Below are 115,343 nucleotides of genomic sequence, written 5' to 3'. Positions count from 1 at the left end.
AAAAAGTAGTAGTAACTGGAGTAGAAATGTTCCGTAAATTACTAGACTACGCTGAAGCTGGCGACAACATTGGCGCACTTCTACGTGGTGTTGCTCGTGAAGATATCCAACGTGGTCAAGTATTAGCTAAACCAGGTTCGATTACTCCACACACTAACTTCAAAGCTGAAACTTATGTTTTAACTAAAGAAGAAGGTGGACGTCACACTCCATTCTTCAACAACTACCGCCCACAATTCTATTTCCGTACTACTGACGTAACTGGTATTGTTACACTTCCAGAAGGTACTGAAATGGTAATGCCTGGTGATAACATTGAGCTTGCAGTTGAACTAATTGCACCAATCGCTATCGAAGACGGTACTAAATTCTCTATCCGTGAAGGCGGACGTACAGTAGGCGCTGGCGTTGTTTCTAACATCAGCAAATAATATCTGATACGATTCAAACCGACAAAGTCATTTGGCTTTGTCGGTTTTTTTTGTCTGAAATAAAAATTAACTTGAAAAATATCACATTTTCGCATAACCTTAAAGTAGACATATCTTTTTACCTTCTAGACCGAAATCAAGGAGGTAGGCCAAGTGGTACAATTTGATGCTCGAAATATGGCGTTGCTCGAATCACTCGTTGTGGCGAATGTATATCTTGCACCCGAGAAATTACAAGAAGAACTAGGAATTTCCAAACGAACACTTCAATATGATGTGGAAAAAATTAATAAAGAATTAGATAATATAGGACTCGATGGTATTCAATCTGTTCGTGGACAAGGGTATTATTTATTAGAAGATGAAAAATCGACAATTAAAGAAATCCTTGGAAATAGGGAAGCGAGCCACAAAGTCTTTTCAGCAAGTGAGCGTCGCATCCGTATTTTATTTTTTCTGCTCGTAACAGATGCGCGAGTAATCATTGATACGATTAATGAATGCAATGAAGTCAGTCGTAATACAAGTTTGCAGGACATTAAACAATTAAAATTAGCGCTAAAACAGTTTAATTTAGAACTTGCGTATGACCGTAAAAATGGCAATATGGTTCTCGGTGATGAGCGCAGTATTCGCCAATTTTTTATTCACTATTGTATGAATAACGAAGAAATCGCAACCGCAGACCAGTTGCTCGATTTAATGAAAATTAATCCGATGATAAAAAATCAGGAGTTATTTCACAAATTAGATACGATTTTCGAAATTTTAGCAGTAACGGAGAAAAAAATCGGAATTCGTTATACTGACGAGGTCCTTGAGCGCATTGGTATTATGATTTTCTTCTTTAAAGAACGAATGAAGCGTAATTGCTATTTAAATGAACAAGAAGAGCATGAAGTAGAATCTTTTGAGATTGCGCAGGAAATTTATCAGCAATTGCAGCAAAGTGAGAATTTTAAAATCAATCATGCGGAAATCACTTATTTAGGTAAACTTTTGCTTGGGGCGAGTCGTTTGAATGATGATGCGGCTGCTGAAGGAAAATTAGATCTCATCGTTGAAAAAATCATCGCCGAATTTGAACGTCTTGCTTGCGTGAATTTTGAAGACCATCGCAATTTGAAAAAAGATTTATTGCTTCATTTACAACCAGCCTACTATCGGCTTAAATTCCAAATTGAGTGGATTAACCCGCTAAGGACAGACATTAAACAAAGTTACAGTGATGTGTACGAGATTACGAAAAAATCACTCGAACCGCTAGAAGATTTACTTGGTGAAACAATTCCAGAGGATGAAATAGCGTACGTAACAATCTTGTTCGGTGGCTATCTTTCACGCAAAAATAATACTTTAGTTGAACGAAAAAAACTCTTAATCGTTTGCTCCAAAGGTGTCGGAACGTCGCGGATGATTGAACGGCAATTATCGCAATTACTTGGTGAGCGAGTAGAGATATTAGAACCAATTTCCATCCGTGAATTTGAAAAAGGGTTATACGCACCAGACTTTATTGTGTCGACTTTGCCAATTATGGAACCAAAAGCACCAGTTTTTATCGTTAGTCCAATTTTGACAGAAGCGCAGAAACAACAACTGATGAAGGCGATTGCCCCGCACATTTTGCAAAAGGACTCGGATGCGCGCATGTTGTCTTCTGTGCTTGATGTAGTAGATCAATATGCCAAAGTGGAAGACCGCGAGAAATTGGCGGCAAAACTGAAATCGGTATTGTTCCAAGTGCAATCAGACAGCCAACTAGAAAAATCTCCAACACTCGAAGAACTTTTACCGAAAGAACGAATTACTTTTAAAGAAAGTGTGGCGGACTGGCGTGAAGCTATCCTAGTTGCCTCGAAATCGCTGCAACAAGAAGGCTACATTTCGAGAAATTATCAGCATGCGATGATTGAAAATATTGAGAAACTCGGACCATACATCGTTATTGCGCCAGGGATTGCACTGCCACATGCGTCTGTGGATGACGGGGCATACCGAGTCGGAATGAGCTTACTGCGCTTAAATCAGCCAGTATCATTTTCAAGTAAAGCGAAAGATCAAGTGAAGTTAATTATTGTGCTCGCTTCCATTGACTCCTACACACATATTAATGCGCTGAGCCAACTCACTAATTTAATCATGAAACATCACTTGCTAGAGCAGATTGAACAAGCGACATCAGCAGCGGAAATTGCCGCAATGTTAACGATACAATAAGCAAGAAAGCCAGTGGGGCACCAAGATGCCGCGCTGGCTTTTTGTATGCTCGCTAACAACAAAATGTAACAGTCTATTTTTTGCACTTTCGAAAAGAAAGGAATTGGGCTTTTTTAAACAGTTGCGCTACAGCTATAATAAGAGTGTAAGTTATTGATAGCGCTATCAATTAGTTAGAAGGGATGAAGAGATATGTCTTTTTTGGATAAAGAGCTTGTGAATCTGCATGGATCAGCTAAGAATGCTGACGAAGCTATCGTGCAAGCAGGAGAATTATTAGTTAATGCAGGTTATGTGAGCGAGCAGTACGTAGAAAAAATGGTGGAATCTTATCATGAAAATGGTGCGTACTTTGTCATTGCACCTCAAATAGCCATTCCGCACGCAAGACCAACTGATGGTGTGGAAAACTCTGCAGTATCACTAGTCGTACTAAAAGAAGGCGTGAATTTCGGACACGCCGCGAATGATCCCGTACGATTAGTATTCGGCCTTGCAGCAACTTCAAGTGAGGCACATTTGAAAGTCATTCAAAAAATCGTCTCCTTGCTTAGTAACAACGATAATATTGAAAAATTGATTCATTCAGAAGATTACCAAGCAATTGGAGAATTAGTGGAGGGATAACGATGAAAATTTTAGCAGTATGTGGACTTGGGCAAGGAACAAGCTTAATTTTACGAATGAATGTAGAGACAGTTTTACGCGACATGGGAGTAGATGCAGACGTGGAGCACATTGATGTATCAGCTGCGCGCTCGATGAATGTGGATATTATTGTAACGAGCCAAGAGTTAGCAGAAACACTTGGAACAGATACAAGCGCCAAAGTAGTCATCGTCAACAACTATTTTGACAACGCAGAAATTAAAACGGCATTATCTGAAGCAATTAATAGTTAAATAAGACAAAAAAAGGTGGGAAAAAAATGGAGATTATTACGTGGATTGCCAATAACTTTTTTGGAACCCCAGCCATACTTTTAGGTTTTATCGTACTTCTCGGGTTACTTTTACAGAAGAAAAATTTAAGCCAAGTGATTAGCGGAACGTTCAAAGCCATTATTGGATTCTTAATTATTAACGCTGGTGCGGCTGTTATTACTGGTTCCCTTGGGATTTTTGAACCAATGTGGAAAGAAGTATTCGGACTTGAAACACCGCCACTTGCAGGCTTTTTAGGACAAGAAGCCTTTAATGCAAAATTTGGTAGTGCGGTAACACTTGCGATGACACTCGGATTTTTAGTCAACGTATTATTAGCACGATTTACACCATTTAAGTACATTTATTTAACTGGTCATATGATGTTCTGGACAACGACGATTTTTGCAGGAATCACTGTGCAAGCTGTCGGCGGGGATATTCCGTTCTGGGGTCTTGTACTCTTCTTAGCAGTAATTATGGGTCTTTACTGGACATTACAACCAGCGATTACACAACCATTCTTACGTAAAATTACTGGAAATGACAACGTCGCGTTAGGACATACTTCATCCAGTGTAGCGATTCTATCCGCTTTGCTAGGGAAAGTATTTGGGAATAAGAAAAACGATGCAGAACATATTAATTTACCGAAAAAATTAGAGTTCCTACGTGACTCTAACGTTATTACAGCTCTTACAATGGGGATTCTGTTCGTAGTTGGTGCAGTGATTCTGATGGTGAAGAAAACACCGGGAGCAGAAAAATTAATCGCAGAAGCTGGAAATCAAAGCTTCATCGTATACTCCATCGTTCAGTCCTTTACGTTTGCCGCTGGTATCGCCATCGTTCTTGTAGGTGTGCGGATGTTTATCGGTGAAATCGTACCGGCCTTCAATGGTATTGCAACAAAACTTGTACCGGGTGCGAAACCTGCACTAGATGCGCCAATCGTTTATCCATATGCACCAAACTCCGTAATTATCGGTTTCGTAGGTGCGTTCATTGGAGCGATTATCTGGTTAGTAGTACTTGGAAATACAGTTGGCTACGTGTTTGTGCCAACAATGATCGTTCTTTTCTTCCACGGGGCAGTTGCTGGTGTATTCGGTAACTCAACTGGTGGGGTGAGAGGAGCCTTGATAGGTGGATTTTTAACGGCTACGGTTGTTGCTTGGGGACAATATATTATGGTTACCTTCTTTATCAATACGACTGTTCCAGATACAGCAATGTGGGCAGCCGACTCAGATATGTTTATCCTCGGACCAATTGTCAGCATGTTAGCGAAGTTATTCTTTTAAGTAAAATCTAAACCTCTTCCTTGTCTAGCATTCAAGAGGAAGAGGTTTTTTGAAAGGAAGTTTTAAAAAATGAGTTTTATTCGTACTTTTTATGGAGATATTGCCCCTGAACAACTGGGATTTACTTATTCACACGAGCATATTGTATGCGTGCCGGCTTACTGGCAAGAGCGAGATGCCGATGATTTACTTTTGGATGATAAAGAAAAATCACAACTTGATGTACAAGATTTCGCCGATTTAGGAGGCAAAACAATTGTCGATGCAACCGCGGTTGATTACGGCAGACGCGTCTTAGATGTGGCGCAAATTTCCAAAGAAACAGGCATCCAAATCGTTGGAACAGCTGGCTTTAACAAAAGTTTCTTATGGGACGGGAAGATTAAACCAGAACTGAAACCAATCATCGGGGATTTTGAAACCTACTATGAATGGATTGAAAATACTACTACAGACAAACTAACGGAATTCGTTGTAAATGAAGTCGAAAATGGGCTTGAAGGAACGCCGTATAAGGCTGGTCAGGTGAAATTTGGCACTGGCTACAATATGATTACACCTTTAGAAGAAAAGACAATACGTGCGGTTGCAAGAGCACATCACGAGACAAAAGCACCAATTCATTCTCACACAGAAGCGGGAACGATGGCTTTAGAACAAATCGAGATTTTAAAACAAGAAAATATCCCGTTAGAATACCTTTCTATTGGTCATATGGACCGCAACCTAGACCCGTATTATCACAAGCAAGTTGCCAAAACAGGCGCATTCATGTCATTTGATGGCATCGCAAAAATCAAATACGCACCAGAAAGCGCTCGGATTGCAGCGATTCTATATCTAGTTTCGGAAGGCTTTGAAGATCAAATTTTAGTTAGTGGTGATACAGCACGCAAAACTTATTATAAACATTATGGTCACGGACCAGGACTTGAATATATCGCCAAAAAATGGGTGCCACGCTTTATTGATGAAGCAAACGAAAAAGGCTTTGACGGAGAAAAATTAGTTAAAAAATTCTTCGTGGATAACCCAGCAAGATGTTTTACTTTTAAAAAATAGGAGGCGAAATCTGTGTTATATGCAGATGAAAATTCATTTGATATTGGCGCGAAAATCACGAAAACAAAACCAGTCCTTTTGCCAATAGGAGCAGTCGAAGCGCATGGGCCGCATTTGCCACTAGGGACAGACAATATTTTAGCGTCAGAATATTCAGCGAAAATAGCGGCGGAAACGAGCGGATTCGTGCTTCCGGTTTTGCCATACGGCCAAGTTTGGAGTTTGCAAGATTTCCCTGGAAGTTTAACACTATCAAATGAAACGGTAACGAAAGTAGTTGTAGAGATTGGTGAAAGTCTATATAAACAAGGATTCCGTCTGTTTGTCCCAGTGAGTGGACATCTTGGCAATATGGCTGCGCTAAAAGATGCAGCGCGCGAACTATATGCAAAATATCCTGATATGGTTATCTTGCACATTTTTTACCCGAATATCCAAAAATTAGCAATGGACGTGCGCGAAGGAAAAGCTAACCATCATACGTATATTCATGCCTGTGAAATCGAAACATCTCTCATGCTCTACTTGTCCCCAGAAAATGCCGATATGAGCCGCGCCATAGATGATCCGCCAATTTTACCAATCGATGCGGATTTCACCCCAACACCGTGGCAAAACTTCACGAAGACAGCGGTTCTGGGAGAAGCAACTTTGGCAACAGCAGAAAAAGGCGAATACTTGATTGAAAAGACGTTAAAAACATGTGTGGAGTTGATAAAACTTGAACAAGAAAAAATTCGAAAATCTACCGAAATGGAATAATTTTGCGCTATTTAATTTTTTAGCGAAAGATAAGGAAAATAGCCTGGAAGTCATGGAGGCGGCGCGCGGTTTTGCCGTTCCGGGAATCGTTGCAACGAACTATGAAACAGCAGAAGAAGCCGCAAATATGGTGAAAGAATTACAAACAACAGCCCCCGTCATTAGTGTTGGTCTTGGTGGCGGTGGTGACTGGCAAAACTGGCGTGATGTGCTTCATATTGCACGTCTGGCTCCAAACAGTCATATTAACCAGCCAATCGAAACCGCGGGATTAACAAATGACTTACTTCCGGAAACATACACTAATGCACTCGTTCGTCCAACCGGGAAAATCGGCATCGTCAAACTATCTTCCGGAGACGAAATTACCGCTGAAGAAGCTGTCGATTATTGTCTATCCGCCAACATCCCGTCCATCAAATTTATGAGCATTGAAGGCACGAAATATTTAGATGAACTAGTTTACTTAACAAAAATTGCAGCCGATAAAGGCATTTACGGTATTGAGCCAGCGGGAGGAATTGGAGCTGACAATATTCTTGAAATAACAACCGCCATCAAGTCCACCGGAATTCCCTTTTATATGCCGCATATTTTTGGAAAAACAATTGACAAAGCAACTGGCCGAACGAAACCGGAAGAAATCGAGAAAATTTTTGCAGCTTTGGAGGGGAATTAAATGATTAATAACTATATCGATATTACAGTTCGTTTATTAGAAAACATTCTCGATAATGAAGCTGATTATGTAAAAGAAGCAGGAGCGAAGGTAGCCGAGTCTATTGAAAACGACGGGGTAATCCATTTATTTGGTTGCGGTCACTCGCATATTTTAACAGAGGAAGTATTTTATCGCGCAGGTGGACTGGCTGCGATTCATCCGATTTTGCATGAACCACTTATGCTTCACGAAGGAGCTGCGGCGTCATCTGTACTGGAACGAAAAAATGATTATGCGAAAACATTTATGGCAGAGGAAGATATCCGTCCTGGCGATATCATGATTGTGCTATCGACGTCCGGACGAAACCCTGTACCAATTGATGTTGCTGAAATTGCCCGTGAAAAAGGTGCATTTGTCATCGTCATTACTTCGCTCCAATACTCCGCTAGCCAAAAATCCCGCCACACATCCGGAAAACGTTTATCTGATACAGGGGACATTGTAATTGATAACGGTGCTGTCAAAGGTGATGCCGTCCTAAAATCGGCAAACTTCGATATCGCATTCGCCCCAACATCGACGGTAACGGGCGCAGTCATCTTGCAATCTATTTTTGCAGAAGCAATCGAAACAATGGTAAACGACAACTTCACACCGCCAGTATTTATTAGTGGAAATGTCGAAAATGCCGATGCACATAATCAAGCACTTGTTGATAAATATAATGAGCGAATTCCGCTTCTTGGAATGAATTTATAAGAAAGAAAAGTCTAGGTTAGCACCTAGACTTTTTTACTATGTTAGAGTATTTCTATAGATTGCGATATAATTAAACTATATAAAAATGATAAAGGAGTGCGGCCGATGGATTCAGCAAATGTATTTGATAGCGAACAAGCAACGAAATTATTAATGAAGAACTATGAATTAGTAAAAACGAGTGGCGTTAGTTTTATTGATAAACGAATTCGATTTCTAATTGCTCGTCTTTTTGCGGGGAATAATGAAGTGGTTAATCCAGAGGAATTTAGTGAAATAAATAAAGAAATTAAACGACAACTAGGCATGTTCACTGCACTAAACGGAAATGTTCGCGCATCCTTGGTAGGATTGCTCATGGCGAACGATAATGCCAGCCGAGAGAGCGTCCAGCAAGTAATTGCTAATTATAATACATTGATCCAAGCGGGATTCCAGCGCACAGAATACACTTATTTTGCAGCATATTTATTACTAGAATCAGAAAATCCCAAAAAGACAGCCCGAAAAGCGAAAACTATTCACCAACTTTTCAAAAAAGACCATCCATTTTTAACTAAAAGTGAAGATGTGACAACAGCTGTTTTCTTAGCAAATCTTCCTGAAGAAAATACCACGAAATTGGCTGAAATAACAGAGTACTATTTTCAAGAGTTCGCCGCGAAAGGTTTCCGCAAAAATGATAGCTTACAATTTTTAGCAACAACAGGGACACTTTTGTACGGTTAAAAAGATAGTAAATTCATTCGAAGAGTAGATAATATTGTAGAAGAACTACGACAAAAAGGGATAAAAGTAAAACCGCTACATTACTCAAGTATTGGGATTTTAGCTTTTGTCATGGACGCGCGAAAAATCGATTCAGGGTTAGTGAACTTAATTGATGAATTACAGCAACAACCAGGCTTGCGTTTCGGACGAGAATTCGTTACAGCTCTAGCAATAAGCCTATATACGGAAAAACAATCAGGTCAAATGAGTAAGGAACAATTAGAAGGGTTAATGGTCAATGTGCATATATTGATTGCAATGGAACAAGCAGCTGCGGTGAGTGCAGCTGCGGCAGCGAGTGCGGCAGCCGCATCTAGTTAATACAAAAAAACTGGTAAGCCATAACGGCTACCAGTTTTTTTATGATTTAAGGACTAACATAATAGTCATTACTTTTCTTAGGCGGATTGGATGAACTTAAAACGTAATCTTTCAAAAATGAATTCGGTGCAGAATCCCATAAAGCCATACCATCAGATTTTGGAGGGGCAGTTCCGGCGAAGAAATACATGTTATTTAATCCCATCGTATCTGCCATTTTTTCCTTATCCGCTTGGTTGTACTTATCATAAGATTCATCGGTCATTAAATCCATCATTGCCTTATCGTAGCCACTATTATAAAAAGTTTCGTAATCAAATTGATTAAAATTAAGCAAGTTTTCATCCGTAGAGCCTTGCGCTTTTGCCCAAGCTTCCATATCTAACTTTTGAGATTGATACGTGAAGTTTTTGTTTTTGGCACTATAAGTAATATTGCCATATTTATGCGGGAAAACAGAAAGAGCATTGGTTACGATATCGGTAATTTCTTTGCCATCTGTGCTTTTCGCAGAGCGGATATTTTGCGTATGAATATGGCCACTTAGAGAAAAATCCATAGAGCCTTCCGTAAGCGCATCAATTACTTGTTGATTATAATTAATAGTATAACCTTTTTGAATAACATCATTATGATCAGTTAAATTATGATGCAAAACAGGGACAAGTTTAGCGCCGTTTTTCTTTGCAAGCGCACTGCTTTCTTTTATCCAATCTAATGTTCCGGCTGTTAGTCCGCCTTCCGTTGTGGGATTTCCTTGCTGCATATTTGTTTTATAAATAGCGGTATCTAACATTAACAGCCATACTTTGGAAGAAGGAGCTGCTAAATAACTCAGCGAAAACTCATCACTTGAAATAGCATCTTTATATCCAAAATCACCATAAATTTTACTGAAATCAGTTGGTGATATAGTGTCGGTTGGTAACTGCTTATCTTTTTCAAATTTGCGGGCCCAAGGGTTGTTAATGTCATGATTACCCGGAACAACAAAAACCTGCGTCCCAGTTTTCTCTACTTGAGTAAGTTTTTTGGCTAACTCTTCATGACTTGTTTTTTCACCGTTGTTCGTAAGGTCGCCACTAATAATAAGGACGTCTGTTTTTTTAGCCTCTACATCCGCCAAAAAAGCATCGGTTATTTCATCGCTATAAGCTAACTGTTTCCCATCACCCGCAGCCACATATTTTTCAAAGGCTTTTCCGTTGTCGGTTAGCGATGGCGCAAAGTAATGAACATCCGTCGTTACGACCATCGATAAATTACGGTCTTTCTCAATTGGCGCAGTAATTTTCTCTGTTTTTCCACTTGCGGAACTACAAGCAACTAAAGAGATAGATAAGAGTATCGGTGTAACTATTTTAAAAAATCGAATCACGTTAATCACGCTTTCATGTTTGTATTTTCACAATAAGTTCCAAAATTTAGAACAAAACTCAATATGGAAGGAGCAATGTTCTAAACGGTTTAGATATCTCGATCTAAAATATTTTTCGTCAAGCGGTACATATCATCACGATACGCGCCAGCTGGTAGTTTTTTGATTTCACGAAGCGCTTTATTCGTATATTTGTTGGCAAGTTTGAATGCCTGTTCGACACCTTTATACTTAGAAATAAGTGCTAAAACTTGTTCGGAAGCTTCATCCGTCATATCTAGTTTTTGAGAAAGAAGTGGCTCGAATTCAGCCAAGTGACCTTTCATTGCATAAATAAGTGGCAGAGAATAAATACCTTGTTTCATATCATTTAAAACGGGTTTGCCAAGACCTTCATCCGTACTTGTGTAATCCAGTACGTCGTCAATAATTTGGAAAGCCATGCCAAGGTAATGTCCGATGTTATAACATTTTGCAACTGTCATGCGTGTTGCTTTACTGCCAGTTGCGCCAGAGTAACAACTAAGTGCAAATAATTGTGCTGTTTTACCAGAAATACGCGTTAAATATTCACGAACAGTTACATTCATTTTGTAGCTTGTGCGCATTTGGTCTAGTTCGCCCATTAAGATTTTTTCGATATTTTTACTATTAAATTCAATGTTCTCCACGGAAGAAGCATGTGCGGATAAAATTTTGAAACAGATGCAGAATAAATAATCGCCTGTATAAACAGCATAATTACGACCATATTTAGAATGAATTGTCGGGATCCCGCGGCGTAACGGAGAATCATCAACGACATCATCATGAATCAACGTCGCCATATGAAGTACTTCAAGCGCAGCAGCAATCGAAACAGCACGTTCTTTATCATAATCAGGACCAGCTTGCGCAGAAAGAAGCGCAAAAGCAGGGCGCAGTAATTTCCCGCCAGCGTGAATCAAATCTTTCACGTTTTGCTCAACGTGTTTATCGCGAATTTGAATATTTTTTTCAATCGTTTGTAAGACTTCTTGTAAATCTTTGGAAAGTGCAGGATACTCATCCCACATAGCATGAAGTTGCATATTGAACTCCTTTTTTTAAAGTTATTTTTGTGCTGCTTGACTTTGTTTAGCATCAGCGAACATCCGCAAAGTTTGGACGTTTTTCAGTAGGTAATTTGCTGCGATCCCAACCGCGATCCCAGAAAGAATGCCGATGAAAGATAATACTGGCAAATAAAGCATAACGGACCAAGTACCAGCAATCCAACTAGCAATTACGAGCTGACCAACGTTATGTAAAATCCCACCGGTAACACTAACGCCAATGATGCTCACGCGTTTCGGCCCAAGTTGTTGTACGAGCCACATCCCAAGAAAACTTAAGATAGCTCCGGCCGCGCTATACATAAAGGTCGAAATTGTCCCACCAAGCAAAGTGGATAATACTAACCGAATGCAGATAATCATAAAAGTATCTTTTGCCGATAATGTATAAAGCGAAATACACGTAATAATATTAGCAAGACCTAGTTTCGCCCCAGGAGCAAACGCAAATGGAAACGGAATAGCCCGCTCGAGTAAACTAATGACAACCGCTTGAGCAGCCAGAAGTGCTATATATACTAATCGTCTGTTTTTTGTCATAGAAACACTTTCCTATCTATTGGAGGATAAGGTCAGGAAGAGATAATCGGATCATCTGAATCGCCTGAACTCCCGTCACTCGCTTTTACTTCAATTACTAACTTATGTGGAAGACAAACAACTGTATCGCCTTGTTTATCAATTGCTCCAGTCCGAACACATACTTGATCGTTACAGTTCGCTTTACTAATTCGGATTTCTTCCCCCGAAACCTCAATCGTGTTAGTATGTCCATCTGGTTGTTTCACATCAAAGCTTTCCGTCCCTTTGTGCCCAGTGAGCGTAACAGTTTTATATTCTTTACTATCAACAGAAATAACTGCAACAAGCTCTTTTTTTCCGTTAGCAGGAGCCGGTTCATTCGCTTTTACATATGAAAAAATAGCAATCGGCAAAAAGGAGAGTATACAAAGAGATAAAATAATAATAATATCCCAACGCTTCACCATAGAAAGATACTTCTTCACCGTATTGCCTCCTTTCAAAATGTCATGTACAAATCCTATTTTAAAGGATAATGCCTAAATATAATAGGAAAAAGTTCAAGAAATCAACAAATAATAAAAACGGAAGCACCTCCTATGCCAAAACTGGCTTTTGGATGCACTCCCGAGTTTTTATTTAAAATTTTAACTAACTAAATTACTTGTCTCTGTAAACGGATCTTGGCTTACCGTACCACCAATGACCAAGATGTTTTTGGAACCAAGGAACAGCCCAATAATCAAGACCAAATGTGCGTCCAGCGCCATTTAGAAGTGCGATAGAAGCTGGTAACGCCCAGAATTTGTCCCAACCAAGCATAGCGCTTAGTGTAAACATTACTAGGAATCCGGCACTTCCGATACTTACAAGCCAAGTGAATAGACCTACCACCATAGCAAGACCGATTGCAAGTTCAACAAAAGGTACAACTTTTTGCATTACTAGAGCAACATCAAGGTTTGGCATTAGAAGTTCCATAATCCACTGGAACCAACCAGGCATATGACTAAGAATTGGAGTAGTTACATTTGTTGCAGCAGCCCCAGCAGCATCACCGGCAGCTTGACTAGCACCAGATGTAGCAGCAGTTTGTAACCATTCGAATGGCATTTTAGAGGTAGTTGCAGTTAACCAAGAATCAGAACCGATACCGTTAAATAAAGGTTTTAAATTTGTAATACTTACTTTATCCCATGTAGTTTCACCGTAGATTTTAGAAAGAGCTTCGTCAATCCAGAACCAACCAAGATATACACGTAAAGGAAGAACCCAAAGTACGTTACCATAACGAGAAGTCCAACCACGGAAAATGTTGCGGTGATCTTTAATGTGGAAGAATTCATGCATAATATATTGCCACATGTAATAACCACTGCGAATACCGAAGAAGTAATACAAGTTAACCATATGCTTCATTAAAATAGCGAACCAACCAGATAAGTGCATACCACCAAGGTGAGCAACACCGTATTTAGCTCCGATAGAAACCATTACACCATGATATTTACCTTGGAATGGTTCTTTCTCGCCAGTACCGCTCATTTCCACGATAATGCTTTTCGCTGCAGTTAATGCAGTTTGTTCAGCACCTTCAACGATTTGCGGAGTTGGTTTACCTTCTTCATCTTCAAAGTAAGCAAGGTCACCAACGACATAAACGTCTTTAAGACCTTCTGCTTCCATATATTGGTTTACTTTCAAACGGCCTGCACGAGCAGATTCCATACCGTAATCTTTTGTATCAGAGTTAGCGCGAACACCAGCAGTCCAAATTAATGTACTTGTTGGAAGCTCTTCGCCAGATTTAAGTACGATGCTTTCAGGTTTAACTTCAACGATAGCAGCGTTTTTCATGATTTCAATACCTTTTTTAACCATGTAACGTTCAGCTTTGTCAGCGTCTCTTCTTTCAAGCATGTTTAGGATTGTTGGAGCAGCTTCTACTACAACTAGTTTAATTTCAGATGCGTCAATTTTGTTATCTTTAGCAAGACGATCTTTCCATTCTAAAAGTTCCCCAACCATTTCGATACCAGTAAATCCAGATCCACAAACAACGAATGTTAACATTGCTTTACGTTTTTCAACGTCTTGTTCGCGAGATGCTTTCGTTACAGTTTCTTCAATATGATTGCGTAACTTAACAGAATCTTCCCAAGACCAAAGTGTAAAGCCATTTTCGCCAACACCAGGAGTTCCGAAATCATTAGGTTCTCCGCCCATACCAAGTACTAGGTAATCAAACGGATAACTACCGTGCTCTGTTGTTACAACTTTTTTATCATGATCTACATGTGTCACGTTATCAGTTACAAGATTAACTTTTGTTCTATTAAACAAACGACGTAAATCATATTGAATTGCAGTTGGTTCAACACGACCACCAGCAACCTCATGTAGTTCAGTCATCATTGTATGGTACGAATGACGATCGATTAATGTAATATTAACGTCTTTGTCTTTCTTGTATTTCTTAGCTAATTTCTTAGCAGCGTGTACACCTGCATATCCTGCCCCAATTAAAACGATATTCTTTTCAGGCATATGCTTCCTCAACTCCTTGTAAGTTTATTCACAAAAATAAAATGAGTCCAAAATTCCCCACAGTATTATTATAACCTATCATAGTTTAACAGAAACCTCCTACTAATGTCTAGATAGTAAAGAACAATTCTAATCTAAATTTGAAAAATAGGACTTTGTGCAAATGTTACATAATTAAGCAGGCTAAAAGTCCTTGTTTAACATAGGATGTTAGACATTTTTGTTTGCTATTTTGCTAGAAAAGGTTGGCTTTAACTGTTATATATATACCAATAGTCATTATTTTGAAAATTAGATGAATTATGTCTTTAGAATTACAGTAGACAAAACCGGGCGCTGATGGTATCATTTGTATTGTAAAAGTGATATCGCTTTCGCAGACTATCGGTTTGTGTTCACGAAATCACAAACAAAGTTAATCAATAAAACAAAAGGTGGGAGCAAAACATGAAATTGAAAAAAGTAGCAATGGGTATTACCGTGGTAATGGCTTCAAGTTTATTACTAGTAGGTTGCGGTAGCAGTGACGACAGCAGCAAAGACAAAAAGAGCACAGACACAAAACAAACAGAAACAAAGAAAACAGCTAAAACTGATGGTACTATGACTGATGGTACTTACAAATTAGAAGAAAAGAATTTCGACGACAAAGGCTGGAAAGGTTTCATGTCAATCGAAGTTAAAGATGGTAAAATTACAAAAGCTAACTACGATTACAAAAACAAAGATGGCAAATTAAAATCTGAAGATGCAGACTACGAAAAAGCAATGAAAGATAAAGTAGGAACTGGTCCTCAAGAATACTTGAAACAATTAAGCGATTCTTTAGTTAAAAATCAATCTGCAGCATCTGTAGAAGTAGTTTCAGGAGCAACTCATTCTTCTGACGCTTTCATCAACTATGCTAACCAATTAATCCAAGCAGCTCAAAAAGCTGATACAACTACAATTTCCATCAACAACTTAGCTAAAATGGAAGATGGAACTTATAAACTTGAAGAACAAAATTACGCACATGGTTACCGTGTAGTATTCAGCATGGATGTTAAAGATGGCAAAATCACTAAATCTGACTACAACTATGTTGACAAAGACGGCAAACTTAAATCAGACGATGCTGACTACGAGAAAAACATGAAAGCTAAATCTGGTACTGGTCCAAAAGAATACATCCCAGCACTTAACAAATCTCTTGTTGAAAAACAAGACGTTGCTGCAGTAGACACTGTTTCTGGTGCTACTAACTCTTCTAACCAATTCAAAATCTACGCAGCTCAACTTCAAAATGCTGCACAAAATGGTAACACTGACACAATTAAAGTGTACAACCTAGTAGAAGCTGAATAATTAGCGAAATTTATGTACAAAACGGCTGGTCCTAATTTCTAGGGCTAGCCGATTTTTTTATCGAAAAACAGAGGAATTAAGCCTTTTTACTGTAGATTTATTCCTTTTTTTACGCTATAGTTATTCAAGTAAAGATCACGGATTTAGAAAGGTGAAAAAGCTAATGAAGAAATGGAAAATAATAATTTCAGTTATCATATTGGCGCTTGTTGTATCAGCGTGTGGAAATTCTAGTAAAGAAACAAAGAGTGAACCAAGTGATTCAAAAAAACTAATGGATCAACCATACTCCAAAACAGACTTTCTAATGGGCACAGTAGTAACGCTTAAAATTTATGATAAAGGCAAAGAAGACGTGCTTGATAAAGGCTTCGATCGAATCAAAGATCTAGCTGCCAAGATTACCACAAGTGATTCGGAAAAAACGTCTGAAGTGGATAAAATCAACGAACAAGCCGGCAAAAAACCAGTGAAAGTATCTAAAGATGTATACTACTTAATTCAAGAAGGGCTTAAATACTCCGAGAACTCTGGTGGTAGCTTCGATATTACTATTGGGCCGTTAACATCTCTATGGCACATCGGTTTTTCTGATGCGCGCAAACCTTCTCAAGCAGAAATTGACGCGGTGTTACCATTAATTAATTACAAAGACGTTAAAATGAATGATAAAGACCAAACAGTATACTTGGAAAAAGAAGGTATGGAACTAGATTTAGGGGCAATTGCTAAAGGCTTCATTACTGACGAGACTTTAAAGGTATTCAAAGAAAATAAAGTAACAACCTCTATCATAGATTTAGGTGGAAACATTTATGTTCAAGGCAACAACCCGAATGGCAACAAATGGAATGTCGGAATTCAAGATCCGTTTTCTCCGCGTGGAAGTGTTATTGGGAAGCTTCCTGAATCTAATATGTCTATCGTAACTTCTGGTATTTATGAACGTTACCTTGAAGTGGATGGTAAAACATATCATCACATCTTAGACCCGAAAACAGGATATCCGTTTGACAATGATATCGCTGGAGTTTCGATTGTATCTAAAAAATCAATTGATGGCGACGGTCTATCCACCGCTACTTTCTCCAAAGGGGTTAAAGGTGGCATGGACTACATTGAACAATTCGAAGGTGTAGATGCTATTTTCATCAGTAAAGAGAAAAAAGTATACGAAACTTCTGGCTTAAAAGGTCAATTCGAATTAACGGATAAAGACTTCCAGATGGACACGCTAAAAAAATAAACTATTATTATAGAAGAAAGTGAGCAGAATTCGCTCTGGATTCTGCTCACAATAAACTAGAAAAGGGGCTAAAAAGGGGATATGTCAATACCATCGTTTCTGAAGTTGGTTGAAATCCAAACGAAGATAGCTAGTGTTTTTCCGTTTATGTTAGGAACGTTATTTGTTGTGTATCAATATGATATGTTCAAACCTGTTAATACGTTGATATTTTTCGGATCTATGCTCATATTCGACTTGACTACAACAGCGATTAATAACTATATGGATTACCGCAAAGCAACAGACAATCATGATTACGATTATCGAACTACCAGCAATGTAATTGGGCAAGAGCAAATTCCGGTGCGAACAGTTATTATAACTATTTTCTTGATGTTCTTCATTGCTACAGGATTAGGTGTTTGGTTAGTTTTTCGAACAGATCTTTTAGTGCTCTTAATTGGATTTGTCTGCTTTTGTATAGGCATCTTATATACATTCGGTCCTGTACCGCTTTCTCGTATGCCGTTAGGTGAAATTTTTTCAGGCGTAACGATGGGGTTTGGGATTTTCTTCTTAGCTGTATATGTAAATGCATACGACGCGGGAATAGCGAATTTACTTTGGCAAGGAGAAATGGTGACAATCCAGTTCAATCTAATAGAAATTATTCGGATAGGTGTGGTATCCTTACCTTGTATTTTCACAATAGCTAATATCATGCTCGCGAATAATCTCTGTGATTTAGATGAAGATATTCGGAATCATCGTTACACACTTCCGTATTATATAGGAAGAAAAATGGGAGTCTTATTATTTAATGCTTTATATTATGCTTCATTTTTAGCTGTGGTTGTTTCGGTAGCTATAAACTTCTTACATCCAATCATGTTACTATCACTAATAACAATCTATCCAGTGTATCGTAATCTAGTTAAATTCAATAAAGAACAAGTAAAATCAAAAACATTTGTTATTGGTATTCGTAATTTCGTATTAATTAATGCGACATTGACAATTTTAATGGCGGTGAGCGTGGTACTTCAACAACTGGCGTAAAGAAAAGGGGGCTTCTTTGAATGATTGAAAAACTAATATTAGGTCGTTTTGTCCCAGGGGAGTCCTTGATTCATGGTCTGGATGCGCGAACGAAACTTTTAGCAGGCTTTTATTATATCGGCATTTTATTTTTGGCGAATAACTGGTGGACATACGCCTTAATGGTTTTGTTCACACTCATGGTCATTCAAATGACAGGTATCAAGTTAAAAGTGTTTATAAAAGGTGTAAAACCACTTATTTGGCTAATTTTATTTACAGTAGTAATGCAAATACTATTTGCGAGTGGCGGAACGATTTATTTTGATTGGGGTCCATTTACAATCTCTTCATTTGGGCTTTTGAACGGGGTATTTGTGTTTTTGCGCTTTGTCTTAATTATCATGATGTCGACCGTTATCACGCTCACAACGACGCCTATGAACCTGACAGACGCAATTGCTTACATCCTTCGTCCGTTTGCTGTACTCAAAGTGCCGGTGAATGACATTGCATTAATGATTTCGGTGGCACTTCGCTTTATTCCAACCCTTATGGGAGAAACAGATAAAATTATGAAAGCGCAGCGAGCTCGCGGAGTGGATTTTGGTGAAGGTAATCTTTTCGAACAAATGAAAGTTGTTGTCCCGATTTTTATTCCGTTATTTGTTAGTTCGTTTAACCGAGCGGAAGAATTAGCGGATGCAATGGAAGCGAGAGGGTATCAAGGAGGCGAAGGGCGCACGAGATTCCGAATATTGCATTGGCATTTTGGAGATTTGATTGCGGCATGTGTAATGATACTTTTAACCGCGGGACTCGTAATACTAAGAACATCTTAAAAACATTCGATATTAACGGATGTTTTTTTCTTTTGGATAAAATGAGCAGAATGGCTCTGTCAGACAGTTTGAAGATAAACCAAAACCGAGAATCTTCTATATAATAGTTCCTATGAAAATAACTTAAAACTTTTTTCAAAAAGCGGTTGATTACTATCCCTAACCCGTGTATAATAGATAAAGTGCAAATGGACAGGCATTGGTCTGCCCTTTTGACAACGAGCACCCCGGTATTGCCGGGAATGCCCATGTGATGAAGTGAAAGGTTGCTGACACACCCGGCCGCTTTGCCATGGCGGATGTTCAGGTAATTTTCACGGAGAATGTCTACTTTAAAAGTAGGCGAAAAGGAGGGAAAGTAATGGCAAAACAAAAAATTCGTATTCGTTTAAAAGCTTATGATCACCGTATTTTGGATCAATCAGCAGAAAAGATTGTAGAAACTGCGAAACGCTCAGGTGCTTCTGTATCTGGTCCGATCCCACTTCCAACAGAGAAGTCAATCTACACAGTCTTGCGTGCGGTCCACAAATATAAAGACTCTCGTGAGCAATTCGAAATGCGTACACACAAACGTTTAATCGACATCGTTAATCCAACACCACAAACAGTTGATAGCTTGATGCGTTTAGACTTGCCAAGCGGTGTGGACATCGAAATCAAACTATAATAAGAATATATTAAATTAACAGGAGGTGTGACTCATGACCAAAGGAATCTTAGGTAGAAAAGTAGGGATGACACAAGTTTTCACTGAAAACGGCGAACTTATTCCAGTAACAGTAATCGAAGCAGCACAAAACGTGGTACTTCAAAAGAAGACTGTTGAAACTGACGGCTATGAAGCTGTACAAATCGGTTTCGAAGATAAGAGAGCAATTTTGTCAAACAAACCCGAACAAGGTCATGTAGCAAAAGCCAATACTACTCCTAAGCGCTTCATTCGCGAATTCCGCGATGTAAACTTAGACGAGTATGAGATTGGTGCAGAAGTAAAAGTAGACGTATTCGCAGAAGGTGACATCATCGACGCGACAGGCGTATCGAAAGGTAAAGGATTCCAAGGTGTTATTAAACGCCACGGACAATCACGCGGCCCTATGGCCCACGGTTCCCGTTACCATCGTCGCCCAGGTTCAATGGGTCCAGTAGCACCTAACCGTGTTTTCAAAAATAAACTACTTCCAGGTCGTATGGGTGGAGAACAAATCACTATCCAAAACCTAGAAATCGTTAAAGTAGACGTTGAAAAGAACGTTCTTTTAGTAAAAGGTAACGTTCCAGGCGCTAAAAAAGCATTAGTTCAAATTAAAACTGCTACTAAAGCAAAATAATTCATTTGGAAAGGAGGACTAACGAATGCCAAAATTAAGCTTACTTAAACAAGATGGAACAAACGCTGGCGAAATTACTTTAAACGACACTGTTTTCGGTATCGAACCAAATGAAAAAGTTGTTGTTGATGTGATTTTGAGCCAACGTGCATCCCTACGTCAAGGGACTCACAAAGTAAAAAATCGTTCAGAAGTACGTGGTGGCGGACGTAAACCATGGCGTCAAAAAGGTACAGGTCGTGCCCGTCAAGGTTCAATCCGTTCCCCGCAATGGCGTGGCGGTGGTGTCGTATTCGGCCCAACACCTCGTTCATATGCATACAAATTACCTAAGAAAGTTCGTCGTTTAGCGATTAAATCAATTCTTTCTTCTAAAGTAAATGAAGAAAAATTAGTTGTACTTGAAGGTTTGACTTTCGATGCACCTAAAACAAAAGAATTTGCGGCTTTTCTTAAAAATATCTCTGTAGATACTAAGGCACTAATCGTAGTTGCCGGTGAAAGTGAAAATGTAGAATTATCTGCACGCAACTTACAAGGCATTACAGTTATTCCAGCTGAAAGTATCTCAGTACTAGAAGTTGCTAAACATGATAAATTAATTATCACTAAAGCAGCTGTCGAAAAAGTAGAGGAGGTGCTCGCATAATGGATGCACGCGACATCATTAAGCGCCCAGTTGTAACTGAAGAATCTACAAGTATTCTCGACGATAAGAAATATACATTTGAAGTAGATACTCGCGCAACTAAAACGCAAGTAAAATACGCAGTTGAAGAAATTTTCGACGTAAAAGTTGCTAAAGTAAACGTAATGAATTACAAAGGCAAACTTAAACGTATGGGCCGTTATGCAGGTTACACTAACAAACGCCGTAAAGCGATTGTTACTGTTACAGCTGACAGCAAAGAAATTCAATTCTTTGAAGTATAATTCGACTAACTTTAAATAAATCTAACGAGGAGGGGAAACAATGGCGATCAAAAAGTATAAACCTACCACTAACGGGCGCCGGCACATGACTAGTTCTGATTTCGCTGAGATTACTACAAGTACTCCAGAAAAATCTTTACTACGTCCTCTTAAAAAGAAAGCCGGACGCAATAACCAAGGTAAGTTAACTGTTCGTCATCACGGCGGTGGCCATAAACGCCAATACCGCGTGATTGATTTCAAACGTAACAAAGATGGTATTCCTGGACGCGTTGCAACGATCGAGTACGATCCAAACCGTTCTGCTAATATTGCTCTAATCAACTATGCTGATGGAGAAAAACGCTACATCATCGCAGCAAAAGGCCTTGAAGTAGGTCAAACAATTTATTCAGGAGCAGAAGCTGATATCAAAGTCGGTAATGCACTAGAATTAAAAGATATTCCAGTGGGTACTGTTATCCACAATATCGAAATGAAACCTGGTAAAGGTGGACAATTAGTACGTTCTGCTGGAACAAGTGCTCAAGTGCTTGGTAAAGAAGGTAAATACGTATTAATCCGCTTAAACTCTGGTGAAGTTCGCATGATTCTTGCTACTTGCCGTGCTACAATCGGTCAAGTTGGTAACGAACAACACGAACTTATCAACATCGGTAAAGCAGGTCGTTCACGTTGGATGGGTAAACGCCCAACTGTTCGTGGATCTGTAATGAACCCGAACGATCACCCACACGGTGGTGGTGAAGGTAAAGCTCCAATCGGCCGTAAATCGCCAATGTCTCCATGGGGTAAACCAACTCTTGGATACAAAACACGTAAGAAAAACAACAACTCCGATAAATTTATCGTACGTCGTCGTAAGAAAAAATAATCGGATCAATAGATTGAATAAAATTGGTAGCAGGATAGCGAGGACATGCGTTCTCAGCTTCCTGACTATGCGAAGGGAGGTTCCGTCATGGGTCGTAGTTTGAAAAAAGGACCTTTTGTTGATGACCACTTGATGAAGAAAGTGGAAGCAGCAGCAGAAAGCGAAAAGAAACAAGTAATTAAAACTTGGTCTCGTCGCTCCACGATTTTCCCAACTTTTGTTGGACAAACAATCGCAGTATATGATGGACGTAAACACGTTCCTGTTTATGTTCAAGAAGATATGGTAGGACACAAACTGGGCGAATTCGCACCAACTCGTACGTACCGCGGTCATGCGGGCGACGATAAAAAAACTAAACGCTAATTTGAGAGGAGGATATCCTAATGGCAAGTGAAGTTACAAGCGCAAAAGCCGTTGCCAAAACGGTTCGTATTGCTCCTCGCAAAGCTAGAATCGTCATTGATTTAATTCGAGGCAAGCAAGTTGGCGAAGCAATTGCAATCTTGAAGTATACTCCAAGATCAGCTTCCCCAATTATTGAAAAAGTATTAAAATCTGCTATTGCTAACGCAGAGCATAACTATGATTTAGACATTAACAACCTTGTAGTAGAGGAAGCATTTGTTGACGAAGGTCCAACACTTAAACGTTTCCGTCCACGTGCACAAGGTCGTGCAAGTGCAATCAACAAACGTACTAGCCACATCACAGTTGTGGTATCTGAAGTGAAGGAGGGATAATTCGTGGGTCAAAAAGTACATCCAATAGGTATGCGTATCGGTGTCATCCGTGATTGGGACTCCAAATGGTACGCGGAAAAAGATTATGCGGACTTCTTACATGAAGATTTACGCATCCGTGATTACGTTGCAAAACGTCTATCTGACGCTTCTGTTTCTCGTGTAGAAATCGAACGTGCAGCTAACCGTGTGAATATCACTATTCATACTGCAAAACCTGGTATGGTTATCGGTAAAGGTGGTTCTGAAGTTGAAGCATTACGCAAAAACTTGAACGAACTTACTCAAAAACGTGTTCATATCAATATCGTAGAAATCAAACGTGCTGACCTAGACGCAAAATTGGTTGCTGAAAATATCGCTCGTCAATTGGAAGGTCGTGTATCTTTCCGTCGTGCGCAAAAACAAGCTATCCAACGTACTATGCGTGCTGGAGCAAAAGGTATCAAAACTCAAGTATCTGGTCGTCTTGGCGGAGCGGATATCGCTCGTGCTGAACACTATAGCGAAGGAACAGTACCTCTTCATACATTGCGTGCCGACATCGACTACGCATGGGAAGAAGCTGACACAACTTATGGTAAACTAGGCGTTAAAGTCTGGATCTACCGCGGTGAAGTCCTTCCTACGAAGAAAAACAATGTGGAAGGAGGAAAATAATAATGTTAGTTCCTAAACGTGTAAAATACCGTCGTGAATTCCGCGGAAACATGCGTGGACGCGCGAAAGGCGGAACTGAAGTTGCATTTGGTGAATACGGTCTTCAAGCAGTTGAAGCTTCTTGGATTACAAACCGTCAAATCGAAGCAGCTCGTATCGCAATGACTCGTTACATGAAACGTGGCGGTAAAGTTTGGATTAAAATTTTCCCTCATAAATCTTACACTTCTAAACCAATCGGGGTTCGGATGGGTAAAGGTAAAGGTGCTCCGGAAGGTTGGGTAAGCCCAGTCAAACGTGGCAAAATTATGTTTGAAATCGCAGGTGTTCCTGAAGATGTAGCGCGTGAAGCATTACGTCTAGCAGCACACAAACTGCCGGTCAAAACTAAGATCGTTAAACGTGAAGAAATTGGTGGTGAAGCAAATGAAAGCTAATGATATCCGTGATTTATCCACTACCGAAATCCAAGATCAAGAAAAAGCTTTGAAAGAAGAGCTCTTCAACCTGCGCTTTCAATTAGCTACTGGTCAATTAGAAAACACCGCACGTATTCGTGAGGTTCGTAAAGCAATTGCCCGTATGAAAACAATCGTTCGAGAAAGAGAACTTGCTTAAAAAAGAATCGTAAGGAGGTTTTAATACATGGCTGACCGTAACCAACGTAAAGTTTATACTGGTCGTGTTGTATCCGACAAAATGGATAAAACAATTACCGTGGTTGTTGAAACGTACAAGAAACATGGTTTGTACGGTAAACGCGTGAAGTATTCTAAAAAATTCAAAGCGCATGATGAAAATAACATTGCAAAAACTGGCGATGTAGTTCGTATTTCCGAAACTCGTCCATTGTCTGCAACTAAACATTTCCGTTTACTAGAAGTTGTAGAAGAAGCAGTAATTATCTAAATCAAAAGTTAAAAATAGATTGTGAAAAGTTGCCGAGTGCAATTTTTCCGACCCGTTATTCTGGAAGGAGGGTGTCCTAATGATTCAACAAGAAAGTCGTATGAAAGTGGCTGATAACTCTGGTGCTCGTGAAGTGTTAACTATTAAAGTACTAGGTGGATCAGGACGCAAAACTGCTAACATTGGCGATGTTGTCGTGTGTACCGTTAAACAAGCAACACCAGGCGGCGTTGTCAAAAAAGGTGAAGTTGTTAAAGCAGTAATCGTTCGTACTAAGAGTGGAGCACGTCGTCAAGACGGTTCTTACATCAAGTTTGATGAAAATGCATGTGTCATTATCCGTGACGATAAAAGTCCTCGTGGAACACGTATTTTTGGACCTGTTGCACGCGAACTTCGTGAAAACAACTTTATGAAGATCGTTTCTTTAGCTCCAGAAGTTCTTTAAAAAATAAGTTCCAAGAAATCAAGGAGGTGCTATACCAATGCATGTCAAAAAAGGTGATAAAGTAAAAGTTATTACTGGTAAAGATAAAGGCAAATCCGGCAAAGTGCTCGCAGCATTTCCGAAAAAGGACCGCGTACTTATCGAAGGAATCAATATGGTTAAAAAACATACAAAACCTTCCAACATCAACCCGCAAGGCGGAATCTTGAATGTTGAAGCACCAATCCACGTTTCAAACGTAATGCTAATTGACCCTAAAACAGGCGAACCTACTCGTGTAGGATACGAAGTTAAAGGCGATAAAAAAGTACGCGTAGCAAAAAAATCCGGTGAAGTAATAGATAAATAATAGTCGTAGGAAGGAGGGAATATTACATGAATCGCCTTAAAGATCAATATCTTAAGGAAATTGTTCCTGCTTTAATGAGCAAATTCAATTATGACTCCGTAATGGAGGTTCCAAAAATAGATAAAATCGTAATCAACACTGGTGTTGGTGACGCTACAGCAAATGCGAAAGTTTTAGACAGTGCAGTTGAGGAGTTAGCTCTTATCACTGGTCAAAAACCTGTAATCACAAAAGCAAAAAATTCTATCGCTGGTTTCCGTCTTCGTGAAGGAATGCCAATCGGTGCTAAAGTAACTTTGCGTGGTGAACGCATGTATGATTTCTTAGATAAATTAGTTACTGTTTCACTTCCACGTGTTCGTGATTTCCGTGGCGTATCGAAAAAAGCTTTCGATGGTCGTGGTAACTATACGTTGGGTGTTAGAGAGCAACTTATTTTCCCTGAAATTGATTACGATCAAGTATCAAAAGTACGCGGTATGGACGTAGTAATCGTTACAACTGCCAAAAGTGATGAAGAATCTCATGAGTTACTAACTCAACTAGGGATGCCATTTCAAAAGTAATCAAAACTAATTTTAGTAGGGAGGCGAAAACGTGGCTAAGAAATCCATGATCGCGAAGCAAAAACGTACACCAAAATACGCTGTTCAAGCATATACTCGTTGTGAACGTTGTGGTCGTCCACATTCCGTTATTCGCAAATTTAAATTATGCCGTATTTGTTTCCGTGAACTTGCCTATAAAGGTCAAATTCCCGGCGTGAAAAAAGCAAGCTGGTAAGAAAGAGTTTAAGGAAGGAGGGTATTATACATGGTGATGACAGATCCAATTGCAGATTTTCTAACTCGCATTCGTAATGCAAACATGGTTAAACATGATAAATTAGAACTGCCTGCATCCAAAATCAAAAAAGAAATTGCTGAAATATTGAAGCGTGAAGGTTTTATCCGTGACGTTGAATATATTGAAGATGACAATGCTGGAACAATCCGTGTTTTCTTAAAATATGGAGCGACTGGCGAACGTGTAATCACTGGTTTGAAACGTATTAGTAAGCCAGGTTTACGTGTATATGCAAAATCAACTGAGGTGCCTAAAGTACTTAACGGTCTAGGTATCGCAATCGTGTCTACTTCCCAAGGCGTTTTAACCGACAAAGAAGCCCGTGCTAAACAAGTCGGCGGAGAAGTACTAGCATACGTTTGGTAAGAAAAAGTAAACCATAAGGAGGTGCAATAAATGTCCCGTATAGGTAAAAAAACTATTGTGATTCCTGCAGGTGTAACAGTTACACTTAATGGATCAACAGCAACAGTTAAAGGTCCTAAAGGTGAACTTGTAAAAGAGTTCAACCCAGAAATTACTATTAATATTGAAGGCAACGAAATTAACGTTTCTCGCCCGACTGATAATAAAAACCACCGTGCACTTCATGGTACAACTCGTGCTATTCTTAATAACATGGTTGTCGGAGTTTCCGAGGGTTATGAAAAGAAATTAGAACTTATCGGTGTTGGTTACCGTGCGCAAAAACAAGGCGACAAGCTTGTTCTTAACGTAGGGTACTCTCATCCAGTAGAGTTTGTTGCTCCTAAAGGCGTAGATATTGAAGTTCCTGCAAACACACAAGTGATTGTTAAAGGATACAACAAAGAACACGTTGGCGAGTTAGCTGCAAACATTCGTGCCGTACGTCCACCAGAGCCATATAAAGGTAAAGGTATTCGTTACGAAGGCGAACATGTACGCCGTAAAGAAGGTAAAACTGGTAAATAATGCCGCTTAATTAGGCAAATGAGAGAAGAGGTGAGTCGTGTGATTACCAAAATCGACAAAAATAAAGTACGTAAAAAAAGACATGCTCGTGTTCGTTCTAAGATTTCTGGAACTGAAAGTCGTCCACGTTTAAACGTATTCCGTTCAAACAAAAACATTTATGCTCAAATTATTGATGATGTAAATGGTGTGACACTTGCAAGTGCGTCTAATTTAGATAAAGATTTCGGTTCTGCTGAATCCAAAGTTGATGCAGCAAGCAAAGTTGGCGAACTAGTTGCTAAACGTGCTTCCGAAAAAGGTATTACTTCTGTCACTTTTGACCGTGGAGGATACTTATATCATGGCCGCGTGAAAGCTCTTGCTGAAGCAGCTCGCGAAAATGGACTAGAATTTTAATAAGAAGGAGGGACATATTACATGCCTGAGCAAATTGATGGAAACAAATTAGATTTAGAAGAACGCGTTGTTACAATCAACCGTGTTGCTAAAGTAGTTAAAGGTGGACGTCGTTTCCGTTTCACAGCACTTGTTGTTGTTGGAGACAAAAATGGTCATGTTGGTTTCGGTACTGGTAAAGCGCAAGAAGTTCCAGATGCTATCCGTAAAGCTGTTGAGGATGCTAAAAAGAACATGGTGCTTGTACCAACTGTAGACACAACTATTCCACACACTGTAGTCGGACATTTTGGTGGCGGAGAAATTCTTCTTAAACCAGCTAGTGCCGGTTCTGGTGTAACTGCTGGTGGTCCCGTTCGTGCGGTCCTAGAACTTGCCGGTGTTGCTGATGTATCTTCCAAATCGCTTGGATCTAATACACCAATTAACATGGTACGTGCTACAATCGACGGAATTAAACAACTGAAAAACGCTGAAGATGTTGCGAAACTTCGTGGCAAAACAGTAGAAGAATTGTTAGGATAAGGAGGGAATTATCATTATGGCGAAGTTAGAAATTACTCTAAAACGTAGCTTAATCGGACGCCCTCAACCACAACGCAAAACTGTTCAAGCATTAGGTCTTGGTAAAACAAATTCTGTAGTGGTTAAAGAAGATAATCCTGCAATTCGTGGGATGATCACTAAAGTAAGTCATTTAGTGGACGTCAAAGAAGTTTAAGCTTAAAATTATTATGCAATGGATAGAATTTGTTAAATAGGAGGAGGTGCTTGACATGAAACTACATGAACTTAAGCCTTCAGAAGGTTCTCGTAAAGAACGTAATCGTGTTGGTCGTGGAACAGGCTCTGGTAACGGCAAAACTTCAGGACGCGGTCATAAAGGACAAAAAGCTCGTTCTGGTGGTGGCGTACGTTTAGGCTTTGAAGGTGGACAACTTCCACTTTTCCGTCGTATTCCAAAACGTGGATTCACAAATATCAACCGTAAAGAATTTGCTATCGTGAACTTAGATGTTTTAAACCGCTTTGAAGATGGTACAGAAGTAACACCAGAACTTTTAGTTGAAACTGGAATTATTCGTAATGAAAAATCCGGAATCAAGATTTTATCTAATGGAAATATCGAGAAAAAACTTACTGTGAAAGCGAACAAATTCTCTGCAGCTGCGAAAGAAGCAATTGAAGCGGCTGGCGGAAAAACTGAGGTGATCTAATGTTTCAAACGTTAGTTAACTTCTTCAAAGTAGCAGACATCCGTAAAAAAATACTATTTACATTAGCAATGCTAGTTATTTTCCGTATTGGTACATTCGTGCCAGTACCGGGAGTTAACGCAGCAGCTTTACAATCTAGTATGGATGGCGGTATTTTGGGGTTCTTAAATACATTTAATGGTGGGGCTTTAAAAAACTTCTCAATTTTTGCCATGGGTGTAATGCCTTACATTACATCTTCCATTATTGTTCAGTTACTTCAAATGGACGTTGTTCCTAAATTGACTGAGTGGTCGAAGCAAGGGGAAATGGGTCGTAAAAAACTCAATCAACTTACTAGATACATGACAATTGGACTTGGTTTAGTGGAAGCTTTCGGTATGGCATATGGATTTAACCGCATGTCTTCAGCTGGCTTAGTAATTGAACCTTCCATTGGTAGATATGCAATTATCGCTATTGTATTGACTACTGGTACAATGTTCTTAATGTGGCTAGGTGAACAAATCACTGTTAAAGGCGTTGGTAATGGTGTTTCCATCATTATCTTTGCAGGTATCGTTGCTCGTATTCCTGATGGAGTTCGTCAATTATATGTTTCGCAAATTGAAAACGCTGGTGATCAACTTTTCCTACATGTTCTGACATTAGTTGGTGTAGGGATTGCAATTTTAGCTATTGTTGTAGCTGTAATCTTCTTCCAACAAGCACTACGCAAAATTCCAATTCAATACTCTAAACGTGTAGCAGGAGCAAAACAATCGGGCGCGCAAGCAACGCACTTGCCGTTAAAACTTAACTCTGCCGGAGTTATCCCTGTTATCTTTGCAAGTGCATTTATTATTACACCACAAACTATCCTTACTTTCTTTGATCAAAGTAACGATGTTGTAAAAGTATTGAAAGATGTGTTTGATTACACAAAACCAATTGGTATGATTTTATATGTTGCACTAATTGTTGCTTTCACTTATTTCTATGCTTTCATTCAAGTGAACCCTGAGAAAGTTGCAGACAACTTGAAAAAGCAAGGTGGGTATATTCCTAGTAAACGTCCTGGTCGGGAAACACAAGCTTATCTTACATCGGTACTTTACCGTCTAACATTTGTTGGTGCAATTTTCCTTTCAGCGGTTGCTATACTTCCAACTATCGGTACTACTGTGTTTAGTTTACCGCAGTCACTTGCCGTTGGTGGTACAAGCCTACTAATTGTTATCGGGGTAGCATTAGATACTACGAAACAACTCGAAGGACAACTTGTAAAAAGGAACTATCGGGGATTTATCAAATAACACGCAGTTCTTGTTAGGTCTTCCTAGCAGGAGCTAGCGCGTAATAAGGGGCGAAACAGTTGAAATTAGTATTAATGGGACTGCCCGGCGCCGGAAAAGGCACACAAGCGGAACAGATTGTTGAGAAATACAACATTCCTCATATTTCCACTGGAGATATGTTCCGAGCAGCTATGAAAAATAATACGGAATTAGGAAAGAAAGCTAAATCCTTTATGGATAATGGCGACCTTGTTCCTGATGAAGTAACAAATGGTATCGTTCGTGAACGTTTGGCCGAAGATGATGCTAAGAATGGTTTCTTGCTTGATGGTTTTCCGCGCACTGTGGAACAAGCAGAAGAGCTAGAAAATATTCTAAATGATTTAGGGACAGAACTTGATGCTGTCATTAACATTGAAGTTGATAAAGATGTTTTAATGAAACGTCTTACAGGTCGTTGGATTTGTCGGACTTGCGGTAAGACTTACCATGAAATTTACAACCCACCGAAAGTTCCTGGGAAATGTGATTTAGATGGCGGAGAACTTTACCAACGCGATGACGACAAGAAAGAAACGGTTGAAAAACGACTAAATGTAAATATGAAACAGACCAAGCCGCTTCTAGATTTTTATTCTGAAAAGGGTAAACTTCATAACATAAACGGCGAGCAAGACATTAAAGACGTTTTTGTAGATGTGGAAAAAATTCTTGCTTCTTTTTGAGGAGTGAGCTGTGCTGAATCACTGTCAAAATCAATGCGTGCAAATTAGTTTAGTTTGTAGTATAATGGATAATTGGCAGTGGAATTAAAGGCATCTAAGCAAATCATGATGAACGAGAGAACCGTTTGAAGATCATCCGAATGACGTATATGTTCTACCTTGATCTGTTCAGCCGCAATACTTTTGCGAGTGACAGTTCTTCTGGTTTTTACGGATTTCACTTTTACAGGTTGTCTGAAAAGCTGGCGAAATGTGTTGCCTTTTAATGAAGTGCATCCATTTTTGCATGTTTTACGTTTTTTTCATGTAAGAGAAATAGTTACACTGAAAGGATTAGGCCTGCATCAGGAACAAATCCAAGAATACAAGAAGGAGGTAGCAAACATATGGCAAAGGAAGATGTTATTGAAGTAGAAGGCGTAGTACAAGAAACTCTACCAAACGCGATGTTCAACGTTGAACTCGAAAATGGTCATAAAGTACTGGCAACTGTTTCTGGTAAAATCCGTATGCATTACATTCGTATTTTACCTGGAGATAAAGTGACAGTAGAGCTTTCTCCATACGACCTGACACGCGGAAGAATTACTTATCGTTTTAAATAATTTGCACTCCGAAATTGAATTTATATACCGGTCTGGTTTATCCAGCTTAGAAATTATCGGTTTATAGAGACATTTTCTCTAATAAACAAGGAGGTATATCTATATGAAAGTAAGACCATCAGTGAAACCTATGTGCGAAAAATGTAAAGTTATTCGTCGTAAAGGTAAAGTAATGGTAATTTGTGAAAATCCAAAACATAAACAAAAACAAGGATAAGAGGAGGTGCTTAAGTAAATGGCACGTATTGCAGGTGTGGACGTTCCACGTGAAAAACGTATTGTTATTTCCCTGACTTACATTTATGGTATCGGTAAACAAACAGCTAAAGAAGTTCTTGCTGAAGCTGGCGTTTCTGAAGATACTCGTACTCGTGATTTAACTGAAGAAGAGCTAGGTAAAATCCGTGAAATCTTAGACCGTATTAAAGTTGAAGGTGACCTTCGTCGTGAAGTAAACTTAAACATTAAACGTCTAATCGAAATCGGTTCTTACCGTGGCATGCGTCACCGTCGTGGACTTCCAGTTCGCGGACAAAATACAAAAAATAATGCCCGTACTCGTAAAGGCCCGTCCAAAACAGTAGCAGGCAAAAAGAAATAATAGTAAAGGAGGTAGTTAGTGAATGGCTCGTAAAACAAATACTCGTAAACGCCGTGTGAAAAAGAATATCGAATCTGGTATTGCACACATCCGTTCTACATTTAATAATACGATCGTAATGATTACTGACACACATGGTAATGCTTTAGCTTGGTCAAGTGCAGGTTCCCTAGGATTTAAAGGTTCTCGTAAATCTACTCCTTTCGCAGCGCAAATGGCAGCTGAAAGTGCAGCAAAATCAGCACAAGAACATGGTTTAAAAACATTAGAAGTAACTGTTAAAGGTCCTGGTTCAGGTCGTGAAGCGGCTATCCGTGCACTACAAGCAGCTGGTCTTGAAGTAACAGCTATTAAAGATGTAACTCCAGTTCCACATAACGGATGTCGTCCTCCAAAACGTCGTCGCGTATAAGTGGTCGTTTTCTTTTGCCAATAGTAGATTTTTACTGTCTTAACTATCAAGGCAGAGAGTTTGACATAAAGACTGATATTCTAGACGTTTTGAAGGAGGGTAAATTTGAATGATCGAAATTGAAAAGCCAAAAATCGAGACGATTGAGATCAGCGATGATGCCAAGTATGGAAAGTTTGTTGTAGAGCCACTTGAGCGTGGATATGGTACAACTTTGGGTAACTCCTTACGTCGTATTCTATTATCTTCTCTTCCAGGTGCAGCAGTAACCTCTATCCAAATTGATGGAGCTTTACATGAGTTTTCTGTAATTGAAGGTGTAGTAGAAGATGTAACAACCATGATTTTAAATATTAAAAAACTTGCACTAAAAATCTATTCTGATGAAGAAAAAACATTAGAAATCGATATGCAAGGTCCTGGTGTAGTAACTGCAGCTGACATTAATTATGACAGCGACGTTGAGATTTTAAATCCCGACTTACACATTGCTACATTAAGTGATAATGCTAAATTTCATGTGCGTTTAAATGCGACTCGTGGTCGTGGTTACACACCTGCTGATCAAAATAAACGCGAAAATATGCCAATTGGTGTACTTCCAGTCGATTCAATCTTTTCACCGGTTATCCGTGTGAACTATCAAGTGGAAAATACACGTGTTGGACAATCAACTAATTATGATAAGCTTACGTTTGATGTGTTAACTGACGGAAGTATCAGCCCAGAAGAAGCAGTTTCACTTGGAGCTAAAATTCTTTCTGAGCACTTAAGTATCTTCGTTAACTTAACAGATGAAGCACAAAAAGCTGAAATTATGATTGAAAAAGAAGAAAGCCATAAAGAGAAAGTGCTTGAAATGACTATTGAAGAATTAGACTTGTCTGTTCGTTCATATAATTGTTTGAAACGCGCTGGAATCAATACAGTACAGGAACTTGCTGACAAATCCGAAGACGATATGATGAAAGTCCGTAACTTGGGCCGTAAATCGCTTGAGGAAGTTAAAGTAAAACTGGCTGACCTTGGCTTATCTCTAAGAAACGAAAACTGATAAAGGAGGCAATTCCATGGGTTACAGAAAATTAGGTCGTACAAGCTCACAACGTAAAGCGTTACTACGTGATCTTGCAACGGATTTAATCGTATTTGAACGTATTGAAACAACAGAAGCTCGCGCTAAAGAGATTCGTAAAGTTGTTGAAAAACTAATCACTTCTGGGAAAAAAGGAGACTTGCACGCTCGTCGTCAAGCAGCTGCTTTCATCCGTCATGAAGTTGTAGAAGTAGTACAAGTAGATGCTAAAGGTAAAGATGGTTCTACTGTGAAGAAAAACCGTCCTGTATACGCTCTACAAAAACTATTTGATGATGTTGCTCCACGTTACGCGGAACGTCAAGGTGGTTACACTCGTATCTTGAAAAAAGGTCCACGTCGCGGTGACGGCGCACCAATGGTTATTATTGAATTAGTTTAATAATAAAACGTTTAAAGCAAGTGGAGTGTCATGATATGGAGACTTCGTGTTTCCTTGTCTAGCTCTGTGTTTCCTAGTCTACTTAATCGTAGGCTAGGAGGCAGGCTTTTTTTGTTTGACCTGTTATCTATGTATAGCAGGTCTTTTTTTCTTGCCTTTATACTGGAAACCATCTATAGTAAATTCCAAAGATAAACAGTGGGAGGGACGGAGAATGCGTTCGTTAACTAACGCGGAAATAGCTCACAATAGATTACTTAATTCTGGACTACTACAATCTAAATTTTCCAGCGCAGAGGATGCAACTCGTGCGTTATTTGGTATTCAGTCGCAGTATCAACAATTTGGAGAGATTAGTTTATTTAATCGTGTACCTAATTTAACCAAAGAAAATCTGCAAATGGCTTACGACGATAAAGGGATAATCAAAATCTGGGGGCAAAGAATGACTATCCATATGTATACGCCGGATGATTGGTTTTATGTTCATGATGTTTATGCGAACAAAAACAATTGGTTAAGAAAGCACGCAGACTCTCTAGGACGTGATTTGGATGAGATTTTAGTACAAATGGAAGAATTACTCCTGCGCGAAGATAAAGTGTCTAAAGAGTCCTTTGCGGCTTTACTAGGTAATGAAGCAAAAGAGCTGATGACATGGGGCGGGGTTTTTATTCAAGGGTCACTCGATGGCAAATTGTTTTGTGTGCCAGAAAGTCCTAAAACAAAATTTTATAGTCATAGAAACCAAATTGATTCAGAAAGAGAAGATGCTTGGATAACTAACAAGCGCAGCAAGACAGGTCTTGAAACAATGATTGATCGTTATTTTAGTGCATTTGGGCCAGCGACTATACAAGATTTCAAGCATTGGAGTGGTTTGCGAAATAGTGATTATATAGAAACGTTAGAAAAGTTACTTGAAAACTATATATGCTATATCGGTGAAGATGGCAAGAACTATTATAGCAAAGCAAAAACGCAGGAAAATGTGGAGATGGGGTCGCCACTTCTATTAGGGAAGTTTGATCCGCTTTTCGTAAGTTACGCGAAAAAGAATTGGCTTGCGAGCGAAAAAGAAACGAGTCTAATCTGGCGCACCGCTGGGCAAATTGAAGCTGTCTTAATAATAAATGCTCAGTTTTTTGGAACGTGGAGATATAAAATATCGGGGGATAAAATAGTTTTTCAATTCTATCTTAGTAAAAAACTAACTAAAAAAGGACAAAAATTAGTAGAAAAAGAAGCGATAAAACTAGCTGAATTCCTCCTTAAAAACTACCAAGGCAGCATTTTTGAACAAATTTAAAAGAACCCCCGTCAGAACGGGGGTTCTTTTCTTATAAAAATGGCATTTCTGGAAAATAATCCAAAGGTAATTTGATACTGGTAGTGATATTTGATTTACCCATGTTGCATACTTGAAACTCAGCCTGCAGTGATAGAAGGAACATCGCATCTTCAGTTATCATTTTGTCTGATTCAGTAAGTAAAGTTATCATATTTTGCATCGCTTTTTTTGCCGCTTTCTCAATAGTGAGATCTGATGCTAAGCAAATTAAATGGTTGTCATGAATGATTGTGGGTGTGGGAGCTGTTCGATTTTTAAGGATTTGAAGTCGTAAAGTGATTTCTGCTGGCGCCTCTGCACTCGTGGTAGTAGTTTTCCCGAAGCCAGCTGTAGCTCGAACATTGCCGATATAAAGCGATGCACCCTGTTTTTCAACTGGTAAAAAGATCGTTGCACCTTCTGTAATCTCGGATGAGTCGAGTAGGCCGTCGTTGTTAGCTGGTGATTTGGAGGTAAGTAAGCCTTCTGTTCGTAGCAATCCGATAGTTTTAGTTATCGGAATATGAATTTCATCTGAATACATAATTCGATTCTCTCTGACTTTGTAGCAACGAGTAAAGTTGCTTGTTAATAAATCATCTGTTATACCAACATTTGGTCCGTTTAGTAAAAATACCTCCGTCCCTAGGAGTTCAATTTTTTCAATCGTTACCGCTAATAAATCTCCACTTCTAGCTTCTTCGATATAGATTGGTCCAGTAGTTGGTGAAAATTGTTTCCAATCTAGGTCCCCGTATTGAAGCTGTTTGTTTTGAATTTGGCCATTGAAGTAGTCTTTTGTTTTTATCTTTACTACAGAGCCATCTTTCACTGTAATTGCAGGTTCCGCCGATTTATCCATCTTAAAAACCGCGCGTTCTGAAGTTACAAAGTTTTTCATCTCTTCCCTTCTCTCTATATTCTATTAGTAGTGACGGGTGAATTATAGCAAAATGAGAAGTAGGAAGTAAATGGATATTCTGTGAACAAAACCGAGTTGCAAACAGTAGAAAGCAATTCTTTATTCCATTTTTTCAACGGTTACATTGGGAAGAGTTTGTATAAAGTGAAATAGTTCGTATTCATCGTTCTTATTCTTTGTTTTTACAACAATATTCACGCGAATAAAAAGACTTTCTCCGATAAGTTCTTTTTCACTTGAGTACGAAACGATTTGTTGTTTGTTTTGTTGGATCTTGTCCGTGACCTTCACTAGATTTTCTTGTTTGTCGGTTGAATAGATAATTGCAGTTGTATGAAAGGCAAATGATTTGAAAACGATACTCAAGAATTCTAATCCGATTAAGGTAAGTAAAGTAGCGGCAATTCCAACCCAGTACATACCTGCACCAATAGCAAGGCCAATGCCAGCTGTGGCCCAAAGTCCGGCTGCTGTTGTTAGACCGCGAACAAATTTCTTTTGAATAATAATCGTACCCGCGCCAATAAAGCCAATCCCGCTTACCACTTGAGCAGCGACACGACTTGGGTCAAACGATACATTTTGCATGGTGGCAATTTCGGAAAAACCATATTGAGAAACAATCATAATTAATGCGCTACCGAGCGAAACAAGAAAATGTGTCCGGAATCCAGCTTCTTTCGCTCTGATTTCTCGGTCAAGTCCAATAATTGCTCCAAGGAGACCCGCAACAACAAGCCGTAAAATAAAATCTGCTAACATAGTTATCACATCCTTAACGTTAATATATTCCCTTTGGCATTAAACCAAAACAATCAAAAAGGAAATTTTGCGCCGGATGGATGTTTATACTATAATAAACAATGAATGGTCAAAAAGTGAGGTGTTAAGCGTGGCAGAAAGTTTTGTGAGATTAGAGCACGTTTTTTATAAATATGAGGATACGGAAAAATATGCAGTGAAAGATGTATCTATTTCTGCTCAAAAAGGGGAATGGGTTGCACTTGTTGGTCATAATGGTTCAGGTAAATCTACCATTGCGAAATTACTCAACGGATTGCTTTTTCCAGAAGATGGTTTAATCAAAATCGGACACTTTGTTTTGTCTGAAAAAAATATATGGGACATTAGACGACAAGTAGGAATGGTTTTTCAAAATCCAGATAACCAATTTGTTGGAGCTACAGTGCAAGACGATGTCGCGTTTGGACTTGAGAATCACGGGGTTCCGCACGATACAATGGTGGAACGCGTCGAGTCAGCTTTGAATGAGGTTGGGATGCAAAGTTATGCACTACATGAACCAGCTAGACTTTCTGGTGGGCAAAAACAACGGGTAGCAATTGCTGGCGTTTTGGCGCTGCAACCAGATGTCATTATTTTGGACGAAGCGACTTCTATGCTTGATCCAAGAGGGCGCGCCGAAGTAATGGAAACTATTCGGATTATGCGTGAACAAGAAGACATTACCGTTATTTCGATTACACATGATTTGGATGAAGTTCTTTTTGCGGATCGAGTAATTGTTATGAATAACGGAGAAGTCCACAGTGAAGGCACACCGCAAGAAATTTTCGAGCAAGCAGATGCAATGCGCGAAATTGGCTTAGGTGTTCCATTTATTATTGAATTACAAGAAAAATTAGTTGCAGGTGGCTTTGAAACTGGAAGCACCGTGCTATCGGAAGGAGCATTACTAGATCAATTATGGAAATTAAACTCGAACAACTAGGTTATTGTTATCAAAAAAATAGCCCTTTTGAAAAGCGAGCATTACTTGATGTGAATGTTTCTTTTGATTCTGGTAGCTATTCTGCAATTATTGGTCATACTGGCTCAGGGAAATCAACTTTGCTACAACACTTAAACGCTCTTTTAATGCCAACAGAAGGTAAAATCACAGTTGGTGATCGAGAAATCGTTGCTGGCGTAAAGCAAAAGAAACTACGTGATTTACGTAAGAAAGTCGGGATTGTGTTCCAATTTCCAGAAGCACAACTTTTTGAAGAAACGGTCGAAAAGGATATTTGTTTTGGACCGATGAACTTTGGAGTTTCCGAGGAAGATGCAAAACTACGCGCTAAAAAAGTGATTTATGAAGTGGGACTGACCGAGGAAATTTTGTCACGTTCGCCGTTTGAACTTTCTGGTGGGCAAATGCGCCGGGTTGCGATTGCAGGTGTTTTGGCGATGGACCCAGAAGTACTTGTGCTAGATGAGCCAACAGCGGGACTAGATCCTCATGGCCGCGAGGAAATCATGGAAATGTTCTACAATCTTCATAAAGAAAAAGGGCTTACGACAGTACTTGTAACACACAGTATGGAAGATGCTGCTCGTTATGCGGAAAAGATTGTCTTGATGAAAGCTGGGACGGTTCTTCAAATCGGTACGCCACGTGAAGTTTTCGCGAAGCCAGACGAACTGGTTGATCTTGGGTTATCTGTACCGGATGTGGTGAGATTCCAAGGACTTTTTGAGCGCAAATTTGATGTGAAATTAACAAAAACTTGTTTAACCATTGATGAATTAACGACCGAAATGGCGCCTTATTTAGCGAAGGGCGGGGCATAATTATGATGGATAAAATGATTCTCGGACGTTATATTCCGGGAAACTCTTGGTTGCATCGAATTGACCCACGTGCGAAAATCACTGCTGTTATGGCGTTTATCGCGATTGTCTTTTTAGCGAACAATTGGCTGACCTATGCGCTTATGTTTGCGTATGTTTTGTATTTAGTCTTAACTTCGAAAGTGCCATTTTTATTTTTTATTAAAGGGTTACAACCGATTTTCTGGCTTATTTTAATTACGCTATTACTTCAAGTCTTTTTTACAAAAGGCGGGACAGTTTTAGTCGATTTAGGACTTTTACAAATAACGACACTCGGACTGACAAATGGAGCGATGATGTTTTGTCGCTTTGTTCTCATTATTTTTATGACAACACTTTTAACATTAACGACAAGCCCGATTGAACTAACAGACGGACTGGAGAAAATTTTAGCGCCGTTTCGTTTAGTACATTTACCAGTACATGAACTTGCTTTGATGCTGAGTATTTCTTTGCGCTTTATTCCAACATTGATGGATGAAACGGAGAAAATTTTAAAAGCGCAAAAAGCTCGTGGCGTTGAATTTACGAGTGGAAAATGGAGTGATCGGATTAAAGCGATTATTCCGTTGCTCGTGCCACTTTTTATTAGTGCGTTTAAACGTGCGGAAGATTTAGCGATTGCAATGGAAGCACGCGGTTATCGTGGTGGTAAAGGGAGAACGAGATTCCGTTTACTACGCTGGCGATTCGCCGATACTTTCTTGTTAATTTCTTTAGCGGTATTAAGTGGATTATTATTTTGGTTGCGGAGTTGAAATGAATGACAAGATATAAAGCAATAATTTCTTATGATGGTAGCGGGTTTTATGGCTATCAGGTGCAGCCGAATACACGGACGGTCCAAGCGGAAATTGAAAAAGCATTGACAAAAATGCATAAAGGCAAAACTGTGCGGATTACAGCATCAGGAAGAACAGATACTGGTGTTCATGCGAAAGGTCAGGTTATTCATTTTGATTCGGAACTTGATATCACTGCCGAAAAATTTCAAAAAGCTTTGCAAGTCATGACTCCGTTTGATATTAGCTTTTTAACCGTGGAAGAAGTACCGGATGATTTCCACGCTAGATTTGGCACAGTTGGAAAAGAATATCGTTATGTGGTAAAGCGGACGAAAATTTTTGATCCTTTTAGTCGGAATTTTGCGCTACATTATCCATATGAACTGGACATTTCAAAAATGAAATTGGCAAGTAAACGCCTGATTGGCGAGCATGATTTTACTAGCTTCTGTTCGGCGAGAACGGAGCGCGATTCTAAAGTCCGGACGCTTTATAGTATTGATTTTTATGAAGAGGACGACGAGACGTTAGTGATTGCTTTTCAAGGGAATGGCTTTTTATATAATATGGTGCGAATTTTGACGGGAACTTTGCTCGATGCAGGGCAAGGTCGAATCTCTCCGGATGATATTAGTGAGGCTTTATTAGCACGTGACCGGCAAAAATTAATTAGTAAAACTGCGCCGCCACAAGGGTTATATTTATGGCGAGTGGACTATGAATAAAAATTGGATGTTTTTTTGCAGAACGCATTGACTTTTTGCTCCAAAAACTGTATTATGGACTATGGTATTGTTTGCCCCACAATAAGCCCCGGAAGGTTGTTGTGTTTAAACAATAAAAATATAGAATAGCATTTCGGGAATTAGGAACAGTTTTCGGGAGCTAATTTGTTTCAATTTATTTAGGAGGGTAATTCATGCGTACAACTTATATGGCGAAACCCGGCGAAGTAGAACGTAAATGGTACGTTATCGACGCTACTGGTGTTTCTTTAGGACGTTTATCCAGTGAAGTTGCTTCAATTCTTCGCGGAAAAAACAAACCACAATTTACTCCACATATCGACACTGGAGACTTTGTAATCATCATCAACGCTGGTAAGATTGGTCTTACTGGTAAAAAAGCTACTGACAAAATTTACTACCGTCACTCTCAATATCCAGGCGGTTTGAAATCTCGTACTGCAGGCGAAATGCGTACAAACAATCCTGAGAAATTATTAGAACTATCTATCAAAGGTATGCTTCCAAAAAATTCTCTTGGACGTCAATTATTCAAAAAATTACACGTATATGGTGGATCTGAGCACGAACACGCAGCTCAACAACCAGAAGTATACGAATTACGCGGTTAATTAATAAAGGAGGAATACTAAGTGGCTCAAGTACAATATTACGGAACTGGTCGTCGTAAAAGCTCTGTAGCTCGCGTACGTTTAGTACCAGGCGACGGCAAAATCGTTATTAACAATAGAGACTGGGAAGATTACATCCCATTCGCAGCTCTTCGTGAAGTTATCAAACAACCTTTAGTAGCTACAGAAACTTTAGGTAACTATGATGTACTAGTAAACGTTCACGGTGGTGGTTACACTGGTCAAGCCGGTGCTATCCGTCATGGTGTAGCTCGTGCACTATTACAAGTGGCTCCTGAGTACCGCCCAGCACTTAAATCTGCTGGCCTACTTACTCGTGACCCACGTATGAAAGAACGTAAAAAATACGGACTTAAAGGCGCGCGTCGTGCACCTCAGTTCTCAAAACGTTAATATGTCGTTTCAAAGCACCAGCTTTTGCTGGTGCTTTTTTTGTTTAGTTGAGTTAAATAAAAAACAAAAAAGCCCTTAAGGACTTTTTTGTAATAGTATATTTTTAATTAAAAGTTGTATAACTTAAAGGTTTTTTCTAGTCACATTGCTTGTGTAACATAAACCGCAATAACATAACCTTCATCGTTTAACATATAATCTACTGTATATGTTTTATTTATAGATGGAGATTCATAAACAAAGGATTCATCAGAAACAGTTTGTATAAGAGTGGCATCGGATTCCATATAACCTCTTGCTAATTCTGTTAAATGATTTTTATCTAAATCTTTTCGAATTGTACTTTCATCGCCTAATTGTATAAGCACTTGAAAAATTTCATCGTTTTCTACTGTAGAATAGAGTACATCAAGTTCTTCATCTTTATAAAATGCATCTCCCTCTTTTGTTAAAGTATCTTTGCTGGCTAAAGTGCCATATACAGTATCATCGGAAGGCGTGTTTTCATCAGTCGTTGCAGCTTTTGCAGCGGCTTCTTCTTCTTCTTGTTTTGCTTTTTCCTCCGCTTCTTTACGTTCCTTTTCAGCTTTCGCGGCTTCTTCTTTTTGTATTGTCTCTTGTTTTGCCATGTTGTCGTTATATGCTTTTGAATTGTTATTAATAATTACACTATATTCCTCGTCTTCATAGTTTTTCCTAACTGCTATAAGTTTTGCATAGACTCTTGCTTCGGAATCGCTGTTTATAATTTTGGTAAAAGTAAATCTTCCATCACTATCTTGTTTAACTGTTGCGCCATCAATGGATAATTTGGCTTTAGGATCCACTGTTCCTTCTATAAGCGCTTTCCCATTTTCATCAGTCGTTACAGTAGTTTGGTCAATAGTTAATTCAATTTCTTTCTTTTCTTTCTTCCCACTTTCTTCATTGTTTTCAGAACTCCCACATGCTACTGTCAAAAAACTGAAAAACATTAAAATACTTACCAACAATAAACCTCTTTTTTTCATCTTCTCCGGCTCCTTTTGTGATTAGATATAAATATACAGAACAGCTATTATAACATGAATAACCTTGCTTTTTTTAAAATGTGCCATATATGATCATTTGTTAATTCAATCATTTTTATTTTGTGCGCATTACTTTCCATAACAGCATGCTCAAACACCGAAAACCAAACACAAGCCACCGAAGCTACCGGCGCAATAGAACAAGTAGAAACGGATGCAATTCTAATTAATAATTTCAAAGAAAAAAAGGATAAGTATAATCCGGAAACCGCAATACGCTTTGACATCGTAGATAAATATTACGACGAAACGGGAAATAAAATAACCGACCTAAACAAAAACGATGACGTAAAAATCATTTTAACTAACGACTTCCAAATCCAAGAAACCAATCCAGCCCAAATAGACCCAAAATACATACAAAAAATCATCCTGCTAAACAAATAAAACTCTCTCGCCCACAGAGAGTTTTTTCTTTTCTCAAAAAAATAAACTCAAATTCCTTGCCTTGGTGTGAACTCCAGGGTTTATAATTCTATATGTAAAGAACGAAACGAGGTGATGGAGGATGAATATCAAACAAGCGGCTGATATGTTTGGTTTAACAGTAGATACGTTGCGTTATTATGAGCGGGTCGGTGTTATTCCGCCAGTCCATCGTAACGAAAGTGGTTACCGGGACTATAAAACGAGTGACTTGAACTGGGTTTATCTCGTGAAGAATTTACGGAATGCGGGATTATCGGTAGAATCGTTAATTGAGTTTGCGACACTTGCGCAGCTCAGAGAGACGCAAAATGTCGAAGCGGCGCAAAAACAAGTACTGGTTGACCAACTAAAAGAATTAGACGAAAAATTAGCCGAGATGAAGAAGGTCAGAGAACTACTCGTGTACAAAATCGATTCGTACGATAGTCACATTGCGCAGTTTAAAGCTGGCGAATTAAATGCAGATAATGTAGAAAAATTATGGAAACGGGACAAATTTTAAAGATAAGAGGAGGATTTTCAAATGAAAACAGTGAAATTAAACAATGGTGTAGAAGTACCTATTTTAGGATTTGGGACATATCAAATTACAGATGCTGCTGAAGCGGAACAAGCAGTAAAAGATGCGATTAAAACGGGCTATCGTCACATTGATACGGCGCAAAGTTATATGAATGAAGAAGCTGTAGGTCGCGGAATTGCGGCATCCGGCGTCGATCGCAAAGAACTATTCATTACGACAAAAATATGGGTGGAAAATGTAAGTTATAAAGGTGTTATGAGCTCATTTGACCGGTCGTTAAAACGTTTAGGGTTGGATTACATTGATTTGCTGCTAATTCATCAACCTTTCAACGATGTATACGGGGCATGGATAGCGATGGAGGAATTACAAGCATCAGGAAAAATTAGAGCAATTGGCGTATCGAATTTTAGCCCGGATCGCGTAATTGACCTAGCTGCGTTCAATGAAGTAACTCCGCAAGTCAACCAAATTGAAGTTAATCCTTTCCAACAACAGGCAGCGAATCTAGCTGTTTTAAGAAAAGAAGGGGTTACAATAGAAGCATGGGCACCGTTTGCGGAAGGGAAAAATGATATTTTTAATAACCCAGTTTTAACGAAAATTGGTGCGAAATATGGAAAATCGGCCGCTCAAGTAATTTTGCGTTGGCTAGTAGAGCAAGATATTATCGTCTTAGCTAAATCTGTAAAACCAGAAAGAATGGCGCAAAATCTGGCTATATTTGATTTTGAATTGACGGAGGCAGATAAGGGAGAAATTGCCAGCCTAGATCAAGGGGAAAGCCAGTTCTTCTCACATGCGGATCCAGAAATGGTGAAATGGATGGCTAGTCGCAAACTGAATGTATAAACGAAAAAAGGTTCTGCGTAAATGCAGAACCTTTTTTTATTTAACTATTGATGTCGATAGCTTTAATCCATCCTAGTGAATTTTGTCTGTCTTTAAGATGCAACCAATCTTCACCAAGAATGGTTGCTGTTTTATCCACTGCTAATAATTTTCCATAATAGAAGCCCACTGCTTTTGGGTTAGTACTTGTTGATTCTACAGGTTTGTTATAAAGTTTTGCTGTTGGGTCTTTCACGTAAGCGACTTGTTTTACTGGTTCTTCTTTAGCGGGAGTATAAAATACATTTAAGTCTTTTTCGCTAGCCCATCCAACAAGTTTTCCATCTACTTTAAACTGATACCAAAGTGTATTTCCGGCTTTAGCTCGAGTCACTAGTTCTAGTTTTTCGTTATCATAATCTGCAAGTGGTGCTAATTTTTCTGCGTTTTTTGTGTTGAATGGTGCAGTCCATACGTTATCAGTTGCAGATTTACTTACTAGAGCATAGCCATCGTAAGAAGTTTGTTCTGTGATGCGATCATAAAGGCGATCATTCAATTTATCTGCGCGAACCCAGCCGATTACTTTCTCGCCTTCTGAAATTCGGAACCAAGCATAGCCGCCGCGAGTGATTTTTTTATCTACTTCAAGGGCTTTTCTATCGTATTTTGCGATAGTTCCATTATCGAATTGTTTTTCAGGGCTTGGTAGACGATATACATGTGCGCTTAAATCATCTACATATTTGGTTAAATGAACATTTTCATCTTCTTTTTGATGATAGCTGATTTTTAAGGCATTACTATTTATCCAACCAATATCTTTGTTGTTCTCGCGAATAAAGTACCATAGACCTTTTTCTGTTTTAGCTTCCCAGGAAATTTCTAAGTTACGCCCTAAGTAATTTTCGAGGGTCCCGATTTTATTAGCATTTTCTGTATTGTACGGTGCCGACCAAATAACCTCTTGTTCTTTATTTTCAGCTACTGTTCCAATTGCTGCTAAGGATTGATTAGACTCGATTTTATCGTAAATGACATCGTATTTATCTAAGTTGTAACGTTCAATAATTGCTACTAGTTTAGAAACGTAATCTGGATCAGTCGCATAACCACCGTCTTTAATAGCTTGCAGTGCTTTGCGGTAGTTCGTTTCACCGACAGCGTCTTGATAGCGCGCATTTTCAGTAATCAAAGCTGTGTGGTCTTCAATGGATTCTTTCCAACTAGGGTAAACGCGGAAATTAGCGGTGGTTGAGCCGGATGCTTCCATTGTCCCCATGGAGACAGACTTACCTTTATACGTTCCTTTAATTCCGAATAAGTTATTAGAGTTCTGGCTTAGACCACTTTCACCCCAATTTGATTCTAAAATTGCTTGAGCGAGCGTTACACTTGTAAGCAATTTACCATCGCGATATCCATCCTGAGCCGCTGGTAAAATTTCATCAATGAAAGCTTGTTGTGAAGTAGTCAGATTAACTTGAGCTGTTCTGCTACCTCCTGTTTCTGCTCCAACATTTATGGAAACTACCAAAAATGCCACAATTAGCAGAATTATCCCTGGTTTTATAAACTTTCTATCCAAATTTCAATGCACTCCTTTTTATATATCTGCAACTATATTATCAAAAAATGCCAAAAAATTTCTATTACATTTCTATGACGAAAAACAATAACTACGCCAAACCTATTGGGACGTAAGGACTAAAGCTGGAAATGTTAAATATGTAAAATTTGTGAAATTTTCTTCAACAAACTTTTGTACCGAAAAGACAAGCAATATGTGAAATAATAAAACGGTCATGCTATAATAATCAGTATGTCAGCGCATTCATTTTTGGAGGTTTTTATATATGTTAAACGAACAACAAATTACTAGATTGCTATATAGATTGCAAGATCCTGTTTTAGAGGCAAGCTTAGAAGAAACAGAAGGTGTTTTAGAAGTGCAAGTGCTTGAAGAAACAGCAAACATCAAAATCGCATTAGCTGATCCAGCAGTAGAAACGGATCATTTTGTTCATAATATAGAAGAACTTCTCACCCAATTCGGCGTAAATGAAATAAATATTGAGCTAGAATACCTACCCGCAGCAGTTATTGACCGCATTTTCCAAGCAAGAGATAACATACTCTCAGAAGCTAGTGAAACGAAATTCTTAGCAATAGCGAGTGGTAAAGGTGGCGTCGGGAAATCAACTGTCTCTGCGAATCTTGCAATCGCCTTAGCACAACAAGGCAAAAAAGTAGGATTATTAGACGCGGATATATATGGATTCAGTATTCCTGTACTGCTAGGAACAACCGAATCCCCCCGCAAAGAAAATGGCCAAATCATCCCAGTCGAAACACACGGCATTCAAATGATTTCTATGGATTTTTTTGTGGAACAAGGAGAACCAGTTATCTGGCGCGGACCAATGCTAGGGAAAATGATTAAAATGTTTTTAGAAGAAGTAAGATGGGGAAAACTAGACTATTTACTTATCGATTTACCACCTGGAACTGGAGATGTTGCGCTAGATATCCATACGCTTATCCCGAAATGCAATGAACTTATTGTTACAACACCACATTATGCAGCCGCGTCAGTCGCATCTCGAGCAGGATATATGGCAGCAAAAAACAATCACAAAATCATCGGTGTAATCGAAAATATGTCTTATCTTACTTTAGCTGATGGACAAGTATTAAAAGTATTCGGACAAGGCGGCGGCGAAAAAGTTGCTGCAGACTTAGAAACACAACTTTTAATTCAACTGCCAATAGAACAACCAGAACCAAATGGAAATGGCTATGTATCAGCCCTTTTCAACTCTTCAAGCACTTCAGGAAAAGCATATAAAACCCTAGCAGAGAAAATAATTCCATATTTATCATAAAAACTTTGTAAAAAGTATTGACGAAAGGCAAAAATCTTGGTATATTTATAAACGTTGCTGATGCGGACAAAACGCTTTCGCAACAAAAGAAACTGACCTTTGAAAACTGAACAAAAAAGAAGACGAAAAGCAATGAGACGTAAAGTCTCACTGGTAATCGCAGGGCAGAAAACAGAAAGCTGTTTTCAACAAAACAAACTAGTAATTTAATTGCTAGCGAAGTCAATTTGACGCAAGGAATCTTATTCACGGTGTTGAATAAGTATTCAAATTCAATTTATATTTTAAAGAGAGTTTGATCCTGGCTCAGGACGAACGCTGGCGGCGTGCCTAATACATGCAAGTCGAACGAACGGAGGAAGAGCTTGCTCTTCCAAAGTTAGTGGCGGACGGGTGAGTAACACGTGGGCAACCTGCCTGTAAGTTTGGGATAACTCCGGGAAACCGGGGCTAATACCGAATGATAAAGTGTGGCGCATGCCATGCTTTTGAAAGATGGTTTCGGCTATCGCTTACAGATGGGCCCGCGGTGCATTAGCTAGTTGGTAGGGTAATGGCCTACCAAGGCAACGATGCATAGCCGACCTGAGAGGGTGATCGGCCACACTGGGACTGAGACACGGCCCAGACTCCTACGGGAGGCAGCAGTAGGGAATCTTCCGCAATGGACGAAAGTCTGACGGAGCAACGCCGCGTGTATGAAGAAGGTTTTCGGATCGTAAAGTACTGTTGTTAGAGAAGAACAAGGATAAGAGTAACTGCTTGTCCCTTGACGGTATCTAACCAGAAAGCCACGGCTAACTACGTGCCAGCAGCCGCGGTAATACGTAGGTGGCAAGCGTTGTCCGGATTTATTGGGCGTAAAGCGCGCGCAGGCGGTCTTTTAAGTCTGATGTGAAAGCCCCCGGCTTAACCGGGGAGGGTCATTGGAAACTGGAAGACTGGAGTGCAGAAGAGGAGAGTGGAATTCCACGTGTAGCGGTGAAATGCGTAGATATGTGGAGGAACACCAGTGGCGAAGGCGACTCTCTGGTCTGTAACTGACGCTGAGGCGCGAAAGCGTGGGGAGCAAACAGGATTAGATACCCTGGTAGTCCACGCCGTAAACGATGAGTGCTAAGTGTTAGGGGGTTTCCGCCCCTTAGTGCTGCAGCTAACGCATTAAGCACTCCGCCTGGGGAGTACGACCGCAAGGTTGAAACTCAAAGGAATTGACGGGGGCCCGCACAAGCGGTGGAGCATGTGGTTTAATTCGAAGCAACGCGAAGAACCTTACCAGGTCTTGACATCCTTTGACCACTCTGGAGACAGAGCTTTCCCTTCGGGGACAAAGTGACAGGTGGTGCATGGTTGTCGTCAGCTCGTGTCGTGAGATGTTGGGTTAAGTCCCGCAACGAGCGCAACCCTTGATTTTAGTTGCCAGCATTTAGTTGGGCACTCTAAAGTGACTGCCGGTGCAAGCCGGAGGAAGGTGGGGATGACGTCAAATCATCATGCCCCTTATGACCTGGGCTACACACGTGCTACAATGGATAGTACAAAGGGTCGCGAAGCCGCGAGGTGGAGCTAATCCCATAAAACTATTCTCAGTTCGGATTGTAGGCTGCAACTCGCCTACATGAAGCCGGAATCGCTAGTAATCGTGGATCAGCATGCCACGGTGAATACGTTCCCGGGCCTTGTACACACCGCCCGTCACACCACGAGAGTTTGTAACACCCGAAGTCGGTAGGGTAACCTTTATGGAGCCAGCCGCCGAAGGTGGGACAGATAATTGGGGTGAAGTCGTAACAAGGTAGCCGTATCGGAAGGTGCGGCTGGATCACCTCCTTTCTAAGGAAAAGGAAACCTGTGAGTTTTCGTTCTTCTCTATTTGTTCAGTTTTGAGAGGTTACTCTCTTTTATGTCAGATAAAGTATGCAAGGCACTATGCTTGAAGCATCGCGCCACTACATTTTTGACGGGCCTATAGCTCAGCTGGTTAGAGCGCACGCCTGATAAGCGTGAGGTCGATGGTTCGAGTCCATTTAGGCCCACTTTTTCTTTCTGACATAAGAAATACAAATAATCATACCCTTTTACGGGGCCTTAGCTCAGCTGGGAGAGCGCCTGCTTTGCACGCAGGAGGTCAGCGGTTCGATCCCGCTAGGCTCCACCAAAATTGTTCTTTGAAAACTAGATAAGAAAGTTAGTAAAGTTAGCATAGATAAGTAATTATCTATGACACAAGTAACCGAGAATCATCTGAAAGTGAATCTTTCATCTGATTGGAAGTATCATCGCTGATACGGAAAATCAGAAAAACAACCTTTACTTCGTAGAAGTAAATTGGTTAAGTTAGAAAGGGCGCACGGTGGATGCCTTGGCACTAGGAGCCGAAGAAGGACGGGACTAACACCGATATGCTTTGGGGAGCTGTACGTAAGCGTTGATCCAGAGATTTCCGAATGGGGGAACCCACTATCTTTAGTCGGATAGTATCCTTACGTGAATACATAGCGTGAGGAAGGCAGACCCAGGGAACTGAAACATCTAAGTACCTGGAGGAAGAGAAAGAAAAATCGATTTCCTGAGTAGCGGCGAGCGAAACGGAAAGAGCCCAAACCAAGAAGCTTGCTTCTTGGGGTTGTAGGACACTCTATACGGAGTTACAAAAGAAAGTTATAAATGAAGCGGTCTGGAAAGGCCCGCCAAAGACGGTAACAGCCCGGTAGTTGAAATGGCTTTCCCTCCAGAGTGGATCCTGAGTACGGCGGAACACGTGAAATTCCGTCGGAATCCGGGAGGACCATCTCCCAAGGCTAAATACTCCCTAGTGACCGATAGTGAACCAGTACCGTGAGGGAAAGGTGAAAAGCACCCCGGAAGGGGAGTGAAACAGTTCCTGAAACCGTGTGCCTACAAGTAGTTAGAGCCCGTTAATGGGTGATAGCGTGCCTTTTGTAGAATGAACCGGCGAGTTACGATTTGTTGCAAGGTTAAGCGGAAAAAGCGGAGCCGTAGCGAAAGCGAGTCTGAATAGGGCGCATAAGTAACAGGTCGTAGACCCGAAACCAGGTGATCTACCCATGTCCAGGATGAAGGTAAGGTAATACTTACTGGAGGTCCGAACCCACGCACGTTGAAAAGTGCGGGGATGAGGTGTGGGTAGCGGAGAAATTCCAATCGAACTTGGAGATAGCTGGTTCTCTCCGAAATAGCTTTAGGGCTAGCCTCGAGGTAAAGAGTCATGGAGGTAGAGCACTGTTTGGACTAGGGGCCCTTCTCGGGTTACCGAATTCAGATAAACTCCGAATGCCATGTACTTATACTCGGGAGTCAGACTGCGAGTGATAAGATCCGTAGTCGAAAGGGAAACAGCCCAGACCACCAGTTAAGGTCCCCAAATATATGTTAAGTGGAAAAGGATGTGGGGTTGCTTAGACAACCAGGATGTTGGCTTAGAAGCAGCCACCATTGAAAGAGTGCGTAATAGCTCACTGGTCGAGTGACCCCGCGCCGAAAATGTACCGGGGCTAAACATATTACCGAAACTGTGGATGAACCTCTTTAGAGGTTCGTGGTAGGAGAGCGTTCTAAGGGCGGTGAAGTCAGACCGGAAGGACTGGTGGAGCGCTTAGAAGTGAGAATGCCGGTATGAGTAGCGAAAGAAGGGTGAGAATCCCTTCCACCGAATATCTAAGGTTTCCTGAGGAAGGCTCGTCCGCTCAGGGTTAGTCGGGACCTAAGCCGAGGCCGATAGGCGTAGGCGATGGACAACAGGTAGAGATTCCTGTACCAGTGCTAATTGTTTAACCGATGGGGTGACACAGAAGGATAGGGAATCGCACGAATGGAAATGTGCGTCCAAGCAGTGAGTGTGAGAAGTAGGCAAATCCGCTTCTCGCGAAGCATGAGCTGTGATGGGGAAGGAAATTAAGTACGGAAGTTCCTGATTTCACGCTGTCAAGAAAAGCCTCTAGGAAGAGTAGTACTGCCCGTACCGCAAACCGACACAGGTAGATGAGGAGAGAATCCTAAGGTGAGCGAGAGAACTCTCGTTAAGGAACTCGGCAAAATGACCCCGTAACTTCGGGAGAAGGGGTGCTCTATTAGGGTGCAAGCCCGAGAGAGCCGCAGTGAATAGGCCCAGGCGACTGTTTAGCAAAAACACAGGTCTCTGCAAAACCGTAAGGTGACGTATAGGGGCTGACGCCTGCCCGGTGCTGGAAGGTTAAGAGGAGTGCTTAGCTTCGGCGAAGGTACGAATTGAAGCCCCAGTAAACGGCGGCCGTAACTATAACGGTCCTAAGGTAGCGAAATTCCTTGTCGGGTAAGTTCCGACCCGCACGAAAGGCGCAACGATCTGGGCACTGTCTCAACGAGAGACTCGGTGAAATTATAGTACCTGTGAAGATGCAGGTTACCCGCGACAGGACGGAAAGACCCCGTGGAGCTTTACTGCAACCTGATATGGAATGTTTGTACCGCTTGTACAGGATAGGTAGGAGCCGAAGAGACGTGTGCGCTAGCATACGAGGAGGCAATGGTGGGATACTACCCTGGCTGTATGACCATTCTAACCCGCCACGCTTAGCGCGTGGGGAGACAGTGTCAGGTGGGCAGTTTGACTGGGGCGGTCGCCTCCTAAAGAGTAACGGAGGCGCCCAAAGGTTCCCTCAGAATGGATGGAAATCATTCGCAGAGTGTAAAGGCACAAGGGAGCTTGACTGCGAGACTGACAAGTCGAGCAGGGACGAAAGTCGGGCTTAGTGATCCGGTGGTTCCGCATGGAAGGGCCATCGCTCAACGGATAAAAGCTACCCCGGGGATAACAGGCTTATCTCCCCCAAGAGTCCACATCGACGGGGAGGTTTGGCACCTCGATGTCGGCTCGTCGCATCCTGGGGCTGTAGTCGGTCCCAAGGGTTGGGCTGTTCGCCCATTAAAGCGGCACGCGAGCTGGGTTCAGAACGTCGTGAGACAGTTCGGTCCCTATCCGTCGCGGGCGCAGGAAATTTGAGAGGAGCTGTCCTTAGTACGAGAGGACCGGGATGGACACACCGCTGGTGTACCAGTTGTTCCGCCAGGAGCATCGCTGGGTAGCTATGTGTGGCAGGGATAAACGCTGAAAGCATCTAAGCGTGAAGCCCCCCTCAAGATGAGATTTCCCATTTCTTCGGAAAGTAAGATCCCTGAAAGATGATCAGGTAGATAGGTTTGGAGTGGAAGTGTAGCGATACATGGAGCGGACAAATACTAATCGATCGAGGACTTAACCAAAAAATGAAACGAAGTTACCTAACTGAACCCTTTCTTCTCTAGTTTTGAGAGAGCAATCTTTCAACAACTTAAATATTGTCTGGTAGTTATGGCGAGAAGGTCACACCCGTTCCCATCCCGAACACGGTAGTTAAGCTTCTCTGCGCCAATGGTAGTTGGGGGCTTCCCCCTGCGAGAGTAGGTCGCTGCCGGGCAATTTATTATTCCACAGTAGCTCAGTTGGTAGAGCAATCGGCTGTTAACCGATCGGTCGCAGGTTCGAGTCCTGCCTGTGGAGCCATTTTTTTATTTGAAAGGCTTTGCTGCCGCTTTAGCTCAGTTGGTAGAGCACTTCCATGGTAAGGAAGGGGTCGTCGGTTCAAATCCGACAAGTGGCTTAAATAATATATGGATAATTTGTATGTTTCGCTAGTATGCGAGGCTTTTTTTATTGTTTAAAAGAATAATGATATTTATTATGGATATCTTGAATAGGTAGTATAAATCGATTATACTATGGGTATAATAACAGAACGGGTGGGGTGTTTTTTTGAAGGAGAAGAAGCAGCGGATTATTAAGTCGGCTAAAGAGGTGTTTCAAAAACAAGGGTATTTGAAGACGTCTGTACAAGATATGGTTGATGCAGCTGGGATTTCTAAAGGGACTTTTTATAATTATTTTACTTCGAAAGAGGAACTGGCAATTGTGATTTTTAAGCAGGAGTATTCTGTATTGCATCAGCGTTTGGAGTATACGATGGGGCTAGATGGGACGAAGAAGGATAATTTTACGGAGTGCTTGAAAATTATTATTCATTTTTATACGGAAAATGGGGAGATCTTGAATATTACGTTTTCTCAGACGATGATTGATGATGATTTTAATGCGTTCTTGCAGAATGTGCGACTTAAGAATATGGAATGGGTTAAAAATCAGTTGTTAGAGGTTTATGGGAAGGAAACGGAGCCTTATATAAATGATATTACGATGTTGCTTAGCGGGATGGCGGCAATGTATGTCTTTGCTAGTGGTAGCAAGAATGTTGATTCAGGATTGATTGAGCGGGCTATTCCTTATGTGGTGAGAAGGCTTGATGCACTTGTGAAGGATATTTTGGAGAGCGGAGAGATTGTGTTTACGGAAGCGGACACAGAAAATCTGGTGCCGGATCAAACTATGATTAGAAAGAAAAGACTAGCTAAACTGCGGGGCGCGCTGGAGGAGTTAAATGTCGGGATTGAAAATGCGGATATTGATGACTCGGATAAATGGCAGTATAAGGAATCCATGAACGCGCTTGTTGGGGAGATTAACAATAATGAGGCGCCTAGAGATTTCATGGTTCAAGGAACATTGTTGTATCTTAAACAACATGTACCAGCAAGTTTGACCAAAGAGGTAAATAAATTAGAAGCTTGTGTGAACGGGCTTTTATAATAATTAGACTGACCAGTCACTTTTTGTTGACTTGTTGGTCTTTTTTTATTATACTTCTATTATTCATCTGGAAATTTCCACATGGGAAGGGGTATTAATTTTGAATAGTACAGCAGTAGAACGGCCCGTTGATGTTAACGGGAAATCTTATAGTAGAAGTTTATTAGTAGTTACAATGATTATTGGGGCGTTTGTGGCGATCTTGAATCAGACGTTACTAGCGACGGCACTGCCGATGATTATGGATGATTTGCATATTACAGCAGCAACAGGGCAATGGTTGACGACGGCTTTCTTGCTAACAAATGGGATTATGATTCCGATTACGGCACTTTTAATTGAAAAAATTAGTTCAAAAACTTTATTTATTACAGCGATGACTGTATTTACAATTGGTACCATTATTGCGTCAGTGGCGGGTTCTTTCCCGGTACTACTTACTGGTCGTATCGTTCAAGCAGCTGGTGCGGGGATTATGATGCCGTTGCTTCAAACAATCTTCTTGCTGATTTTCCCTCGTGAAAAACGTGGGGCAGCGATGGGGCTGATGGGACTTGTTATTGCGTTTGCTCCAGCAATTGGGCCAACTTTGTCTGGTTGGATTGTGGATTCATATGATTGGCGCGTATTATTCCTTATTTTAATTCCAATCGCGGTTATCGATATAATTCTAGCGTTCTTTGGAATGAAAAAAGTAGTAAAATTAACTGATACAAAAATCGATTTTCTTTCCATTGTAATGTCTTCAATTGGTTTTGGTTCACTCCTTTATGGATTTAGTTCAGCAGGTAATGATGGTTGGGGAGATGCAACGGTTATCACGATGTTGATTGTTGGTGTCGTTGTTATTGCATTATTTGTTTGGCGCCAACTAGTTATTGATAATCCAATGCTTGAACTACATGTGTTTAAATATCCAGTATTTTCATTGTCTGTTATTCTTGGTTCGATTGTAACGATGGCAATGATTGGTGCGGAAATTGTATTGCCTTTATATATTCAAACAATTCGCGGGGAGTCGGCGCTTCAATCAGGTCTGTTATTACTTCCGGGTGCGATTATTATGGGGATAATGAGTCCAATTACGGGTATTATTTTCGATAAAATTGGGGCGAAATGGTTGACGATTACCGGGGTTACCATTTTGACTATCGGTACAATTCCATTTATGTTCTTAACGATGGATACGCCGCTTTGGTATATTGTTGTATTTTATGCTGTGAGGTTCTTCGGGATTTCAATGGCGATGATGCCAGTTTCGACAGCGGGTATGAATGCACTTCCTAACCATTTGATTAACCACGGTTCGGCGGTAAATAATACGATTCGACAAATTGCTGGTTCGATTGGGACGGCGGTACTTATTACAGTGCTAACGAATGTAACGAAAGATAATATGCCAGGTAAAGCGCTTATGGCAACGGATCCGGCTAGTTTTGCTCAAAAAGCGCAAGATGCTAGCTTGGACGGAATGCGTGCGGCGTTTATGGTTGCAGCGATTTTTGCGGCTATTGGGATGATCTTAAGTTTATTCCTGAAAACCAAAAAACAAGAGCCAATCGTCAAAGAATATACGAAATAAAAAAATGAAACAGGGTCAAACTTCCAATTTGGATGTTTGACCCTGTTTTTTATACTTTTTTAAGGGTGACTTTCCAGCTGGTGCCGGTGCCGACTGAATAAGCGTCTACGAAGGACCCTTGATTGATACCTAGTCCGAGGTTGTCGAGTGAATTGACGTAGATGAGCGCTTCGCCAATCCGTAAGTCGGCAAATGAGCGGCTATAAGTAACGAAATTCTTATAAACTACTCGGTCGTGGTGTTTGATGAGGACTTCGATGGAATCGCCATAGTTAGCACCTAGCTGCAAGAAATCAGTTCGGCGAATATTTGTCCAAAGATTACCGAATGGACGGTCAATAATATCAATTGTGCCAAAAGCTTGCTCGCCTTCTAAGTAGGAGTCACTTAGACTTAGAGAAACAATGGAGTCTGGGGTAGCTGATGGACCGATATCTTCAAAATTAATCACGCCGGCTGCGAGCCTAGCCGCGGTATAAGCGAAAATATCTCGACCGTGAAATGTATGGGATGCACCTGATTTTGGTAGGCGATTTTTTTCTTCATCTATCAGTCGAACTTCTTTAATTGTTCCGTAATGCGCGATATGGGTTAAGGTTCCGTTGTCTGGTGTAATAATATAATGACCATCTTCTGTTAAAACGGCGACACTTCGACGCTTCGAACCAACTCCAGGATCAACAATCGAAACAAAAATGGTATCTTCGGGCCAATAAGTAACCGTTTGGAGTAAACGATACGATGCTTCCCAAATATTAAATTGAGGAATTTGATGCGTTAAATCGTATATTTGCAAATCTAGGCTAACGCTATTAATCACGCCGTACATGGCGCTAACTGCACCATCACTAATACCAAAATCAGATTGTAAAACAAGTAGTTGTTTTGTCATTTTGAAATCCTCCATTTCGAGCAATTTAGGGTAAAATAAAACTCGCCCTTATCCAAAAAAATATCTTGGAATAAGGGCGAGAAAATTTCACGCGGTACCACCTTAATTTATTTCCAGCTTGCACTGAAAACCTCAAATAAGCATTTACATAAAATACTTAGGGTGCTTGATAACGGACACCAAACCCGTTGTTGCTTACTTATTTTCAGCGACAAAACTCAGAGGCCATTTTCGGACGTTGTTTTTTGTTCCTTTTCAGCAGTGGGAACTCTCTTTTCGAAAAAACGGGCGTCGTACTTTTCTCGTCGTAGCTTTGTAATAAAGAATACAGAAAAGTTGGATAAGTGTCAATGAATTCGTTAGCCTTGTGAGAGAAATCGCATAGTAGCAGTGTTTGAGAACGATTATCAATTGCCGTATTACTGTGATTTTTAAGTAAGAACTGTTATAATATAAGCGGAAATTGTAAACGCTTTCTCTATATAGGAGGTAATGTGATGGGCGCAAAAGTATCGGTGCAAATTAATGGCGTGGCGCGGGATGTGGTGGAAGGAACGCGAATACTGGACTATTTAAATGCAGAAGGAATACAGCATCCGCATATTTGTTATAGTGAGCAAATTGGACCAATTCAATCTTGTGATACGTGTATGTGCGAGGTGGATGGGGAACTTGTGCGGGCGTGCAGCACGAATCTGACAGACGGGATGGAAATTAAAACTAATTCTGAATTAGCGAAAGATGCGCAATTAGAAGCGATGGACAGGATTTTGGAAAATCATTTACTGTATTGTACGGTTTGTGATAACAATAACGGTAATTGCAAAGTACATAATACGACGGAACTGCTTGGTGTGGAAAAACAAGAACGTCCTTACCGCGAAAAGGGCTATTTGAATGATTTTTCGCATCCGTTTTATCGTTATGATCCGGATCAATGTATTCTTTGTGGGCGCTGTGTGGAAGCGTGTCAGCAAGTACAAGTGAATGAAACACTTTCGATTGATTGGGAACGTAGTCAGCCAAGGGTTATTTGGGATGATGATCGTCCAGCGAATTTATCGTCCTGTGTTTCTTGTGGGCTGTGTGCGACGGTGTGTCCTTGTAACGCGTTGATGGAAAAATCAATGCTTGGCCAAGCTGGCTTTATGACTGGCTTAGACGAAGATATGCTAGAACCGATGATTGATATGGTGAAAAAAGTCGAGCCGAATTATCAAACCGTCTTTGCTGTGTCGGAAATGGAAGCAGCGATGCGGGAAACGCGGACGAAGAAAACGAAGACAGTTTGTACTTTCTGCGGGGTTGGTTGTACGTTTGAGGTGTGGACGAAGGATCGCAAAATTTTGAAAGTCGAGCCAACCGGAGAAGGTCCTGTGAACAAATTTGCTACGTGTGTGAAAGGGAAATTTGGTTGGGATTTTGTCAATAGTGAGAAACGGATTACGACGCCGCTCATTCGCGAGGGTAATGAATTTGTGCCGGCGAGCTGGGAAGATGCGATTCATCTAGTTGCGACCAAACTGCGAGAAATTCAGGCTAAATATGGAAATGATTCTATTGGATTTATTAGTTCTTCTAAAACAACCAATGAAGAGAACTATTTGATGCAAAAATTGGCGCGGCAGGTTTTTGAAACGAATAATATTGATAATTGTTCACGTTATTGTCAGGCGCCTGCTTCGGATGGGCTGACTCGGACAGTTGGGATTGGCGCGGATTCGGGGACAGTGGAAGATATTGAAACGGCCGGACTTGTCATTATTGTTGGCGCATCACCAGCCGATGGTCATCCAGTCCTTGCTAGCAGAATCAAGCGAGCTCAGAAGACACGCGGTCAAAAGCTGATTGTTTCTGATTTACGAAAACACGAAATGGCAGAGCGTTCTGATTTATTCATGCATCCAAAACAAGGAACCGATTTTGTTTGGTTAACAGCGGTTGCGAAATATATGATTGATCAAGGATGGCACGATGAAGCCTTTATGGAAAATAGGATTAGCAATGTAGCAGATTATCTATCATTTTTAGAACCATTTACATTGGAATATGCGGAAAAAGAAACAGGACTATCAGTAGAAATATTGAAAAAAGTGGCGCAGATGGTTTATGAAGCAGACGGGACAGCGGTTTGTTGGGGAATGGGAGTTACGCAAAATATTGCTGGATCACATACATCGTCTGCTATCGCTAACCTACTTCTTGTAACTGGGAACTTCGGAAGACACGGTGCGGGCGCTTATCCGCTTAGAGGGCATAATAATGTGCAAGGTGCTTGCGATATGGGGTCACTACCTAACGTTCTTCCTGGAATTCAACCGCTTGGAAATGATGAGGTTCGTGCTCGTTTTGAAGAAGCTTATGGGGTATCAATTTCACCAGAACCAGGGCTGAAAAACAATGAAATGCTTGATGCTATTGAGGCGGGAACACTTCATTCTATGTATGTTATTGGTGAGGAAATGGCCTGGGTGGACTCTAACTCAAATCATGTGCAAGAAATCCTTGCGAGCCTTGATTTCTTTGTTGTTCAAGATGTGTTCTTATCAAAAACAGCACAATTTGCAGATGTTGTTTTCCCAGCAGCTCCTTCTCTTGAAAAAGAAGGAACATTTACCAATACAGAGCGCCGTGTTCAACGACTTTATGAGGTGTTAGAGCCGCTTGGAGATTCGAAGCCAGACTGGTGGATTATTCAAGAAGTTGCGAAAGCGTGTGGCAGAACGGACTGGAATTATGATCATCCGAGCGAGATTATGGACGAAATTGCTAGTTTAGCACCATTTTTTGCAGGGGTTCGTTATGACCGGATGCAAGGATTTAACAGCCTTGTATGGCCAGTGAGCGCGGATGGGAAGGATATGCCGTTACTTTATGAAGAACGATTTAATTTTCCGGACGGCAAAGCGCAATTTTCGACGTTACCGTATATTGCACCGATTACTTTCCCAGAAGAATATAATTTAACGCTGAATAATGGGCGTTTATTGGAGCAGTTCCATGAGGGGAATTTGACAGATAAGTCGAAAGGGTTGGATTATAAATTACCGGAAGTGTTTGTAGAGGTATCACATGAATTAGCCAAAGAACGCGATTTAGAAAGTGGTTCGCTCGTTCGCCTAAGTTCGCCATATGGTCGCATTAAGCTTCGTGCTGTTGTGACTGAACGGATGAAAGGGAATGAGGTCTATGTGCCAATGCATTCTGTGAGTAGCGAAACCGCGGTCAACTTACTGACTTCAAGCGCGGGAGATGTTCGGACGAAAACACCGGCATATAAACAAACAAAAGTGAACCTCACTGTACTTGAAAAAACAGGGAAAAACCCACTTCCAGACCACAATCCACGTAATCGTAAAAGATTCCCGCAAAATGGGGCTGAGGTAGCGCGCAAATGGTCGAGAGAAGATTATCAACCGATTTCTAAAGTGAACTGCGCTTGTGGTGGTAACTGCGGGTGTGGTGGGAAAAGGAGGAATCACTGATGGCAGAACCAATTTCAACGATTCGTGATACAAAAAAGACCCCGGAAGAATTGGAACAAGAACGTTTAGAACAAATGAAAGCGGATATTGCTGAACAAGATTCTGGTTTTGTAGAGATAGTAGAAACGGTAAAGTTACTACAGGAATCGGGGGCACTTGAAGCTTTGAATAGTGCGATTAAAGCGCGCGGGGATATTACGAAAACGTTTCTGAATGAATGGCGTAAGGAACCGATGACGAATGCGATTAATAACATGATGATTTCAAGTAAGCTATTGACCGATACAAAACCAGAGCAAACTGAGGAAATGATAGCCAATTTGAAAAATGCTGCGAAAAAAGCAGAAGAAAGCGCGAAAAAAGACGAAATCATGGGCATGTTAGCGATGATGAAGGCGCTGAAAGACCCCGATATCAACCGCGCACTCCGGTATGGTGTGACCTTTTTAAAAGAAGTTGGGCAAACATTAAAATAAGTAGACGAAACAGCGAGACTAAGATGTGTCGCTGTTTCAGTTTAGAGAGGAGTGGTTTTTGATGGATATTGTTTCGCACCAAAAAATCCGTCGTTTTGAAGCGGGCACTTTTCAAGAAATTGAATCAAGTGTTGCGACCGAGTATCCGCTAACTATCTACGTTAACGACCAAGAACTCGTGACCATCGTCTGCACGCCAGAATATCTGGAAGATTTAGTTGTGGGCTTTCTGACATCGGAAGGCATCGTTCGGGGTCCTCAAGACATCGATTCCGTGGATATCATCGAAGCGACTGGACACGCCAAGGTTAGCGCTAATTTTGTGAACAAATTCAATGCCAAGTATCGCGGCAAGCGCTACATTACCTCGTGTTGCGGCAAGTCTCGGGAAAACTTCTACTTCCAATCAGACGCCTCACTCGTCAATGTGAAGCAAAATGGAAGTCTACAACTAACAACCGACATGATTTTCCGCTTAATGGAAAATTTTGAACAAAATTCTGCTACATTCCATCAAACTGGGGGTGTGCATAATGCGGCTCTATGTAGTTCAGCGGAAATTATATACAGCAGGATGGACATAGGTCGCCATAATGCCTTAGATAAAATATATGGCCGTGCCTTGCAAGACGGAACATCCACTGAAGATAAGGCAATTATTTTTAGTGGGCGCATTTCTTCGGAAATCCTCGTTAAAACAGCAAAACTAGGTTGCGGAATTATTTTGTCTCGTTCTGCCCCAACCGAACTGGCGATTAATATGGCCGAAGAATTAAATATTACAACCGTTGGCTTTATTCGTGGTGATAGGTTAAATGTCTATTCTGGATTTGAACGAATCACGTAAGTTTGATATGATGCAGTAAAATAGGACAGTAAGGTGAGCGGTGAAAATGAAACAAATATTAGTAGTAGATGATGATCGGCATATACTTAAACTTGTGGGCCACTATTTGCGTGCAGAAGGCTTCCGTGTACTTGAGGCAAACGATGGGGTAGAAGCAGAAAAAATAGTTGAAACCGAGCAAGTTCATTTAGCTGTAATTGATGTGATGATGCCCAACATGGATGGTTTTGAACTTTGCAAAAAAATGCGCACAAGTTATACTGATATCCCTGTTATTATGTTGACAGCCAAAGATGCGCTGGCGGATAAATCACGCGGTTTTGAAGTGGGAACAGATGATTATGTCACAAAACCCTTTGAACCAGAAGAGCTAATCTTTCGAATTCGTGCGTTGCTACGGCGTTCTAATCAAGCGAGCGAAGTCAAAATTAATATCGGAAATATTACTATCGATCAAAAAAGCTATGGTATAAAAATTGGCAACCAAGAACGAATGATTCCCGTGAAAGAATTTGAGCTTTTATATCAGCTAGCAAGCTATCCTGGCCGGATTTTTACTCGAGAAGAATTAATTGAGCGGATTTGGCAACGTGATTATGATGGTAGTGACCGTACAGTGGATGTACATATTAAACGATTGCGGGACCATTTTGATGAAGAAAAGGATGGTATTCGAATTGTTACGGTGCGCGGCGTTGGTTATAAATTGGAGGAGACAACATGAAATCGTTATATAGTCGAATAGTTGTCACGATGCTTGTCGTCATTATTTCCAGTAGTTTGCTCGGCTTTTTCTTTGCAAACATTTATTACCAAATAAAATTAAAACCTTTTAACGACGAAAAAACTGCCAAAATAGCGGAGGAAGTCCAACAATTTTATGAGTCAAATGCTACGATTTCTTTAAACGAGTACTTGGAAAATGTGGGCGAACTGGGATACGAATTATATTTGACAGATGGCGCGGAAAAATCCACTTATTATGGTGGCGCTTTTCGGAAAAAAGATTTACCGGATAAGACAATCAAGCAAGTACTGGACGGAGAGACATATCATGGAATTGATTCGTTTGATACAGGCATTTTCATCACAGGCTTTTTTGATAATGATGTGCGAAATACCATTGGTGTCCCGGTCCAAGCTGATGGTAAACAACTAGCGCTATTCATACGCCAAGACCCGGAAAAACAATTTGGGGAACTTCGAATATTTTTCGCGATGATACTTATTTTCACATCCATCATCAGTATTCTGTTGGTTCTTATTAGTGGCAGATATATTGTCAAACCTGTCGTGAAGTTGACGAATGCGACGAAAAAAATACGTAAAGGCAATTATGATGTAGCCTTTGAAGTTCGGCGTAAGGATGAAATTGGGCAGTTGGCAGACTCGTTTACGAAAATGGCTAGTGAACTCAAAAAATCTGAAGCTTCCCGTCAAGAATTTGTCGCCAATGTTTCTCATGAACTACAATCTCCGCTCACATCCATGCAAGGCTTTGCGAGACTTTTAGGTTCTGGAACACTAACCGAAAAAGAACAAGCCGAATATTTAACCGTGTTATCAGAGGAGACAACACGTCTATCTTCCTTAACCAAACAACTACTCACACTCGCTTCACTTGACCAAGAATCAGAGTTGCGAAAAAAAGAGCCAGTTCACTTAGACGAGCAGTGGCGTCAATTAATCCAAATGACCGAGTGGAGTTGGCGCGAAAAAGAACTAACAATAAATTTAGACTTAGCAGATGTAAACTATACGGGTGATGCTGAATTACTTTATCAAGTGTGGTCCAATTTGTTAACTAATGCGATTAAGTTCACACCACAGGGCGGGAATATCAAAGTCCACCTTTATGAAAAAGCGACGTATGTTTTTGTAGAAGTTCAAGATAGCGGTGTCGGCATAGGTAAGGAGGATATGGCCAAGATTTTTGACCGTTTTTATAAAGCTAACGAAAGCCGAACCCGAGAAGAAGGCTCGAGTGGCCTCGGATTATCCATTTGCCAGAAAATTATCACGCTCCATCACGGCGAAATAACCGTGCAAAGTAGCCCCGAAAAAGGCACGACATTCAAAGTCAAACTACCAAAAAACTAAATTTGTAAAATCCGATTCACATTCCGTTTACAAAACTTCTTTAAACTAAGGATAAGATCTTAGAAGGAGTTGAACGGAATGTTTTTGGCATTAAGAGAATTAAAACACGCAAAATTACGCTATATTCTAATTGGATTAATTATGGTGTTAATCGCATGGCTTGTTTTGTTTGTAACGGGACTTGCGAATGGACTTGCAAACGACAATGGGGCAGCCATTTCATCCAATAAAGCAACTTATTATGTTTTACAAAAAGACTCGGATAATCGCTTAACGAGGTCCAATTTAACCGCGTCCGAAACAGACAGCGTAGCGAAGCAAGTGAAAAAATCAGAAAGCACCAACCTGGGCGTGCAAATGGGCACGATCACACCACCCAACAAAGATAAAAAAACAGACATTACTTATTTCGGTATAGATAAAACAGGCTTCATGAAACCGGCCATCACAGAAGGAACAGAGCCAGAGAAAACAAAAGAAGTAGTAGCCGATATTTCTTTAAAAGAGTCTGGTTATAAATTAGGCAGCAAACTCAAAGATAGCGCAACAGGAGAAGAGTTCACGATTACCGCCTTCACCAAAAATAACACATTTAGCCATTCGCCGGTTATATTCGTCGGCTGGGATGCTTGGAAATTAGTGCATCAAACGAACCAAGCAGCAGAAGGAGAATATAACGCCGTAGCGCTAGATGTTTCTGAAAGCACAGCTAAAAACCTATCACTCGGCTCCATGGAACTTTCGTCTAGTAAAGAAGTGCTTCAAGGTATCCCTGGCTACTCAGAAGAACAAGGATCGCTACTGATGATGATTGCCTTTTTGTTCGTCATCGCCGCATTTGTTCTAGCTGCTTTCTTTTACGTCATTACGATTCAAAAAATCAACCAATTTGGGATTTTAAAAGCAGTTGGCGCACGAACAGCCTATTTAGGCCGAAGTATCGTTACCCAAGTTGTTTTCCTATCAGTTGTCAGTTTGTTAATTGGTAATGGCTTAACATTCGGTCTTGCAGCAATTTTACCGGCGAGCATGCCATTTACACTTAGCCCGGTACTTGCAATCGGCTGTTCTGCCTTATTCCTTGTTGTAGCAGTCATTGGATCGATGTTATCACTCTATCGTGTAGCAAAAGTAGACGCGTTAGAAGCAATTGGGAGGGCAAACTAATGACTTTAATGATGAAAAATATTTCTAAAAATTATCAGGATGGCGAGCAAGTCATCGAAGTATTGAAAAATGTATCTTTAGAAGTGGCGCAAGGAGAATTCGTTGCAATCGTTGGACCTTCAGGCGCCGGGAAAAGTACATTTTTATCTATCGCAGGCGCCTTATTATCCCCAACAGAAGGAGAAATTGCTATAGGTGGAAAAGTGTTAAATGACCTTACAAGCAAAGAATTAACAAAAGTGCGGCTCGATAAAGTAGGATTCATTTTCCAAGGTGCGAACCTAATCCCGTACTTAAATGTCCGTGATCAGTTACTCGTAATTGCGGAACTATCTGGTGAAAAAGGGCGGGGTGCGAAAGAAAAAGCAGATGAATTACTTAAAGAATTAGGTTTAACTGCTCGCGAAAACAATTACCCGGAAAGTTTATCGGGTGGTGAAAAACAACGTGTCGCTATTGCTAGAGCACTGATGAACGACCCCGATATTATTTTAGCGGACGAACCAACCGCAAGCTTAGATGCGAACCGTGGTCACAAAGTAGTCCAAATGATTGCGGATGAAGTAAAACGAAAAAATAAAGCTGCCATCATGGTTACGCATGATGAACGAGTTTTAGACTTAGTTGACCGCGTAATTCGGATTGAAGATGGCTATTTGAAGGATTAAAAAAGGATTGGCTCGCGTATGCGAGCCAATCCTTTTTGCTTATTTTCTAAAGTGGGAACCCTTTTAATGTGGACGGCGAGCAAACAATAGAATCACTTGAAGTAGAGGAGATAGTGTATGAACAAATAATCCGCACAAAAGAAGGCTATACTAATACAGGTAAGTTTATCTTTACTAAGACGAAAATGATGTTAGTTGCAAAAAAAATTCTTGTTAAAAAAATACTATCGTCGCTCAACTGGCGCAAGCAAATCCACCTCAATCGGCATTGCTAAAAAAGCGGGGACATTTTTTTTGAAACGTTTATAATGCTCTGTCCCGTTATGAAACTGAATTGCTGCTTCATCAGTCCACTTTTCTAGAATATAGAAAATATTTGCGTTTTCTACAGAGTGAACCAATTCGTAGCCATGATTTCCGGTTTCTGAAAGCGAGCCTTGGATTACTAAATTCACTTCCACCAAGAATTCCGCTACTAAATCAGGTTTAACTTGGACTTTTGCTTGTATATGTAGCATATTATTCCTCCTATTTAGAAATTAATTTAATTTCTTTTTTTTCGGGGCTCGATTTCTCTAAGAACCAATGTGTCTTTTCGATACTTTCAGATGTTTCATGCAATGTTTGGTGAATAGCACTTTCACCAACTTGTAAATCTTCCATATAGACTTTTGCGTTATTAGGCATGAAAAGTCTGGAAGCGAGTGAACTATTCGTTGGGACAATACCATCGGTTAAATTATCTTCACTAAGAGCTCCAGCAATGGATAGTACTTCTAGGTCGGTACTAATTTTAGTCTCCTTGTCAATAAAATAATCTAGTTGAGGGGTGTTGGATGGTAATTTATTAAAAGCTAAATCTTCGCCATTATCGTCTGGGTCCAAATCATTAAAAGGAGAGCCAATAGCAACTAATTTGCGCAGAGTAGGGACCGCGTTGTCAATAGAGTAGTCTTCTGCAAAATAAGTTAAAGCCAAGCCGCCGTTAGAATGACCAACTCCGTCCATTTGTGTGAAACCGTAGCGTGACTTCAAATCTTCCATTGCGATTTTTAACCATTTAGACCAATCATCTGGAGTTGCTTGGTTTTGGTCGAAGCCAAATTTGATAATGGGACGTTTGGCATCTTTTGTTAGCTTGCCTTGGTATGTGATTTTTCCTTTTGAGTTAATTGACATTGACATTGCTTCATTAGAACTTTTGTATTCATTCATTAAGTGATCTGCCATTTCATCTAAAGAATGTGTATCGCCACCGCTCCCATGAATTAAAATAATGGGTATTTCGTTTTTTAAGTCTACTTTAGGAGGAGAAGAATTTTCAACCTCGTCATCTTTTTGACAAGCACTGAGAAATAACGCGCCAAAAAGTAAAATCATGATTGTTATAAAATATTTCTTCACTAATTATCGTCCTCCATTCCCATTTAGTATACCAAATATCGGCGTGACAATCATGCGAAACTCGTCTATAATCGAGGTACATAATAACGGAAATTTAGAAGGGTGCGAAAACTATTGGCAAATGTAGCGATTGATACAGTTATTACAGATATGGACGGAACATTACTAGTAAAAAAAGGTGATCAAATTCATCCCCTCAACAAAGAAGTTTTAATGGAATGGCAAAAAAACGGAAAAAAACTTTTCCTTGCAACGGGGCGACTGGATTTAGCAATTTTACCATTTATCCACGAGCTCAATATCAAAACGCCAGTCATTTCTTGTAATGGCGGATTAGTACGCGATTTTACTACTGGAGAGATTTTATATAAAAGTAATATTGAACTGGATTTGATACATACGGTATTAGAAACGCTTGAACCGCTGGACGTTAATTATCATATTTATACAACGGAGCGAATTCTCGGACCAACCAATACAGGCAAAATCGCCTTTTTCAATGAATTAAATAAAACTTTACCGGAAAATGAACAAGTTCCAATTACTTTAACTGCGGATCCATTCAGCGTGCTTCGGGAAGGTGAATTCCCACTAAAAGTACTCGTAATTGAATCAGATTTAGAAAAACGAGCAGAAATCAAAGCAGCTTTAGAAGGCTTGCCACTTTCTGTTCTTGCGTCTGCCTCGAATTTAATTGATATTATGAATGAAGGAATTGATAAGGCAAAAGGTCTCACTTATCTTGCGGAAAATGGTTACATTAATCTTGATTCAACAATTGCTTTTGGGGATAATGAAAATGATGTCGGTATGATTGAATTAGCCGAAATTGGTGTAGCAATGGAGAATGGCATTCCGCTAGCTTTAGAAAAAGCAGATAAAATCGCAAAGCATCATGATATCGGCGGGCTAGGGTTATTTATGCAAGAAGAAATTTTATAAGAAAAAGAACTATTAGATAATATTTCACTAATGTACTGACATAAAAAAATGAGAATGGAATAAAAATCACTTAAATTAGGCTGTTTGTTTCCTGAAATTAATGGGAGATTGGTAGCCTAATTTTTGTTGTGTTAGTTTTTTGATGTTTAACGCTCGTATAATTTCTTTAGTAGATTTACTTGCTAATTTCATTTTGGTGGACTTTTTTATATTTGCTGGATACATGACTCTTGTACTCGTAGAATTACTTCCGTTAGTTTCATTTTATATGAATCTCAAAATGGAAGTTTTTTTATAAGAATGGTTGCACTTAAAATGTATATATGCTAACATATGCATATAAGGAAATTAGCTACTTACAGAGGGGAAGTAATCATATGGCACATAACCACGATCATGCTCATGGACACAATCATAATCATGCGCATAATGCCAACAAAAAATCATTATTTATCAGTTTTATTCTAATTGCTACATTTATGGTAGTCGAAGTTATTGGTGGAATTATGACCAATAGTTTGGCGCTACTTTCTGATGCGGGGCACATGCTCTCTGACGCCGTGGCGCTAGGTTTAAGTTTAGCTGCATTTAAATTTGGCGAAAAAGCAGCAAGCTCCGATAAAACATATGGCTATAAAAGATTTGAAATTTTAGCTGCATTTCTTAATGGATTAACGCTCGTTGGGATTTCTGTTTTTATATTCTATGAAGCGATTGGTCGCTTCTTTGATCCGCCACAAGTAATTGGAGCTGGAATGATGACTATTTCTGTTATCGGATTGCTTATTAATATTTTGGTCGCTTGGATTTTAATGAAAGGTGACACTAGCGAAAATTTGAATATGCGTAGTGCGTTCTTGCATGTGCTTGGAGATTTGCTTGGCTCTGTTGGTGCGATTATTGCCGCGTTACTCATTATTTTCCTTGGCTGGAATATCGCTGACCCGATTGCGAGTGTTATTGTTGCGGCACTTATCTTAGTTAGTGGTTGGCGTGTACTGAAAGATGCGATTCATATTTTGATGGAAGGAAAACCAGCGAATGTCGATACAGAAGAAATCAAAACGTTTTTCCAACAGCAAGACGGTGTGAAAGAAGTGCATGATTTACATGTATGGGCGATTACTTCGGATTTCAATGCTCTTACAGCTCATTTGACCGTATGCGAAGATGCCGACCGAGATAAGATTTTGGCAGATATTGAGCATTATTTGCAAGAAAATTTCTCATTAGAACATAGTACGATTCAACTTGAAGGAAATCACGCTCACCATCATCACTGCAATTAATGCCGCTTCATGATATGATTAAAGTATCAATTAGAGGAGTTGGTTTAGATGGAAGAACAAGTTGATTTAGGACATTTTTTGAAAAAAACTTTTATCGCTGTAGTTGCCGTAACCTTAGTATTTATCGGGGTTCTAGCAATGTTCACAATCATCGGTGTAATTATCGCTATACCGCTACTAAAAAAAGCTAGCAAAATGCTTCTTTCCAAAAAAGAAGCTAGCGACCATACTCATTCACACGGTGGCAAGTTGAAAATCAAATGCCCGGCCTGCCATGCAAAAATGAAATTCAAAGATAGCGAATTGCTCGACGAAAAATAAGTTTTAAAGCCTTCTCAGTGAGTTTGAGAAGGCTTTTTTATCTAAATGTGCATTATTTTAAGAAATTCGGGAAAAGGAAACGAGAGGTGTTGTCAAATGAAAGCTGTAGGATTAACGAGAACGTCAACGGATTTTGTGGATATAGAAATCGACAAGCCAGTACCAGAAAACCATGATTTACTAGTTAGAATTAAAGCGATTTCCATCAATCCGGTAGATACTAAACAACGTGAAGCAACGAAGCTATCTGGAGATGAAGTACGGATTTTAGGTTGGGATGCGGTTGGAGAAGTAGTAGATACTGGGAGTGAAGTTGCATTATTTCAAACCGGGCAAGACGTTTATTTCGCAGGTGACGTCACAAGGCAAGGAGCGTACGCAGAATACACTTTAATTGATGAGCGGTTAGTTGGTTTGAAACCACATAACTTGAACGTAGAGGAAGCTGCTGCGATGCCACTGACAACTATTACAGCTTGGGAAGCATTGTTTGATCGTTTAACTATTACTGAAAATGATAAAGGTAAATCAATTTTAATTATTAATGGCGCTGGTGGTGTTGGTTCTATTGCGACCCAACTAGCTGCACATGCTGGTCTTGAAGTCATCGCCACGGCCTCACGCCCAGAAACAGTAGAATGGACTAAGAGCCACGGCGCGAACTATGTTATCAACCACCGAGAAAACATCCCAGAACAACTGGAAGAACTTGGATTTGAGCAGGGAGTTGATTTTATTTTATGTTTGCATAACACGAGTGCTCACTGGGATGAGATGCAAGAAGCGATTCGCCCACAAGGGAAAATTTGCTCTATTGTAGAACTTGCAGAGCCAGTGAAAATGACTCTTTTAAAAGACAAGAGTGCTACTTTCAGCTATGAATTCATGTTTACTCGTTCGAAATATGATACAACAGATAAAATCAGACAGCATGAAATTTTAACAGAAGCAGCTCATATGCTAGATGCGGGCGAATTAACAACGACATTAAATCAAGTTTTATCACCCGTGAACGCGGCGACAATAGAAGAAGCTCACAAAATTATCTCATCCGGAAAAATGATTGGAAAATTAGTAGTGAAAGGATTTGAGTAATAATGAGTGAAAAACAAGTTGCGCTATATATCGCGGTTAGTTTGGACGGTTATATTGCAGATGAAAACGGAAGTGTCGAATGGTTAGAATCTATTGATAGTGAAGGGGATGCGGGTTATGAAGCTTTCTTTGACAACGTAGATACAGTTGTAATGGGCCGGACGACGTATCAACAAATTTTCTCGCTTACTGACACGTTCCCTTACAGTAAAAAAGATGTCTACGTTTTTTCCAACACGAAAGCTGGGACAAAAGATGAGTATGCTGACTTTGTAGCTGGGACTGTTGATACATGGCTGAATAACATTGATGGTGAAAAAATCTGGCTTGTAGGTGGCGCAAAATTAGTGCAACAATTTTTAAAAGAGAAGGCGATAGATCGGTTTGTGATAACGATTGCGCCCATTATTTTAGGAAAAGGAATTCCACTCTTTGAAGAAGATAGAGAGCACGCGCTAGAGCTAGAAGAAGTAACTCGTTTCGGCCAGTTTGCCCAACTAACGTATAAAAACTTGGAGGAAAATTAAATGAAAATTGCTGCTTTTGATATTGATGCACAAAAAGGTTTTACGCCGCTTTGTCCCGATGAATTACCGGTTTCGGGCGGAGACAAAATTGTGCCAGAACTTAATTTTATGGCAAGTCTTGCTTCTCTCCGAATTGGTAGTAAGGACGCCCATCCGCAAAATGCCGTATGGGTAGTGGATTCCAAAGACGAAATGCTGGCTGAACTCGAATATCCAAATGCAGACCGTACTTGGGTAAGGCACTGTGAACCAGGTACAAAAGGTTTTGAATTATTAGATGGTTTACCAGTTGTGACTGATTATGATTACTTTATTTGGAAAGGTATGGAGCCGGATATTCATCCGTACGGCGCTTGTTACCACGATATTGTTGAACAGCTTTCAACAGGTGTTCTAGAATATTTACGGGAACAAAAAGTCGATTTAGTTCTTGTTGGAGGTTTAGCTTTTGATTTTTGTGTGAAAACTACGGTTATACAGTTAAGTAGGGCAGGCTTTTCTGTATTAGTTTATTTACCAGCGACACGTGCACTATCTGAACAAGGTTTTGATGAAACGAAAGAGCAATTAGCAAATACCGAGAAAGTGCAACTTATCGAAACAAGGGAGGAACTTGTCGCCTATTGCCAGTAATTATATTGGAAGAGGTGAGGGGAATGAGGAAAGTTGGTATATTTCCTAGTATGATAATTCTTTTCACAGTAGGAATTTCTGCTGTGTTATATCCGCTACTACCTTCTGAAGTGGCGGTGCATTTCGGTACGGACTTCTCCCCAGATATGTTTATGCAAAAGTGGCTTGGCTTAATTCTGATTCCTTTTTTAATGATTATGTTTACGGGAACGGAATATTACGGAAAAGAAAAAGTGAATCAAGAGAGTTTGTTGGAATTTGAATATTGTTTTAGACTGTTGTTAGTGCTGTTAACAATCATTCAAATGAGTATTATTGTATACGCGCTAGGTTACGATATCCCGACTGGTAGATTTTCTCTAGTCACAGCAGGAGCATTCATGTTCGTTGTTGCGGCCTACATTCAATACTCGAAAAAACTCTTTAAATTTTTAACGATGATTGGTTTTAAAAAGATCGATGCATGGTCAAGAAACCTACTTAGAAAAATCACAACTGTTACACTTAATATAGCTGGTACAATCTGTTTTATTCTTGCTTTGTTTATGCGCAATGATCCCAGTTACTTAATGCTAGCAATGTTGATGACGATGTGTGTTATTGTTGTTGGGTCAGGAGTTTACCTTAATAAGAAATAAAAATATAACAGTTTTTATTTACAATTGATACAGTTTCGGTTTATAATGGTGGCGGAAGTTCTGCGCGAATTTGGCAGGAAGTCCGTCATTTTTTTGCGTAATCAAAAAGCGCTTACAAAAGAGGAGGAGAAATATTGCATAAAACAGCCAGAAAAATGGTAGTGGCACTCAGTTTATTATGTTTACTAGCACTTACAGCATGTCAGTCTGGCAATAAAGGGGAAAATGAAAAAGTAACATCCGACAAGAAATCCAAAGTGGTTAACATCATGGAAACGAGTGGAATTCCGAATGCAAGTCCAACACTCGCAGACAATAGCGTAAGTTTCCGAGTAATCAATCAAATTTTTGAAGGATTATATCGATTAGATAAAAACGGGAAACCGGCACTCGCTCTAGCTGCCAGTGAACCTGAAGAAAAAGATGGCGGGAAAACACTTATTTTTAAAATTCGCGAAGATGCTAATTGGTCCAATGGCGACCCAGTGACGGCGCATGATTTTGAATACGCTTGGAAAAAAGTGGTGGATCCAAAAACAGCCGCTGCATACGGACCGCAAATGGAGGAAATCGTCAAAAATGCTACCCAAATTTTAAAAGGTGAAATGTCACCGGATGAACTTGGAATCAAAGCGTTAGACGACAAAACACTACAAATCGAACTAGAAAACCCGGTGCCAATATTCAAAGAACTCCTAACGACGGGCACGTTCTTCCCACAAAACCAAGCGTTTGTAGAAAAACAAGGTGACCGTTATGGGACTAAAAGCGACACATTGATTTCCAACGGCCCGTATAAATTAGAAAATTGGAATGGAACAAATATGACATGGGATTACGTTAAAAATCCTACTTACTGGGATAAAAAGAACGTTCCAACTGAAAAAATCCATGTAACTGTTGTAAAAGATACTAATGCGGCTTTAAACTTATACAATACAAATAAATTGGACCGCGTAGAGCTTGATGGTGAATTTGTTAAACAATACAAAGATGATAAAAACTTCCATAAAGAAGCAACTGGACGCTCTGTTTATATGAAAATGAACCAAGGCAAAGATGGCGTGAAAACGGATTTAGCTAACTTAAACTTACGTCGCGGTTTAGCGATGGCTATCGATAAGACTGGCATGGTCAATACACTACTTGCAAATGGATCTAAAGCATTAAACGGGGATGTTCCCGGTGATATCATGTTTGACCCAGAGACAAAAGAGGATTTCCGTAAACAAAACGGCGACTTACTCAAGTTTGACCAACAAGAAGCTACAAACGCATGGAAGCAAGGCTTGAAAGAAATCGGGAAAACCGAATTAACACTTACGTTAACAAGTGGCGACACGTCCTTGCAACGCAAACAAACAGAATTTATCCAAAATCAATTAGAAGAAAATCTGCCTGGACTAACAATCAAATTAAAAAATGTCACAAACCAAGCGAGTTTCCAAGCAGATGTGACACAAGATTTTGAACTGTTACTAGGTGGATGGGGTGGCGATTATCAAGATCCGCTCACATACCTCAACCTATTCTTAACAAACAGCCCGGGGAACCACACAGGCTTCTCGGATGCTAAATACGATGAATTAGTCCTAGGAGCCAAGGGTAAACTTTCGGCAGACCCAGAAAAAAGATGGCAAGCACTACTAGAAGCAGAACAAATTTTACTTAAAGATAACGCCGTGCTTATCCCGCTATACCAAGGTGGCCGCGCGTACTTGCAAAAAAGCAACCTGAAAAACTACACCACGTATCCAATCGGTTCAGAAAACTACAAATGGATTGAAAAAAATTAATTTAAAAGAGTCTAGTTAACCAAACTAGGCTCTATTTTTATACCCGAAAGAAAATAAGACTTAGGATGTACCAATTTTCAGCCTAGAGCCGTTCGTTCCTTTTTTTGATCTCCTCTATAATAAACCTATCAACAAAAAAGGACGGTAAAAACAATGAAAAAGGGACTTTTCGGTTTACTGGCTGCAATTTTTGTATTAACAATGGTTGTAATTGAATTTTCAGCACCAATTGGATCGGCAGCAAATACATATTACGTTACAATCAAAAACGATGGAAAAGAAGTTACCAAGTCAAAATTTAAAGGGTACTCATTCCGGGAATCGTGTTTAGATAATCAAGGAAACAGTCACAAAGTTAACTTCATGTCAACAACACAACTTAAAAAGAATAAACAGTACAAAATCGTCGTTCAAGACAATGAATTACTCGTCCAAGCCAAGGAAATAAACAGTGTTCCACTTGCAAGTAGTAAATAAAATTAGAAAAGAGGAAAAAATCATGAATAGTTTTTGGAAAATATTTTTTACAGTTATTTTAGGATTTATCGCACTTAATATCGTACTTGATATCGTTGGAATCACGCTTCACTTCTTATTCCCAGTACTTATACTAGGTGGTATTGGATATCTGCTTTATCGTATGTGGGGTAATTCTCCAAAACGCTCGAGCCGCGACAATGAAGACCGCTACAACTGGTAATACATTTGCTAAAAAAGCTCCCTAGGCTTTTAGATATATTGAACCTAATTTCTTTTACAGAAGTTAGGTTTTTTTGTATGGTAAGTTTGTTATAATAAGAGGAGGAAATGAGGCGATGAAAATGAAAAAAGATATAATTCTCAAATCAGTTGTTATATCAATCATTACAGCCATAGTTTTCAACATTAAGCGTAAAAAAGTCAAATAACCGCTCAAAAATTGTTATTCATGATTAAATGGCTATTTTAAGCCATTTGCATCTAATTTTGCTGTCGGTATGCTATAATAACAAAAAGAAAATCATGGAGGACATAGAGATGAATATAGAAGACACCTTACTAAAACAAGATGTGTGGCGATTTATTGATAATACAACGATTAATCCGGCTTTCGATGCCATTCAATCATTTGCGACAGATGATACGCTATGTCGCTCGGTCGGAGCAAGAATGGCGCCATCTACTGTTCGCGGCTGGGTGCATGAAAAAACAGTTTCCCTTGGAATTCAAGATTCTAAGTTGCCCGATATAGATAAAGGAATTGCCTTTTTACAAGAACAAGGCTACCGTGTTGTAGTTAGAAATTCCGGTGGTTTAGCAGTTGTCCTTGATTCAGGGGTACTTAATTTGTCTATGGTGCTCCCAGATGCAGAACGCGGAATTGCGATTGAGCGTGGTTATGAAACGATGTTTACGCTTATCAAAGACATGTTCGTAGATTGTAATGAGGTAATTGAAGCAAAAGAAATAGAAGACTCTTATTGTCCTGGTAGTTACGACCTTAGTATTCAAGGGGAAAAATTCGCTGGTATTTCTCAGCGTAGAATGGCAAAAGGGGTAGCGGTCCAAATTTATTTAGCTATTGATGGGGATCAAACTACTCGCTCAGAACTGATCCGCGATTTCTATACGATTAGCGGAAAAGCAAAGCAAACAAAATATACTTTTCCAGATGTGAATCCGAATGTTATGGGTTCGCTTTCGGACTTAATGAAAAATGATATAAGTTTAAATGGAACGTTAGTACGCCTTTTCAACAGTTTGCGGCATTACGCAGGTGAGCTTGTATCTGGTACGCTTACGTCTGAAGAGTTAGATCTTTTCCCAGCCTATTATGAACGTTTAATTGCCCGAAATGATAAAGTTCTTACTTGAGAGGAGGATGTTGTATGAGTTATTTAACAGAGAAACTAAGGGAAGAGAAAGTATTCAAAGACCCGGTTCATGGATATGTACATGTTTCTGATAAGATAATTTGGGATTTGATTGCTACAAAAGAGTTTCAGCGTTTGCGGCGTATCCATCAATTGGGGACAACTTCACTTACTTTTCATGGGGCGGAACATAGCCGTTTTAATCATTCGTTAGGCGTTTACGAAATTGTTCGGCAAATAATCGATGTCACATTTGCGAATGAACCACAACTGGATCCAGAGGAGCGCATGGTGGCATTGTGTGCAGCGCTTTTGCATGATTTAGGTCACGGACCATTTTCTCACGCTTTTGAAAAAGTATTTGGAACGGACCATGAATCATACACGCAAGAGATAATTATTGGAGATACGGAAGTTAATAAAATATTGATGAGAGCAGGAGAAGAATTTCCGCTTAAAGTTGCTGCTATTATTAAGAAAAATTATCCGAATCAAACATTGGTGAAGTTGATTTCGAGTCAGATTGATGCTGACCGAATGGATTATTTGCTGCGAGATGCCTATTATACTGGAGTGAGCTATGGAAAGTTTGATTTAGAGCGGATTTTGCGAGTTCTACGCCCAAGCCCAGATGGCAATGGTGTTATTGTAAAATATTCTGGCATGCATGCGGTAGAAGATTATATTATGAGTCGTTATCAAATGTATCAACAAGTGTATTTTCATCCAGTTAGTCGTAGCGGTGAAGTGCTATTATGGAAAATCCTTGAGCGTGCCAAAAAGTTATATTGTGCTGGATATGAATTTCAAGCTACCCCTATTCAAGTGCTACCATTCTTTTTAAATGAAGTGAGTTTAAAAGATTATATTGTGCTTGATGATATTGTGTTGATGTACTATTTTTCTATTTGGCAAGAGGAAGAAGATCCGATTTTGAGTGATTTATGTAGTCGCTTTTTGAATAGAAGATTGCTACGATACATTAATTACGATCCGAAAGAAGATGCAGAACTTTACGCAGAACTAAAAGGACTTCTTGAAAAGGCCGATATTGATCCGTCTTATTATTTAGTAATTGATTCTTCCAGCGATTTACCTTATGATTACTATCTTCCTGGAGTGGGAAGTGGCAAAGACCCAATTAAACTATTGATGGGAAATGGGGAATTGCGTGAGTTATCGACCGAGTCTCCGGTTGTTGAGGCGATTGGTCGAGAGCGCCGGACCGATATTAAATTATATTATCCGCTCGATTTTATCGAAAGTGGACACGTGGAAGAAGCAATCACCGAGAGAATGATCGCCCTCATCCATGCGCATTCGTTAAAGGAAAAATAAAAAAGCAAGGCGAAATGCCTTGCTTCTTACACACTTAAATATCAGATTTCCTTACGCCGCCAACACCGTAATCCGTTTTTTTCATTTCTTCTAAAATCACATGAATGTTTTCTTTTGGTGCTTTTAGATTTTTGGCAACAACTTCCGTCACTTCGCTAACTAAAGCTTTCTTTTGATCGTCCGTACGACCTTCTAAAAATTGAATGGTAACAAATGGCATTTTCTCACCTCGATCAACGTTTTTTTCATTATAGCATATAAAAATTGCTCAATAAAAGATAAAGGAGGCTCCTATGCCTAGTTTTCTCGCGTATCCACTCGAAATGATACCGTATGTTTTAGTTACATTATTAATTGCTTTTACTATTCATGAATGGGCACACGCCTTGGTTGCTCTCGCATTTGGAGATGATACAGCTAAAAATGAGGGGAGACTCTCTTTAAACCCCGTTGTACATATTGATTTATTCGGTTTGCTAATGATATTAATTGCAGGCTTTGGTTGGGCTAAGCCGACCCCGGTAAATCGATTTAAATTAAAAAAACGCCGCCTTGGAAGTATACTTGTTTCGCTTGCAGGACCAGTAAGTAATTTACTACTTGCGATGGTTGGTGTGGGGTTATATGCTTTATTTCTAAATTATTCCTTCTTTACATATGGCTCCGTTGCGGAAACTTTTTTAATGATTTTTGTGCAATTAAATCTAGTCTTGTTTGTGTTTAACTTGATTCCGCTACCGCCGCTTGATGGGTATCAAATACTAGTGGAGTTTCTGCCAATGTCAACCAGGTCTAAGCTGGAACCACTTGAACGCTATGCGATGCTTATTTTCTTAGTAGTTGCATTAACACCTATTTCAGAATTTACGATTCAACCAATTTTTAATACCGTTATTCCATTTGTTTTAAATGTGATTTTGACAATATTTGGTCTGACATCATTTTAACCTGTTGCTTTTCATGCTATTTTTCACTATAATATAATGCGTCTATTCTTCTGACCGGAAAGGGGTAAATAAGCGATATGACTGCCAACCAAATGGAACGAAAAAAAGTAACTATTCATATCACCAATGTCATCCGTCAGATGGATGCAGAAGAGAAATCCGATATGTCTGTTTCGGGTGTTTTTTACCGCGATAAAGGCAATCGTTATCTGCATTATGAGGAAAAACAATTAGCTGGAACAATTCGTACGGTTCTAAAAATTGCTGACAACGAACTACTTTTAATGAGAAGTGGTGCCGTAAATATGAGAATGCACTTTTTCCGAGATAATCGGAGAAGTACTGCGTCTGTTGATTCCGGAGCAGGGAAATTACAATTAGAATCAGAACTAGTATCAATGGAAGAACTATATGAAAATAAGCCTGATGTACTGAGTGAAGTCGCATTTCAATATGATTTGCTAAGCCACGGCGAATACATTGGCTCATATACTGTTTTAATGAAAATAGAGGAGGACGCAGAATGAATGTCATGCAAGAGAACCAAATCAAATTAATTGAACATATCAAACAAGCAGTTGTTCAAGCGGTTGGTTTAGAAGAAGCGGAAGTACCAGAAATTTTACTAGAAGTACCAAAAGATAAAAAGCATGGAGATTATTCGACTAATATAGCGATGCAACTTGCTAGAGTAGCTAAGAAAGCCCCTCGCCAAATTGCCGAAAGTATCGTTCCAGAACTAAAAAAAGACAACAAATTAATTAAAGAAGTAGAAATCGCTGGGCCGGGTTTTATCAACTTCTACCTAGATAATGCTTATTTAACTGATTTAGTTCCTGTGATTTTAACCGAAGATAAACAATACGGAGAGTCTGATTTTGGTAAAGGAGAAAAATTCCAAATTGAATTTGTTTCCGCGAACCCAACTGGTGACTTGCATTTAGGACATGCTCGTGGCGCAGCAATTGGCGACTCGTTAGCAAATATTATGAAAATGGCCGGATTTGATGTTTCAAGAGAATACTACATTAATGATGCTGGAAATCAAATTAATAATTTAGTTCTTTCAGCAGAAGCGCGTTACTTTGAAGCACTAGGTTTAGATTCTGAATTCCCAGAGGATGGCTACCGTGGTGCGGATATTATTTCGCTTGGGAAAGATTTAGCTGCTAAATACGGCGATAAATATGTGCACACAAGCGAAGAAGAGCGCCGTTCCGTTTTCCGTGTAGATGCATTAGCGTTTGAAACAGGAAAATTACGCGCTGACTTAGAAGAATTCCGCGTTTCCTTTGATGAGTGGTTCTCAGAAACTTCTTTATACGAAGAAAATAAAGTATTACCAGCGTTAGAACGTTTACGCGAAAATGGCTATATTTATGAGCAAGATGGCGCGACATGGTTAAGAACGACTGATTTTGAAGATGACAAAGACCGCGTTTTAATCAAATCAGATGGTAGTTATACGTATTTCTTACCAGATATCGCGTACCACTTAAACAAATTAGAGCGTGGCTTTGATGTGTTAATTGATATTTGGGGAGCTGATCACCACGGCTATATTCCTCGTATGCGTGCTGCAATTGAAGCGCTTGGCTACTCACCAAATCAATTAGAAGTAGAAATCATTCAGCTAGTTCACTTATTTGAAGACGGTGTTCAAGTTAAAATGAGTAAACGTACTGGTAAATCAGTTACAATGCGTGACTTAATTGAAGAAGTTGGACTGGATGCAACAAGATATTTCTTTGCAATGCGTAGTTCAGATACACATATGAACTTTGATATGAGCTTAGCGAAATCTACATCTAATGATAATCCAGTTTATTATGTACAATATGCGCACGCCAGAATTTCTAGCATTTTACGTTCTGGTAAAGAACAAGGTCTAGAGGTAACAAAAGACGCAGACATGAGCTTACTGCAAACAGAAGCAGAATATGATTTATTAAAAGTGTTAGGTGAGTTCGCGGATGTTGTTGCGGAAGCTGCTACAAAAAGAGCGCCACACCGTATCGTTCGCTACTTAAATGATTTAGCGTCTTCCTTCCACCGTTTCTACAATAGCAATAAAGTACTTGATATGGATAATTTAGAAGTAACAAAAGCAAGACTAGCACTTATTAAGACTGCGCAAATTACCCTTAGAAATGGTTTGACGCTTTTAGGTGTATCAGCACCAGAAAAAATGTGATATCCTAAATTTATAGGTTACTCGTTGACGTCATAACCAAAATGTACTAAAGTTAATAGAAACATAGGTAATTGAAAAAACGGGGAGAGCATATGATGAAGCGATTAATAATTTTGGCGCTGCTTTTCGTGTTTCTGTGCGTCGCAATCTATATTCTCTACGACTTTCAACTTGGATCAATCCCAATTCTTTTAATGGCCATCCTTTTCTTTTACATCGGATATCAAATAGTCAAGAAGAATTGATGTAATTAAGAAAATTTAGGTTGTACTTGCCAGAAATAACATGTAAAATAGTGAAGTTGGGCTGAACGAAAAAATAACAGCTAAATAAATTGGAATTACGATAGAAAGGGCGTGCCAGTTTTGGATTTAAAGAACTTAACGCAAGAAGAACGTAGTGAACTATCTTTAATTGATGTTGCACATTTTATTTTGGAACAGCGGAAAGAAACTATTCTTTTCCCTGAATTAGTGAAAGAGATTCAAGCGTTCCTAGGTTTGAAAGATGCAGAAATAAGGGAGCGTCTTGTTCAATTTTATACAGATATGAATATTGATGGAAACTTTATTTCACTAGGAAACAACACGTGGGGACTTCGTGCATGGTATCCAATGGATGCGATTGATGAAGAAGTTCAAACACAAACAACACCGAAGAAAAAACGTAAATCAGACGATGATGACGATGAAGATGAAGAAATCTTGGATGATGACGTGGACTACGATGATGAAGAAATCGTGGAAGAGCTTGGTGAAGAAGAAATTTCTCTTGCAGATGTCTTACTTGATGAAGACGAAGATGACGATGATCACTTGCCAGACGGAATCGAAGGCGACTTAGCAACTGTAGAAGATGATTATACGGACGGGGATTATACAGAAGACCCAGAAGATAAATAATAACTAATTTTAATCAGATAGATGCGTCCATTTTTGTGGAAAAGTGTCTGTCTGATTTTTTTTAGCCTACTTAATGGATTGATGGCGGTTTCATAAAATAAAGACTTGACTTCTATCGCCATCATTAGTAGTATTTTATTTGGGCTCCCTTTTATAGGGACGGATATTTATGAGAATCAGCGCTCCCTTACTTTTAAAAGTAGGTGGAGTGTTTTTTATTTTGGTTTACAAAATACTTGAAATTGTGATTTGTGTGCTAGAGAGATAATCACAATATTGTTTTATCTGGCAATTTCCCACCCCAGCAGGAAAATCGTCAGACCCTGCAAGTTTTTCATTTCAGGAAGGAGTAGATTTTTTTAACATGACAAAGTATATTTTCGTTACAGGTGGCGTAGTTTCGTCAATCGGAAAAGGAATCACAGCAGCATCACTCGGACGTTTGCTGAAAAATCGTGGACTTAGTGTAACCATTCAAAAATTTGATCCATACATCAACGTAGATCCAGGAACAATGAGTCCATACCAACACGGGGAAGTTTATGTGACAGATGACGGCGCGGAAACGGACCTAGACCTTGGCCATTACGAACGTTTTATCGATATTAACTTAAATAAATACAGCAACGTGACAACTGGTAAAGTTTACTCGGAAGTTATTAAAAAAGAACGTCGCGGGGATTACTTAGGTGGAACAGTGCAAGTTATTCCACACATTACAAACGAATTAAAAGACCGTGTTTTCCGTGCAGCGCGCATGACCAATTCAGATATTATCATCACTGAAATTGGTGGAACAGTTGGGGATATCGAATCTTTACCATTCTTAGAAGCAATTCGCCAAATTAAAAGTGATGTTGGTGCAGAAAACGTACTTTATATCCACACAACTTTAATTCCTTACATCAAAGCAGCTGGCGAAATGAAAACTAAACCAACACAACATAGTGTAAAAGAGCTTCGTAGCTTAGGAATTCAACCAAACATTATCGTTGTTCGCACAGAGCAGCCAGTTTCACAAGAAATGAAAGATAAGATTGCGCTATTCTGTGATATTAAAGCTTCCGAGGTTATTGAATCTCGCGATGAAGAAACACTTTATAACGTACCACTTTCTCTACAAAAACAAAAAATGGATGATATCGTCCTTGAGCACTTACAATTAGAAGCACCACAAGCGGAAATGACGGATTGGAAAAACTTAGTACACCGTGTGAAAAACCTTTCCAAAAAAGTTCGTATTGGCCTAGTTGGTAAATATGTTTCCTTGCAAGATGCTTACCTTTCTGTAGCAGAAGCACTTCGTCATGCAGGATATGATCATGATGCAGAAATCGAAATTGACTGGATTGATTCCGAAAAAGTAACAAAAGAAAATGTTGCTGAAATCATGAAAGACGTTGATGGTATCTTAGTTCCTGGTGGTTTCGGCGACCGTGCCATTGAAGGTAAAATTGCTGCTATTGAATATGCACGCGTAAACAAAGTGCCTTATTTTGGTATTTGTTTAGGAATGCAACTAGCAACTGTTGAATTTGCCCGTAATGTTCTTGGTCTTGAAGGAGCTCATTCTGCAGAAATCGAACCAGAAACAAAACATAACATCATTGATTTATTACCAGAACAAAAGAACATCGAAAACATGGGCGGAACACTTCGTTTAGGACTTTATCCAGCGCGTATTAAGCAAGGTACTAAAGCCGAGGCCGCTTATGGTACAACTCTTGTTGAAGAGCGTCACCGTCATCGTTATGAGTTTAATAACGAATATAGAGAGCAGATGGAAGAAGCTGGTATGATTGTTTCTGCAACAAGTCCAGATGGTCGTTTAGTTGAAGTAGTTGAATTAGCTGATCATCCTTGGTTTGTCGCTTGTCAATATCACCCAGAATTCATTTCTCGTCCAAATCGTCCGCAAAGCTTGTTTAAAGATTTTGTTGGCGCTGCACTTAATAATAAATAAGGTAATAATAAAAATCTCCCAGCCATAATTGGCTGGGAGATTTTTATTATTATTATTTAGTAGCACTAAGGTTCGAAGCTTTTGTCCAACCAATAAAGGTGGAGCTTGTTCTTATTCGATACCAAAGTTGCCCTTCGACCGTTGCTTGTTTATCCACGGTTAGTTTTTGACCTTTGTAAGCAGCTAAAGTGCCCCATCTAACATCCGCATCTACAACAGGAACTTTGTAGTACGCTTCGTTTACTTTGTTCGCAATCACATAGCGAGTTAAATTAGTATCTTTCTCCATGCTTTGCTTATAGAACGTATCAAGTGCACGAGTATCAACCCAACCGATTACTTTCCCGTCAATGCTGAATTGATACCAGGTAGTAATTACTGTTTTAGCTTCGCGCAAGATTCGCATGTTTTTACCTTGGTAGACCGAAAGTTGATTAACAAGTTTAGAGCCTTCCGTTCTGTAAGGTTTTGTCCAAACGGCATTGCCTGGCGCAGTTTTTACTCTAGCATAGGCTGTGGCGCCTTTATCATATTCAATTTTATCGTATGGCGTAGTTGTTGTTAAGTTCGAAGCTTTTGTCCAACCGATAAAAGTAGTGCTTGTTCTAACGCGGTACCAAAGCTGTCCTTCGACCGTTGCTTGTTTATCCACGGTTAGTTTTTGATCTTTATAAGCAGCTAAAGTGCCCCATCTAACATCCGCATCCACAACAGGCACTTTGTAGTACGCTTCGTTTACTTTGTTCGCAATCACATAGCGAGTTAAATTAGTATCTTTCTCCATGCTTTGCTTATAGAACGTATCGAGTGCACGAGTATCAACCCAACCGATTACTTTCCCATCAATACTAAATTGATACCAGGTAGTAATTACTGTTTTAGCTTCGCGCAAGATCCGCATGTTTTTGCCTTGGTAGACCGAAAGTTGATTGACAAGTTTAGAGCCTTCCGTTCTGTAAGGTTTTGTCCAAACGGCATTACCAGGTGCAGTTTTAACTCTAGCATAGGCTGTGACACCTTTATCGTATTCAATCTTATCAAATGGAGAGGTAGCTGTTAAGTTGGAAGCTTTCGTCCAACCAATAAAGGTAGTGCTTGTTCTAACGCGATACCAAAGTTGCCCTTCCACCGTTGCTTGTTTATCCACGGTTAGTTTTTGATCTTTATAAGCAGCTAAAGTGCCCCATTTGACATCCGCATCCACAACAGGTACTTTGTAGTAGGCCTCACCAGTTTTGTTGGAAGCGACATAGCGAGTTAAATTAGCTGGTTGTTCCATGCTTTGTTTGTAGAACGTATCGAGTGCACGAGTATCAACCCAACCGATTACTTTCCCGTCAATGCTGAATTGATACCAAGTAGTAATTGGTGTTTTAGCTTCACGCAAGATCCGCATGTTTTTACCTTGGTAGACAGAAAGTTGATTAACTAGTTTCGAGCCTTCTGTTCTGTAAGGTTTTGTCCAAACTGCATTACCAGGTGCAGTTTTAACTCTAGCGTAGGCTGTGACGCCTTTATCGTATTCGATTTTGTCGTAAGTAACTTTGCTAGCTTGAATCGCTTTGTACTTTTCATTAATCAATGTAACAAAACTATTGAAATTATAACCCCATTGGTTGAAATAAGAAACAGGATCAGTATGGGTTGTTCCGCCTAAATAACGTGTAACTGCATCGTGGGACCAGACTGTTCCTTTGCCGTCACTGTGCGCGCTATCAACAGGAAGGTTATATTGATCTAAAAGGTACGCAGCATAATAGGCATAGTTATTAATAGAACGAGCAAATTCATCGAATGTCTTCGAACGAACTAATTCAACTTGGATAAAACGAGCATTAGCATATTGTCCTGCTCCCCAAACACCATTTTCAGTAGGATGGATTTGGATTATACGAGACTTGTCTACAAAAGCGTGAACAAAGGCATTGTTGTAGTTGGTACTCATATAATTGATTTCACCTGTAATAGTAGATGAATTATTTGCTGTTTCATGAATAACTATTCCTTCTGGTTTGCCGTAACCATTACGATAGTTGAATTTAGGAAATTGGCTTTTTAATTGTTTTTCTATTTTTGCTGTTGAAAATTTGTTTGATTTAATATAGGCATTAACATCAGGGTATCCTGTTGTTGCGCGGAGCAAAGGGACTTGCTGTAGTACGCTATTAGTTCCATCTTCAAAGCCGTCATGTTCTTCCGTTGCAGTCCCATCTCTAACTCCTTTGGGGATATAAGTAGCTTGACCATCTGCTTTTTGCACCGGATCAATGGAAGCAGCACTTGCTTTTTCTGTAATCATAGTAGCGGAGGTGCCAATAAAAACAAGGCTTGCAAAAACAACCGCCGATTTTACTAATTTTTTCAAAGTTTAAATCCTCTCCTAACTGCACTACTTTTTATATTAAATAAAAGTATTCTATTTCTAATTATGACAACACGCCTGGTTGTAGTCAATGGATATTGGTAACAATGAACCTATTTACGTATGTTTTTTTCTGTAAAAGCAATAAAATTTCGATATGGTGTCCCAAAATGTAATTTTAACTAATTTAATGTATGTGAATTGTAATAGGTAAAAAGCCCTTCAATTTAACTAGCGTTTTCTTTCAGTCAAACAAGTTGACATCCTAAGGCCAAAATAGGAAACTAAATTATATATATAGGAAAGAGGGAGCGGCAATTTGCAGAAGAAAGCGATGATAATATACAATCCGGCAGCGGGTAAAAATAAGTTTAGAAAATTACTTCCGGATGCAGAAAAAATTTTAACAGAAGCAGATTTTGAAGTAACTTTAGTCCCATCAACTCCAGCACCTAAAAGTACTACATTTATTGCCAAACAAGCTGCAGAAGCCGGTTTTGATGTTGTAATTGCAGCAGGTGGAGATGGTACAGTAAATGAAGTTGTTAATGGGTTGATGCAAGTTGATACCCCACCGAAACTAGGAGTGTTACCGGTTGGAACGACGAATGATTATGCGAGAGCGTTAAATTTTGCTAAAAATCCACTCGAAGCACTTCGAATTATAGCCAAGCAAGAAACAATTCGTGTCGATATCGGTAAAGCCAATGAGACCGAATTTTTCATTAATAACGCAGCTGGTGGGAAAATAACCGAAATAACTTATGCTGTAAAAGAATCAATGAAATCCAAATGGGGCAGACTTGCTTATCTGTTTAGCGGTTTAACTGTTCTTCCAAAACTATCACCAGTGTACGTCGAAATTGCATATAACGATAAAATATTTAAAGGTGAGATTTTGCTGTTTTTTGTAAATAAGTCCAACTCGGTCGGTGGTATGGAGACATTGTGTCCTCCTGCTGAATTAAATAGTGGAATGTTTGAGTTATTAATTTTAAAGAAAGTCTCTCCTAAAACATTATTTCAATTATTTGCTTCTATAAAAAAGGGTACACACTTAAGTAGTCCGCATGTAATCCATGCGCGAACAAATAAAGTTACTATAAACAGCGAAGCAGATTTAAATGTTAGCTATGATGGTGTATATGGAGGAAAAGCACCGTATACATTAGAGGTAATCCCAGAAGCATTAGAAGTATTTGCTGATACAAATCGGATTTCTTCCCGTCTTAGAGGCTAAAGCGTTTACACTAGAAAATTTTCTAGTTTTTATGGTAAATTCATCACAAATCTGTTATCATATGTTTGTTAGGGGAAAATAGCTGCCACTATTTTTCACGGCGGAAATTCAAATCTTAGGGAAAATCAAAATGGTTTTCCTAAATTCCTGAGGGAGGAAATTGTATTATGCCTATCGTTAACATGACAGACATGCTGAAAAAAGCATTAGCTGGAAAATATGCTGTTGGTCAATTCAACATCAACAACCTTGAATGGACTCAAGCTATTTTGAAAGCTGCAGAAGCAGAAAAAGCACCAGTTATTTTAGGAGTTTCTGAAGGAGCTGCTAAATACATGGGAGGATTCAAAACAGTTGTAAAAATGACTGAAGGACTTGTAGAAGACCTGAAAATCACTGTACCTGTTGCGATTCATCTTGATCATGGTTCAAGCTTTGATTCTTGTAAAGCGGCTATCGATGCAGGATTCTCTTCTGTAATGATCGACGGCTCTCACCACCCAATCGACGAAAACATTGCAATGACTAAACAAGTTGTTGACTATGCGCATGCTAAAGGCGTATCTGTTGAAGCTGAAATTGGAACTGTTGGTGGAGACGAAGACGGAGTTACTGGCGGAATCAACTATGCTGATCCACAAGAATGTTTACGTGTAGTTAAAGAAGCTAACATTGATGCACTAGCTGCAGCATTAGGTTCTGTTCACGGTCCTTACCACGGCGAACCTGTTCTTGGTTTTGACGAAATGAAAGAAATCTCCGAACTTACAGGTGCTCCACTTGTACTTCACGGTGGTTCTGGAATTCCTGAACACCAAATCAAAAAAGCAATTGAACTAGGTCACAGTAAAATCAACGTTAACACTGAATGCCAAATCGTTTGGACTGCAGCTGTTCGCGAAAAATTAGCTACTGATGACAAAGTTTATGATCCACGTAAAGTAATCGGCCCTGGTGTGGACGCGATTATCAAAACTGTAACAGAAAAAATTCAAGAGTTTGGTTCTAACGGTAAAGCGTAAGACGAACTTTATGATGATATAAAAATAACTGGTAGGATCACTTGTTGATTTTACCAGTTATTTTTTATGTATTTCGAGGGTTAGTATAGAGGGAATTTAATTATCGTTATTAAGACTAATATGGTATGATAACTATAGCTTTCATTTAATAGACTGAATCAATCTAAATTTCCCGATAAAAAATCATGCTTCAGGCGCATGTTTTATCTAAATAAATGAGCCATAATGTAGTTAGTTATGTGATACGACTTACTATAGTTATGTTATAATAATATATTAAATGATGAATGAACCAACGAGGAAGAGAGTAGGCGATAGTAATGAATATAGGGATTTTTACGGATACCTACAGTCCGCAAATTAGCGGTGTAGCTACATCGATAATGATTATGGAAAACGAACTAAGAAAACAAGGGCACACTGTGTATATATTTACAACAACCGACCCAAACGCTGATAGAGAGAGCGAAGAGGGCCGTGTGTTTCGTTTACCAAGTATTCCGTTTGTCTTTTTCCCAGAACGTCGCGTAGCAATTGCTGGAATGAATAAGTTTATTAAGCTAGTAGGGCGCTTGGATTTAGATATAATTCACACACATACGGAGTTTTCATTAGGTCTATTAGGTAAGCGAATTGCTAAAAAATATCATATTCCATCTATCCATACCTACCACACAATGTATGTCGATTACTTGCATTATATTGCGAAAGGTAAAATTTTGACACCTTCTATGGTGGGTAAAATGACAAAATCGTTCTGTGATAGCTATGATGCCATAATCACTCCAACTGCAAAAGTAAGGCATCACTTAGAAGAGCAAGGTATCCACAAATTAATGTACACTGTTCCAACAGGCACAGATATTTCATCGTTCGCGCCAGTTGAAAAACAGCGAATTCTAAACTTGAAGAAACTACTTGGTATTGGAGAAAATGATCCAGTGATACTATCACTTGGAAGAATTGCGCATGAAAAAAATATCGATGCGATTATTAATGCAATGCCAGAAGTCCTTCAAACCAAAACCACAGCCAAATTGGTTATTGTTGGCGATGGTCCTGTGCGCAAAGACTTAGAAAAATTAGTAGAAGAAAAACAATTAGCAGATCATGTTATTTTCACTGGTGCAGTAGACTGGGAAAATATTAGTTTATATTATCAATTAGGGGATCTGTTTGTGAGTGCTTCAACGACAGAAACACAAGGTTTGACTTATGCAGAAGCAATGGCCGCTTCTTTACCAGTTGTTGCCAAACGTGATGAAAGTATTGAAGGCTTTTTAAGCGACAGAGAAACAGCCTTTTTATTCAATGAAGATGATGAGCTTGCATCACTGTTAATAAATATACTTTCAGACAAAAATACAGCCACATTGGTCGCTACGAATGGCCGAGTAAAAGTGGAATCCATTTCTGCGGATCAATTTGGAATCAACATTGAATCTACATACAATGAAGTTCGTGAAATATACCGAGTAAAGCGCCAAAATGGGACGATTAAAGTAAAGCCCACGCTGATAAAAAGTAAAATAGCTTCACAAGTATTTTCACTATCATCTTCTACACACGTTCAAAGGAAAGAGAGGTCATCGCGGCGTGATTAAGTTGACAATGCTATCTTCGGCAGAAAAAGTAAAAGGTCAGGGTGTGGCATCAGCTTACCGCGAACTTGTGAATTTGCTAGAAGAACGATATAAGAATGAAATTGATATGAAGATTAATAGTTTTGAGAAATCGGATATCACGCATTACCATACCGTTGATTTCCGTTTTTTTCTTTCGACTTTTTTTAAGAAGAAACGAGGCGTTCGGGTCGGATATGTCCATTTTTTACCCGAAACAATGGAAGGGAGCCTCAAATTACCTTGGATTGCCCGCGTAGTTTTCTATAAATATTTGATTGGTTTTTATAAACGAATGGATGAGATTGTTGTTGTAAATCCCTCTTTTATTCCCAAACTTACGGCTTATAATATTCCAGCAGAAAAAATTCATTATATCCCGAATTTCGTTTCAAAAAAGAGCTTTTTCCCCATTTCAAAAGGAGAAAAAGAACTTGCTCGGGCAAAATATGAAATTCCGGCGGATAAATTTACCGTGATTGGAATTGGTCAAGTGCAACATCGTAAAGGTGTGCTTGATTTTATTGAGGTTGCTAAACAACTTCCTGATGTTCAATTTGTTTGGGCAGGCGGATTTTCTTTTGGTAAAATCACTTCTGGCTACGAGGAATTGAAGAAAATCTATGATAATCCACCAAGTAATGTGAAATTCATTGGAATTGTGGATCGTTCTGAAATGAATTCATGTATTAATATGGCAGATGTGTTCTTTATGCCATCTTACAACGAATTATTTCCAATGGCGATTTTGGAAGCGATGAGTTGTGATGTTCCGATATTATTACGAAATTTAGATCTGTATGAAGAAATTTTAGATGGCTATTATGTAAAAGAAGTAGATAACCCTGGTTTTATTAGGGCTATCGAACGTTTAGAAAATGATACAAATTATTATAATGAAATGTTACAAGCATCAAAACGAGGAGCGGCTTATTATTCAGAGGATCGACTGGCTGAAATATGGTTGGACTTTTATCAAGGATTATTAACGAAGGAGTGAAAGGTAATGAGTGGAGGCGCAAAGAAAAACCTATTTAATATTGCGATTGTATTAGCCATTAGCATCGGCTTCATTATTTGGCAATTTCAAGGCGTAGATATCTCCACTTTTTTTGCTTCGATGTTAAAAGTGAACCCTTGGTGGCTCTCGGCTGCCTTTGCTGCAATGTTTATTTATTGGTTTTTAGAAGCGGTTGTTTTACAAACTGCATCTAAACCAGCGAATAAGGACCAACGTTTTTTTTCGTCATTCCGGATTACAATGATTGGCCAATTTTTTAATACCATTACTCCAATGGCGACTGGCGGACAGCCTGCGCAACTCGTTATGTTGACGAAGCAAGGCATGGATGCGGGGCGAGGAAGTTCAGTCTTACTTGTAAAATTCATTATTTACCAAGCGATGGTCGTACTGAACTTTTTAGTTATCTTGATTTTTGGTATTCATTATTTAATGACTGGCGTGACACAATTGAAATTCCTTGTTTTACTAGGGTTTGGTGTGCATGTTATTGTCATCGCTGCGCTTATTTTAGTAGGAAGAAGCCAAAAGTTCACGACAAAATTAGTGCACGTTTTACTTATACCAACACGTTTATTTATGAAAAAAGAAAAAGTTTCTAATTTAAGAAATACATTAGATGAGAAAATTATTACTTTCCATGAAGAAAGTAGCCGAATTGGTAAAGATTGGAAATTAATTGTTCGTTGTTGTTTTTATACAACGTTGCAACTTTGGATTTACTTCTCAATCCCTTTCTTTATTTTACAAGCGATTGGTGTGACAGGAATTGGCCTGTATATGGCGATTACGTATCATGCTTTTATTATTATGTTTGCGACAGTCATGCCAACGCCGGGTGGGGCTGGGGGAGCTGAGTATACTTTCACTTTGTTATTCGGTATGTTACTCGGTCCGGCAAAACTCCTAATGGCACTTGTTTTATGGCGGATTATTACTTATTATAGCTGCATCGTTTTCGGGGCGGGCGCATTATTAATAAAAGATACAGCTTCGAAAAAAATTAAACCGCGTATCAAAGCACTCGCAAAAGCACCAGCCAAAAATATACCACAATGATTAAAAGCTTGGGACGTAATGTTCCCAGCTTTTTAGGGAAAGCATTTCTTGCAAAGTAAAACAAATTAATGGATAATGAAACAGTATTACATGCTTCAAGAAAGAAGGGTACATTTGTGACGGATAAATTGATTATTCGAGGCGGTAAAAAATTAGCTGGTACTTTGCAAGTGGATGGCGCAAAAAATAGTGCGGTGGCATTAATTCCAGCGGCAATTTTGGCGGAGTCTGAAGTGGTTTTAGAAGGTTTACCAGATATTTCGGATGTTCACACACTTTATAATATTTTAGAAGAGCTTGGCGGCACGGTTCGCTATGATAATAAAACAGCAGTTATTGATCCAACAGATATGATTTCTATGCCACTTCCATCGGGAAATGTGAAGAAATTACGTGCGTCCTATTATTTAATGGGTGCAATGTTAGGCCGATTTAAAAAAGCGGTTATTGGACTTCCAGGCGGTTGTTACTTAGGGCCACGTCCAATCGACCAACATATAAAAGGTTTTGAAGCATTAGGCGCAAAAGTAACGAACGAGCAAGGTGCGATTTATTTGCGTGCCGATGAACTCAAAGGTGCACGGATTTATTTAGATGTTGTAAGTGTTGGAGCGACAATCAATATCATGCTAGCGGCTGTTCGTGCAAAAGGAAAAACGGTTATCGAAAATGCAGCAAAAGAGCCAGAAATTATTGATGTTGCAACGCTTTTAACAAATATGGGAGCAATTATTAAAGGTGCAGGAACTGATACTATTCGAATCACTGGGGTAGAGCATTTACATGGTTGTCATCATACAATTATTCCAGACCGAATCGAAGCAGGGACATTCATGGTACTTGCAGCAGCTTCTGGGAAGGGAGTACGAATCGAAAATGTTATTCCTACCCATTTAGAAGGAATCATTGCAAAGCTCACAGAAATGGGCGTTCCAATGGATATCGAAGAAGATGCTATTTTTGTTGGGGAAGTAGAAAAAATAAAAAAAGTAGATATTAAAACTTACGCTTATCCAGGCTTCCCAACGGACTTACAACAACCGTTAACTGCTCTTTTAACACGTGCGGAAGGTAGTAGTGTCATCACTGATACAATTTATCCAAGCCGTTTTAAACACATTGCGGAGATTGAACGAATGGGCGGTAAGTTTAAACTTGAAGGTCGTTCGGCTGTCATAAATGGTCCTGTGCAACTTCAAGGTTCTAAAGTGACAGCGACAGATTTACGCGCCGGTGCAGCGCTTGTAATTGCAGCACTTTTAGCTGACGGAGAAACTGAAATTCACGGGGTGGAACATATCGAACGTGGTTACAGTAAGATTATTGAAAAATTATCTGCTATTGGCGCAAATATTACTCGTAGTAGCGCAGCAGAAACAAAATTATAAAAAATGAGGCTGAACGAATCAAGTCGTTTCAGCCTTCCCTCTAAATCCCTCCATTATCATTTATTCCTAAATACTATTTATTAACTCAAAAAGGTGGTACATATATGGCTAAACTGTCCATTGCATACTTAGAAAGTTTAACAATCAAAGAGATATATGCCTTAGCAAAAGAACACAAAATTACTTACTATAGTAAATTAACAAAACGAGAATTGATTTTTGCTTTATTAAAATCAAACGCAGAAAAAGAAGGATTTTTCTTCATGGAAGGTGTATTAGAAATTATTCCAAATGAAGGTTTTGGCTTCTTACGCCCTATCAACTATTCATCTAGTTCGGAAGATATTTACATCTCTGCTTCCCAAATTAGACGTTTCGAGTTAAGAACTGGGGATAAGGTTTCTGGAAAAGTTCGTCCTCCGAAAGAAAATGAACGTTACTTTGGCTTACTCCATGTTGAGGCTGTCAATGGAGAAAATCCTGAAGTGGCTAAAGAAAGAGTGCATTTCCCAGGACTAACACCGCTTTATCCAGATCGTCAAATTCATTTAGAAACAGGCAAAAATCCTATTTCCACAAGAACGATTGATTTGATTTCACCAATTGGTTTTGGTCAACGCGGACTTATTGTAGCTCCACCAAAAGCAGGTAAAACGGTATTACTTAAAGAAATTGCGAACGCGATTACTACTAATCATCCAGAGTCAGAATTGATTGTCTTGTTAATTGATGAGCGTCCGGAAGAAGTAACTGATATCGAACGTTCTGTAAAGGCCGATGTTGTCAGTTCCACATTTGATGAGGTACCTGAAAATCACATTAAAGTAGCAGAACTGGTTCTTGAACGAGCGATGCGTTTAGTAGAACAAAAACGCGATGTGGTCATTTTAATGGATAGTATTACGCGACTTGCGAGGGCCTATAACCTAGTGATTCCGCCAAGTGGTCGAACACTTTCAGGGGGGATTGATCCTGCTGCATTCCATAGACCGAAGCGCTTCTTTGGAGCTGCTCGTAATATTGAAGAGGGTGGAAGCTTAACCATTCTTGCCACAGCATTAGTTGACACGGGTTCTCGAATGGACGATGTTATTTACGAAGAATTCAAAGGGACAGGCAACATGGAGTTACATCTTGATCGCCAACTTGCAGAACGTCGCGTTTTTCCTGCTATCGATATGCGTCGCTCCGGCACAAGAAAAGAAGAATTACTACTATCCAAAGAGCGTCTTGAACAACTCTGGAAAATCCGCAAAGCGATGCCGAAACAAAGCGATGGACTAGATATTTCAGAACGATTTGTACGTTATTTGAAGAAAACGGAGAATAATGAAGCTTTTTATGAGTTACTACAAGAAGAGATGTTTAAAAAATAAATCAAAAATTTCACATAGAAAGAAGTTATTTTATGAGCAAAATAAGACAATTATTAAATAAAATTCCGTGGTACACAGATCAGGTACACAGTATTTTTATGTATTTAATAATGGGTGGATTTACTACCATTATTAATATAGTAACATTTTGGCTATGTACATATATTTTGAACTGGGATTATCGTATTGCAAATACCATTGCTTTTATCGCATCAGTACTTTTTGCCTACTTTTCGAATAAAAAATTTGTTTTTGATAGTTATACACCAACTTGGAAAGACCGCCTCCGTGAAGCGAGTTCATTTTTTGGTTTTCGTTGTTTAACCTATATAATAGATATTTTAGTCATGATTCTGTTAATCAGTTATTTATCTGTAGACGAATTATGGGCGAAAATCTGGACCAATATTATTGTGCTTGTACTGAACTACGTGTTTAGCAAATGGATAATCTTTAAAGTGCAAAAATAATCTTGCTTGTTTGCTTCAACATTGTTATAATATCTATACTGTGTGTAAAAGCACTTAATTACTCTGTTTCAGATGATTCAGGGCGAAGGAGTTGAAAAGAAATGAAAACTGGAATTCATCCTGAGTACCGTCCAGTGGTATTTGTTGATACTAGTACTGATTTCAAATTTTTGTCAGGTTCTACTAAGAGCTCAAGCGAAACAATTAAATGGGAAGATGGCAACGAGTATCCATTACTACGTGTCGAAATCTCTTCTGATTCGCACCCGTTCTATACTGGTAAACAAAAACATGCGACTGCAGACGGCCGTGTGGACCGCTTCAACAAAAAATACGGTCTCAAATAAGACTGTATGTAACGAACGAAATAATTTGCGCACTCAGCTTTTGCTGGGTGTGTTTTTTTATGGAATTATTTCTCAGAACTACTAAAAATAAAAACTTTCCTTTCAAGGGTTTACTTTTCCCTGTGAAGTTGCGTATAATATCACTAATTACTTTTTTTATGAGTAGGTATTAAAAAAGTTAAATTTTCTGTTTTGTTAAACAATAATAAGGAGGTTTTCAAGTGGAAGCAAAGTTACAAGTAGGTGTGTTAGGATTTGGAACGGTAGGTAGCGGTGTTATTCATATTTTAGAAGAGCATCAAGAAAAAATTAGTCAAGTAACTGGATACCATATTTCTGTTAAGAAAGTGCTAGTTCGTGACTTAGAGAAAAATCGCCGTTATGAAACAAAAGGTTTTGAACTAACCACCAATCCGTCTGATGTACTGGATGATCCAGAGATTGCTGTTGTTGTCGAGGTTATGGGCAGCATCACAACTGCGCGGGAATACATTTTGCAGGCCTTGAAAGCTGGAAAACATGTAGTAACTGCGAATAAGGATTTGATTGCGCTACACGGCGACGAATTAGTGGCAGTTGCACAAGCTAATAATTGTGATTTGTTTTATGAAGCGAGCGTTGCAGGTGGGATTCCGATTTTACGTACAATCGTAAACAGCCTTGCTGCGGATAAAATTCAAAAAGTAATGGGAATCGTCAACGGGACGACCAATTTTATGCTAACAAAAATGACGACAGAGAAAAAGTCATACGAAGATGTTTTAGCAGAAGCACAAGCGCTGGGTTTTGCCGAATCTGATCCAACAAATGATGTAGACGGAATCGATGCCGCAAGAAAAATGGTTATTATGACAAGACTCGCATTTGGTATGAATGTGAATTTAGATAATGTAGAAACAAATGGTATTCGCGGGATTTCGCCTGAAGATATCGATGTAGCTTACCAATTAGGTTATAAAATTAAACTAGTAGGTACGGCGGAAGAAACAAACGGCACAGTTAATGTCAACGTGGGGCCGGTTTTATTACCAAAGGCTCATCCGCTTGCAGGTGTTAACTATGAAAATAATGCCGTATTTGTAACTGGTGCAGCAGTCGGAGAAACAATGTTTTACGGACCTGGTGCTGGCGAATTACCAACTGCGACCAGTGTGGTTAGTGATTTGATTACCGTTGCTAAAAATAGCCGTCTTGGTACGAATGGCAATGCATTTAACAGCTACAAACACGAAACAAAGCATACACCGAAAGAACAAGTTTTCTCAAAATACTATCTTCGTCTAACAATGGACGATAAAACAGGAACCTTCCTTAAATTGACGCAAATTTTTGCAGAAGCCGGTGTTGGTTTTGATAAAATTTTGCAACAACCGTATGATGATTTTACGGCGACCGTTGTTATCGTGACACATTCAACTAGTCAAGCACAATTAGAACAAGCAATCGCTAGGGTCAAAGATGAGCCAGAAATGCAAATGCTCGCAAAATATTCCGTTGTGGAGGGTTAAATATGTATAAAGGTTTACTAGAAAAATATAAAGAATATCTACCAGTAACTGATAAAACACCAATGATCTCACTTGCGGAAGGAAATACACCACTTATTCCATTACCGAATTTGTCCAAAGAACTGGGTGTTACTTTATACGGAAAATATGAAGGCTTAAATCCAACCGGTTCTTTTAAAGACCGTGGAATGGTTATGGCTGTTGCTAAAGCGAAAGAAGAAGGTGCCGAAGCGGTTATTTGTGCATCCACTGGGAATACTTCTGCTGCGGCTGCGGCATACGCAACACGTGCGGGATTAAAAGCGTACATTGTTATTCCAGAAGGCAAAGTCGCTCTAGGAAAATTAGCGCAAGCAGTTATGTACGGAGCAGATATTATCTCGATTCAAGGTAATTTTGACGAAGCATTAAAATCGGTTCGTGAACTGGCTGAAACAGAGGCAGTAACGCTTGTAAACTCGGTAAATCCTTACCGTTTAGAAGGTCAAAAAACAGCTGCATTCGAAATTTGTGAGCAATTAGGCTCTGCTCCAGATGTTCTTGCAATCCCAGTAGGTAATGCCGGAAACATTTCTGCCTACTGGAAAGGGTTTAAAGAGTGGAATGAGGCCAAGGCTTCTGGACTTCCACGGATGCATGGTTTTGAAGCGGAAGGTGCGGCTGCGATTGTTCAAGGTAAACCGATTGATAATCCGGAAACAATTGCAACGGCGATTCGTATCGGAAATCCAGCTAGTTGGGAGCTTGCAGAAGCAGCTCGCGATGAATCTGGCGGATATATCCATTCTGTAACAGATGATGAAATTGTAAATGCGTATAAAAAAATTGCAGCACAAGATGGTGTCTTTATCGAGCCAGGTTCAGCCGCTTCATTAGCTGGTGTCATCCAACATGTAGCAAATGGAACAATTAAAAAAGGCGAAACAGTAGTTTGTGTCTTTACTGGAAACGGCTTGAAAGATCCGGATACTGCGATGAGTGTGCATGAAATTCCAATTTCTCATGTGGATGATATCGAAGCAATGCGCACACATTTACGTTCAGGAGTGAAAGCTTAATGCGTATTCGTGTACCGGCAACAACGGCCAATCTTGGCCCTGGCTTTGATTCGTGTGGTTTAGCGTTAACGTTATATTTAACGCTTGATATTGGAGCGGAAGCAGACTCTTGGTATATCGAACATAATATTGGCGGCGGGATTCCGCATGATGAAACCAATGTAATTATCGAAACGGCCTTAAACCTGGCGCCTAATTTAACGCCGCATCATTTAGTGATGACCTGTGATATACCGCCAGCTCGTGGACTCGGTAGTAGTTCTGCAGCGGTTGTTGCGGGGATTGAATTAGCCAATACACTTGCTGAACTTAAACTTTCAAAAGAGGAAAAAGTTCGGATAGCTGCTGAAATAGAAGGGCATCCCGATAATGTTGCGCCTGCTGTTCTTGGAAACTGGGTCGTAGGAGCGAAATTAGATGGAGAAGATTTCTATGTACGCCACCTTTTTCCGGATTGTGCTTTAATTGCTTTTATTCCAAAGGCAGAACTTCTTACTTCGGAAAGTCGCGGTGTTTTGCCTGATACGCTTCCATTCAAAGAAGCTGTCCAAGCGAGCAGTATCGCCAATGTAATGATTGCAGCAATTTTACGCAATGATATGGCGCTAGCTGGTGAAATGATGGAACGTGATTTATGGCATGAAAAATATCGCAGTCAATTAGTGCCACACTTAACACAAATTCGCGATGTTGCAAAAAGCCAAGGAGCCTATGCTGCTTGTTTGAGCGGCGCGGGCCCAACTGTCTTAGTGTTCGCTCCAAGAAACCTCGCTAACACACTGCAAACATCTTTACAAACACTGGAAATCGATGCAGACGTTCTTCTTCTTGATGTCGAAGGGAGCGGCGCAGAAGTTTTTCGTTAAAATCAAGCTATGCCCCTATGCGGCGTAGCTTTTTTTAACTATATGTCCCAATTTGTGCCGCTCTATGATAAAATAGGAAAAGAGTTTATAAAGTTAAAGGGAGCGGTCTTAATGGCACAATTATTTTTCCGTTATGGTTCCATGAATAGTGGGAAAACCATTGAAATTCTAAAAGTCGCACATAATTATGAAGAACAAAATAAAACAGTGGCTATCTTTACTTCAGGTATTGACGATAGAGACCAAGTTGGCTTCATTTCAAGTCGAATTGGACTGAAACGAGAAGCAACTCCTATTTTTAGTGACACAAATATTTTTGAAATCGTAGCGAATATTAAACCAAAACCAAATTGCGTTCTTTTAGATGAATCGCAATTTCTAGAAAAAGAACACGTATTTCAGTTAGCGAAAATTGTGGATGAATTAAATATCCCAGTTATTGCTTATGGTTTAAAAAATGATTTTCGAAATGAATTATTCGAAGGCTCGAAATACTTGCTATTATATGCAGATAAACTAGAAGAAATGAAAACAATTTGCTGGTTTTGTGCTAAAAAGGCAACGATGGTTCTGCGCGTGGATGACAAAGGAAAACCAGTTTATACAGGTGAACAAATTATGATTGGCGGAAATGACCACTATTACCCTGTGTGTCGCAAATGTCATGCCAATCCACCAATAAAATAATTAAAAGAGGTGTTGAAATACAATGTATGATCGATTACAGGCGGTGGAAGACCGTTATGATGAACTAAATGAGTTATTAAGTGATCCAGATGTAGTATCGGATCCAAAACGACTACGCGACCTTTCCAAAGAACAATCCGGCATTACGGCGACAGTCGAAACGTACCGCGAATACAAAAATGTGAACGAACAAATTAACGAAACAAAGGAACTCCTAGGAGAAAAACTAGACGATGAAATGCGCGAAATGGCCAAAGAAGAATTCGCGGAACTTCAAAAAGAAAAGGCAGACTTAGAAGAACGACTAAAACTATTACTCGTTCCAAAAGATCCTAATGATGACAAAAACGTTATTTTAGAAATCCGTGGAGCAGCTGGTGGAGATGAAGCAGCTTTATTTGCCGGCGATTTATTCCGTATGTACAGCAAATATGCGGAATCACGCGGCTGGAAAGTAGAAATCATGGACGCGAACCCGACCGGTATTGGCGGTTACAAAGAAATTATTGCGATGATGAACGGAAATGATGCCTTTTCCCGAATGAAATATGAGAACGGGGCGCACCGTGTTCAACGAGTACCAGAAACAGAATCAGGCGGTCGAATCCATACATCAACAGCGACAGTAGCCATTTTGCCAGAAGCGGAAGAAGTAGAAATTGAACTGCACGATAAAGATATCCGCACTGATACATTTGCGTCTACTGGTGCCGGTGGACAAAGTGTCAATACGACGATGTCAGCTGTACGTCTAACGCATATTCCAACCGGGATTGTCGTATCGATGCAAGATGAACGTTCCCAGCTAAAAAATAAAGACAAAGCGATGAAAGTATTACGCGCACGTGTATATGATAAATTTGAACGTGAAGCTCGCGAAGAATATGATGCCAACCGTAAATCAGCTGTAGGTACGGGTGACCGCTCCGAACGTATCCGGACTTACAACTATCCGCAAAACCGCGTAACCGACCATCGCATCGGCTTAACCATTCAAAAGCTAGATCAAATTATGGAAGGTAAACTCGATGAAATCATTGATGCGCTTATCCTAGAAGATCAAACAAGTAAATTGGAGCATTTAAATGACGCAAATTAGTCAATTGCTAAAAAAAGCGGAAGCCATCCTTCTTGAAAAAGGGCTAGACCAAAATGCAGCAGAAATTTTACTAGAAACCAGAATGGGACTTTCGCGTTCTGAGCTTTGGATGGAAATAAGTCGTGAACTTGAACCAAATCATGAAAAGCAATTCGAGGAAGATTTTGCTAGATACTTAGCTGGTGAGCCGGTGCAGTATATTTTAAAAACAGCACCTTTTTATGGCTATGATTTTTTAGTGACAGAAGATGTCCTTATTCCGCGTCCCGAAACAGAAGAGTTAGTCGCTTGTGCGGAGGATTTTTTGAAAAAACATCCAGTTAAAAACGTACTAGATGTATGCACCGGAAGCGGGATTATCGCGATTGCACTCAAAAAAGCATTTCCTGATATTTCGGTGACGGCTTCTGATATTTCGGCTCCAGCACTTGCCGTGGCGAAAAAGAATGCTTTGTTATTAAATGCAGATGTGCGTTTTGTCGAAACAGATTTACTTGAAGCATTTAAACAAAACGAAGAACGATTCGATATGATTGTCGCCAATCCGCCCTATATTTCTGAAGCAGAAAAAGCAGAAATGTCGGATTATGTGCTAAAAAATGAACCTTCATTAGCCTTGTTTGCTGAAAATGATGGACTTGCTATTTATGAACGATTTGTGGATAACTTACAATATGTCCTAAATTCCTCTTTTTGGGTAGGGGTGGAGATAGGTTATACACAAGGCGAGCGTGTAAAACAACTATTCGAAAAAAGTTATCCACATTCCACAGTTATTATCCACAAAGATATCAATTCAAAAGATCGCTACGTAACATGCTCTAATATATTGGTATAAAGGCGTTTCTATGAAAGAAGCGTCTTTTTCTTTGGAAAGTTATCCACAAAACTGTGGATAAAATGTTGTGCAAAAAATTTTTTTAATCAAATCTTAATAAAGAAAATGGCTTTTTTACTTAGCTTTACGAATTATCCACATTTCACAAGAAGTTATCCCCATTGACAAAGTTATTATCCACAGTTTGGGGATAACTTTTGTTCGAAAATAGCGATTTACAGGTTTTAAAAAACAATACTGTAAAAATAAGGCGGAAAACGTTAAAATATAATAGAAGTTATGTAAAGGGGACCGGAATTCATGCAAACCATTCATTGGAACATAAATAACCAACAATCAAACCAAGTAATCTTTCAGGAAGCAGCCAAATTACTCCGAAGCGGTGAATGCGTGGCTTTTCCAACTGAAACAGTGTACGGTCTTGGTGCAGACGCAACTAACCAAGCTGCTGTTCAAAAAATATATGAAGCGAAAGGCCGTCCGTCAGATAACCCATTAATTGTCCACATCGCCCGTCGTGAACAAATGGATCCATTTGTTGCAAGTTATCCAGTAAAAGCCATCCAGCTCATGGAAAAATTTTGGCCGGGTCCGCTAACGGTTATTCTTCCATTGAAAAAAGATAGTTTGGCAACTAATGTTTCTGCGGGTTTATCCACAGTTGGCGTCCGTATGCCGGAACACCCTGTTAGTCTAGCATTGATAGATGCAGCGAATATTCCTGTTGCGGCTCCAAGCGCGAATCGTTCAGGAAAACCAAGTCCGACGACGGCGAGTCATGTAATAGAAGATTTAGATGGAAAAATAGCCGGAATTATCGATGGCGGCGCAACTGGTGTAGGTTTAGAATCCACCGTTATTGATTGTTCTTTAGATATCCCAGTTATTCTGCGCCCAGGCGGTGTTACAAAAGAACAGATTGAACAAATAATTGGCCCTGTTGATATAGCGACAAACAACACGAAAGAAACGGAAAAACCAAAAGCACCTGGCATGAAATACACGCACTATGCCCCGAAAGCGCCAGTTTATCTAATAGAAGGATCTATCCAATTTTGGCAAAGTGAAATAAATAAAGCGGAAGCTGCGAATAAAAAACTCGGTATTTTGGCGACAAAAGAACTGATAAATCAACTAAACACGAGCGGTACCATCGAAATAACTGGCAGTATAAATGCATTGGACGAAATTGCTACAAGTCTTTACAAAGGTTTACGGGCTTTCGACCATGCTGATGTAGATGTGATTTTTGCGGAAGTGTATCCAGAAACGGAACTTGGAGCAGCGATTATGAACCGATTAGAAAAAGCTGCTGGCAACAGGAGGATTCGCGAATGAAGGTATTATTTGTTTGTACAGGAAATACGTGCCGAAGCCCTTTAGCTGAAAAAATCTTGCAGAACTTGCGTCCGGATTTAGATGTTCGTTCGGCTGGGACACGTGCTCTGGACGGGGATGCCATCTCTGAAAACTCACGTCAAATTCTCGCGCAGATGAATTTGCCAACAACGCACCAAGCTAAAAAAGTTAAAAAAGCAGATATAGATTGGGCAGACCAAATCTACGTAATGACTCAAAATCATCAAGCGGAACTAAAAAGCCTTTTTCCAAAAGCGAGCGATAAAATTCAACTAATTTCCGAAGATAAAACAGATATTCCAGATCCTTACGGTGGATCAATCGAGCAATACGAAATCACCTATTACGAACTAAAAAGTGCAATTTCCGAACGTTTTTTATAAGTGAAGCGCTTCACTATCGGAAATTGCGTTTTTTTATTCCAAAATGCTTGCTTTTCTACCCGATTTAAGTAATTATTAAAGATAATACATAACAGTTCACTTGAAAAATTTATCAGAAAAGGATGGGGTCCACAGATGGTCTATTTACAAAAGCAAGATAAGGAAGTTTTTGATGCAATTAAGTTAGAGCTTGGTAGACAACGCGCGAATATCGAATTAATCGCATCTGAGAATTTTGTTAGTGAGCAAGTAATGGAAGCTATGGGATCTGTATTAACGAATAAATATGCAGAAGGTTACCCAGGGAAACGCTATTACGGCGGATGTGAATTCGTGGATATTGTGGAAGATTTAGCACGCGACCGCGCGAAAAAATTATTTGGCGCTGAATATGCGAATGTCCAACCACACTCAGGTGCTCAAGCGAATATGGCAGTTTATCATACAGTGCTTGAACCAGGCGATACTGTTCTTGGTATGAACCTTTCACATGGTGGGCATTTAACACATGGTAGCCCAGTAAATTTCAGCGGTGTTTTATACAATTTTGTTGAATACGGCGTTCGTGAAGATACGAAAGAAATTGATTACGATATTGTTCGTGAAGCAGCTTTAAAACATAAACCAAAAATGATTGTAGCTGGCGCAAGTGCTTATCCACGTAAAATTGATTTTGCTAAATTCCGCGAAATTGCTGATGAAGTTGGCGCATACTTAATGGTAGATATGGCGCATATTGCTGGTCTTGTTGCTGCTGGCTTGCATCAAAATCCAGTTCCTTATGCTGATTTTACAACGACAACTACCCATAAAACGCTTCGTGGACCTCGCGGCGGAATGATTTTAGCCAAAGCAGAATGGGAACAAAAATTAAATAAATCGATTTTCCCAGGAATCCAAGGTGGACCGTTAATGCACGTAATCGCAGCGAAAGCAGTGGCGTTTGGTGAAGCGTTACAACCTGAATTCACGGCGTACTGTGAACAAATTATTCGTAACTCTAAAAAATTAGCAGAAACACTTCAAGCGAATGATGTTGCTGTTTTAACAGGTGGTTCGGATAATCATTTATTATTAATTGATTTAAAACCACTTGGCTTAACAGGAAAAGCAGCGGAGAAAGTATTAGATGAAGTTGGTATTACCGTGAATAAAAATACCATTCCATTCGAAACGGAAAGCCCATTTGTCACAAGTGGTATCCGTGTAGGTGTTGCTGCAGTGACCACTCGTGGATTTGATGAAGTTGCGATTGAAAAAGTTGGTGTACTTATTTCAGAAGTACTGCATAATTTAGAAAATGAAGAAGTTCTCGCAGATGTAAAAGCACGCGTGGCTACTTTAACAAATGAATATCCGCTTTATCCAAGTTTATAAAATAAGTGATCCGGTTTTTTCTATAAAATAGAGAAAACCGGTTTTTTTCATGTATAGCAAATTAATCCTTGCACTTGTGTCTTGTTCTGATACAATAAGAGAAGGAAATTTTCAATATCAAAGGAGCGAACTAATCGATGGCAAATGTACACGTAATTAATCACCCACTAGTCCAACACAAATTAACAATCATTCGAGATAAAAATACGGGAACAAAAGCATTCCGCGAACTTGTAGATGAAGTCGCTACATTAATGGCGTACGAAATTACACGTGATATGGAACTCGAAGACATCCAAGTAGAAACACCACTACAAACAACAACTGCGAAAACACTTACTGGTAAAAAATTAGGGATTGTTCCTATTTTAAGAGCTGGTCTTGGTATGCAAGATGGTATTTTAAAACTTATTCCTGCAGCAAAAGTAGGGCATGTAGGTCTTTATCGTGACCATGATACACTAGAACCAGTCGAATATTTTGTAAAACTACCTTCTGACGTAGAAGAACGTCTTTTCATCGTTGTAGATCCAATGCTTGCAACTGGCGGATCCGCAATTATGGCTATCGATTGCTTGAAAAAACGCGGCGCTCGCAACATGAAATTCATGTGTCTAGTAGCAGCTCCTGAAGGCGTTAAAGCCCTTCAAGACGCACATCCAGACGTAGAAATCTACGTAGCTGGTTTAGACGAGAAGTTAGACGAAAATGGTTATATCCGTCCAGGCTTAGGAGATGCTGGCGATAGATTATTCGGAACTAAATAATTAACAATCTCCTCGGTTTAGTGAGATAAGGAATTATAAACAGTGTTGCTTTTTGGCAGACTGGGAAATTTTTTGTCGAACTATTTCTGAGGAGTTTTTTTATAAGGAGGTTCGCAATTGGCTAAAATCAAAGTAATGAGTATCTTTGGGACAAGACCAGAAGCAATAAAAATGGCACCACTCGTTTTGGCACTAGAAAAAGAACCAGAAACATTTGAGTCAACGGTAGTGATTACAGCTCAACACCGTGAAATGCTAGATCAAGTCTTAGAGATTTTTGATATTAAACCAGATATTGACTTAGATATTATGAAAAAAGGCCAAACTTTAGCTGAAATAACTTCGCGTGTAATGAATGGAATTAATGAAGTTATTGCAGCCGAAAATCCGGATATCGTTCTAGTTCACGGCGATACAACAACAAGTTTTGCAGCAGGACTAGCTACCTTTTATCAACAAAAAATGCTCGGACATGTCGAAGCTGGACTTAGAACATGGAATAAATATTCGCCGTTTCCAGAAGAAATGAATCGCCAGTTAACTGGTGTAATGGCGGATATGCACTTTTCTCCAACTAAACAAGCGAAAGAAAATCTGCTTGCGGAAGGAAAAGATCCGGGTACTATTTTTGTGACTGGAAATACGGCGATTGATGCCCTTAGAACAACTGTGCAAAAAGATTACCACCATCCAATCTTGGAAAATCTTGGCGACAATCGTTTAATACTTATGACGGCTCACCGCAGGGAAAATTTAGGCGAACCGATGCAAGGGATGTTTGAGGCGGTTCGAGAAATCGTGGAAAGTCGTGAGGATGTTGAACTCGTTTATCCGATGCATTTGAATCCAGCCGTTAGAGAAAAAGCGACGAAAATCTTAGGTGGACATGAACGCATTCATTTAATCGAGCCACTCGACGCAATTGATTTTCATAATTTCTTGCGCAAGTCTTATCTTGTTTTTACCGATTCAGGCGGCGTACAAGAAGAAGCTCCAGGCATGGGCGTGCCAGTTTTAGTTTTACGTGATACGACGGAGCGTCCAGAAGGAATCGAAGCCGGGACGTTGAAACTAATTGGAACAAATAAAGAGAATCTAATTAAAGAAGCACTGAATTTGCTGGATAATAAAGAAAATCATGATAAAATGGCACACGCGGTAAATCCATATGGCGACGGATTCGCAGCTAATCGAATTTTAGCAGCAATCAAGAGTCACTTTGAAGAAACTGGTCGACCAGAAGATTTTATCGTGTAAAACACAGTGGAAAACTAGGCGTTGAAGTCTAGTTTTCCTCTTTTTTCAGAATGAAAGCGCCTTATTGTTACAGATATGTTACACGCTCGATTTTCACTAGTTCTTTTATGTTACATGTGATAAGATGGTCAATGTTATTAATATAAGAGCCCAAAAAATAGCTTGTTTTTAGCATAGGGATAGAAGACTGCGCTCAGTATTCACTACAATCCCGCCGACGCTAGGTTTGCGTTGACTGAATTGGAATTTATACGGGCACTCTATATCAAAATGCAACTCATGATAAATGAGTCCGGCTGTTTTTTCCGTTCTTTTTCTTGGGAAAAGAACTTTCGGTCGCGAAATTTGCGAATAATCGTATCGAATTCTTTTACCAATAGTGGTAGAAGTTTTTTTATTTGTGCGAAAGAGAGTTTTTATCGCCTTTTTTGTGAAACATCACACGAACAGGAGATAGGTTTTCTCAACGATTACGGAGGTGTTGGTTGCTGTTAAATGGACAAAAATAATTCTGGCGTGGCAATCTAAGAAACAGATAGATTTTGAAATCAAAAAAATCTCAAAAATAATAGGCTATTCTTTTATGGATGGGTCCGATTGTGGTACTATTAGTAATAGATGTACTTACAATTTGTGAAAGTGTATTGACTTTTCTCTTTTGGCTGTTGTATGCTAAGAACTGACACGCTGATAAGGCTTTCATGTGTGTTTGGGATTGGGATGAATTGGGGAAAATGTGCTTGTTTTCACAAACCAAACTTACTCCCTGAGATTTCAAAATGGTCATCTGGAAAGAAAAATCTTTTGAAAAAGAAAGGATTGCGCCCCGAATGTTAGAATCGCTAATTGGCATGTATCATCGTCATCAAAAGTATATGGTTCTTTTTATTGCTGTTTGTCTTTGTGGATGGTTTTTAACCCCATATATACATATTTTCTTGGGACTTAAGTTGGGTTTAATCGTCGGCTGGTTTAACTACTGGCTATTAATGAGGCGTACACAATCAATGACTAGAGCTTTGGCTGAAAATCGTTCTTTTTATGGTATGGGAATGCCATTTAGAATGGGGAGCGTGTTATTTGCTACTATTATAGCGACGCAACTGCCGGAATTTTTTCATGTTTATAGCATGGTAATCGGACTTGGGCTTGCATATGCAATTATTTTTCTAGATTTTTTTGTGTATTCCATGTACCGCAGAAAAAAGTTTTTAAAAAGAGAGGGGTGAACCTAATTGGAAGAGGAATTTCCAACGATAAGCCTATTAGGGATCGACTTTAATCTATCTAATATCTTGATGATTACTGTGACTTGTGTCATCGTTCTTCTAATAGCCATTATCTGTACCAGAAATCTGCAACGCCGACCTACCGGAAAGCAGAACTTCATTGAATGGGTTATGGATTTTGTCAGAGGTATTATTAATAGTAATATGGATTGGAAAACCGGTGGGAGATTCCATGTACTTGGTATTACGCTACTAATGTTTATTTTCGTAGCTAATATGCTAGGACTGCCATTTCAAATCGCGATTAACGATGAAGTATGGTGGCGTTCACCTACAGCGGATCCAATTGTCACATTAACACTTGCGATAATGGTTCTTGGCTTAACGCATTACTATGGTATTAAAATGCGTGGTTTCAAGCACTATTTTGTTGGTACTTACTTTAGTCCAATGAAATTTTTATTCCCACTTAAATTAGTAGAAGAATTTGCTAATACTTTAACGCTTGGTTTACGTCTTTACGGTAATATTTTCGCCGGCGAAGTTTTGTTAACCATCATTGCAACACAACTTGCTCATATGAACATATTTGTAGGTGTGCTAGCAATAATTCCTGCGTTACTATGGCAAGGATTCTCAATTTTCATTGGGGCAATTCAAGCGTACATTTTCACTATGCTGACCATGGTTTATATGTCGCATAAGGTAAGTGACGAACATTAAACTAACTTTCAAATAAGTCATTTATAAAAGTAATAAAAAATAATATTTAGAAAAATTAGGAGGATAATTATATGTCTTTAGGTGTTATTGCAGCTGCTATCGCTGTTGGATTAGGTGCATTAGGTGCGGGTATTGGTAACGGTCTTATCGTATCAAAAACTGTCGAGGGTGTTGCGCGTCAACCAGAAGCGCGTTCTATGCTACAAACAATCATGTTCATTGGTATCGGTCTTGTTGAGGCCCTTCCTATCATCGCTGTAGTTATTGCGTTCATGGTTCTTAATAAATAATTTGAAGGAAGTTGAGGAAATAAAACCTCATCTCTTTCGTTTTGAACGAATAATTCAAGCGAATGTATAGAAAGGAGTGAAACTGGCGTGTTACAACCACATTTAGTAATTGGTTCCGCATTTACGTTTGGTGATGCATTCTTCACACTTTTTGCTTTCGCGATTTTGCTAGTTTTAATCCGAATTTATGCTTGGAAACCTCTTATGGGAGTTATGAAAGAGCGTGAAGAGCATATTGGTTCTGAAATTGATGCGGCGGAAGAAAGCCGTGCTCAAGCAGAACAATTACTTGCTGAACAAAAAAGTGTTTTACAACAAGCTCGTGTGGAATCTCAAACAATGATTGAGAATGCAAAACAGCTTGGTGAAAAAGAACGCGAAGAAATTGTCAAAACTGCTAGACGTGAATCAGAACGTATAAAAGAAGAAGCAAAATCCGATATTGCACGTGAAAAAGAAGATGCTATTTCTGCTCTTCGCGAACAAGTCGGTTCCTTATCTGTTCTTATTGCATCGAAAGTCATCGAAAAAAATCTGGATGAAAAAGAACAATCTAACCTTATCCAAGATTATATCGAAAGGCTAGGGGATGACAAATGAGTAAAGATTTGGAAGTTGCAGGTCGCTATGCCAATGCGCTTTTTCAAGTAGCCCAAGATAAAGATTTAGTCGACGTTTTTTCAGAAGAACTAACTGAATTAAAAGCGGCCTTAAAAGCTAATGAAGATTTTGTAAAACTACTTGAAAATCCTACTTTCACGACCGAGCAAAAGAAAAATCTTGCCAGCGCTGTTTTTGAAAAAATCAATCCGACATTAAGAGATTTTATTTATCTTTTAATTGACCGTAGCAGAGAAGATTATCTTTCTGTTATTGCGGACGTTTACCAAAAACGCGTAAACGACTTGAATGGAGTTGCGGATGCAGATGTTTATTCTGTTGTTCCACTTTCCGAACAAGAACTTACGGCGCTCTCGAGAGTATTTGCTACGAAAATGAACAAAACAAAGTTAAACATTCAAAATCACATTGATAAATCCCTTCTTGGTGGAGTCAAAGTGGTTATTGGAACCCGTATATATGATGACAGTCTAAAAACGAAATTAAAGGACATGGAACGGCAAATTAAAGCCTAGTTTCCGTTTAACGAGGGGTGAAATCAATGAGCATTAAGGCTGAAGAGATCAGCTCAATCATAAAACAGCAGATTGAAAATTATCAATCTGAACTAAAAGTGAGTGATGTTGGTACGGTTACCTACATTGGTGACGGTATTGCGCGTGCTCATGGACTCGATAATGCAATGGCTGGTGAATTGTTAGAGTTCTCAAATGGTGTAATGGGTATGGCCCAAAACTTAGAAACAAATGATGTTGGTATCATTATTCTAGGTCCTTACACTGAAATCCGTGAAGGCGATGAAGTTCGTCGTACCGGTAAAATCATGGAAGTTCCTGTTGGCGAAGCGCTTATTGGGCGTGTAGTTAACTCATTAGGTCAACCAGTTGATGGTTTAGGACCTATTGAAACAACTGGAACTCGTCCGATTGAAGCAGTAGCACCTGGTGTTATGCAACGTCAATCAGTAAATGAACCATTACAAACAGGTATTAAAGCGATTGATGCACTTGTTCCAATTGGTCGTGGTCAACGTGAGTTAATCATCGGTGACCGCCAAACTGGTAAAACATCTGTAGCAATTGATACTATTCTAAACCAAGCTGACCAAGACATGATTTGTATTTATGTTGCTATCGGTCAAAAAGAATCTACTGTACGTAATGCCGTAGAAACATTACGTCATCACGGCGCATTAGATTACACAATCGTCGTAACTGCAGCAGCATCTCAACCAGCGCCACTTCTATACTTGGCTCCTTATGCTGGTGTTGCAATGGCAGAAGAATTCATGTACAACGGCAAACACGTTTTAGTCGTATATGATGATTTATCCAAACAAGCAGCCGCTTATCGTGAGCTGTCTCTATTACTTCGTCGTCCTCCAGGCCGTGAAGCATATCCAGGGGATGTTTTCTACTTGCACTCCCGTTTACTTGAACGTGCTGCAAAATTAAATGATAGCTTAGGTGGCGGATCCATTACGGCTCTTCCATTCGTAGAAACACAAGCCGGAGATATCTCTGCTTATATTCCTACAAACGTTATCTCGATTACAGACGGACAAATCTTCTTGCAATCTGATTTATTCTTCTCCGGAGTACGTCCAGCGATCAATGCCGGTCTTTCTGTATCTCGTGTAGGTGGATCAGCGCAAATTAAAGCAATGAAAACTGTTGCCGGAACACTTCGTCTAGACCTTGCCGCTTACCGTGAGCTAGAATCCTTCTCACAATTCGGCTCTGACCTAGATGCAGCTACTCGTGCGAAACTAGAACGTGGTAAACGTACAGTAGAAGTTCTAAAACAAGATTTGCACAAACCTTTGAAAGTTGAAAAACAAGTATTGATTCTTTATGCACTTGTTCATAAATATCTGGATGATGTACCAGTTCATGATGTACTGCGTTTTGAGTCCGAAATGAATACATGGTTTGATCATAATCACCCAGAGCTTTTGGAAGAAATTCGTACAACGAAAAAACTTCCTGACGAAGCGAAACTTGAAGCAGCATTGAAAGAATTTAAAAATACATTTGTTCCTTCTGAAGAAAAATAATTTAGACTCGGAATAAATTCAAAGGTGGTGAAAATCTTTGGCATCTTTAATCGATATTAAACAACGAATAACTTCTACACGTAAAACAAGTCAAATTACAAAAGCAATGCAAATGGTTTCAGCAGCAAAACTAGGTCGTGCAGAATCAAACGCTCGTTCATATGAGCCTTACGTTTCTAAAATTAAAGACGTAGTAACACATGTTGCTAGCACTGGTAACAGTAGTGATCATCCAATGCTTGTATCTAGACCTGTTCACCGTACTGGTTATATCGTACTTACTTCTGATACTGGACTTGCAGGTTCTTACAATAGTTCTGTAATCAAAGAAGTATTTCAAGAAATTAATAAAAAGCATACGTCAAGTGATGAATATGCAATAATCACTGTAGGTAGATCTGCTCGAGACTTCTTCAAAGCGCGCCAAATGAACGTGGTTTTAGAAGTACAAGGCATTACAGATCACCCGATATTTGCGGAAATTAAAGATATTGCTAGTAACACAGTTCAAATGTTTGAAGATGGTGTTTATGACGAGGTTTTCATTTATTATAATCACCATATTAATTCTATTTCTAGCGAACTGAGAAAAGAGCAACTACTACCACTGACAGAATTTCACGAAAAAGGTAAGGAAACAGATGTAGATTTAACTACATACGAATTCGAGCCTTCCGAACAAGAAATTCTGGAAGTATTATTGCCGCAATATGTGGAAAGCCTAATTTTCGGAGCACTTCTGGATGCCAAAGCCGCTGAACATGCTGCTCGTATGACTGCCATGAGAAGCGCGACAGACAATGCATCCGATTTAATCAGTGACTTATCACTACAATATAACCGTGCTCGCCAAGCTGCGATCACGCAAGAAATTACCGAAATCGTCGGAGGAGCAGCCGCACTAGAATAGAAGTCGGCGTTTCTTGTAACGTCCCGATAAATGGGAAGGTAAGTGAGGAGGAATAATTGCATGTCTAAAGGACAAGTAATCCAAGTTATGGGTCCAGTTGTAGACGTTAAATTTGAAGGTGGAAACTTACCTGAAATCTACAATGCCCTAGTTATTGAATATAAATCTGATGCAGAAGAAGCACCAACTAGCCAACTTACTTTAGAAGTAGCCATCCAATTAGGTGATGACGTTGTTCGTACAATCGCAATGGCATCAACAGATGGTGTTCAAAGAGGTATGGAAGTTATTGATACTGGGAGCCCAATTACAGTTCCTGTAGGTACAGTAACTCTTGGTCGTGTATTTAATGTATTAGGAAACACCATCGATTTGGACGAACCACTTCCAAGCGATATTAAACGTAACAAAATTCACCGCGAAGCTCCAACTTTCGATCAATTAGCAACAACAACAGAAATTCTTGAAACAGGAATTAAAGTAGTTGACTTGTTAGCGCCATACCTAAAAGGTGGTAAAATCGGACTGTTCGGTGGTGCGGGTGTAGGTAAAACCGTTCTAATTCAAGAGCTTATCCATAATATCGCACAAGAACACGGTGGTATTTCAGTGTTCGCGGGCGTTGGAGAACGTACTCGTGAAGGGAACGACCTTTACTTTGAAATGAAAGATTCTGGTGTTATTGAAAAAACAGCGATGGTATTCGGTCAAATGAACGAGCCACCAGGTGCGCGTATGCGTGTTGCCTTAACTGGTTTAACAATTGCTGAATATTTCCGTGATGAAGAACATCAAGATGTACTTTTATTCATTGATAATATTTTCCGTTTCACACAAGCTGGTTCAGAGGTTTCGGCTTTACTAGGTCGTATGCCATCTGCGGTAGGTTACCAACCAACCCTAGCTACTGAAATGGGTCAATTACAAGAACGTATTACATCTACTAACGTTGGATCTGTTACTTCTATCCAAGCGATTTATGTACCAGCCGATGACTATACTGACCCGGCTCCGGCTACAACTTTCGCCCATCTAGATGCAACAACTAACTTGGAACGTAAATTAACGGAACAAGGTATTTATCCAGCGGTAGATCCACTTGCTTCTACATCTCGTGCGCTTTCTCCTGATATCGTTGGAGAAGAACACTATGCAGTAGCAACGGAAGTACAGCGTTTATTACAAAGATATAAAGAATTACAAGATATCATCGCAATCTTAGGTATGGATGAGTTATCTGACGAAGATAAACAATCCGTTTCCCGTGCGCGTCGTGTACAATTCTTCTTATCACAAAATTTCCACGTTGCAGAACAATTTACAGGTCAAAAAGGTTCTTATGTTCCTGTTAAAGAAACAGTTAAAGGATTCAAAGACCTATTAGCCGGAAAATACGACCATATTCCTGAAGATGCATTCCGTTCAGTTGGACGCATTGAGGATGTTCTTGAAAAAGCAAAAGACATGGGCGTTGAAGTCTGATAAAAACAGGAGGAAATACGTATGGGTTCATTAAATGTTAGTATTGTTACTCCAGACGGCCCTGTTTATGAAGGCGTTGCTCAAATGGTTATTGCTAGAACAAAAGCAGGTGAACTCGGTATTTTACCTGGCCATGTTCCACTAGTTGCTCCACTTAAAATCGACATCGTTCGTTTAAAAGTTGAGTCTGGTGAGGAATGGGTCGCTGTCAATGGTGGCTTTATGGAAGTAAACGGTGAAGAAGTTAATATTCTCGCGGATACTGCTGAACGTGAACAAGATATTGATATTGATCGCGCTGAAAAAGCAAAACAACGTGCAGAAGAAGAACTTAGCCGAGCAAAAGAACAAAAAGTGGACGAAGTAATGGCTCAGCTGGCACTACAAAGAGCCATCAACAGAATTCATGCAAAAGAACACAATTAATAATCATATTACTTCCTGGCCACAGTGCCGGGAAGTTTTTTTATATGCATAAGTGTATTAACTGTTTTTTTCTAGAGGTATTTGTTAAAATGAGTAGTAGCGAAATATGAGGAGAGAACGCATGTATAATATTATTATGGAATCACCATATGTCATCATCATTTCACATTTACTATTTATTGTAATTACTTTTTGGGCACTCCAAGCTATTAATTATGAAAAATTCATCAAGAAGAATCATGTAACACAAGCTAGATTATTATTTGTGATTATTTCGATTGTATTAGGTTATACATTAAGCAATTTTTTCTTGGATTATTTGGCAGCTTCCAAACAGTTAATTAACTTTTTTAGTTAGAAAAAGGTACTATAGTAGTCAAAAATTAATAGAAGCTTATAACAACTTTAATATTACGTTAAAATCAGTTGATATTTTAGGGTGATAAGTGGTAGAATTACTTAGATATGTTTTAAATTCAAATTTTGATTAATAAAATTCGATAAATGATTTAGTTATTAGTAACGCGGAGGGGTTCTTTTTGGAAAAAATTATTGTACGCGGTGGAAAACAGTTAAATGGTTCTGTGAAAATGGAAGGTGCCAAGAATGCTGTATTACCGGTAATAGCTGCTACATTACTTGCGAGTAAAGGTACTAGCGTATTAAAAAATGTCCCAAACTTGTCTGATGTATTCACAATCAATGAGGTTCTTAAATATCTAAATGCAGATGTTTCTTTTGTAAATGATGAAGTAACAGTCAATGCAACAGGAGAAATCACTTCTGATGCACCTTTTGAGTACGTTCGTAAAATGCGTGCTTCCATTGTTGTAATGGGACCACTTTTGGCACGTACTGGTTCAGCACGTGTAGCTTTACCTGGTGGATGTGCAATTGGCTCAAGACCAGTTGACTTACATTTAAAAGGTTTTGAAGCAATGGGCGCAATCGTGAAAATTGAAAATGGCTATATTGAAGCAACTGCTGAAAAATTAGTTGGTGCTAAAGTATACTTAGATTTCCCAAGTGTTGGAGCGACACAAAATATTATGATGGCTGCTACTCTAGCAGAAGGTACTACAGTAATAGAAAACGTGGCTCGTGAACCTGAAATTGTCGACTTAGCAAACTTCCTTAACCAAATGGGTGCTAGAGTTATCGGTGCAGGAACAGAAGTAATTAGAATTGAAGGAGTTAAAGAATTAACTGCAACTGAACATTCTATTATTCCAGACCGTATTGAAGCAGGAACATTTATGATTGCTGCTGCGATTACTGGTGGAAATGTTTTAATTGAAGATGCAGTTCCCGAGCATATTAGTTCGTTAATTGCTAAACTTGAAGAAATGGGCGTTCAAATCATTGAAGAAGAGAATGGGATTCGTGTAATTGGTCCTGATAAATTAAAAGCTGTGGATGTTAAAACGATGCCACACCCAGGTTTTCCAACAGATATGCAATCGCAAATGATGGTTATTCAAATGCTGAGTGAAGGAACAAGCATCATGACTGAAACTGTTTTTGAGAATCGTTTTATGCATGTAGAAGAAATGCGTAGAATGAACGCTGATATGAAAATTGAAGGACATTCTGTTATTATTTCTGGCCCAGCTAAATTACAAGGAGCAGAAGTTGCTGCGACAG

126 protein-coding genes, 4 tRNA genes, 3 rRNA genes, 1 pseudogene and 1 other annotated feature (2 of these 135 cut by a window edge) are annotated in these 115,343 nt (G+C 39.5%); of the genes and pseudogenes, 120 read left to right on the top strand and 14 right to left on the bottom strand.

What is annotated here, in order from left to right:
• The 10 genes and pseudogenes from tuf to GL301_RS13380 all read left to right on the top strand — a co-directional run.
• On the top strand, positions 1–431 hold the 3' portion of the coding sequence (gene tuf, locus GL301_RS13425; RefSeq protein ID WP_003723640.1) for an elongation factor Tu. The gene continues 757 nt to the left of window position 1, outside the view; 431 of the gene's 1,188 nt are visible here — the last part of the coding sequence; its start codon lies beyond the left edge, outside the window; the stop codon is at positions 429–431.
• Positions 432–584: 153 nt separating this feature from the next.
• On the top strand, positions 585–2,651 hold the full coding sequence (locus GL301_RS13420) for a BglG family transcription antiterminator (protein WP_012681461.1): 2,067 nt from the start codon (positions 585–587) through the stop codon (positions 2,649–2,651).
• A 192-nt stretch (positions 2,652–2,843) separates the two neighbouring features.
• Positions 2,844–3,278 carry a PTS sugar transporter subunit IIA gene (locus GL301_RS13415; RefSeq protein WP_003726310.1) on the top strand — a complete coding sequence of 145 codons (435 nt, stop codon included), beginning with the start codon at positions 2,844–2,846 and terminating at the stop codon, positions 3,276–3,278.
• A gap of 2 nt (positions 3,279–3,280) precedes the next feature.
• Positions 3,281–3,553 carry a PTS sugar transporter subunit IIB gene (locus GL301_RS13410; RefSeq protein ID WP_003726309.1) on the top strand — a complete coding sequence of 91 codons (273 nt, stop codon included), beginning with the start codon at positions 3,281–3,283 and terminating at the stop codon, positions 3,551–3,553.
• A gap of 26 nt (positions 3,554–3,579) precedes the next feature.
• Positions 3,580–4,878, top strand: a complete 1,299-nt coding sequence (locus GL301_RS13405; RefSeq protein WP_003726308.1) for a PTS ascorbate transporter subunit IIC — start codon at positions 3,580–3,582, stop codon at positions 4,876–4,878.
• A 69-nt stretch (positions 4,879–4,947) separates the two neighbouring features.
• Positions 4,948–5,940 (top strand): phosphotriesterase family protein, encoded by a 993-nt coding sequence (locus GL301_RS13400; protein WP_003726307.1) that lies wholly within the window; start codon positions 4,948–4,950, stop codon positions 5,938–5,940.
• 12 nt (positions 5,941–5,952) lie between these two features.
• Positions 5,953–6,702, top strand: coding sequence for a creatininase family protein (locus tag GL301_RS13395; RefSeq protein ID WP_014654309.1), 750 nt, complete (start codon positions 5,953–5,955; stop codon positions 6,700–6,702).
• The gene (locus GL301_RS13390) at positions 6,662–7,381 is read left to right on the top strand and encodes a KDGP aldolase (protein WP_021496114.1); all 720 of its coding nucleotides are present in this window, start codon (positions 6,662–6,664) and stop codon (positions 7,379–7,381) included. Before GL301_RS13395 ends, GL301_RS13390 begins: the two co-directional genes overlap by 41 nt.
• Entirely contained in the window at positions 7,382–8,125 is a 744-nt protein-coding gene (locus GL301_RS13385) for an SIS domain-containing protein (protein WP_003726304.1), read from the top strand.
• A gap of 105 nt (positions 8,126–8,230) precedes the next feature.
• Positions 8,231–9,217: pseudogene (locus GL301_RS13380) on the top strand (DUF4003 family protein).
• 46 nt (positions 9,218–9,263) lie between these two features.
• Here the strand turns inward: GL301_RS13380 and GL301_RS13375 are convergent.
• From GL301_RS13375 to GL301_RS13355, 5 genes are all read right to left on the bottom strand, one after another.
• Positions 9,264–10,595, bottom strand: a complete 1,332-nt coding sequence (locus tag GL301_RS13375; RefSeq protein WP_012681459.1) for a cyclic nucleotide phosphodiesterase — start codon at positions 10,593–10,595, stop codon at positions 9,264–9,266.
• A gap of 89 nt (positions 10,596–10,684) precedes the next feature.
• On the bottom strand, positions 10,685–11,665 hold the full coding sequence (locus GL301_RS13370) for a polyprenyl synthetase family protein (protein WP_003726301.1): 981 nt from the start codon (positions 11,663–11,665) through the stop codon (positions 10,685–10,687).
• A 21-nt stretch (positions 11,666–11,686) separates the two neighbouring features.
• Positions 11,687–12,229, bottom strand: a complete 543-nt coding sequence (gene eetB / locus GL301_RS13365) for a flavinylation system FAD exporter subunit EetB (protein ID WP_003723627.1) — start codon at positions 12,227–12,229, stop codon at positions 11,687–11,689.
• Positions 12,230–12,261: 32 nt separating this feature from the next.
• The gene (gene eetA / locus GL301_RS13360; protein WP_003727690.1) at positions 12,262–12,696 is read right to left on the bottom strand and encodes a flavin-based extracellular electron transfer system protein EetA; all 435 of its coding nucleotides are present in this window, start codon (positions 12,694–12,696) and stop codon (positions 12,262–12,264) included.
• Between the two features lie 175 nt (positions 12,697–12,871).
• A complete protein-coding gene (locus GL301_RS13355) occupies positions 12,872–14,758 on the bottom strand; it encodes an FAD-dependent oxidoreductase (protein WP_003726299.1) in 1,887 nt (628 codons plus the stop codon).
• A gap of 447 nt (positions 14,759–15,205) precedes the next feature.
• Here GL301_RS13355 and pplA point away from each other — a divergent pair, with 447 nt between their 5' ends.
• The 34 genes from pplA (at position 15,206) to GL301_RS13185 (ending at position 35,265) form a co-directional block, all read left to right on the top strand.
• The gene (gene pplA, locus GL301_RS13350; protein WP_003727691.1) at positions 15,206–16,105 is read left to right on the top strand and encodes an extracellular electron transfer flavoprotein PplA; all 900 of its coding nucleotides are present in this window, start codon (positions 15,206–15,208) and stop codon (positions 16,103–16,105) included.
• A 163-nt stretch (positions 16,106–16,268) separates the two neighbouring features.
• Positions 16,269–17,351 carry an FAD:protein FMN transferase gene (locus GL301_RS13345; protein ID WP_003726729.1) on the top strand — a complete coding sequence of 361 codons (1,083 nt, stop codon included), beginning with the start codon at positions 16,269–16,271 and terminating at the stop codon, positions 17,349–17,351.
• Positions 17,352–17,432: 81 nt separating this feature from the next.
• Complete coding sequence (gene menA, locus GL301_RS13340; RefSeq protein WP_003727692.1) at positions 17,433–18,392, top strand: 1,4-dihydroxy-2-naphthoate polyprenyltransferase; 960 nt, start codon at positions 17,433–17,435, stop codon at positions 18,390–18,392.
• 20 nt (positions 18,393–18,412) lie between these two features.
• Positions 18,413–19,213, top strand: coding sequence for an FAD export ECF transporter transmembrane subunit FmnA (gene fmnA, locus GL301_RS13335; RefSeq protein ID WP_003726731.1), 801 nt, complete (start codon positions 18,413–18,415; stop codon positions 19,211–19,213).
• A 361-nt stretch (positions 19,214–19,574) separates the two neighbouring features.
• Complete coding sequence (gene rpsJ, locus GL301_RS13330) at positions 19,575–19,883, top strand: 30S ribosomal protein S10 (RefSeq protein WP_003720954.1); 309 nt, start codon at positions 19,575–19,577, stop codon at positions 19,881–19,883.
• Between the two features lie 34 nt (positions 19,884–19,917).
• On the top strand, positions 19,918–20,547 hold the full coding sequence (gene rplC / locus GL301_RS13325) for a 50S ribosomal protein L3 (protein ID WP_003726733.1): 630 nt from the start codon (positions 19,918–19,920) through the stop codon (positions 20,545–20,547).
• Positions 20,548–20,572: 25 nt separating this feature from the next.
• On the top strand, positions 20,573–21,196 hold the full coding sequence (rplD, locus tag GL301_RS13320; protein ID WP_003727695.1) for a 50S ribosomal protein L4: 624 nt from the start codon (positions 20,573–20,575) through the stop codon (positions 21,194–21,196).
• Positions 21,196–21,480: a 50S ribosomal protein L23 gene (gene rplW, locus GL301_RS13315; protein ID WP_003720948.1), complete on the top strand. Its 285-nt coding sequence runs from the start codon at positions 21,196–21,198 to the stop codon at positions 21,478–21,480. The genes rplD and rplW overlap by 1 nt, the downstream gene beginning before the upstream one ends.
• A 40-nt stretch (positions 21,481–21,520) precedes the next feature.
• Complete coding sequence (gene rplB, locus GL301_RS13310; protein WP_003727696.1) at positions 21,521–22,354, top strand: 50S ribosomal protein L2; 834 nt, start codon at positions 21,521–21,523, stop codon at positions 22,352–22,354.
• Positions 22,355–22,441: 87 nt separating this feature from the next.
• A complete protein-coding gene (rpsS, locus tag GL301_RS13305; RefSeq protein WP_003720946.1) occupies positions 22,442–22,720 on the top strand; it encodes a 30S ribosomal protein S19 in 279 nt (92 codons plus the stop codon).
• A gap of 20 nt (positions 22,721–22,740) precedes the next feature.
• Positions 22,741–23,097 carry a 50S ribosomal protein L22 gene (rplV, locus tag GL301_RS13300; protein ID WP_003727697.1) on the top strand — a complete coding sequence of 119 codons (357 nt, stop codon included), beginning with the start codon at positions 22,741–22,743 and terminating at the stop codon, positions 23,095–23,097.
• A gap of 3 nt (positions 23,098–23,100) precedes the next feature.
• Complete coding sequence (gene rpsC, locus GL301_RS13295; protein ID WP_003720944.1) at positions 23,101–23,757, top strand: 30S ribosomal protein S3; 657 nt, start codon at positions 23,101–23,103, stop codon at positions 23,755–23,757.
• A 2-nt stretch (positions 23,758–23,759) separates the two neighbouring features.
• A complete protein-coding gene (gene rplP / locus GL301_RS13290; protein WP_003720943.1) occupies positions 23,760–24,194 on the top strand; it encodes a 50S ribosomal protein L16 in 435 nt (144 codons plus the stop codon).
• Positions 24,184–24,375: a 50S ribosomal protein L29 gene (gene rpmC / locus GL301_RS13285; protein WP_003720942.1), complete on the top strand. Its 192-nt coding sequence runs from the start codon at positions 24,184–24,186 to the stop codon at positions 24,373–24,375. Before rplP ends, rpmC begins: the two co-directional genes overlap by 11 nt.
• A 27-nt stretch (positions 24,376–24,402) precedes the next feature.
• Positions 24,403–24,666, top strand: coding sequence for a 30S ribosomal protein S17 (gene rpsQ / locus GL301_RS13280; RefSeq protein WP_003720941.1), 264 nt, complete (start codon positions 24,403–24,405; stop codon positions 24,664–24,666).
• Positions 24,667–24,745: 79 nt separating this feature from the next.
• The gene (rplN, locus tag GL301_RS13275) at positions 24,746–25,114 is read left to right on the top strand and encodes a 50S ribosomal protein L14 (protein WP_003723686.1); all 369 of its coding nucleotides are present in this window, start codon (positions 24,746–24,748) and stop codon (positions 25,112–25,114) included.
• A gap of 37 nt (positions 25,115–25,151) precedes the next feature.
• On the top strand, positions 25,152–25,463 hold the full coding sequence (rplX, locus tag GL301_RS13270) for a 50S ribosomal protein L24 (protein WP_003720939.1): 312 nt from the start codon (positions 25,152–25,154) through the stop codon (positions 25,461–25,463).
• 26 nt (positions 25,464–25,489) lie between these two features.
• The gene (gene rplE / locus GL301_RS13265; RefSeq protein ID WP_003720938.1) at positions 25,490–26,029 is read left to right on the top strand and encodes a 50S ribosomal protein L5; all 540 of its coding nucleotides are present in this window, start codon (positions 25,490–25,492) and stop codon (positions 26,027–26,029) included.
• A 31-nt stretch (positions 26,030–26,060) separates the two neighbouring features.
• A complete protein-coding gene (locus GL301_RS13260) occupies positions 26,061–26,246 on the top strand; it encodes a type Z 30S ribosomal protein S14 (protein WP_003723684.1) in 186 nt (61 codons plus the stop codon).
• Positions 26,247–26,276: 30 nt separating this feature from the next.
• Entirely contained in the window at positions 26,277–26,675 is a 399-nt protein-coding gene (gene rpsH / locus GL301_RS13255) for a 30S ribosomal protein S8 (protein ID WP_003720937.1), read from the top strand.
• A 30-nt stretch (positions 26,676–26,705) separates the two neighbouring features.
• Positions 26,706–27,242, top strand: coding sequence for a 50S ribosomal protein L6 (gene rplF / locus GL301_RS13250; protein WP_003726442.1), 537 nt, complete (start codon positions 26,706–26,708; stop codon positions 27,240–27,242).
• Between the two features lie 39 nt (positions 27,243–27,281).
• On the top strand, positions 27,282–27,641 hold the full coding sequence (rplR, locus tag GL301_RS13245; protein ID WP_003739848.1) for a 50S ribosomal protein L18: 360 nt from the start codon (positions 27,282–27,284) through the stop codon (positions 27,639–27,641).
• Positions 27,642–27,662: 21 nt separating this feature from the next.
• Entirely contained in the window at positions 27,663–28,166 is a 504-nt protein-coding gene (rpsE, locus tag GL301_RS13240; protein ID WP_003723681.1) for a 30S ribosomal protein S5, read from the top strand.
• A gap of 16 nt (positions 28,167–28,182) precedes the next feature.
• Positions 28,183–28,362: a 50S ribosomal protein L30 gene (rpmD, locus tag GL301_RS13235; RefSeq protein WP_003720933.1), complete on the top strand. Its 180-nt coding sequence runs from the start codon at positions 28,183–28,185 to the stop codon at positions 28,360–28,362.
• A gap of 55 nt (positions 28,363–28,417) precedes the next feature.
• The gene (gene rplO / locus GL301_RS13230; RefSeq protein WP_003723680.1) at positions 28,418–28,858 is read left to right on the top strand and encodes a 50S ribosomal protein L15; all 441 of its coding nucleotides are present in this window, start codon (positions 28,418–28,420) and stop codon (positions 28,856–28,858) included.
• Positions 28,858–30,153: a preprotein translocase subunit SecY gene (gene secY / locus GL301_RS13225; RefSeq protein WP_003726441.1), complete on the top strand. Its 1,296-nt coding sequence runs from the start codon at positions 28,858–28,860 to the stop codon at positions 30,151–30,153. Before rplO ends, secY begins: the two co-directional genes overlap by 1 nt.
• Positions 30,154–30,212: 59 nt before the next feature.
• Entirely contained in the window at positions 30,213–30,860 is a 648-nt protein-coding gene (locus GL301_RS13220; protein WP_003740304.1) for an adenylate kinase, read from the top strand.
• 386 nt (positions 30,861–31,246) lie between these two features.
• Positions 31,247–31,465 carry a translation initiation factor IF-1 gene (gene infA, locus GL301_RS13215; RefSeq protein ID WP_003720929.1) on the top strand — a complete coding sequence of 73 codons (219 nt, stop codon included), beginning with the start codon at positions 31,247–31,249 and terminating at the stop codon, positions 31,463–31,465.
• 103 nt (positions 31,466–31,568) lie between these two features.
• A complete protein-coding gene (gene rpmJ / locus GL301_RS13210; RefSeq protein WP_003720928.1) occupies positions 31,569–31,682 on the top strand; it encodes a 50S ribosomal protein L36 in 114 nt (37 codons plus the stop codon).
• A gap of 18 nt (positions 31,683–31,700) precedes the next feature.
• The gene (rpsM, locus tag GL301_RS13205; RefSeq protein WP_003723677.1) at positions 31,701–32,066 is read left to right on the top strand and encodes a 30S ribosomal protein S13; all 366 of its coding nucleotides are present in this window, start codon (positions 31,701–31,703) and stop codon (positions 32,064–32,066) included.
• Between the two features lie 22 nt (positions 32,067–32,088).
• Positions 32,089–32,478, top strand: a complete 390-nt coding sequence (rpsK, locus tag GL301_RS13200; protein WP_003720926.1) for a 30S ribosomal protein S11 — start codon at positions 32,089–32,091, stop codon at positions 32,476–32,478.
• 109 nt (positions 32,479–32,587) lie between these two features.
• Positions 32,588–33,532, top strand: coding sequence for a DNA-directed RNA polymerase subunit alpha (locus GL301_RS13195; protein WP_003723676.1), 945 nt, complete (start codon positions 32,588–32,590; stop codon positions 33,530–33,532).
• Positions 33,533–33,548: 16 nt separating this feature from the next.
• Positions 33,549–33,956, top strand: coding sequence for a 50S ribosomal protein L17 (rplQ, locus tag GL301_RS13190; RefSeq protein ID WP_003723675.1), 408 nt, complete (start codon positions 33,549–33,551; stop codon positions 33,954–33,956).
• A gap of 214 nt (positions 33,957–34,170) precedes the next feature.
• A complete protein-coding gene (locus GL301_RS13185) occupies positions 34,171–35,265 on the top strand; it encodes a DNA glycosylase AlkZ-like family protein (RefSeq protein ID WP_010959069.1) in 1,095 nt (364 codons plus the stop codon).
• Positions 35,266–35,296: 31 nt separating this feature from the next.
• Here the strand turns inward: GL301_RS13185 and GL301_RS13180 are convergent, their stop codons facing one another.
• Both GL301_RS13180 and GL301_RS13175 read right to left on the bottom strand, forming a co-directional pair.
• The gene (locus GL301_RS13180) at positions 35,297–36,187 is read right to left on the bottom strand and encodes an acetamidase/formamidase family protein (protein WP_010959068.1); all 891 of its coding nucleotides are present in this window, start codon (positions 36,185–36,187) and stop codon (positions 35,297–35,299) included.
• A 120-nt stretch (positions 36,188–36,307) separates the two neighbouring features.
• Complete coding sequence (locus tag GL301_RS13175; protein WP_003726080.1) at positions 36,308–36,970, bottom strand: MgtC/SapB family protein; 663 nt, start codon at positions 36,968–36,970, stop codon at positions 36,308–36,310.
• Between the two features lie 130 nt (positions 36,971–37,100).
• On the opposite strand from GL301_RS13175, the gene GL301_RS13170 reads away from it, so the two are divergent.
• The 6 genes from GL301_RS13170 to rpsI all read left to right on the top strand — a co-directional run bounded on the left by GL301_RS13170 (position 37,101) and on the right by rpsI (position 41,380).
• Positions 37,101–37,940 carry an energy-coupling factor ABC transporter ATP-binding protein gene (locus GL301_RS13170; protein WP_003740302.1) on the top strand — a complete coding sequence of 280 codons (840 nt, stop codon included), beginning with the start codon at positions 37,101–37,103 and terminating at the stop codon, positions 37,938–37,940.
• Positions 37,916–38,782 (top strand): energy-coupling factor ABC transporter ATP-binding protein, encoded by an 867-nt coding sequence (locus GL301_RS13165; RefSeq protein WP_003726078.1) that lies wholly within the window; start codon positions 37,916–37,918, stop codon positions 38,780–38,782. The genes GL301_RS13170 and GL301_RS13165 overlap by 25 nt, the downstream gene beginning before the upstream one ends.
• A gap of 2 nt (positions 38,783–38,784) precedes the next feature.
• A complete protein-coding gene (locus GL301_RS13160) occupies positions 38,785–39,582 on the top strand; it encodes an energy-coupling factor transporter transmembrane component T family protein (protein ID WP_010959067.1) in 798 nt (265 codons plus the stop codon).
• 5 nt (positions 39,583–39,587) lie between these two features.
• Entirely contained in the window at positions 39,588–40,334 is a 747-nt protein-coding gene (gene truA / locus GL301_RS13155; RefSeq protein ID WP_003726076.1) for a tRNA pseudouridine(38-40) synthase TruA, read from the top strand.
• Between the two features lie 194 nt (positions 40,335–40,528).
• A complete protein-coding gene (gene rplM / locus GL301_RS13150) occupies positions 40,529–40,966 on the top strand; it encodes a 50S ribosomal protein L13 (protein ID WP_003727703.1) in 438 nt (145 codons plus the stop codon).
• 21 nt (positions 40,967–40,987) lie between these two features.
• Positions 40,988–41,380 (top strand): 30S ribosomal protein S9, encoded by a 393-nt coding sequence (gene rpsI / locus GL301_RS13145; protein WP_003726075.1) that lies wholly within the window; start codon positions 40,988–40,990, stop codon positions 41,378–41,380.
• 140 nt (positions 41,381–41,520) lie between these two features.
• On the opposite strand, the gene GL301_RS13140 is transcribed toward rpsI, so the two are convergent.
• On the bottom strand, positions 41,521–42,390 hold the full coding sequence (locus GL301_RS13140) for a DUF4969 domain-containing protein (RefSeq protein WP_010959066.1): 870 nt from the start codon (positions 42,388–42,390) through the stop codon (positions 41,521–41,523).
• 120 nt (positions 42,391–42,510) lie between these two features.
• On the opposite strand from GL301_RS13140, the gene GL301_RS13135 reads away from it, so the two are divergent.
• The 3 genes from GL301_RS13135 to GL301_RS13125 all read left to right on the top strand — a co-directional run bounded on the left by GL301_RS13135 (position 42,511) and on the right by GL301_RS13125 (position 44,254).
• Entirely contained in the window at positions 42,511–42,837 is a 327-nt protein-coding gene (locus GL301_RS13135) for a hypothetical protein (protein ID WP_003734939.1), read from the top strand.
• Positions 42,838–42,958: 121 nt separating this feature from the next.
• Positions 42,959–43,381, top strand: coding sequence for a MerR family transcriptional regulator (locus tag GL301_RS13130; protein WP_003726061.1), 423 nt, complete (start codon positions 42,959–42,961; stop codon positions 43,379–43,381).
• Positions 43,382–43,402: 21 nt separating this feature from the next.
• Positions 43,403–44,254 (top strand): aldo/keto reductase, encoded by an 852-nt coding sequence (locus GL301_RS13125; RefSeq protein WP_009929083.1) that lies wholly within the window; start codon positions 43,403–43,405, stop codon positions 44,252–44,254.
• 40 nt (positions 44,255–44,294) lie between these two features.
• Here GL301_RS13125 and GL301_RS13120 read toward each other — a convergent pair whose 3' ends face one another.
• Positions 44,295–45,821, bottom strand: coding sequence for a GW domain-containing glycosaminoglycan-binding protein (locus tag GL301_RS13120; protein ID WP_003734936.1), 1,527 nt, complete (start codon positions 45,819–45,821; stop codon positions 44,295–44,297).
• 268 nt (positions 45,822–46,089) lie between these two features.
• On the opposite strand from GL301_RS13120, the gene GL301_RS13115 reads away from it, so the two are divergent.
• The 10 genes from GL301_RS13115 (at position 46,090) to mdrT (ending at position 55,379) form a co-directional block, all read left to right on the top strand.
• A complete protein-coding gene (locus GL301_RS13115) occupies positions 46,090–47,118 on the top strand; it encodes an Mrp/NBP35 family ATP-binding protein (RefSeq protein ID WP_003726820.1) in 1,029 nt (342 codons plus the stop codon).
• A 283-nt stretch (positions 47,119–47,401) separates the two neighbouring features.
• Positions 47,402–48,951, top strand: a 16S ribosomal RNA gene (locus GL301_RS13110).
• Between the two features lie 129 nt (positions 48,952–49,080).
• A tRNA-Ile gene (locus tag GL301_RS13105) sits at positions 49,081–49,154 on the top strand.
• A gap of 46 nt (positions 49,155–49,200) precedes the next feature.
• A tRNA-Ala gene (locus tag GL301_RS13100) sits at positions 49,201–49,276 on the top strand.
• A gap of 172 nt (positions 49,277–49,448) precedes the next feature.
• Positions 49,449–52,380: ribosomal RNA gene (locus tag GL301_RS13095) — 23S ribosomal RNA — on the top strand.
• Between the two features lie 78 nt (positions 52,381–52,458).
• Positions 52,459–52,574, top strand: a 5S ribosomal RNA gene (rrf, locus tag GL301_RS13090).
• The 16S, 23S and 5S rRNA genes sit together here with 4 tRNA genes alongside, the layout of an rRNA operon.
• Positions 52,575–52,584: 10 nt before the next feature.
• A tRNA-Asn gene (locus GL301_RS13085) sits at positions 52,585–52,660 on the top strand.
• Positions 52,661–52,684: 24 nt separating this feature from the next.
• Positions 52,685–52,757, top strand: a tRNA-Thr gene (locus GL301_RS13080).
• A gap of 152 nt (positions 52,758–52,909) precedes the next feature.
• On the top strand, positions 52,910–53,797 hold the full coding sequence (brtA, locus tag GL301_RS13075) for a bile-regulated transcriptional regulator BrtA (protein WP_003728385.1): 888 nt from the start codon (positions 52,910–52,912) through the stop codon (positions 53,795–53,797).
• A gap of 100 nt (positions 53,798–53,897) precedes the next feature.
• Entirely contained in the window at positions 53,898–55,379 is a 1,482-nt protein-coding gene (gene mdrT, locus GL301_RS13070; RefSeq protein WP_003728386.1) for a cholic acid efflux MFS transporter MdrT, read from the top strand.
• 49 nt (positions 55,380–55,428) lie between these two features.
• Here the strand turns inward: mdrT and GL301_RS13065 are convergent, their stop codons facing one another.
• Positions 55,429–56,271, bottom strand: a complete 843-nt coding sequence (locus GL301_RS13065; protein ID WP_003726482.1) for an SAM hydrolase/SAM-dependent halogenase family protein — start codon at positions 56,269–56,271, stop codon at positions 55,429–55,431.
• A gap of 69 nt (positions 56,272–56,340) precedes the next feature.
• Positions 56,341–56,589: a binding site (T-box leader), on the bottom strand.
• Positions 56,590–56,768: 179 nt separating this feature from the next.
• Here GL301_RS13065 and fdhF point away from each other — a divergent pair.
• From fdhF to GL301_RS13025, 8 genes are all read left to right on the top strand, one after another.
• The gene (gene fdhF / locus GL301_RS13060) at positions 56,769–59,756 is read left to right on the top strand and encodes a formate dehydrogenase subunit alpha (protein ID WP_010959065.1); all 2,988 of its coding nucleotides are present in this window, start codon (positions 56,769–56,771) and stop codon (positions 59,754–59,756) included.
• Positions 59,756–60,232: a helical membrane plugin domain-containing protein gene (locus tag GL301_RS13055; RefSeq protein WP_010959064.1), complete on the top strand. Its 477-nt coding sequence runs from the start codon at positions 59,756–59,758 to the stop codon at positions 60,230–60,232. The genes fdhF and GL301_RS13055 overlap by 1 nt, the downstream gene beginning before the upstream one ends.
• Positions 60,233–60,293: 61 nt before the next feature.
• Positions 60,294–61,079 (top strand): formate dehydrogenase accessory sulfurtransferase FdhD, encoded by a 786-nt coding sequence (gene fdhD / locus GL301_RS13050; protein WP_003726479.1) that lies wholly within the window; start codon positions 60,294–60,296, stop codon positions 61,077–61,079.
• A 46-nt stretch (positions 61,080–61,125) separates the two neighbouring features.
• Positions 61,126–61,803, top strand: coding sequence for a response regulator transcription factor (locus tag GL301_RS13045; RefSeq protein WP_003731611.1), 678 nt, complete (start codon positions 61,126–61,128; stop codon positions 61,801–61,803).
• Positions 61,800–63,179, top strand: a complete 1,380-nt coding sequence (locus GL301_RS13040) for a sensor histidine kinase (RefSeq protein WP_003726477.1) — start codon at positions 61,800–61,802, stop codon at positions 63,177–63,179. The genes GL301_RS13045 and GL301_RS13040 overlap by 4 nt, the downstream gene beginning before the upstream one ends.
• A 78-nt stretch (positions 63,180–63,257) precedes the next feature.
• Positions 63,258–64,346 carry an ABC transporter permease gene (locus GL301_RS13035; RefSeq protein ID WP_003726476.1) on the top strand — a complete coding sequence of 363 codons (1,089 nt, stop codon included), beginning with the start codon at positions 63,258–63,260 and terminating at the stop codon, positions 64,344–64,346.
• Positions 64,346–65,014, top strand: a complete 669-nt coding sequence (locus tag GL301_RS13030) for an ABC transporter ATP-binding protein (RefSeq protein ID WP_003728390.1) — start codon at positions 64,346–64,348, stop codon at positions 65,012–65,014. The genes GL301_RS13035 and GL301_RS13030 overlap by 1 nt, the downstream gene beginning before the upstream one ends.
• Positions 65,015–65,082: 68 nt before the next feature.
• Complete coding sequence (locus GL301_RS13025) at positions 65,083–65,289, top strand: hypothetical protein (protein WP_003733660.1); 207 nt, start codon at positions 65,083–65,085, stop codon at positions 65,287–65,289.
• Here GL301_RS13025 and GL301_RS13020 read toward each other — a convergent pair.
• Both GL301_RS13020 and GL301_RS13015 read right to left on the bottom strand, forming a co-directional pair.
• The gene (locus GL301_RS13020) at positions 65,239–65,532 is read right to left on the bottom strand and encodes a putative quinol monooxygenase (protein WP_003728392.1); all 294 of its coding nucleotides are present in this window, start codon (positions 65,530–65,532) and stop codon (positions 65,239–65,241) included. The genes GL301_RS13025 and GL301_RS13020 overlap by 51 nt on opposite strands.
• 10 nt (positions 65,533–65,542) lie before the next feature.
• The gene (locus GL301_RS13015) at positions 65,543–66,418 is read right to left on the bottom strand and encodes an alpha/beta hydrolase (RefSeq protein WP_010959063.1); all 876 of its coding nucleotides are present in this window, start codon (positions 66,416–66,418) and stop codon (positions 65,543–65,545) included.
• Positions 66,419–66,532: 114 nt separating this feature from the next.
• Here GL301_RS13015 and GL301_RS13010 point away from each other — a divergent pair, with 114 nt between their 5' ends.
• From GL301_RS13010 to GL301_RS12955, 12 genes are all read left to right on the top strand, one after another.
• On the top strand, positions 66,533–67,360 hold the full coding sequence (locus GL301_RS13010) for a Cof-type HAD-IIB family hydrolase (RefSeq protein WP_009917382.1): 828 nt from the start codon (positions 66,533–66,535) through the stop codon (positions 67,358–67,360).
• A gap of 377 nt (positions 67,361–67,737) precedes the next feature.
• Positions 67,738–68,649 (top strand): cation diffusion facilitator family transporter, encoded by a 912-nt coding sequence (locus GL301_RS13005; protein WP_003726117.1) that lies wholly within the window; start codon positions 67,738–67,740, stop codon positions 68,647–68,649.
• Between the two features lie 48 nt (positions 68,650–68,697).
• On the top strand, positions 68,698–68,970 hold the full coding sequence (locus GL301_RS13000; RefSeq protein WP_003731607.1) for a hypothetical protein: 273 nt from the start codon (positions 68,698–68,700) through the stop codon (positions 68,968–68,970).
• Positions 68,971–69,066: 96 nt separating this feature from the next.
• Positions 69,067–70,065, top strand: coding sequence for a zinc-binding alcohol dehydrogenase family protein (locus GL301_RS12995; RefSeq protein ID WP_003731606.1), 999 nt, complete (start codon positions 69,067–69,069; stop codon positions 70,063–70,065).
• Between the two features lie 2 nt (positions 70,066–70,067).
• A complete protein-coding gene (locus GL301_RS12990; RefSeq protein ID WP_003726114.1) occupies positions 70,068–70,592 on the top strand; it encodes a dihydrofolate reductase family protein in 525 nt (174 codons plus the stop codon).
• Complete coding sequence (locus tag GL301_RS12985) at positions 70,593–71,225, top strand: nicotinamidase (protein ID WP_003726113.1); 633 nt, start codon at positions 70,593–70,595, stop codon at positions 71,223–71,225.
• A 23-nt stretch (positions 71,226–71,248) separates the two neighbouring features.
• On the top strand, positions 71,249–71,863 hold the full coding sequence (locus GL301_RS12980; RefSeq protein ID WP_003726112.1) for a DUF1648 domain-containing protein: 615 nt from the start codon (positions 71,249–71,251) through the stop codon (positions 71,861–71,863).
• 134 nt (positions 71,864–71,997) lie between these two features.
• Positions 71,998–73,659: a peptide ABC transporter substrate-binding protein gene (locus GL301_RS12975; protein WP_009917376.1), complete on the top strand. Its 1,662-nt coding sequence runs from the start codon at positions 71,998–72,000 to the stop codon at positions 73,657–73,659.
• Positions 73,660–73,812: 153 nt separating this feature from the next.
• A complete protein-coding gene (locus GL301_RS12970) occupies positions 73,813–74,136 on the top strand; it encodes a YxeA family protein (protein ID WP_003723616.1) in 324 nt (107 codons plus the stop codon).
• Between the two features lie 22 nt (positions 74,137–74,158).
• A complete protein-coding gene (locus GL301_RS12965) occupies positions 74,159–74,359 on the top strand; it encodes a hypothetical protein (RefSeq protein WP_003723615.1) in 201 nt (66 codons plus the stop codon).
• 317 nt (positions 74,360–74,676) lie between these two features.
• Positions 74,677–75,513, top strand: a complete 837-nt coding sequence (gene lipL, locus GL301_RS12960) for a lipoyl-[GcvH]:protein N-lipoyltransferase (protein WP_010959060.1) — start codon at positions 74,677–74,679, stop codon at positions 75,511–75,513.
• A gap of 14 nt (positions 75,514–75,527) precedes the next feature.
• A complete protein-coding gene (locus GL301_RS12955; protein WP_003726108.1) occupies positions 75,528–76,850 on the top strand; it encodes an HD domain-containing protein in 1,323 nt (440 codons plus the stop codon).
• Between the two features lie 34 nt (positions 76,851–76,884).
• Here the strand turns inward: GL301_RS12955 and GL301_RS12950 are convergent, their stop codons facing one another.
• Positions 76,885–77,070: a 2-hydroxymuconate tautomerase gene (locus tag GL301_RS12950; protein WP_003726107.1), complete on the bottom strand. Its 186-nt coding sequence runs from the start codon at positions 77,068–77,070 to the stop codon at positions 76,885–76,887.
• Positions 77,071–77,143: 73 nt separating this feature from the next.
• Here GL301_RS12950 and GL301_RS12945 point away from each other — a divergent pair, with 73 nt between their 5' ends.
• From GL301_RS12945 to GL301_RS12925, 5 genes are all read left to right on the top strand, one after another.
• On the top strand, positions 77,144–77,797 hold the full coding sequence (locus GL301_RS12945) for a site-2 protease family protein (RefSeq protein ID WP_003726106.1): 654 nt from the start codon (positions 77,144–77,146) through the stop codon (positions 77,795–77,797).
• A gap of 77 nt (positions 77,798–77,874) precedes the next feature.
• The gene (locus GL301_RS12940) at positions 77,875–78,324 is read left to right on the top strand and encodes a YwiB family protein (protein ID WP_003723610.1); all 450 of its coding nucleotides are present in this window, start codon (positions 77,875–77,877) and stop codon (positions 78,322–78,324) included.
• Entirely contained in the window at positions 78,321–79,991 is a 1,671-nt protein-coding gene (argS, locus tag GL301_RS12935) for an arginine--tRNA ligase (RefSeq protein ID WP_003728400.1), read from the top strand. The genes GL301_RS12940 and argS overlap by 4 nt, the downstream gene beginning before the upstream one ends.
• A gap of 365 nt (positions 79,992–80,356) precedes the next feature.
• Positions 80,357–80,893 (top strand): DNA-directed RNA polymerase subunit delta, encoded by a 537-nt coding sequence (gene rpoE, locus GL301_RS12930; protein ID WP_003728401.1) that lies wholly within the window; start codon positions 80,357–80,359, stop codon positions 80,891–80,893.
• Between the two features lie 364 nt (positions 80,894–81,257).
• Positions 81,258–82,856, top strand: coding sequence for a CTP synthase (locus GL301_RS12925; RefSeq protein WP_003726102.1), 1,599 nt, complete (start codon positions 81,258–81,260; stop codon positions 82,854–82,856).
• A 52-nt stretch (positions 82,857–82,908) separates the two neighbouring features.
• On the opposite strand, the gene GL301_RS12920 is transcribed toward GL301_RS12925, so the two are convergent.
• A complete protein-coding gene (locus GL301_RS12920) occupies positions 82,909–85,221 on the bottom strand; it encodes a GW domain-containing glycosaminoglycan-binding protein (protein ID WP_003734482.1) in 2,313 nt (770 codons plus the stop codon).
• A 316-nt stretch (positions 85,222–85,537) separates the two neighbouring features.
• Here GL301_RS12920 and GL301_RS12915 point away from each other — a divergent pair, with 316 nt between their 5' ends.
• From GL301_RS12915 to murA, 32 genes are all read left to right on the top strand, one after another.
• On the top strand, positions 85,538–86,458 hold the full coding sequence (locus GL301_RS12915) for a diacylglycerol kinase family lipid kinase (RefSeq protein WP_003727871.1): 921 nt from the start codon (positions 85,538–85,540) through the stop codon (positions 86,456–86,458).
• A 167-nt stretch (positions 86,459–86,625) separates the two neighbouring features.
• The gene (gene fba, locus GL301_RS12910) at positions 86,626–87,480 is read left to right on the top strand and encodes a class II fructose-1,6-bisphosphate aldolase (RefSeq protein WP_003724024.1); all 855 of its coding nucleotides are present in this window, start codon (positions 86,626–86,628) and stop codon (positions 87,478–87,480) included.
• Positions 87,481–87,800: 320 nt separating this feature from the next.
• Entirely contained in the window at positions 87,801–89,084 is a 1,284-nt protein-coding gene (locus tag GL301_RS12905; protein WP_003726362.1) for a glycosyltransferase family 4 protein, read from the top strand.
• Positions 89,077–90,102 carry a glycosyltransferase family 4 protein gene (locus tag GL301_RS12900; RefSeq protein ID WP_009917757.1) on the top strand — a complete coding sequence of 342 codons (1,026 nt, stop codon included), beginning with the start codon at positions 89,077–89,079 and terminating at the stop codon, positions 90,100–90,102. Before GL301_RS12905 ends, GL301_RS12900 begins: the two co-directional genes overlap by 8 nt.
• A gap of 6 nt (positions 90,103–90,108) precedes the next feature.
• Positions 90,109–91,182 carry a lysylphosphatidylglycerol synthase transmembrane domain-containing protein gene (locus tag GL301_RS12895; protein ID WP_003726360.1) on the top strand — a complete coding sequence of 358 codons (1,074 nt, stop codon included), beginning with the start codon at positions 90,109–90,111 and terminating at the stop codon, positions 91,180–91,182.
• 116 nt (positions 91,183–91,298) lie between these two features.
• On the top strand, positions 91,299–92,570 hold the full coding sequence (locus tag GL301_RS12890) for a UDP-N-acetylglucosamine 1-carboxyvinyltransferase (RefSeq protein ID WP_003734483.1): 1,272 nt from the start codon (positions 91,299–91,301) through the stop codon (positions 92,568–92,570).
• 104 nt (positions 92,571–92,674) lie between these two features.
• Positions 92,675–93,946: a transcription termination factor Rho gene (rho, locus tag GL301_RS12885; RefSeq protein ID WP_003741186.1), complete on the top strand. Its 1,272-nt coding sequence runs from the start codon at positions 92,675–92,677 to the stop codon at positions 93,944–93,946.
• Between the two features lie 32 nt (positions 93,947–93,978).
• On the top strand, positions 93,979–94,416 hold the full coding sequence (gtcA, locus tag GL301_RS12880; RefSeq protein ID WP_003734485.1) for a cell wall teichoic acid glycosylation protein GtcA: 438 nt from the start codon (positions 93,979–93,981) through the stop codon (positions 94,414–94,416).
• 101 nt (positions 94,417–94,517) lie between these two features.
• Positions 94,518–94,763, top strand: a complete 246-nt coding sequence (locus tag GL301_RS12875; protein WP_003726356.1) for a type B 50S ribosomal protein L31 — start codon at positions 94,518–94,520, stop codon at positions 94,761–94,763.
• Positions 94,764–94,984: 221 nt separating this feature from the next.
• Positions 94,985–96,271, top strand: a complete 1,287-nt coding sequence (locus tag GL301_RS12870; RefSeq protein WP_003726355.1) for a homoserine dehydrogenase — start codon at positions 94,985–94,987, stop codon at positions 96,269–96,271.
• A 2-nt stretch (positions 96,272–96,273) separates the two neighbouring features.
• Positions 96,274–97,329, top strand: coding sequence for a threonine synthase (thrC, locus tag GL301_RS12865; protein WP_003726354.1), 1,056 nt, complete (start codon positions 96,274–96,276; stop codon positions 97,327–97,329).
• Entirely contained in the window at positions 97,329–98,195 is an 867-nt protein-coding gene (thrB, locus tag GL301_RS12860; RefSeq protein WP_003727886.1) for a homoserine kinase, read from the top strand. Before thrC ends, thrB begins: the two co-directional genes overlap by 1 nt.
• Before the next feature lie 111 nt (positions 98,196–98,306).
• Entirely contained in the window at positions 98,307–98,882 is a 576-nt protein-coding gene (locus GL301_RS12855) for a thymidine kinase (protein ID WP_003726352.1), read from the top strand.
• A gap of 22 nt (positions 98,883–98,904) precedes the next feature.
• On the top strand, positions 98,905–99,981 hold the full coding sequence (gene prfA / locus GL301_RS12850) for a peptide chain release factor 1 (RefSeq protein ID WP_003726351.1): 1,077 nt from the start codon (positions 98,905–98,907) through the stop codon (positions 99,979–99,981).
• Positions 99,968–100,819, top strand: a complete 852-nt coding sequence (gene prmC, locus GL301_RS12845) for a peptide chain release factor N(5)-glutamine methyltransferase (protein ID WP_003731193.1) — start codon at positions 99,968–99,970, stop codon at positions 100,817–100,819. The genes prfA and prmC overlap by 14 nt, the downstream gene beginning before the upstream one ends.
• Positions 100,820–101,119: 300 nt before the next feature.
• A complete protein-coding gene (locus GL301_RS12840) occupies positions 101,120–102,157 on the top strand; it encodes an L-threonylcarbamoyladenylate synthase (RefSeq protein ID WP_003726684.1) in 1,038 nt (345 codons plus the stop codon).
• Positions 102,154–102,561, top strand: a complete 408-nt coding sequence (locus tag GL301_RS12835) for a low molecular weight protein arginine phosphatase (RefSeq protein ID WP_003726683.1) — start codon at positions 102,154–102,156, stop codon at positions 102,559–102,561. The genes GL301_RS12840 and GL301_RS12835 overlap by 4 nt, the downstream gene beginning before the upstream one ends.
• 135 nt (positions 102,562–102,696) lie before the next feature.
• Positions 102,697–103,938, top strand: a complete 1,242-nt coding sequence (gene glyA / locus GL301_RS12830; RefSeq protein ID WP_003726682.1) for a serine hydroxymethyltransferase — start codon at positions 102,697–102,699, stop codon at positions 103,936–103,938.
• 137 nt (positions 103,939–104,075) lie between these two features.
• Entirely contained in the window at positions 104,076–104,705 is a 630-nt protein-coding gene (gene upp / locus GL301_RS12825) for a uracil phosphoribosyltransferase (RefSeq protein WP_003723470.1), read from the top strand.
• Between the two features lie 117 nt (positions 104,706–104,822).
• Positions 104,823–105,962 (top strand): non-hydrolyzing UDP-N-acetylglucosamine 2-epimerase, encoded by a 1,140-nt coding sequence (gene wecB, locus GL301_RS12820; protein WP_003727888.1) that lies wholly within the window; start codon positions 104,823–104,825, stop codon positions 105,960–105,962.
• A gap of 469 nt (positions 105,963–106,431) precedes the next feature.
• Positions 106,432–106,599 carry a hypothetical protein gene (locus GL301_RS12815; protein WP_074384941.1) on the top strand — a complete coding sequence of 56 codons (168 nt, stop codon included), beginning with the start codon at positions 106,432–106,434 and terminating at the stop codon, positions 106,597–106,599.
• Positions 106,600–106,792: 193 nt separating this feature from the next.
• Positions 106,793–107,191 carry an ATP synthase subunit I gene (locus GL301_RS12810; protein ID WP_003727889.1) on the top strand — a complete coding sequence of 133 codons (399 nt, stop codon included), beginning with the start codon at positions 106,793–106,795 and terminating at the stop codon, positions 107,189–107,191.
• A 6-nt stretch (positions 107,192–107,197) separates the two neighbouring features.
• The gene (gene atpB, locus GL301_RS12805; protein ID WP_003723468.1) at positions 107,198–107,914 is read left to right on the top strand and encodes a F0F1 ATP synthase subunit A; all 717 of its coding nucleotides are present in this window, start codon (positions 107,198–107,200) and stop codon (positions 107,912–107,914) included.
• Between the two features lie 71 nt (positions 107,915–107,985).
• Positions 107,986–108,204 (top strand): F0F1 ATP synthase subunit C, encoded by a 219-nt coding sequence (gene atpE, locus GL301_RS12800; RefSeq protein ID WP_003723467.1) that lies wholly within the window; start codon positions 107,986–107,988, stop codon positions 108,202–108,204.
• 87 nt (positions 108,205–108,291) lie between these two features.
• Positions 108,292–108,804 carry a F0F1 ATP synthase subunit B gene (gene atpF / locus GL301_RS12795; RefSeq protein ID WP_003727890.1) on the top strand — a complete coding sequence of 171 codons (513 nt, stop codon included), beginning with the start codon at positions 108,292–108,294 and terminating at the stop codon, positions 108,802–108,804.
• Positions 108,801–109,340, top strand: coding sequence for a F0F1 ATP synthase subunit delta (locus GL301_RS12790; protein WP_003734489.1), 540 nt, complete (start codon positions 108,801–108,803; stop codon positions 109,338–109,340). The genes atpF and GL301_RS12790 overlap by 4 nt, the downstream gene beginning before the upstream one ends.
• Positions 109,341–109,366: 26 nt before the next feature.
• Positions 109,367–110,881 (top strand): F0F1 ATP synthase subunit alpha, encoded by a 1,515-nt coding sequence (gene atpA, locus GL301_RS12785; RefSeq protein ID WP_003727892.1) that lies wholly within the window; start codon positions 109,367–109,369, stop codon positions 110,879–110,881.
• Positions 110,882–110,918: 37 nt separating this feature from the next.
• Positions 110,919–111,791: a F0F1 ATP synthase subunit gamma gene (locus GL301_RS12780; protein WP_003723463.1), complete on the top strand. Its 873-nt coding sequence runs from the start codon at positions 110,919–110,921 to the stop codon at positions 111,789–111,791.
• Positions 111,792–111,851: 60 nt separating this feature from the next.
• Positions 111,852–113,273 (top strand): F0F1 ATP synthase subunit beta, encoded by a 1,422-nt coding sequence (gene atpD, locus GL301_RS12775; protein ID WP_003723462.1) that lies wholly within the window; start codon positions 111,852–111,854, stop codon positions 113,271–113,273.
• A gap of 21 nt (positions 113,274–113,294) precedes the next feature.
• Entirely contained in the window at positions 113,295–113,699 is a 405-nt protein-coding gene (locus GL301_RS12770) for a F0F1 ATP synthase subunit epsilon (protein ID WP_003723461.1), read from the top strand.
• Positions 113,700–113,820: 121 nt separating this feature from the next.
• The gene (locus tag GL301_RS12765; RefSeq protein ID WP_003727893.1) at positions 113,821–114,057 is read left to right on the top strand and encodes a DUF1146 family protein; all 237 of its coding nucleotides are present in this window, start codon (positions 113,821–113,823) and stop codon (positions 114,055–114,057) included.
• A 181-nt stretch (positions 114,058–114,238) separates the two neighbouring features.
• Positions 114,239–115,343, top strand: the 5' portion of a protein-coding gene (gene murA / locus GL301_RS12760; RefSeq protein WP_003727894.1) for a UDP-N-acetylglucosamine 1-carboxyvinyltransferase. Its footprint extends 188 nt past the window's final position; 1,105 of the gene's 1,293 nt are visible here — the first part of the coding sequence; the start codon lies at positions 114,239–114,241; its stop codon lies beyond the right edge, outside the window.

This window comes from Listeria sp. LM90SB2 (genome assembly GCF_028867355.1).
GTDB classification, from domain to species: domain Bacteria; phylum Bacillota; class Bacilli; order Lactobacillales; family Listeriaceae; genus Listeria; species Listeria monocytogenes_B.
The sequence above is the reverse complement of the archived record's forward strand: the minus strand, read 5'-3'. Positions and strand labels throughout refer to the sequence as shown.

Coding starts and splice junctions, on each gene's coding strand:
- GL301_RS13415 (WP_003726310.1), top strand. CDS start 2,844: ATGTCTTTTTTGGATAAAGAGCTTGTGAATCTGCATGGATCAGCTAAG.
- GL301_RS13410 (WP_003726309.1), top strand. CDS start 3,281: ATGAAAATTTTAGCAGTATGTGGACTTGGGCAAGGAACAAGCTTAATT.
- GL301_RS13405 (WP_003726308.1), top strand. CDS start 3,580: ATGGAGATTATTACGTGGATTGCCAATAACTTTTTTGGAACCCCAGCC.
- GL301_RS13400 (WP_003726307.1), top strand. CDS start 4,948: ATGAGTTTTATTCGTACTTTTTATGGAGATATTGCCCCTGAACAACTG.
- GL301_RS13385 (WP_003726304.1), top strand. CDS start 7,382: ATGATTAATAACTATATCGATATTACAGTTCGTTTATTAGAAAACATT.
- GL301_RS13370 (WP_003726301.1), bottom strand. CDS start 11,665: ATGCAACTTCATGCTATGTGGGATGAGTATCCTGCACTTTCCAAAGAT.
- eetB (WP_003723627.1), bottom strand. CDS start 12,229: ATGACAAAAAACAGACGATTAGTATATATAGCACTTCTGGCTGCTCAA.
- GL301_RS13355 (WP_003726299.1), bottom strand. CDS start 14,758: ATGCCTGAAAAGAATATCGTTTTAATTGGGGCAGGATATGCAGGTGTA.
- pplA (WP_003727691.1), top strand. CDS start 15,206: ATGAAATTGAAAAAAGTAGCAATGGGTATTACCGTGGTAATGGCTTCA.
- GL301_RS13345 (WP_003726729.1), top strand. CDS start 16,269: ATGAAGAAATGGAAAATAATAATTTCAGTTATCATATTGGCGCTTGTT.
- menA (WP_003727692.1), top strand. CDS start 17,433: ATGTCAATACCATCGTTTCTGAAGTTGGTTGAAATCCAAACGAAGATA.
- fmnA (WP_003726731.1), top strand. CDS start 18,413: ATGATTGAAAAACTAATATTAGGTCGTTTTGTCCCAGGGGAGTCCTTG.
- rpsJ (WP_003720954.1), top strand. CDS start 19,575: ATGGCAAAACAAAAAATTCGTATTCGTTTAAAAGCTTATGATCACCGT.
- rplC (WP_003726733.1), top strand. CDS start 19,918: ATGACCAAAGGAATCTTAGGTAGAAAAGTAGGGATGACACAAGTTTTC.
- rplD (WP_003727695.1), top strand. CDS start 20,573: ATGCCAAAATTAAGCTTACTTAAACAAGATGGAACAAACGCTGGCGAA.
- rplW (WP_003720948.1), top strand. CDS start 21,196: ATGGATGCACGCGACATCATTAAGCGCCCAGTTGTAACTGAAGAATCT.
- rplB (WP_003727696.1), top strand. CDS start 21,521: ATGGCGATCAAAAAGTATAAACCTACCACTAACGGGCGCCGGCACATG.
- rpsS (WP_003720946.1), top strand. CDS start 22,442: ATGGGTCGTAGTTTGAAAAAAGGACCTTTTGTTGATGACCACTTGATG.
- rplV (WP_003727697.1), top strand. CDS start 22,741: ATGGCAAGTGAAGTTACAAGCGCAAAAGCCGTTGCCAAAACGGTTCGT.
- rplP (WP_003720943.1), top strand. CDS start 23,760: ATGTTAGTTCCTAAACGTGTAAAATACCGTCGTGAATTCCGCGGAAAC.
- rpmC (WP_003720942.1), top strand. CDS start 24,184: ATGAAAGCTAATGATATCCGTGATTTATCCACTACCGAAATCCAAGAT.
- rpsQ (WP_003720941.1), top strand. CDS start 24,403: ATGGCTGACCGTAACCAACGTAAAGTTTATACTGGTCGTGTTGTATCC.
- rplN (WP_003723686.1), top strand. CDS start 24,746: ATGATTCAACAAGAAAGTCGTATGAAAGTGGCTGATAACTCTGGTGCT.
- rplX (WP_003720939.1), top strand. CDS start 25,152: ATGCATGTCAAAAAAGGTGATAAAGTAAAAGTTATTACTGGTAAAGAT.
- rplE (WP_003720938.1), top strand. CDS start 25,490: ATGAATCGCCTTAAAGATCAATATCTTAAGGAAATTGTTCCTGCTTTA.
- rpsH (WP_003720937.1), top strand. CDS start 26,277: ATGGTGATGACAGATCCAATTGCAGATTTTCTAACTCGCATTCGTAAT.
- rplF (WP_003726442.1), top strand. CDS start 26,706: ATGTCCCGTATAGGTAAAAAAACTATTGTGATTCCTGCAGGTGTAACA.
- rpsE (WP_003723681.1), top strand. CDS start 27,663: ATGCCTGAGCAAATTGATGGAAACAAATTAGATTTAGAAGAACGCGTT.
- rpmD (WP_003720933.1), top strand. CDS start 28,183: ATGGCGAAGTTAGAAATTACTCTAAAACGTAGCTTAATCGGACGCCCT.
- rplO (WP_003723680.1), top strand. CDS start 28,418: ATGAAACTACATGAACTTAAGCCTTCAGAAGGTTCTCGTAAAGAACGT.
- secY (WP_003726441.1), top strand. CDS start 28,858: ATGTTTCAAACGTTAGTTAACTTCTTCAAAGTAGCAGACATCCGTAAA.
- infA (WP_003720929.1), top strand. CDS start 31,247: ATGGCAAAGGAAGATGTTATTGAAGTAGAAGGCGTAGTACAAGAAACT.
- rpmJ (WP_003720928.1), top strand. CDS start 31,569: ATGAAAGTAAGACCATCAGTGAAACCTATGTGCGAAAAATGTAAAGTT.
- rpsM (WP_003723677.1), top strand. CDS start 31,701: ATGGCACGTATTGCAGGTGTGGACGTTCCACGTGAAAAACGTATTGTT.
- rpsK (WP_003720926.1), top strand. CDS start 32,089: ATGGCTCGTAAAACAAATACTCGTAAACGCCGTGTGAAAAAGAATATC.
- GL301_RS13195 (WP_003723676.1), top strand. CDS start 32,588: ATGATCGAAATTGAAAAGCCAAAAATCGAGACGATTGAGATCAGCGAT.
- rplQ (WP_003723675.1), top strand. CDS start 33,549: ATGGGTTACAGAAAATTAGGTCGTACAAGCTCACAACGTAAAGCGTTA.
- GL301_RS13185 (WP_010959069.1), top strand. CDS start 34,171: ATGCGTTCGTTAACTAACGCGGAAATAGCTCACAATAGATTACTTAAT.
- GL301_RS13180 (WP_010959068.1), bottom strand. CDS start 36,187: ATGAAAAACTTTGTAACTTCAGAACGCGCGGTTTTTAAGATGGATAAA.
- GL301_RS13175 (WP_003726080.1), bottom strand. CDS start 36,970: ATGTTAGCAGATTTTATTTTACGGCTTGTTGTTGCGGGTCTCCTTGGA.
- GL301_RS13165 (WP_003726078.1), top strand. CDS start 37,916: ATGGAAATTAAACTCGAACAACTAGGTTATTGTTATCAAAAAAATAGC.
- GL301_RS13160 (WP_010959067.1), top strand. CDS start 38,785: ATGATGGATAAAATGATTCTCGGACGTTATATTCCGGGAAACTCTTGG.
- truA (WP_003726076.1), top strand. CDS start 39,588: ATGACAAGATATAAAGCAATAATTTCTTATGATGGTAGCGGGTTTTAT.
- rplM (WP_003727703.1), top strand. CDS start 40,529: ATGCGTACAACTTATATGGCGAAACCCGGCGAAGTAGAACGTAAATGG.
- GL301_RS13140 (WP_010959066.1), bottom strand. CDS start 42,390: ATGAAAAAAAGAGGTTTATTGTTGGTAAGTATTTTAATGTTTTTCAGT.
- GL301_RS13130 (WP_003726061.1), top strand. CDS start 42,959: ATGAATATCAAACAAGCGGCTGATATGTTTGGTTTAACAGTAGATACG.
- GL301_RS13125 (WP_009929083.1), top strand. CDS start 43,403: ATGAAAACAGTGAAATTAAACAATGGTGTAGAAGTACCTATTTTAGGA.
- GL301_RS13115 (WP_003726820.1), top strand. CDS start 46,090: ATGTTAAACGAACAACAAATTACTAGATTGCTATATAGATTGCAAGAT.
- GL301_RS13065 (WP_003726482.1), bottom strand. CDS start 56,271: ATGACAAAACAACTACTTGTTTTACAATCTGATTTTGGTATTAGTGAT.
- fdhF (WP_010959065.1), top strand. CDS start 56,769: ATGGGCGCAAAAGTATCGGTGCAAATTAATGGCGTGGCGCGGGATGTG.
- GL301_RS13055 (WP_010959064.1), top strand. CDS start 59,756: ATGGCAGAACCAATTTCAACGATTCGTGATACAAAAAAGACCCCGGAA.
- fdhD (WP_003726479.1), top strand. CDS start 60,294: ATGGATATTGTTTCGCACCAAAAAATCCGTCGTTTTGAAGCGGGCACT.
- GL301_RS13045 (WP_003731611.1), top strand. CDS start 61,126: ATGAAACAAATATTAGTAGTAGATGATGATCGGCATATACTTAAACTT.
- GL301_RS13040 (WP_003726477.1), top strand. CDS start 61,800: ATGAAATCGTTATATAGTCGAATAGTTGTCACGATGCTTGTCGTCATT.
- GL301_RS13035 (WP_003726476.1), top strand. CDS start 63,258: ATGTTTTTGGCATTAAGAGAATTAAAACACGCAAAATTACGCTATATT.
- GL301_RS13030 (WP_003728390.1), top strand. CDS start 64,346: ATGACTTTAATGATGAAAAATATTTCTAAAAATTATCAGGATGGCGAG.
- GL301_RS13020 (WP_003728392.1), bottom strand. CDS start 65,532: ATGCTACATATACAAGCAAAAGTCCAAGTTAAACCTGATTTAGTAGCG.
- GL301_RS13005 (WP_003726117.1), top strand. CDS start 67,738: ATGGCACATAACCACGATCATGCTCATGGACACAATCATAATCATGCG.
- GL301_RS13000 (WP_003731607.1), top strand. CDS start 68,698: ATGGAAGAACAAGTTGATTTAGGACATTTTTTGAAAAAAACTTTTATC.
- GL301_RS12995 (WP_003731606.1), top strand. CDS start 69,067: ATGAAAGCTGTAGGATTAACGAGAACGTCAACGGATTTTGTGGATATA.
- GL301_RS12990 (WP_003726114.1), top strand. CDS start 70,068: ATGAGTGAAAAACAAGTTGCGCTATATATCGCGGTTAGTTTGGACGGT.
- GL301_RS12985 (WP_003726113.1), top strand. CDS start 70,593: ATGAAAATTGCTGCTTTTGATATTGATGCACAAAAAGGTTTTACGCCG.
- GL301_RS12980 (WP_003726112.1), top strand. CDS start 71,249: ATGAGGAAAGTTGGTATATTTCCTAGTATGATAATTCTTTTCACAGTA.
- GL301_RS12970 (WP_003723616.1), top strand. CDS start 73,813: ATGAAAAAGGGACTTTTCGGTTTACTGGCTGCAATTTTTGTATTAACA.
- GL301_RS12965 (WP_003723615.1), top strand. CDS start 74,159: ATGAATAGTTTTTGGAAAATATTTTTTACAGTTATTTTAGGATTTATC.
- lipL (WP_010959060.1), top strand. CDS start 74,677: ATGAATATAGAAGACACCTTACTAAAACAAGATGTGTGGCGATTTATT.
- GL301_RS12955 (WP_003726108.1), top strand. CDS start 75,528: ATGAGTTATTTAACAGAGAAACTAAGGGAAGAGAAAGTATTCAAAGAC.
- GL301_RS12950 (WP_003726107.1), bottom strand. CDS start 77,070: ATGCCATTTGTTACCATTCAATTTTTAGAAGGTCGTACGGACGATCAA.
- GL301_RS12945 (WP_003726106.1), top strand. CDS start 77,144: ATGCCTAGTTTTCTCGCGTATCCACTCGAAATGATACCGTATGTTTTA.
- GL301_RS12940 (WP_003723610.1), top strand. CDS start 77,875: ATGACTGCCAACCAAATGGAACGAAAAAAAGTAACTATTCATATCACC.
- argS (WP_003728400.1), top strand. CDS start 78,321: ATGAATGTCATGCAAGAGAACCAAATCAAATTAATTGAACATATCAAA.
- GL301_RS12925 (WP_003726102.1), top strand. CDS start 81,258: ATGACAAAGTATATTTTCGTTACAGGTGGCGTAGTTTCGTCAATCGGA.
- fba (WP_003724024.1), top strand. CDS start 86,626: ATGCCTATCGTTAACATGACAGACATGCTGAAAAAAGCATTAGCTGGA.
- GL301_RS12905 (WP_003726362.1), top strand. CDS start 87,801: ATGAATATAGGGATTTTTACGGATACCTACAGTCCGCAAATTAGCGGT.
- GL301_RS12895 (WP_003726360.1), top strand. CDS start 90,109: ATGAGTGGAGGCGCAAAGAAAAACCTATTTAATATTGCGATTGTATTA.
- rho (WP_003741186.1), top strand. CDS start 92,675: ATGGCTAAACTGTCCATTGCATACTTAGAAAGTTTAACAATCAAAGAG.
- gtcA (WP_003734485.1), top strand. CDS start 93,979: ATGAGCAAAATAAGACAATTATTAAATAAAATTCCGTGGTACACAGAT.
- GL301_RS12875 (WP_003726356.1), top strand. CDS start 94,518: ATGAAAACTGGAATTCATCCTGAGTACCGTCCAGTGGTATTTGTTGAT.
- thrC (WP_003726354.1), top strand. CDS start 96,274: ATGTATAAAGGTTTACTAGAAAAATATAAAGAATATCTACCAGTAACT.
- thrB (WP_003727886.1), top strand. CDS start 97,329: ATGCGTATTCGTGTACCGGCAACAACGGCCAATCTTGGCCCTGGCTTT.
- GL301_RS12855 (WP_003726352.1), top strand. CDS start 98,307: ATGGCACAATTATTTTTCCGTTATGGTTCCATGAATAGTGGGAAAACC.
- prfA (WP_003726351.1), top strand. CDS start 98,905: ATGTATGATCGATTACAGGCGGTGGAAGACCGTTATGATGAACTAAAT.
- prmC (WP_003731193.1), top strand. CDS start 99,968: ATGACGCAAATTAGTCAATTGCTAAAAAAAGCGGAAGCCATCCTTCTT.
- GL301_RS12840 (WP_003726684.1), top strand. CDS start 101,120: ATGCAAACCATTCATTGGAACATAAATAACCAACAATCAAACCAAGTA.
- GL301_RS12835 (WP_003726683.1), top strand. CDS start 102,154: ATGAAGGTATTATTTGTTTGTACAGGAAATACGTGCCGAAGCCCTTTA.
- glyA (WP_003726682.1), top strand. CDS start 102,697: ATGGTCTATTTACAAAAGCAAGATAAGGAAGTTTTTGATGCAATTAAG.
- upp (WP_003723470.1), top strand. CDS start 104,076: ATGGCAAATGTACACGTAATTAATCACCCACTAGTCCAACACAAATTA.
- GL301_RS12810 (WP_003727889.1), top strand. CDS start 106,793: ATGTTAGAATCGCTAATTGGCATGTATCATCGTCATCAAAAGTATATG.
- atpE (WP_003723467.1), top strand. CDS start 107,986: ATGTCTTTAGGTGTTATTGCAGCTGCTATCGCTGTTGGATTAGGTGCA.
- GL301_RS12790 (WP_003734489.1), top strand. CDS start 108,801: ATGAGTAAAGATTTGGAAGTTGCAGGTCGCTATGCCAATGCGCTTTTT.
- atpA (WP_003727892.1), top strand. CDS start 109,367: ATGAGCATTAAGGCTGAAGAGATCAGCTCAATCATAAAACAGCAGATT.
- atpD (WP_003723462.1), top strand. CDS start 111,852: ATGTCTAAAGGACAAGTAATCCAAGTTATGGGTCCAGTTGTAGACGTT.
- GL301_RS12770 (WP_003723461.1), top strand. CDS start 113,295: ATGGGTTCATTAAATGTTAGTATTGTTACTCCAGACGGCCCTGTTTAT.
- GL301_RS12765 (WP_003727893.1), top strand. CDS start 113,821: ATGTATAATATTATTATGGAATCACCATATGTCATCATCATTTCACAT.